This window comes from Agromyces litoreus (genome assembly GCF_040496015.1).
In the GTDB taxonomy this organism is placed as follows: Bacteria; Actinomycetota; Actinomycetes; order Actinomycetales; family Microbacteriaceae; genus Agromyces; species Agromyces litoreus.
In genome coordinates, this window is record NZ_JBEPKA010000009.1 from 1 (window position 1) to 115,343 (window position 115,343).

General features: G+C 72.1%; 105 protein-coding genes, 3 tRNA genes and 1 pseudogene (1 of these 109 running past the window's edge). 76 read left to right on the top strand and 33 right to left on the bottom strand.

Features of this window, described 5'->3' with window-relative positions; genetic code table 11:
- Window positions 1–1,565 (bottom strand): Stk1 family PASTA domain-containing Ser/Thr kinase (gene pknB / locus ABME01_RS08355; protein ID WP_353828053.1); only part of this gene is annotated, 1,565 nt, incomplete at its 3' end.
- Between the two features lie 130 nt (window positions 1,566–1,695).
- Entirely contained in the window at window positions 1,696–2,916 is a 1,221-nt protein-coding gene (locus ABME01_RS08360; RefSeq protein ID WP_353827933.1) for a muramidase family protein, read from the bottom strand.
- Between the two features lie 133 nt (window positions 2,917–3,049).
- Between ABME01_RS08360 and ABME01_RS08365 the strand changes: the two genes are divergently transcribed.
- Complete coding sequence (locus ABME01_RS08365) at window positions 3,050–3,388, top strand: Rv2175c family DNA-binding protein (protein WP_353827934.1); 339 nt, start codon at window positions 3,050–3,052, stop codon at window positions 3,386–3,388.
- Window positions 3,389–3,424: 36 nt separating this feature from the next.
- On the opposite strand, the gene ABME01_RS08370 is transcribed toward ABME01_RS08365, so the two are convergent.
- Window positions 3,425–4,537: a polyprenyl synthetase family protein gene (locus ABME01_RS08370; protein ID WP_353827935.1), complete on the bottom strand. Its 1,113-nt coding sequence runs from the start codon at window positions 4,535–4,537 to the stop codon at window positions 3,425–3,427.
- A 76-nt stretch (window positions 4,538–4,613) separates the two neighbouring features.
- Here ABME01_RS08370 and ABME01_RS08375 point away from each other — a divergent pair, with 76 nt between their 5' ends.
- The 24 genes from ABME01_RS08375 to ABME01_RS08490 all read left to right on the top strand — a co-directional run bounded on the left by ABME01_RS08375 (window position 4,614) and on the right by ABME01_RS08490 (window position 31,493).
- Window positions 4,614–4,994, top strand: a complete 381-nt coding sequence (locus ABME01_RS08375) for an SCO2097 family morphological protein (protein WP_353827936.1) — start codon at window positions 4,614–4,616, stop codon at window positions 4,992–4,994.
- Window positions 4,995–5,354: 360 nt separating this feature from the next.
- Entirely contained in the window at window positions 5,355–5,786 is a 432-nt protein-coding gene (gene mraZ / locus ABME01_RS08380) for a division/cell wall cluster transcriptional repressor MraZ (protein ID WP_353828054.1), read from the top strand.
- A gap of 106 nt (window positions 5,787–5,892) precedes the next feature.
- Entirely contained in the window at window positions 5,893–6,846 is a 954-nt protein-coding gene (gene rsmH, locus ABME01_RS08385) for a 16S rRNA (cytosine(1402)-N(4))-methyltransferase RsmH (protein ID WP_353827938.1), read from the top strand.
- Window positions 6,843–7,421 carry a cell division protein FtsL gene (ftsL, locus tag ABME01_RS08390; RefSeq protein ID WP_353827939.1) on the top strand — a complete coding sequence of 193 codons (579 nt, stop codon included), beginning with the start codon at window positions 6,843–6,845 and terminating at the stop codon, window positions 7,419–7,421. The genes rsmH and ftsL overlap by 4 nt, the downstream gene beginning before the upstream one ends.
- A gap of 61 nt (window positions 7,422–7,482) precedes the next feature.
- The gene (locus ABME01_RS08395) at window positions 7,483–9,276 is read left to right on the top strand and encodes a peptidoglycan D,D-transpeptidase FtsI family protein (RefSeq protein ID WP_353827940.1); all 1,794 of its coding nucleotides are present in this window, start codon (window positions 7,483–7,485) and stop codon (window positions 9,274–9,276) included.
- Window positions 9,277–9,289: 13 nt separating this feature from the next.
- Window positions 9,290–10,840, top strand: a complete 1,551-nt coding sequence (locus ABME01_RS08400; RefSeq protein WP_436407416.1) for a Mur ligase family protein — start codon at window positions 9,290–9,292, stop codon at window positions 10,838–10,840.
- The gene (locus tag ABME01_RS08405; RefSeq protein WP_353828055.1) at window positions 10,837–12,249 is read left to right on the top strand and encodes a UDP-N-acetylmuramoyl-tripeptide--D-alanyl-D-alanine ligase; all 1,413 of its coding nucleotides are present in this window, start codon (window positions 10,837–10,839) and stop codon (window positions 12,247–12,249) included. The genes ABME01_RS08400 and ABME01_RS08405 overlap by 4 nt, the downstream gene beginning before the upstream one ends.
- Window positions 12,246–13,340, top strand: coding sequence for a phospho-N-acetylmuramoyl-pentapeptide-transferase (gene mraY / locus ABME01_RS08410; protein ID WP_353827942.1), 1,095 nt, complete (start codon window positions 12,246–12,248; stop codon window positions 13,338–13,340). Before ABME01_RS08405 ends, mraY begins: the two co-directional genes overlap by 4 nt.
- Entirely contained in the window at window positions 13,325–14,878 is a 1,554-nt protein-coding gene (murD, locus tag ABME01_RS08415) for a UDP-N-acetylmuramoyl-L-alanine--D-glutamate ligase (RefSeq protein ID WP_436407417.1), read from the top strand. The genes mraY and murD overlap by 16 nt, the downstream gene beginning before the upstream one ends.
- Window positions 14,835–16,076, top strand: coding sequence for a putative lipid II flippase FtsW (ftsW, locus tag ABME01_RS08420; RefSeq protein WP_353827944.1), 1,242 nt, complete (start codon window positions 14,835–14,837; stop codon window positions 16,074–16,076). The genes murD and ftsW overlap by 44 nt, the downstream gene beginning before the upstream one ends.
- Window positions 16,073–17,173 carry an undecaprenyldiphospho-muramoylpentapeptide beta-N-acetylglucosaminyltransferase gene (gene murG, locus ABME01_RS08425; protein ID WP_353827945.1) on the top strand — a complete coding sequence of 367 codons (1,101 nt, stop codon included), beginning with the start codon at window positions 16,073–16,075 and terminating at the stop codon, window positions 17,171–17,173. Before ftsW ends, murG begins: the two co-directional genes overlap by 4 nt.
- Window positions 17,174–17,216: 43 nt before the next feature.
- Window positions 17,217–18,623, top strand: a complete 1,407-nt coding sequence (gene murC, locus ABME01_RS08430; RefSeq protein WP_353827946.1) for a UDP-N-acetylmuramate--L-alanine ligase — start codon at window positions 17,217–17,219, stop codon at window positions 18,621–18,623.
- 169 nt (window positions 18,624–18,792) lie between these two features.
- The gene (locus tag ABME01_RS08435) at window positions 18,793–19,701 is read left to right on the top strand and encodes a cell division protein FtsQ/DivIB (RefSeq protein ID WP_353827947.1); all 909 of its coding nucleotides are present in this window, start codon (window positions 18,793–18,795) and stop codon (window positions 19,699–19,701) included.
- Between the two features lie 146 nt (window positions 19,702–19,847).
- On the top strand, window positions 19,848–21,053 hold the full coding sequence (gene ftsZ / locus ABME01_RS08440; protein ID WP_353827948.1) for a cell division protein FtsZ: 1,206 nt from the start codon (window positions 19,848–19,850) through the stop codon (window positions 21,051–21,053).
- 40 nt (window positions 21,054–21,093) lie between these two features.
- Window positions 21,094–21,765 (top strand): YggS family pyridoxal phosphate-dependent enzyme, encoded by a 672-nt coding sequence (locus ABME01_RS08445; RefSeq protein WP_353827949.1) that lies wholly within the window; start codon window positions 21,094–21,096, stop codon window positions 21,763–21,765.
- A 32-nt stretch (window positions 21,766–21,797) separates the two neighbouring features.
- Window positions 21,798–22,274, top strand: coding sequence for a cell division protein SepF (locus ABME01_RS08450; RefSeq protein ID WP_353827950.1), 477 nt, complete (start codon window positions 21,798–21,800; stop codon window positions 22,272–22,274).
- Between the two features lie 10 nt (window positions 22,275–22,284).
- On the top strand, window positions 22,285–22,602 hold the full coding sequence (locus ABME01_RS08455; RefSeq protein WP_353827951.1) for a YggT family protein: 318 nt from the start codon (window positions 22,285–22,287) through the stop codon (window positions 22,600–22,602).
- Between the two features lie 115 nt (window positions 22,603–22,717).
- Window positions 22,718–23,395 carry a DivIVA domain-containing protein gene (locus ABME01_RS08460; protein WP_353827952.1) on the top strand — a complete coding sequence of 226 codons (678 nt, stop codon included), beginning with the start codon at window positions 22,718–22,720 and terminating at the stop codon, window positions 23,393–23,395.
- Complete coding sequence (lspA, locus tag ABME01_RS08465) at window positions 23,385–23,996, top strand: signal peptidase II (RefSeq protein ID WP_353827953.1); 612 nt, start codon at window positions 23,385–23,387, stop codon at window positions 23,994–23,996. The genes ABME01_RS08460 and lspA overlap by 11 nt, the downstream gene beginning before the upstream one ends.
- Window position 23,997: 1 nt before the next feature.
- Window positions 23,998–24,918 (top strand): RluA family pseudouridine synthase, encoded by a 921-nt coding sequence (locus ABME01_RS08470; RefSeq protein WP_353827954.1) that lies wholly within the window; start codon window positions 23,998–24,000, stop codon window positions 24,916–24,918.
- Between the two features lie 137 nt (window positions 24,919–25,055).
- On the top strand, window positions 25,056–28,526 hold the full coding sequence (gene dnaE / locus ABME01_RS08475; protein ID WP_436407420.1) for a DNA polymerase III subunit alpha: 3,471 nt from the start codon (window positions 25,056–25,058) through the stop codon (window positions 28,524–28,526).
- Window positions 28,527–28,574: 48 nt separating this feature from the next.
- Window positions 28,575–29,888, top strand: a complete 1,314-nt coding sequence (gene hisD, locus ABME01_RS08480) for a histidinol dehydrogenase (RefSeq protein ID WP_353827956.1) — start codon at window positions 28,575–28,577, stop codon at window positions 29,886–29,888.
- A gap of 24 nt (window positions 29,889–29,912) precedes the next feature.
- The gene (gene nrdR, locus ABME01_RS08485; RefSeq protein WP_353827957.1) at window positions 29,913–30,386 is read left to right on the top strand and encodes a transcriptional regulator NrdR; all 474 of its coding nucleotides are present in this window, start codon (window positions 29,913–29,915) and stop codon (window positions 30,384–30,386) included.
- A gap of 45 nt (window positions 30,387–30,431) precedes the next feature.
- On the top strand, window positions 30,432–31,493 hold the full coding sequence (locus tag ABME01_RS08490) for a quinone-dependent dihydroorotate dehydrogenase (protein ID WP_353827958.1): 1,062 nt from the start codon (window positions 30,432–30,434) through the stop codon (window positions 31,491–31,493).
- A gap of 11 nt (window positions 31,494–31,504) precedes the next feature.
- Here ABME01_RS08490 and ABME01_RS08495 read toward each other — a convergent pair whose 3' ends face one another.
- Window positions 31,505–32,494 carry an App1 family protein phosphatidate phosphatase gene (locus tag ABME01_RS08495; RefSeq protein ID WP_436407419.1) on the bottom strand — a complete coding sequence of 330 codons (990 nt, stop codon included), beginning with the start codon at window positions 32,492–32,494 and terminating at the stop codon, window positions 31,505–31,507.
- A 169-nt stretch (window positions 32,495–32,663) separates the two neighbouring features.
- Here ABME01_RS08495 and ABME01_RS08500 point away from each other — a divergent pair, with 169 nt between their 5' ends.
- The 5 genes from ABME01_RS08500 to ABME01_RS08520 all read left to right on the top strand — a co-directional run bounded on the left by ABME01_RS08500 (window position 32,664) and on the right by ABME01_RS08520 (window position 36,619).
- Window positions 32,664–33,323: a TetR/AcrR family transcriptional regulator gene (locus ABME01_RS08500; RefSeq protein WP_353827960.1), complete on the top strand. Its 660-nt coding sequence runs from the start codon at window positions 32,664–32,666 to the stop codon at window positions 33,321–33,323.
- 111 nt (window positions 33,324–33,434) lie between these two features.
- Window positions 33,435–34,247 carry an ABC transporter ATP-binding protein gene (locus ABME01_RS08505; protein WP_353827961.1) on the top strand — a complete coding sequence of 271 codons (813 nt, stop codon included), beginning with the start codon at window positions 33,435–33,437 and terminating at the stop codon, window positions 34,245–34,247.
- Entirely contained in the window at window positions 34,244–34,933 is a 690-nt protein-coding gene (locus ABME01_RS08510; RefSeq protein ID WP_353827962.1) for an ABC transporter permease, read from the top strand. The genes ABME01_RS08505 and ABME01_RS08510 overlap by 4 nt, the downstream gene beginning before the upstream one ends.
- Window positions 34,930–35,655: an ABC transporter permease gene (locus ABME01_RS08515; RefSeq protein WP_353827963.1), complete on the top strand. Its 726-nt coding sequence runs from the start codon at window positions 34,930–34,932 to the stop codon at window positions 35,653–35,655. Before ABME01_RS08510 ends, ABME01_RS08515 begins: the two co-directional genes overlap by 4 nt.
- Window positions 35,656–35,686: 31 nt before the next feature.
- Complete coding sequence (locus ABME01_RS08520) at window positions 35,687–36,619, top strand: ABC transporter substrate-binding protein (RefSeq protein WP_353827964.1); 933 nt, start codon at window positions 35,687–35,689, stop codon at window positions 36,617–36,619.
- Between the two features lie 119 nt (window positions 36,620–36,738).
- On the opposite strand, the pseudogene ABME01_RS08525 reads toward ABME01_RS08520, so the two are convergent.
- From ABME01_RS08525 to ABME01_RS08535, 3 genes and pseudogenes are all read right to left on the bottom strand, one after another.
- Window positions 36,739–37,401 (bottom strand): annotated as a pseudogene (locus tag ABME01_RS08525) (DedA family protein); the annotation flags it as partial.
- A gap of 34 nt (window positions 37,402–37,435) precedes the next feature.
- Window positions 37,436–38,365: a M56 family metallopeptidase gene (locus ABME01_RS08530; protein ID WP_353827966.1), complete on the bottom strand. Its 930-nt coding sequence runs from the start codon at window positions 38,363–38,365 to the stop codon at window positions 37,436–37,438.
- Between the two features lies 1 nt (window position 38,366).
- Complete coding sequence (locus tag ABME01_RS08535; protein WP_353827967.1) at window positions 38,367–38,738, bottom strand: BlaI/MecI/CopY family transcriptional regulator; 372 nt, start codon at window positions 38,736–38,738, stop codon at window positions 38,367–38,369.
- Between the two features lie 111 nt (window positions 38,739–38,849).
- Here ABME01_RS08535 and ABME01_RS08540 point away from each other — a divergent pair, with 111 nt between their 5' ends.
- The 9 genes from ABME01_RS08540 to holA all read left to right on the top strand — a co-directional run bounded on the left by ABME01_RS08540 (window position 38,850) and on the right by holA (window position 53,131).
- Window positions 38,850–40,262, top strand: coding sequence for a cytochrome ubiquinol oxidase subunit I (locus ABME01_RS08540; protein ID WP_353827968.1), 1,413 nt, complete (start codon window positions 38,850–38,852; stop codon window positions 40,260–40,262).
- Between the two features lie 12 nt (window positions 40,263–40,274).
- Entirely contained in the window at window positions 40,275–41,282 is a 1,008-nt protein-coding gene (cydB, locus tag ABME01_RS08545; RefSeq protein ID WP_353827969.1) for a cytochrome d ubiquinol oxidase subunit II, read from the top strand.
- 1 nt (window position 41,283) lies between these two features.
- A complete protein-coding gene (gene cydD / locus ABME01_RS08550; protein ID WP_353827970.1) occupies window positions 41,284–42,939 on the top strand; it encodes a thiol reductant ABC exporter subunit CydD in 1,656 nt (551 codons plus the stop codon).
- Window positions 42,932–44,653 carry a thiol reductant ABC exporter subunit CydC gene (gene cydC / locus ABME01_RS08555; RefSeq protein WP_353827971.1) on the top strand — a complete coding sequence of 574 codons (1,722 nt, stop codon included), beginning with the start codon at window positions 42,932–42,934 and terminating at the stop codon, window positions 44,651–44,653. The genes cydD and cydC overlap by 8 nt, the downstream gene beginning before the upstream one ends.
- 71 nt (window positions 44,654–44,724) lie before the next feature.
- Window positions 44,725–46,206, top strand: a complete 1,482-nt coding sequence (gene pabB / locus ABME01_RS08560) for an aminodeoxychorismate synthase component I (protein ID WP_353827972.1) — start codon at window positions 44,725–44,727, stop codon at window positions 46,204–46,206.
- A 76-nt stretch (window positions 46,207–46,282) separates the two neighbouring features.
- Complete coding sequence (gene leuS / locus ABME01_RS08565; RefSeq protein ID WP_353827973.1) at window positions 46,283–48,856, top strand: leucine--tRNA ligase; 2,574 nt, start codon at window positions 46,283–46,285, stop codon at window positions 48,854–48,856.
- A 119-nt stretch (window positions 48,857–48,975) separates the two neighbouring features.
- Window positions 48,976–49,662, top strand: a complete 687-nt coding sequence (locus tag ABME01_RS08570; protein ID WP_353827974.1) for a ComEA family DNA-binding protein — start codon at window positions 48,976–48,978, stop codon at window positions 49,660–49,662.
- Window positions 49,663–52,086 (top strand): ComEC/Rec2 family competence protein, encoded by a 2,424-nt coding sequence (locus ABME01_RS08575; RefSeq protein WP_353827975.1) that lies wholly within the window; start codon window positions 49,663–49,665, stop codon window positions 52,084–52,086. It begins immediately after the preceding gene.
- Window positions 52,087–52,114: 28 nt separating this feature from the next.
- Window positions 52,115–53,131: a DNA polymerase III subunit delta gene (holA, locus tag ABME01_RS08580; RefSeq protein WP_353827976.1), complete on the top strand. Its 1,017-nt coding sequence runs from the start codon at window positions 52,115–52,117 to the stop codon at window positions 53,129–53,131.
- A 66-nt stretch (window positions 53,132–53,197) separates the two neighbouring features.
- On the opposite strand, the gene rpsT is transcribed toward holA, so the two are convergent.
- The 4 genes from rpsT to ABME01_RS08600 all read right to left on the bottom strand — a co-directional run bounded on the left by rpsT (window position 53,198) and on the right by ABME01_RS08600 (window position 56,181).
- On the bottom strand, window positions 53,198–53,458 hold the full coding sequence (gene rpsT / locus ABME01_RS08585; RefSeq protein WP_353827977.1) for a 30S ribosomal protein S20: 261 nt from the start codon (window positions 53,456–53,458) through the stop codon (window positions 53,198–53,200).
- A gap of 119 nt (window positions 53,459–53,577) precedes the next feature.
- On the bottom strand, window positions 53,578–54,324 hold the full coding sequence (locus ABME01_RS08590; protein WP_353827978.1) for an alpha/beta fold hydrolase: 747 nt from the start codon (window positions 54,322–54,324) through the stop codon (window positions 53,578–53,580).
- 7 nt (window positions 54,325–54,331) lie between these two features.
- The gene (locus tag ABME01_RS08595; protein ID WP_353827979.1) at window positions 54,332–54,958 is read right to left on the bottom strand and encodes a response regulator; all 627 of its coding nucleotides are present in this window, start codon (window positions 54,956–54,958) and stop codon (window positions 54,332–54,334) included.
- Window positions 54,955–56,181: a sensor histidine kinase gene (locus ABME01_RS08600; RefSeq protein WP_353827980.1), complete on the bottom strand. Its 1,227-nt coding sequence runs from the start codon at window positions 56,179–56,181 to the stop codon at window positions 54,955–54,957. Before ABME01_RS08600 ends, ABME01_RS08595 begins: the two co-directional genes overlap by 4 nt.
- A 79-nt stretch (window positions 56,182–56,260) precedes the next feature.
- Between ABME01_RS08600 and lepA the strand changes: the two genes are divergently transcribed.
- The 3 genes from lepA to hemW are packed head-to-tail and all read left to right on the top strand — an operon-like array spanning window position 56,261 to window position 60,002.
- Window positions 56,261–58,117, top strand: a complete 1,857-nt coding sequence (gene lepA, locus ABME01_RS08605; RefSeq protein ID WP_353827981.1) for a translation elongation factor 4 — start codon at window positions 56,261–56,263, stop codon at window positions 58,115–58,117.
- An 8-nt stretch (window positions 58,118–58,125) separates the two neighbouring features.
- Complete coding sequence (locus tag ABME01_RS08610) at window positions 58,126–58,776, top strand: DUF1990 domain-containing protein (RefSeq protein WP_353827982.1); 651 nt, start codon at window positions 58,126–58,128, stop codon at window positions 58,774–58,776.
- Window positions 58,776–60,002, top strand: coding sequence for a radical SAM family heme chaperone HemW (hemW, locus tag ABME01_RS08615; RefSeq protein WP_353827983.1), 1,227 nt, complete (start codon window positions 58,776–58,778; stop codon window positions 60,000–60,002). The genes ABME01_RS08610 and hemW overlap by 1 nt, the downstream gene beginning before the upstream one ends.
- Here hemW and ABME01_RS08620 read toward each other — a convergent pair.
- Both ABME01_RS08620 and ABME01_RS08625 read right to left on the bottom strand, forming a co-directional pair.
- Complete coding sequence (locus ABME01_RS08620; protein WP_353827984.1) at window positions 59,999–60,436, bottom strand: DUF4870 domain-containing protein; 438 nt, start codon at window positions 60,434–60,436, stop codon at window positions 59,999–60,001. The two genes, hemW and ABME01_RS08620, sit on opposite strands and share 4 nt — an antisense overlap.
- Window positions 60,437–60,544: 108 nt before the next feature.
- Entirely contained in the window at window positions 60,545–60,961 is a 417-nt protein-coding gene (locus ABME01_RS08625; protein WP_353827985.1) for a DUF4870 domain-containing protein, read from the bottom strand.
- A gap of 197 nt (window positions 60,962–61,158) precedes the next feature.
- On the opposite strand from ABME01_RS08625, the gene hrcA reads away from it, so the two are divergent.
- The 10 genes from hrcA to leuA all read left to right on the top strand — a co-directional run bounded on the left by hrcA (window position 61,159) and on the right by leuA (window position 70,996).
- Window positions 61,159–62,178: a heat-inducible transcriptional repressor HrcA gene (gene hrcA / locus ABME01_RS08630; protein WP_353827986.1), complete on the top strand. Its 1,020-nt coding sequence runs from the start codon at window positions 61,159–61,161 to the stop codon at window positions 62,176–62,178.
- 57 nt (window positions 62,179–62,235) lie between these two features.
- A complete protein-coding gene (gene dnaJ, locus ABME01_RS08635; protein WP_353827987.1) occupies window positions 62,236–63,339 on the top strand; it encodes a molecular chaperone DnaJ in 1,104 nt (367 codons plus the stop codon).
- 10 nt (window positions 63,340–63,349) lie between these two features.
- Window positions 63,350–64,084 carry a 16S rRNA (uracil(1498)-N(3))-methyltransferase gene (locus ABME01_RS08640; RefSeq protein ID WP_353827988.1) on the top strand — a complete coding sequence of 245 codons (735 nt, stop codon included), beginning with the start codon at window positions 63,350–63,352 and terminating at the stop codon, window positions 64,082–64,084.
- Window positions 64,085–64,108: 24 nt separating this feature from the next.
- Window positions 64,109–64,465 carry a histidine triad nucleotide-binding protein gene (locus ABME01_RS08645; RefSeq protein WP_353827989.1) on the top strand — a complete coding sequence of 119 codons (357 nt, stop codon included), beginning with the start codon at window positions 64,109–64,111 and terminating at the stop codon, window positions 64,463–64,465.
- A 76-nt stretch (window positions 64,466–64,541) separates the two neighbouring features.
- Window positions 64,542–65,576 carry a PhoH family protein gene (locus ABME01_RS08650; protein WP_353828056.1) on the top strand — a complete coding sequence of 345 codons (1,035 nt, stop codon included), beginning with the start codon at window positions 64,542–64,544 and terminating at the stop codon, window positions 65,574–65,576.
- Window positions 65,573–66,034, top strand: a complete 462-nt coding sequence (gene ybeY, locus ABME01_RS08655; RefSeq protein WP_353827990.1) for an rRNA maturation RNase YbeY — start codon at window positions 65,573–65,575, stop codon at window positions 66,032–66,034. Before ABME01_RS08650 ends, ybeY begins: the two co-directional genes overlap by 4 nt.
- 2 nt (window positions 66,035–66,036) lie before the next feature.
- The gene (locus ABME01_RS08660) at window positions 66,037–67,353 is read left to right on the top strand and encodes a hemolysin family protein (RefSeq protein ID WP_353827991.1); all 1,317 of its coding nucleotides are present in this window, start codon (window positions 66,037–66,039) and stop codon (window positions 67,351–67,353) included.
- Window positions 67,350–68,243 (top strand): GTPase Era, encoded by an 894-nt coding sequence (era, locus tag ABME01_RS08665; RefSeq protein WP_353827992.1) that lies wholly within the window; start codon window positions 67,350–67,352, stop codon window positions 68,241–68,243. The genes ABME01_RS08660 and era overlap by 4 nt, the downstream gene beginning before the upstream one ends.
- Before the next feature lie 96 nt (window positions 68,244–68,339).
- Window positions 68,340–69,011 (top strand): HAD family hydrolase, encoded by a 672-nt coding sequence (locus ABME01_RS08670; RefSeq protein WP_353827993.1) that lies wholly within the window; start codon window positions 68,340–68,342, stop codon window positions 69,009–69,011.
- A gap of 209 nt (window positions 69,012–69,220) precedes the next feature.
- Complete coding sequence (gene leuA / locus ABME01_RS08675) at window positions 69,221–70,996, top strand: 2-isopropylmalate synthase (RefSeq protein WP_353827994.1); 1,776 nt, start codon at window positions 69,221–69,223, stop codon at window positions 70,994–70,996.
- Between the two features lie 30 nt (window positions 70,997–71,026).
- Here the strand turns inward: leuA and ABME01_RS08680 are convergent, their stop codons facing one another.
- Together ABME01_RS08680 and ABME01_RS08685 are read right to left on the bottom strand one after the other, a co-directional pair.
- Window positions 71,027–71,686 (bottom strand): trimeric intracellular cation channel family protein, encoded by a 660-nt coding sequence (locus ABME01_RS08680; RefSeq protein ID WP_353827995.1) that lies wholly within the window; start codon window positions 71,684–71,686, stop codon window positions 71,027–71,029.
- Window positions 71,687–71,723: 37 nt separating this feature from the next.
- Window positions 71,724–72,464: an SDR family oxidoreductase gene (locus tag ABME01_RS08685; protein WP_353828057.1), complete on the bottom strand. Its 741-nt coding sequence runs from the start codon at window positions 72,462–72,464 to the stop codon at window positions 71,724–71,726.
- A 101-nt stretch (window positions 72,465–72,565) separates the two neighbouring features.
- Here ABME01_RS08685 and recO point away from each other — a divergent pair, with 101 nt between their 5' ends.
- A complete protein-coding gene (gene recO / locus ABME01_RS08690) occupies window positions 72,566–73,303 on the top strand; it encodes a DNA repair protein RecO (protein WP_353827996.1) in 738 nt (245 codons plus the stop codon).
- Window positions 73,300–74,109: an isoprenyl transferase gene (locus ABME01_RS08695; RefSeq protein ID WP_353827997.1), complete on the top strand. Its 810-nt coding sequence runs from the start codon at window positions 73,300–73,302 to the stop codon at window positions 74,107–74,109. Before recO ends, ABME01_RS08695 begins: the two co-directional genes overlap by 4 nt.
- Window positions 74,110–74,113: 4 nt before the next feature.
- On the opposite strand, the gene ABME01_RS08700 is transcribed toward ABME01_RS08695, so the two are convergent.
- Window positions 74,114–74,638: a P-loop NTPase family protein gene (locus tag ABME01_RS08700; protein WP_353827998.1), complete on the bottom strand. Its 525-nt coding sequence runs from the start codon at window positions 74,636–74,638 to the stop codon at window positions 74,114–74,116.
- A gap of 151 nt (window positions 74,639–74,789) precedes the next feature.
- On the opposite strand from ABME01_RS08700, the gene ABME01_RS08705 reads away from it, so the two are divergent.
- On the top strand, window positions 74,790–75,455 hold the full coding sequence (locus ABME01_RS08705; protein WP_353827999.1) for a DsbA family oxidoreductase: 666 nt from the start codon (window positions 74,790–74,792) through the stop codon (window positions 75,453–75,455).
- A complete protein-coding gene (locus ABME01_RS08710; protein ID WP_353828000.1) occupies window positions 75,452–75,592 on the top strand; it encodes a hypothetical protein in 141 nt (46 codons plus the stop codon). The genes ABME01_RS08705 and ABME01_RS08710 overlap by 4 nt, the downstream gene beginning before the upstream one ends.
- Window positions 75,593–75,697: 105 nt before the next feature.
- On the opposite strand, the gene ABME01_RS08715 is transcribed toward ABME01_RS08710, so the two are convergent.
- Window positions 75,698–76,183: an aminoacyl-tRNA deacylase gene (locus ABME01_RS08715; RefSeq protein ID WP_353828001.1), complete on the bottom strand. Its 486-nt coding sequence runs from the start codon at window positions 76,181–76,183 to the stop codon at window positions 75,698–75,700.
- A 94-nt stretch (window positions 76,184–76,277) separates the two neighbouring features.
- Here ABME01_RS08715 and dusB point away from each other — a divergent pair, with 94 nt between their 5' ends.
- The 12 genes from dusB (at window position 76,278) to ABME01_RS08775 (ending at window position 89,756) form a co-directional block, all read left to right on the top strand.
- The gene (gene dusB / locus ABME01_RS08720) at window positions 76,278–77,432 is read left to right on the top strand and encodes a tRNA dihydrouridine synthase DusB (RefSeq protein WP_353828002.1); all 1,155 of its coding nucleotides are present in this window, start codon (window positions 76,278–76,280) and stop codon (window positions 77,430–77,432) included.
- 5 nt (window positions 77,433–77,437) lie between these two features.
- Window positions 77,438–78,697, top strand: a complete 1,260-nt coding sequence (locus ABME01_RS08725; RefSeq protein WP_353828003.1) for a deoxyguanosinetriphosphate triphosphohydrolase — start codon at window positions 77,438–77,440, stop codon at window positions 78,695–78,697.
- A 48-nt stretch (window positions 78,698–78,745) separates the two neighbouring features.
- Window positions 78,746–80,758: a DNA primase gene (dnaG, locus tag ABME01_RS08730; RefSeq protein ID WP_353828004.1), complete on the top strand. Its 2,013-nt coding sequence runs from the start codon at window positions 78,746–78,748 to the stop codon at window positions 80,756–80,758.
- Window positions 80,759–81,024: 266 nt separating this feature from the next.
- Window positions 81,025–82,662, top strand: a complete 1,638-nt coding sequence (locus ABME01_RS08735; RefSeq protein ID WP_353828005.1) for an ABC transporter substrate-binding protein — start codon at window positions 81,025–81,027, stop codon at window positions 82,660–82,662.
- A gap of 95 nt (window positions 82,663–82,757) precedes the next feature.
- Window positions 82,758–83,852, top strand: a complete 1,095-nt coding sequence (locus ABME01_RS08740) for an ABC transporter permease (RefSeq protein ID WP_353828006.1) — start codon at window positions 82,758–82,760, stop codon at window positions 83,850–83,852.
- Between the two features lies 1 nt (window position 83,853).
- Complete coding sequence (locus ABME01_RS08745) at window positions 83,854–84,924, top strand: ABC transporter permease (RefSeq protein WP_353828007.1); 1,071 nt, start codon at window positions 83,854–83,856, stop codon at window positions 84,922–84,924.
- Window positions 84,921–86,609 carry an ABC transporter ATP-binding protein gene (locus tag ABME01_RS08750; protein ID WP_353828008.1) on the top strand — a complete coding sequence of 563 codons (1,689 nt, stop codon included), beginning with the start codon at window positions 84,921–84,923 and terminating at the stop codon, window positions 86,607–86,609. Before ABME01_RS08745 ends, ABME01_RS08750 begins: the two co-directional genes overlap by 4 nt.
- Window positions 86,606–87,472 (top strand): ATP-binding cassette domain-containing protein, encoded by an 867-nt coding sequence (locus ABME01_RS08755; RefSeq protein WP_353828009.1) that lies wholly within the window; start codon window positions 86,606–86,608, stop codon window positions 87,470–87,472. Before ABME01_RS08750 ends, ABME01_RS08755 begins: the two co-directional genes overlap by 4 nt.
- On the top strand, window positions 87,469–88,479 hold the full coding sequence (locus tag ABME01_RS08760) for an NAD(P)-dependent oxidoreductase (RefSeq protein WP_353828010.1): 1,011 nt from the start codon (window positions 87,469–87,471) through the stop codon (window positions 88,477–88,479). The genes ABME01_RS08755 and ABME01_RS08760 overlap by 4 nt, the downstream gene beginning before the upstream one ends.
- 69 nt (window positions 88,480–88,548) lie before the next feature.
- Window positions 88,549–88,624: transfer RNA gene (locus ABME01_RS08765), tRNA-Asn, on the top strand.
- Between the two features lie 122 nt (window positions 88,625–88,746).
- Window positions 88,747–89,454, top strand: a complete 708-nt coding sequence (locus ABME01_RS08770) for an AzlC family ABC transporter permease (protein WP_353828011.1) — start codon at window positions 88,747–88,749, stop codon at window positions 89,452–89,454.
- Complete coding sequence (locus ABME01_RS08775; protein ID WP_353828012.1) at window positions 89,451–89,756, top strand: AzlD domain-containing protein; 306 nt, start codon at window positions 89,451–89,453, stop codon at window positions 89,754–89,756. Before ABME01_RS08770 ends, ABME01_RS08775 begins: the two co-directional genes overlap by 4 nt.
- Window positions 89,757–89,775: 19 nt before the next feature.
- On the opposite strand, the gene def is transcribed toward ABME01_RS08775, so the two are convergent.
- Window positions 89,776–90,342, bottom strand: coding sequence for a peptide deformylase (def, locus tag ABME01_RS08780; protein ID WP_353828013.1), 567 nt, complete (start codon window positions 90,340–90,342; stop codon window positions 89,776–89,778).
- Window positions 90,343–90,382: 40 nt separating this feature from the next.
- On the opposite strand from def, the gene ABME01_RS08785 reads away from it, so the two are divergent.
- The 3 genes from ABME01_RS08785 (at window position 90,383) to ABME01_RS08795 (ending at window position 92,816) form a co-directional block, all read left to right on the top strand.
- On the top strand, window positions 90,383–91,300 hold the full coding sequence (locus ABME01_RS08785; protein ID WP_353828014.1) for a DMT family transporter: 918 nt from the start codon (window positions 90,383–90,385) through the stop codon (window positions 91,298–91,300).
- A 190-nt stretch (window positions 91,301–91,490) separates the two neighbouring features.
- Window positions 91,491–92,732: a glycosyltransferase gene (locus ABME01_RS08790; RefSeq protein WP_353828015.1), complete on the top strand. Its 1,242-nt coding sequence runs from the start codon at window positions 91,491–91,493 to the stop codon at window positions 92,730–92,732.
- A gap of 10 nt (window positions 92,733–92,742) precedes the next feature.
- Window positions 92,743–92,816, top strand: a tRNA-Ile gene (locus ABME01_RS08795).
- 46 nt (window positions 92,817–92,862) lie between these two features.
- Here ABME01_RS08795 and dinB read toward each other — a convergent pair.
- From dinB to ABME01_RS08815, 4 genes are all read right to left on the bottom strand, one after another.
- Entirely contained in the window at window positions 92,863–94,059 is a 1,197-nt protein-coding gene (dinB, locus tag ABME01_RS08800) for a DNA polymerase IV (protein ID WP_353828016.1), read from the bottom strand.
- Window positions 94,060–94,150: 91 nt separating this feature from the next.
- Window positions 94,151–94,642 (bottom strand): hypothetical protein, encoded by a 492-nt coding sequence (locus tag ABME01_RS08805; protein ID WP_353828017.1) that lies wholly within the window; start codon window positions 94,640–94,642, stop codon window positions 94,151–94,153.
- Window positions 94,643–94,708: 66 nt separating this feature from the next.
- Complete coding sequence (locus ABME01_RS08810) at window positions 94,709–96,154, bottom strand: MFS transporter (RefSeq protein ID WP_353828018.1); 1,446 nt, start codon at window positions 96,152–96,154, stop codon at window positions 94,709–94,711.
- A gap of 69 nt (window positions 96,155–96,223) precedes the next feature.
- A complete protein-coding gene (locus ABME01_RS08815; RefSeq protein ID WP_353828019.1) occupies window positions 96,224–97,564 on the bottom strand; it encodes a M20/M25/M40 family metallo-hydrolase in 1,341 nt (446 codons plus the stop codon).
- A 96-nt stretch (window positions 97,565–97,660) separates the two neighbouring features.
- Between ABME01_RS08815 and ABME01_RS08820 the strand changes: the two genes are divergently transcribed.
- Window positions 97,661–100,552, top strand: a complete 2,892-nt coding sequence (locus ABME01_RS08820; RefSeq protein ID WP_353828020.1) for a helix-turn-helix transcriptional regulator — start codon at window positions 97,661–97,663, stop codon at window positions 100,550–100,552.
- A 114-nt stretch (window positions 100,553–100,666) separates the two neighbouring features.
- Here the strand turns inward: ABME01_RS08820 and ABME01_RS08825 are convergent, their stop codons facing one another.
- The 3 genes from ABME01_RS08825 to ABME01_RS08835 all read right to left on the bottom strand — a co-directional run bounded on the left by ABME01_RS08825 (window position 100,667) and on the right by ABME01_RS08835 (window position 103,530).
- A complete protein-coding gene (locus ABME01_RS08825; RefSeq protein WP_436407421.1) occupies window positions 100,667–102,130 on the bottom strand; it encodes a flotillin family protein in 1,464 nt (487 codons plus the stop codon).
- Between the two features lie 76 nt (window positions 102,131–102,206).
- Window positions 102,207–102,683 carry an NfeD family protein gene (locus ABME01_RS08830; RefSeq protein WP_353828022.1) on the bottom strand — a complete coding sequence of 159 codons (477 nt, stop codon included), beginning with the start codon at window positions 102,681–102,683 and terminating at the stop codon, window positions 102,207–102,209.
- Window positions 102,684–102,738: 55 nt separating this feature from the next.
- Entirely contained in the window at window positions 102,739–103,530 is a 792-nt protein-coding gene (locus ABME01_RS08835; RefSeq protein WP_353828023.1) for a putative endonuclease domain-containing protein, read from the bottom strand.
- A gap of 99 nt (window positions 103,531–103,629) precedes the next feature.
- Between ABME01_RS08835 and ABME01_RS08840 the strand changes: the two genes are divergently transcribed.
- Window positions 103,630–105,372 (top strand): bifunctional 3'-5' exonuclease/DNA polymerase, encoded by a 1,743-nt coding sequence (locus ABME01_RS08840; RefSeq protein WP_353828024.1) that lies wholly within the window; start codon window positions 103,630–103,632, stop codon window positions 105,370–105,372.
- Here ABME01_RS08840 and ABME01_RS08845 read toward each other — a convergent pair.
- Complete coding sequence (locus tag ABME01_RS08845) at window positions 105,351–105,953, bottom strand: PadR family transcriptional regulator (protein WP_353828025.1); 603 nt, start codon at window positions 105,951–105,953, stop codon at window positions 105,351–105,353. The genes ABME01_RS08840 and ABME01_RS08845 overlap by 22 nt on opposite strands.
- A 210-nt stretch (window positions 105,954–106,163) precedes the next feature.
- On the opposite strand from ABME01_RS08845, the gene ABME01_RS08850 reads away from it, so the two are divergent.
- The gene (locus ABME01_RS08850; RefSeq protein ID WP_353828026.1) at window positions 106,164–106,685 is read left to right on the top strand and encodes a DUF3145 domain-containing protein; all 522 of its coding nucleotides are present in this window, start codon (window positions 106,164–106,166) and stop codon (window positions 106,683–106,685) included.
- Window positions 106,686–106,837: 152 nt separating this feature from the next.
- On the opposite strand, the gene ABME01_RS08855 is transcribed toward ABME01_RS08850, so the two are convergent.
- From ABME01_RS08855 to aceE, 6 genes are all read right to left on the bottom strand, one after another.
- Window positions 106,838–108,073: a beta-ketoacyl-[acyl-carrier-protein] synthase family protein gene (locus tag ABME01_RS08855; protein WP_353828027.1), complete on the bottom strand. Its 1,236-nt coding sequence runs from the start codon at window positions 108,071–108,073 to the stop codon at window positions 106,838–106,840.
- 70 nt (window positions 108,074–108,143) lie between these two features.
- Window positions 108,144–108,392, bottom strand: coding sequence for an acyl carrier protein (locus ABME01_RS08860; RefSeq protein ID WP_353828028.1), 249 nt, complete (start codon window positions 108,390–108,392; stop codon window positions 108,144–108,146).
- Between the two features lie 69 nt (window positions 108,393–108,461).
- Window positions 108,462–109,466: a beta-ketoacyl-ACP synthase III gene (locus ABME01_RS08865; RefSeq protein WP_353828029.1), complete on the bottom strand. Its 1,005-nt coding sequence runs from the start codon at window positions 109,464–109,466 to the stop codon at window positions 108,462–108,464.
- A 28-nt stretch (window positions 109,467–109,494) separates the two neighbouring features.
- Entirely contained in the window at window positions 109,495–110,415 is a 921-nt protein-coding gene (locus ABME01_RS08870) for an ACP S-malonyltransferase (RefSeq protein ID WP_353828030.1), read from the bottom strand.
- 90 nt (window positions 110,416–110,505) lie between these two features.
- Window positions 110,506–111,720, bottom strand: coding sequence for a PucR family transcriptional regulator (locus ABME01_RS08875; protein ID WP_353828031.1), 1,215 nt, complete (start codon window positions 111,718–111,720; stop codon window positions 110,506–110,508).
- Window positions 111,721–111,734: 14 nt separating this feature from the next.
- A complete protein-coding gene (gene aceE, locus ABME01_RS08880; protein ID WP_353828032.1) occupies window positions 111,735–114,461 on the bottom strand; it encodes a pyruvate dehydrogenase (acetyl-transferring), homodimeric type in 2,727 nt (908 codons plus the stop codon).
- A gap of 161 nt (window positions 114,462–114,622) precedes the next feature.
- Between aceE and ABME01_RS08885 the strand changes: the two genes are divergently transcribed.
- Both ABME01_RS08885 and ABME01_RS08890 read left to right on the top strand, forming a co-directional pair.
- Entirely contained in the window at window positions 114,623–115,066 is a 444-nt protein-coding gene (locus ABME01_RS08885; protein WP_353828033.1) for a redoxin domain-containing protein, read from the top strand.
- 64 nt (window positions 115,067–115,130) lie between these two features.
- A tRNA-Val gene (locus ABME01_RS08890) sits at window positions 115,131–115,203 on the top strand.
- 22 nt (window positions 115,204–115,225) lie between these two features.
- Here the strand turns inward: ABME01_RS08890 and ABME01_RS08895 are convergent.
- Window positions 115,226–115,343: the 3' portion of an aminopeptidase gene (locus ABME01_RS08895; RefSeq protein ID WP_353828034.1), read on the bottom strand. Its footprint extends 1,100 nt past the window's final position; 118 of the gene's 1,218 nt are visible here — the last part of the coding sequence; its start codon lies beyond the right edge, outside the window; it ends in the stop codon at window positions 115,226–115,228.

Sequence of the window (115,343 nt, forward strand, 5' to 3'; positions counted from 1 at the left end):
AGTCCGGCGGCCTCGAGTCGTGACTGGGCCTCCCCGACGGCGAGACCCTCGACCGGCGGGACGGGGCCGACCGAGACGAGCAGCGTGACCTTGCCGAGCTCGGCGTACTCCGCGCCGACCGGTGCCCCGTCGGCGTCGAGCACGGCCATCACGCGTCCCGCCTCGACCTCGCGCGAGAACCGCCGTGCGCTGTCGTCCGCGACCGTGAAGTCGGACAGCTGCGCGCGCGCGTCGTCCTCGGGCTGGCCGATGACGTCGGGGACGGGCAGGTTCTGCGGCCCCGTCGACACGAACATCTGCACGGACGATCCGCGCCGGACCAGGTCGCCCGCCGCCGGATCGGTCCCCGCCACTTGGCCCGCGGCCACGATCGGATCGTGGCGTTCGACGGGATCGACCGTGAAGCCGGCCTCCTCGAGCGCGAGGGTCGCTGCCTGCGGGGTCAGTTCGGCCGTCTCGGGCACCGTGGCCATCGCGCCCGGCCCGGCGCCGAAGTACCAGCCGGTCCCGGCGGCGACGCCGGTCACCAGCAGGACGAGTGCGAGGAGCCAGTAGCCCCGGTTGCGCCGCCGGGTCGCCGCGTCGGCGAGCGCCGTCGTGTCGTCCTCGCCCTCGTCCCGGCCGTCGGTCGCGATCGCGACGGCGGAGCCGTCGGCGGAGATCACGCGCGTCTCGGCGGTGGGGACCGCGCCCATCCCGACCGGGAGCACCATCGTCTCGTGCTGCGTCGTCCGCGCCGCGCCGGGGTGCAGGCCGGACTCGAGCTCGCGCAGGCGCTCCAGCATGATCCGCGCGTCGGCGGGTCGCTCGTCGGGATCGCGCGAGGTCGCCCACAGCACGAGCTCGTCGAGCGGCGCCGGCACCGACGGCATCCGCGTGCTCGGCGCGGGCACCGACTCGTTCGCGTGCTGGTACGCGATCTGCATGGGGGCTTCGCCGACGTACGGCTGCTCGCCGGTGAGCATCTCGTAGGCCATGATCCCGAGCGCGTATATGTCACTGCGAGCGTCGGCGACACCGCGCGTGACGAGCTCGGGGGAGAGGTAGGCGATCGTGCCGAGCAGTGCCTGCCCGGTGGCAGTGTTGGCGCTCACGGCGCGAGCGAGCCCGAAGTCGCCGAGCTTGATGCGACCGTCATCGGCCAGCAGCACGTTCTCGGGTTTGAGGTCGCGATGCACGATGCCGGCCTTGTGCGCGGCCGCGAGGCCGGAGAGCACCGCATCGAGGATGTCGATGGTCTGCTCGGGCGTGAGCCGCTTGTAGTCCTTCAGCAGGTCGCGCAGGGTGATGCCGGGCAGGTACTCCATGACGAGGTACGCCATGTCGGCGTCCTGGCCCTGGTCGAAGACGTTGACCACGTTGGGATGGGCGAGGCGCGCGGCCGACCGCGCCTCCTGCACGAAGCGCGTCTTGAAGGCGTTGTCGTCGGCCAGGTGGCCGTGCATGACCTTGATCGCGACGCGCCGCTCGAGCCGCAGGTCGGTCGCCAGGTAGACGGTGGCCATACCGCCTCGCGCGATGCGCGAGCGCACCTGATACCGGCCGTCGACGAGACGGCCGATCATCGGGTCGGCAGGCGGCGCGGTGGTCACCGTAGCAGTGTACGAAGGGGCGTATGCCGTTCGGTGAACAAACGCCGAACCCCGTCGAGATCGAGACGCCATCGTGACGATGTCGGCTGCGGCCCGGCGAGGGTCAGCGGAGCTCGTCGAGCCATCGGCGAGCGGATGCCTCCCATGCGCCGTAGCGCGCCGGGTGGGCGCTGCGCTGCACCGCCTGCGCGGCATCCGCGACCGGCATCGAGGCCCACCCGTGGACGTCGAGCAGACCCGGCATCCGGCCGTCGTTCGGCGACGCCGGGCCGCCGTAGAAGGCGGTGGCCGCGCGCACCGGGTCCAGCACCTGCTCAGGGCTGCCCCAGCCCTGGCTCGGCCGCTGCTGGAACACCCCGAGCGAATCGAGGTCGCCGTGCCGGAGGTTGCGCAGTCCCGACTCCTGGGCGGCGGCGCTCAGGGCCACGACGATGCCCTGTTCCGGCACACCCAGCGACCGGCCGACGTCGATGATGATCCGGGCGTTCGCACGCATCTCCTCGTCGAGCGGAACGTCGAGCGCGGCCAGCGACGTCGCCGCGACGGCGGGGGCGCGGAGGAGGATCCGCTGACCCGGAAGGATGACGCTCTCGCGGCTGAGGTCGTTCAGCTCGAGGAGGTGCTCGAGCGTCACGCCGTGCTGTTCGCCGATGCCGATGAGGGTGTCCCCGGCGACGACCTCGTGCTCGTCGGAGGCCGGGCTCGCGGCCGGGTCCGACGCGCCACCGGACGTGGCGCCTCCGGGGATCGTGATCGACTGCCCCGGGAAGATGAGGCTCGTCCGCCCGAGGCCGTTCGCGCTCAGCACCACGTCGACGTCGAGTCCGTACTCGGCGGCGATGGCGCCGATCGTGTCGCCGGGCGCGACGATCCGACGAGTGAAGCCGGAGTCCGCGGGCGTCTCCGCGGCCGCTGCCGCGGTGCCGCCCGGGAGTGCCAGTCGCTGGCCTGGGAAGATGAGGCTCGACCAGCTGAGCCCGTTCTCGGCCAGGACCTCCGCGGTGGCGAGGCCGTACCGTTCGGCGATCGCGCTCACGGTGTCGCCCTCGCGGACCTCGACCTCGGCGGGCACCGCCGTGGTCGCCGGAGCGGCCATCCTCGGGGCCATCGTGCCGCCGCGCAGCGCCTTCGGCTTGGGCTGGCGCTTCACCGTCTGCGGTGCGGCGTCGGCCGGCTGCGCGAGTCCGAGCGTGACCGCGAGCGCGCTGACGAGCGCGATCGGGACGGCGATCAGCCGCCGCAGTCGCCGACGACGATTCGGTCGCCGAGCCTCGTGACCGTCCGAGCCGGCTCCCGCTGCCGCGTGGCCCGAATGCTGCCCCATGTTCCCCCTCCGCGTGATGCGGATGCGGTCACCGTCTCACGCGGTGGGAGGCGAGTCAAACTCATCGTCGCGGGTCGTCCGCGACGGGTGCACCGCGGTTCCGCACCGCGGTCCGACGTGGCAGGCTGGTGCTGTGACCGACGCCGAGCAGACCGAGTGGCTGACCATCCCCGACCTGGTGGACCGCATGAGCCAGAGCCCGGGGCGCATCCGACGACTGATCTCCGAACGCTACCTGCTCGGCGCTCGGATCGATGGCGTGCTCAAGGTCCCGGCCGCCTTCCTCCGAGACGACGCCCCGCTGCCGGAGCTCCACGGCACTGCGATGGTGCTCTCCGACGCCGGGTTCACCGACGACGAGGCGCTGGAGTGGCTGCTCGCCGAAGAGGACAGCCTCGGCACGACCCCGATCGCCGCCCTCCGCGCCGGGCGCAAGTCCGAGGTCCGCCGCGTCGCGCAGGCGCTCGCCTGAGGCGGACCGTCCTCCGGCCGGGCGCCACTGCCGACCTCAGCGGTCGCGTCGGGTGACGGCCCGCGCGAGGTCGGCGAGCTCGCGCGCGGCGTCGCGGTCGATCGCGGGCGAGTCGAGTGCGGCGAGCGCACGGTCCGTGCTCTCTGCAATGACCCGCTCCACCTCGTCGACGGCTCCGCAGTCGCGGATGGTGCGCTGCAGCATCCTGACCTGATCGGCATCGAGCTCCGGATCGCCCAGCAGTTCGTCGAGCAGGCGGCGCGGCCCCGATCCGAGCCGCTCCCTCGCGATCGCGACCAGCACGGTCCGCTTGCCCTCGCGCAGGTCGTCGCCGGCGGGCTTGCCGGTCGTCGCCGGGTCGCCGTAGACGCCGAGCAGGTCGTCGCGGAGCTGGAACGCGATGCCGAGGGGGAGTCCGAACGCCCGCAGCGCCTCGAGCTCCGCGCCGGTGCCGCCGCCGATGGCGGCGCCGATCGTGAGCGGCGCCTCGATGCTGTACTTGGCGGACTTGAAGACGACGACCCGTTCGGCGCGCGTGCGCTGGTCCTCCTCGGGTCGGGTGAGCCACGCTCGCTCCTCGAGGATGTCGAGGTACTGGCCGACGGTCACCTCCGTCCGCATCCGGTTGAACTCCAGGCGCGTCGCGCGCGCGGCCGCGGCGTCGGGAAGCGTCGCCAGTCCCTCGTCGAGCAGCTCGTCGCTCCAGCCCAGGAGCAGGTCGCCGAGGAGGATCGCGGTGGCGCGTCCGTACTCCTCGCCGTCGCCTGCCCACCGGCCGGCCGCGTGCTGCGACTCGAACACCCGATGGGCCGAGGGCGCGCCGCGGCGGGTGTCGGAGTTGTCGATGAGGTCGTCATGGACGAGCGCGGCCGCGTGGAACACCTCCAGCGCCGCGGAGGCCGACACGACCGCCGCTCGCTGGGGGCCGTCGCGCCGGTCGATCGGGTCGCGCTCCGAGCCGTGCACGGCGTCGAACCCGAGGGCGCAGAACCGCGCCCGGAAGCGCTTGCCGCCGCTGAGAAACGCCTTGGAGAATTCGGCGAGCGGGTCGAGGTCGTCGCTGATGGAGCGGAGAATGGAAGCACGTTCGGAAAGGAACTCCTCGAGGCGTTCGTTCACCGCATCGACGAGTCGGGGAGCTGGGACCACCCGCCTAGCCTAGCGACGGCGCTGGGGACTACAATGACGTCACCGAGCGTCGGTCCCGAGAACTGAGGGGAATGAGATGCCGCTTTCGGAGCAGGAGCAACGCCTTCTCGAGGAGATGGAGCGGAACCTCTACAAGAACGACGCCGACTTCGTCGCGACCGTCGGTGGAGGCGGCCGCGGGCGTCCCGACTACCGGGCCATCGTGCTGGGCGTGCTGCTCGCCGTCGTCGGCGCGGGCGCGCTCATCGGCGGTGTCGCATCGCAGCTGACCATCGTCGGCGTGCTGGGCTTCGTGGTGATGTTCGTGGGCGTGCTGGTCGCCATCACGCCGTCCCGTCGACGCGGTCAGGCCGCACCGTCGGCGCGCGGCGGAGCGACCAAGCCGGCGAAGCCGCAGGGCGGGTTCATGGATCGCATGAACGAGCGCTGGGACCGTCGCCAGGAGGGTCGCGAGTAGCCGCGCCGAACTGCACCGCAACGACTGACGGGCCGATCACGGATCGGCCCGTTCTTCGCGTGCGCACGCCACGCGGCTGACGGTCGTCCTCCACTTCCCGCCACCGGCGCGCCCCGGGGGGCGTCGCCCCGCGCGGGAGTCGGTGCTCCGTTCCGGCGGATACGGAGTGCCTCCGCGTCGTGCGAGCGCGCGTGGAGCCGATGGTGCCCCACTTCCCTCCACCCTGCGAGTTCCCCGGTAATCCGGGCCAGCACTGAGCATTCGCCACGCGAAACGCGGCATGATCGTTGTCGAGTGGAGGGGAGTGGAGTAAAGTGGGGCCCGCACCTGGGTTCCTGGCCGGAGGATGGGGGTGACGTGATGTTCCTCGGAAGCTACGAACCGAAGCTGGATGAGAAGGGTCGTGTCATTCTTCCGGCCAAATTCCGGGAGGAGTTGTCGAACGGCCTCGTGCTCACGCGCGGCCAGGAGCGCTGCATCTACGTGTTCAGCGCGCGGGAGTTCGAGAACATGAGCGAGAAGATCCGCCAAGCCCCCGTCACGAGCAAGCAGGCGCGCGACTACATGCGCGTCTTCCTCTCCGGGGCCTCCGCGGAGACCCCCGACAAGCAGCATCGGGTCACCATCCCAGCGAACCTCCGCACCTACGCGGGGCTCGACCGGGACCTCACGGTCATCGGCGCGGGAAGCCGGGTGGAGATCTGGGATGCGACGGCGTGGCAGACGTACCTCGCCGAGCAGGAGGCGGCCTTCGCGGAGACGGCGGAGGAGGTGATTCCCGGACTCCTCTGAGTCCCCGGGCCCCGACTCCCAGCCGTGCGAGCCTGCTGCACTTCCCCGCAGCAGGACGAACGGATGGGGATCGGGCCCCGGAGGGCCGGAGGAAGGGAGGGAGAGCATGGACATCGAACGGATCCACACCCCGGTGATGCTCGAGCGCACGCTCGAGCTGCTGGCGCCGGCGCTCCAACGCGAGGGTGCGGTGTACGTCGACGCGACGCTCGGCATGGGCGGTCACTCCCGTGCCGTGCTGGAGCGCTTCCCCGGCGCGATCGCGATCGGGCTCGACCGCGACACCGATGCGATCGGCATCGCCCGCGAGCGCCTCGCCGCGTTCGGCGACCGGGCCGGGTTCGTGCACACCGTGTACGACGGCATCACTGAGGCGGTCCGGAGCCAGGGCGTCCGCGAGGTCGATGCGGTGCTCTTCGACCTCGGGGTCTCGTCGCTGCAGCTCGACCGCGCCGAGCGCGGGTTCGCGTATGCGAAGGACGCGCCGCTCGACATGCGCATGGACTCCACCCGTGGTCGCACGGCCGCCGACGTCATCGCCGAGTACTCGGAGGAAGACCTCCGCCGGATCTTCCGCGACTACGGCGAGGAGAAGCTGGCCGGACGCTACGCGAGGGCGATCGTCCGCGCGCGCGCCGAGGAGCCGATCACGCGGTCGAGCCGGCTGGTCGAGGTGCTGCAGGCCGCGACTCCGGCCGCCGTCCAGCGCGCGGGCCACCCGGCGAAGCGCGTCTTCCAGGCGCTCCGGATCGAGGTCAACGAGGAGCTCTCGGTACTCGAGCGCGCGCTCCCGGCAGCGCTCGACCTGCTCGCCGTCGGCGGGCGCATCGTCGTCCTCTCCTACCAGTCGCTCGAGGACCGGCTCGTGAAGCGGGCCCTCGCAGCGGCCACCACCTCCACGGCGCCCCCGGGGCTGCCGATGGAGCTCCCGGAACATCGACCGCAGTTCCGGCTCCTCGTCAGGGGCGCCGAGCTCGCGAGCGAGTCGGAGCAGGCGGAGAACCCGCGTGCCAAGCCGGTGCGACTGCGCGCCGCAGAACGAGTGAGGAGGCCGTCGTGAGCGCACTGCCGGCCCAGACCCGACCGGCGAGGCGATCCGCTCCCTCCGGCGCCCGTCGGCTCCGCCCGGCCCCCGAGATCGGGGCCGGGATCACTCGGCCGAGACTCGCCTACGCCGTGATCTCGCTCGCCGCGATCGGGGCGATCGCGATCGCGCAGCTCCTGCTCTCGATCGCGATGACCCAGGGCGCGTACGAGCTCGACGCGCAGCTGCTGCGCCAGACGGAGCTCGAGCGCCAGCAGCAGAAGCTCGCCGACGACCTGGACCGGCTCGAGTCGCCGCAGTTCCTCGCAGCGAACGCCGAGGCGCTGGGGATGGTGCCCAACTCGGACCCGGCCATGCTGCAGCTCTCCGACGGCGCCGTGATCGGCGCCCCGACCGCGGCGAGGGGCGATGCGGCATCCTCGGCCGCGCTCGTGCCGAACGCCCTGATCGACGGCGTGCCGCTCGTGACCGAGCGCGAGGCGGGAGACACTTCCAAGGGAGCGGGGGGCAGGCCGGAGACGCCGGCCGACGGAGCACCGGCGGGCCCGCCCACGCTGACCGACGGCCTGCCGACACCGGCGACGCATTGACCGTGATCGCACCAGGCGGACCGCCTCGTTCCAACCCACACCACCGAGACGGAGCCCGCCGATGAACCGCGTGAGCCGACACCCGATGCGCCGCATCGTCGCCGCCGGGCTCGCACTGGTGCTGCTCGTCGGATGGTTCGTGGTCCGCCTCGTCGACATCCAGGTCGTCCGCGCGGCGGAGCTGAACGAGGCTTCCGAGGACGTCCGCTCGGAGACCCGCGTGATCTACGGAGAGCGCGGCCAGATCGTCGATGCGAACGGGACGGTGCTCGCGGAGAGCGTGATGCGGTACAACATCACGATCTCGCCGAAGCAGGCGATGGCGACCGGTGCCTTCGAGCGCACAGGGTCGGACGGCGAGGAGGCCGAGGTCACGCTCGACGAGGCGCTCGCCGAACTCGGCGTCGAGATCGGTCGGCCCGCCGGCGAGCTGCGCGCGCAGATCGACTCCGAACTCGCCGACGATCCGGCCGCGGACTTCGCCTACGTCGCCAAGCGGGTCGACACGAGCGTGTTCGAACGGGTCAAGGCGCTGAAGATCCCGTTCGTCTACTCCGAGGAGGTCCCGAGCCGCCGGTACCCGAACGGAGCGGTGGCAGGCAACCTGCTCGGCTTCGTCGTGGACGACGGCTCGCCGGGAGGCGGCCTGGAGTACTCGGAGAACGCGTGCCTCGCGAGCGAGGACGGCGAGATGAGCTGGCTGCACAGCCTCAAGGACTGGGTGGCGATCCCCGGGTCCGAGGTGGTGAAGAAGACGGCGCACGACGGGGGCGACCTGCAGCTCACGATCGACGCGGACCTGCAGTACTTCGTCCAGCGCGTGGCCGCGGCGCGCGTGGCCGAGACGGGCGCCGAATGGGCCACGGTGACGGTCATGGAGGCGAAGACGGGCAAGCTCCTCGCGGTGGCCGACGTGCCGACGGTGGACCCGAACTCGCCGAGCTCGGTCGATGCCGACGACCGGGGCTCGCGCGCGTTCACCGCGCCGTTCGAGCCGGGTTCGACGTTCAAGTCGCTCACGTCGGCGTCCGTCATCGATGCGGGCGAGGGGTCGCCGACCAGCGGCGTGACGGCCGACTTCCGGTACCTGCCCCCGAACGGCGCGAACATCAACGACAGCCACTACCACGGCCCGGAGAACTACACGATGACCGGCATGCTCATCGACTCCTCCAACACCGCGATGTCGATGTTCGGCGAGCGGGTGAGCGACGAGCGGCGCTACCGGGACATGGTCGACTTCGGGCTCGGCAGTCCGTCCGAGGTGGGATTCGCGGGGGAGGCCGGCGGCGACCTGCACGGCGGTCCCGACCAGTGGGACAACCAGACCAAGTACGCCACCATGTTCGGCCAGGGCCTGACGACGACCGCGATCCAGATCGCGAGCGTCTACCAGACGCTCGCGAACGGCGGCGTCCGGATGCCGGTCACGCTCGTCGACGGCTGCCGCCAGGCGGACGGAACGCTCACCGATGCAGCCTCGGAGACGGGTCGGCAGGTCGTGTCCGAGAAGGCCGCGGACCAGACCAGCCGGATGCTCGAGCAGGTGTACCTGCACGGCTGGCTCGCCGACCAGTGGGAGATCCCCGGCTACCGTGTCGCCGCCAAGACCGGCACCGCCCAGGTGCCGGACGGCAATGGCGGCTACCAGGCGGGCTACCTCGTGTCCGTGTCCGGCTTCGCCCCGGCGGACGACCCCGAGTTCGTCGTTTCGGTCAGCATCATGAACCCCGTTAAGATGAATTCGTCCGCCGCATCGGCTCCCGTCTTCCAGCAGGTGATGAGCCAGGTGCTGAAGAAGTATCGGACGATTCCATCCGGCGCTCCGGCGCCCGAGCTGCCAGCCACCTGGTGAGAAAGTTGGGTTCGTGACCGGATCGCCTCCCACGGCACTCCGGCCGCAGCACCCGAGTCCTCGTTCGCTCCGCGCTCTCGCGGATGCGTTCGGATTCGAGGTGCGCGGCGAGATCGCCGACCTCGACGTGACCGGCGTCGCGATCGCCTCGGGCGCGGTGCACGGCGGTGACCTGTACGTCGGCGTCCCCGGCCGGAACGCCCACGGCGCCGCCTACGCGCCGCAGGCCGCGGCGAACGGGGCCGTCGCCCTGCTCACCGACGCCGCGGGCGCCGAGCGCGCCGCCGACGCGGGACTGCCGATCCTCGTGACCGCGGACGCCCGCGCCGCGCTGGGCGAGGTCGCCGCGTGGATCCATCGCACCGCCGAGAACCCGGCGACGCTCTTCGGCGTCACGGGCACGAACGGCAAGACGAGCGTCGTCTACCTGCTCTACGCGATCCTCCGGCAGCTCGGCGTCCAGGCCGGCCTGACGTCGACGGCGGAGCGCCGGATCGGCGACGAGGCCGTGACGAGTTCGCTCACGACCCCCGAGGCGAGCGAGATGCACGCGCTGCTCGCCCGCATGCGCGAGGTCGACGTGCGGGCGGTCGGCATCGAGGTCTCGGCCCAGGCGCTGAGCCGGCACCGCGTGGACGGCATCGTGTTCGACGTCGTCGGGTTCACCAACCTCTCGCACGACCACCTCGACGACTACGACTCCATGGGGGAGTACTTCGACGCCAAGCGCGAGCTGTTCACGCCCGAGCGGGCGCGCCGGGGCGTCGTGACCGTCGACTCGCAGTGGGGGCGGCGGCTCGTCGCCGAGTCGCGCATCCCCGTGGCGACGCTCGCGACGGACGTCGACGCGGACCCCGACGCCGACTGGCGACTCGAGGTGCTCGACGAGACGCCCACGCGCACCTCGTTCCGCCTGGAGGGGCCCGACGGTCGCTCGCTCGAGACCCGGGTGCCGCTCATCGGGCGCTACAACGCCGCGAACGCCGCGCTCGCGATCGTGATGCTCGTCGAAGCCGGCCACGACCTCGACCTCATCGCCGCGGCGGTCGCCGAGCACGGCATCGACGCCTACATCCCCGGTCGCACCGAGCGCGTCTCCGGCGACCGCGGCCCGGTCGTCTACATCGACTACGGGCACACGCCCGACGCCTTCGCGCAGGCGCTCGACGCCATCCGCCGGACGACGACCGGCCGGGTCGTCATGGTGTTCGGCGCAGACGGCGACCGCGACACGACCAAGCGCGCGGACATGGGCGCGATCGCCGCACGCGGCGCCGACGTGCTCGTGATCACCGACTTCCACCCGCGCTGGGAGGACCCGGCCGCGATCCGGGCGGCACTCATCGCCGGCGCACGTGCGGCGGTCCCGGATCGCGAGATCCACGAGATCGCCGACCCGAGGGCCGCGTTCCGCGCGGCGCTGGCGCTCGCGGACGAGGGCGACGCCGTGCTCTACGCGGGACCGGGCCACGAGGACTACCACGAGGTCGCCGGGGTGAAGCATCCGTATTCGGCCCGGGACGACGCCCGGCTGGCACTGCAGGAAGCGGGGTGGCTCGAATGATCGCGCTGACCATGTCCGAGATCGCCGCGGCGACCGGAGGACGATTCGAGGCGGGCGGCACGGCCGCCGCGCCGGAGACCGTCGTCACGGGCGCCGTGACGACCGACTCGCGCGAGATCGAGGCCGGCGACGTGTTCGTCGCGAAGCGCGGCGAGTTCGACGACGGCCACCGGTTCGCGCCGTCCGCGGCCGAGCGCGGCGCCGCGCTGCTCATCGTCGAGCACCCGCTCGACCTCCCGGTCGCCCAGGTCGTGGTCCGCGACTCGGTCGACGCGCTCGGCTCGCTCGCGACCGAGGTCGTCCGCCGGGTGCGGGAGCTCGGACGACTCCGCATCGTCGGCGTGACCGGGTCGAACGGCAAGACGACCACGAAGAACCTGCTCCGCGCCGTGCTCTCGCAGGTCGGCCCGACGGTCGCCGCGCGCAAGAGCTACAACAACGAGGTGGGCGCACCGACGACCATGCTGGAGCTCACCGAGGAGACCGAGTACCTGGTCGCCGAGATGGGGGCATCCGGCGTCGGCGAGATCACCCGGCTCATCCGGATGGCGCGGCCCGACGTCGGCATCGTCCTCAAGGTGGGACTCGCGCACGCCGGCGAGTTCGGCGGCATTGAGAAGACCGTCCAGGCGAAGTCCGAGATGGTCACCGACCTGCTGCCGACGGACGTCGCCGTGCTCAACGTCGACGACCCGCGCGTCGCGCCGATGGCCGAGCGGACCGCCGCCCGCGTCGTCGGGTTCGGGCTCGGGGACGACGCCGACGTACGTGCGAGCGACGTCGTGGTCCACGCGCGCGGCACCGAGTTCACGGTGACGGTCCCCGGAGGGGAGTCGGCGCGCGTGCGCTTCTCGGTGCTCGGCGAGCACCACGTGATGAACGCCCTCGCGGCGACGGCGGCGGCCCTCCAGCTGGACGTCCCGCTCCCGACGATCGTCGACGGCCTCGAGCAGGTCACGCTCGCGGAGCAGTGGCGCATGCAGGTGATGGGCGGCCGCGACGACATCACGGTGATCAACGACGCCTACAACGCGAGCCCGGACTCGATGGCCGCGGCACTGAAGACGCTCGCCCAGGTCAAGCGACCCGACGCGCGCACCATCGCCGTGCTCGGCGAGATGAGCGAGCTCGGCGAGTTCTCGGGCGAGGAGCACGACCGGATCGGCCTGCTCGCCGTCCGCCTCGGCATCTCGCAGCTCGTCATCGTCGGCGACGCCGCTCGACGCATGCACATCAGCGCCATCAACGAGGGATCGTGGGACGGCGAGTCCGCCCACGTGGCTTCCGCCGACGAGGCGTTCGACCTCGTGACCGGGATGGCCCGTCCGGGGGACACCGTGCTCGTCAAATCGTCGAACTCGGCGGGCCTCCGCCACCTCGGCGACCGACTGGGAGAATGGTTCGCGTGAGAGCACTTCTGACCGCCGGAGCCCTGTCGCTCTCGTTCACCCTGTTCCTGACCCCGCTGTTCATCCGGCTCTTCACGCGGCTCGGCTGGGGTCAGTTCATCCGTGACGACGGCCCGAAGACCCACCACGTCAAGCGCGGCACGCCGACCATGGGCGGCATCATCTTCATCCTGGGGACGCTGTTCGGCTACTTCGCCGCGACCTTCCTGATCGGCGACGGCCCGACCGCGTCCGGCCTGCTGGTGCTGTTCATGATGGTGGGCCTCGGCCTGGTCGGCTTCATCGACGACTTCCTGAAGACGCGCAAGAAGCAGAGCCTGGGACTCGGCGGGTGGGCCAAGATCGCGGGTCAGACGGTGGTCGCCGCGGTCTTCGCGCTACTGGCGCTGCAGTTCCCGAACGAGCAGGGCGCCACGCCGGCGACGACGAAGATCTCGTTCATCCGCGACCTCCCGCTCGACTTCATGGTCTTCGGCACGGTCATCGGGATCATCGTCTACATCCTCTGGATCGTGCTGCTCACGACGGCCGCCTCCAACGGCGTGAACGTGACCGACGGGCTCGACGGCCTGGCGTCGGGGGCGTCGATCCTCGCGATCGGCTCGTTCATCATCATCGGCTTCTGGCAGTTCAACCAGTCGTGCTTCGGCGAGAACCTGAACCCCAGCGACGCGTACCGGTGCTACGACGTGCGCGACCCGCTCGATCTCGCGATCGTCGCGACCGCGATCGTCGGCGCCGTCGTCGGGTTCCTCTGGTGGAACACGAACCCCGCCCACATCTACATGGGCGACACGGGGTCGCTCGCGCTCGGCGGGGCGCTGGCGGCACTCGCGGTCGCCAGCCAGACGGAGCTGCTGCTCCTGCTGATCGGCGGCCTCTTCGTGGTCGAGACCGGCTCGGTCATCGTGCAGCGGGCCTATTTCCGGGTGACCGGAGGGCGCCGGATCTTCCTCATGAGCCCGATCCACCACCACTTCGAGCTGAAGGGCTGGGCCGAGGTCACGATCGTCGTGCGGTTCTGGATCATCGCGGGCCTCTTCGTCGCGGCGGGCGTGGGCTGGTTCTACTTCGAATGGCTGCAGCGGTGACCGACTCGACCGGTGCCGGGCGTCTCGAAGGCCTCTCCAGCTGGCACGCCGAGGGCTGGCGCGACCTCCGGGTCGCGGTGCTCGGCCTCGGAGTGACCGGGTTCGCCGTCGCCGACACGCTCGCCGAGCTCGGGTCGCGCGTCACGGTGTATGCGGGGGCTCCGGAGGACGAGCGCGCTCGGATCCTCGACGTGATCGGCGTCGGGTTCGTCGTGCACCCCATGGACACGGTGCCGGACGAGCTCGCGACGGACGCGCCCGACCTCGTCGTGGCCTCGCCGGGATTCCGCCCCGACCATCCCGTGCTGCGCTGGGCGGCCGAGTCGGGCGTGCCCGTGTGGGGCGACATCGAGCTGGCCTGGCGCGTGCGCGACAAGGTCCGCGCCTCGGATTGGATGCTCGTCACCGGCACGAACGGCAAGACGACGACCGTGCAGCTCGCGGCGACGCTCATCGCGGCGAACGACGTGCGCGTCGCGCCCTGCGGCAACATCGGCGTGCCCGTGCTGGACGCCGTGCGCGACCCCGTGGGCTACGACGTGCTCGTGGTCGAGCTGTCGAGCTTCCAGCTGCACCACCTGCCGACCGAGGGCCCCGGGGCGATCCACCCCGTCGCGAGCGTGTGCCTGAACCTCGCCGACGACCACTTCGACTGGCACGGCTCGCCCGAGGCGTATCGCGGCGCGAAGGGCAAGGTGTACGCGAACACGCGAGTCGCCTGCGTGTACAACCGTGCCGACGAGGCGACCCGCGCGATGGTCGAGGACGCGGAGGTCGAGGAGGGCGCCCGCGCGATCGGGTTCGGACTCGACACCCCGGGCCCGAGCGACTTCGGCGTGGTCGACGGCATCCTGTGCGATCGGGCGTTCCTCGAGGAGCGCCGGACGGCCGCACTCGAGCTGACGACCCTCGAGGAGCTCGCGCCGCGCGGCCTGGCGGCGCCGCACCTCGTGGCCAACATCCTCGCGGCGTCCGCGCTGGCGCGCGCGATCGACGTCCCGGTCGGGGTCATCCACGACGCACTGGCGACCTTCCGGCTGGACGCGCACCGGATGGAGACGGTCGCCACCGACCGCGGCATCCGCTGGATCGACGACTCGAAGGCGACGAATCCGCACGCGGCGGAGGCGTCGCTGCGCGCGTTCAGCCCGGTCGTGTGGATCGTCGGGGGGCTGCTGAAGGGCGTCGACGCCGACGAGCTCGTGAAGCGGCACGTGTCCCGCCTGCGCGCGGCGATCGTGATCGGCGCCGACCGGTCCGCGCTCGTCGAGGCGTTCGGCCGACACGCGCCCGGACTGCCCCTCTTCGAGGTCGTGGCGGATGACACTGAGAGCGTGATGCCCGACGCGGTCGCCCTCGCGGCCACGGTCGCGGAGGACGGCGACACCGTCCTGCTGGCGCCCGCGGCGGCATCTATGGACCAGTTCGCGGACTACGCCGATCGCGGCCGGCGCTTCCACGACGCCGTCCGCGCCCGGCTCGGAGGGGAGGGGCATGACCAGCCCGCCTCGGACGACCACGCCGGCGAAGAGGGCTGAGCGCTCCGGGCTGGCCGCCCGGATCCGACTCGGGGCGTTCCGCCCCGAATCGAAGGACTACCTCCTGCTGCTCGGCACCGTGCTCTTCCTCGTCGTGCTGGGCCTGGTGATGGTGCTCTCGTCCTCGCAGGTCGAGTCCGCGCTGGCCAACGACGGCGACTTCACATCGCGTGCGGCGCAGCAGGCGACCTACGCGCTGATCGGCGTCCCCGTCATGCTGCTCGCCGGCCGGATGCCCGAAGGGTTCTGGATGCGCATCGCGTGGCTCGTCCTCGCGGTCTCGTGCGTGCTCCAGCTGCTCGTCGTGGCGACCCCGTTGGGCGTCGAGGTCGGCGGCAACACGAACTGGCTGCGCCTCGGCCCGGTGCAGTTCCAGCCGTCGGAGCTGATCAAGGTCTCGCTCGTGCTCTGGCTCGGACTCATCGTGACGAAGAAGCAGGGCCACCTCGGGCAGTTCGGGCAGGGCGTCATGCCGATCCTCATCGTCGCCGGCGGGGCGATCGGGCTCGTGCTGCTCGGCGGCGACCTCGGGACCGTCATGGTGATGGCGACGATGCTCCTCGGCACGTTGTTCCTCATCGGCGTGCCGCTGCGGCTGCTCGCGCTCCCGCTGCTGTTCGGCGCGACGGCGTTCACGGTGGCGGCCCTCTCGAGCGAGAGCCGGATGCGGCGCATCACGGCGTTCCTAGAGGAGGACTGCACCCGCTACAACCTCGGCGACTGCTGGCAGATCCAGCACGGCACCTTCGCGATGGCCAACGGCGGCGTCTTCGGCGTGGGCCTCGGGAATTCGGCGGCCAAGTGGTCGTGGCTGCCCGCCGCCGACAACGACTTCATCTTCGCGATCATCGGCGAGGAACTCGGCCTGGTCGGCGCCGTCGTCGTGATCGGGATGTTCGTGGTGCTCGCGATCGCGCTCGCCCGGGTCATGCGCTCGGCGGCGACGCCGTTCGGGCGCACGGTCTCGGCGGCCGTCCTCGTGTGGGTCGTCGGCCAGGCATGTGTCAATATCGGTGTCGTGCTCGGCGTCTTCCCCGTCCTCGGTGTCCCGTTGCCGCTCGTGTCGGCGGGTGGCACCGCCCTGCTCACGACGCTGTTCGCCATCGGCGTGGTCCTCTCGGTCGCCCGTGAGCCCGGCCCGGCGGGCGCGACCGCGCGGCGGTCCGGTCGCGGTGCGAAGGCGGCACGCGGGCGATGACGACGTACCTGCTCGCCGGCGGCGGCACCGCCGGCCACGTGAACCCGCTGCTCGCCGTCGCGGATCGCATCTCGGAACGCGAGCCCGAGTCCGAGGTGCTCGTGCTCGGAACGGCCGAGGGACTCGAGGCGCGCCTCGTCCCCGACCGCGGCTACGAACTGCTGACGATCGACAAGGTGCCGTTCCCGCGTCGCCCGAACGGGGCGGCGGTGCGCTTCCCCGCGCGGTTCCGCAGGTCGATCGGGGATGTCCGGGCGATGATCGCCGACCGCGGCGTCGACGTCGTGGTCGGCTTCGGCGGCTACGTCGCGACGCCCGCATACCTCGCGGCGCGAAGCGCCGGCATCCCCGTGGCGATCCACGAGGCGAATGCCCGCCCGGGTCTGGCCAACCGCCTCGGCGCACGCTTCGCCGCGCGGGTCGGCGTCGCGTTCGACGGCACGCCGCTGCCGCACGCGGAGTACGTCGGGATGCCGCTGCGGAGGGAGATCGAGACCCTCGACCGCGTGGCGCGCCGGGCGGAGGCCGCCGAGCTGTTCGGCCTGGATCCGATGCGGCCCGTGCTGCTCGCCACCGGCGGATCGCTGGGTGCGCGACGCATCAACCGCACGATGGTGCAGTGCGCCGAACCGCTGACCGCGACCGGATGGCAGGTGCTCCACGTGACGGGCGCCAAGTCCGACGTCGATGATCCGGGCGTCCCCGGGTACCGCATGGTCGAGTACGCCGATCGCATGGACCTCGCGCTCGCGATCGCGGACGCGGCGGTCTCGCGAGCGGGGGCGGCGACCGTGAGCGAACTCGCCGCCCTCGGCATCCCGGCGGTCTACATCCCCTATCCCGTCGGCAACGGCGAGCAGCGGTTCAACGCCGCCGGGGTCGTCGAGGCGGGTGGCGGGGTCCTCGTCGACGACGCCGACTTCCTCCCCGAGTGGGTCGGCCGCGAGGTGGTCCCGCTGCTGGCGGACGGCGACCGGCTCGAGCGGATGGCGCGGGCCGCCGCATCCGCGGGCGCACTCGACGGGACCGACCGCATGGTCGCCCTCGTCGACGGCGCGCTGCACGGCGAAGGCCGACCCGGCGCCGACGGCGCGTAACGTTGAACCGACCGAATCCCACTCCAGGAAGCACCACGACATCGTGACGATCAAGCCCGACCTCACCACCGCGATCCCCGCCGACCTCGGCGCCGTGCACTTCGTCGGCATCGGCGGCTCCGGCATGAGCGGCATCGCGCGGCTCGCGCTCGGCGCCGGCCACCGGGTGACGGGATCCGACGTCCGCGACTCCGCGAACGTCGAGGCGCTGCGCGACCTGGGCGCGACGATCGCGATCGGACACGCCGCCGAGAACCTGCCCGACGACGTCGACACCGTGGTCGTCACGGGCGCCCTCTGGCAGGACAACCCCGAGTACCAGCTCGCGCTCGAGCGCGGCGTCCCGGTGCTGCACCGTTCGCAGGCGCTCGCGTCGGTGGTCGCCGGACGCCGCCTGGTCTCCGTCGCGGGGGCGCACGGCAAGACCACGTCCACGGGCATGATCATCACCGCGCTCCTCGAGCTCGGGGAGGATCCCAGCTTCGTCAACGGCGGCGTGATCGAGGAACTCGGCGTCAGCTCGGCGGCCGGGGGCGGCGAGCTGTTCGTGGTCGAGGCGGACGAGTCCGACGGCTCGTTCCTCCTGTACGACACCTCGGTGGCGCTCATCACGAACGTGGACCCGGACCACCTGGACCACTACGGCTCGTTCGAGGCGTTCGAGCAGGCGTTCGTCGACTTCGCCGACCGGGCGAACGACTTCGTCGTCGTGTCCTCCGACGACCCCGGCGCCATCCGCGTCCGCGACCGGATCTCGCACGAGCGCGTGCTCGACTTCGGCGAGGCCGAGGACGCGACGGTTCGCGTGCACTCGATCGTGACGGAGGGGCCGGTCTCCTTCGCGCTCGACTACGAGGGGCGGACCTACGAGGCGACCCTGCGCATCCCCGGTCGGCACAACGCGATCAACGCCGCGGGCGCCTTCGCCGTGCTCGTGGGCCTCGGCTTCGATCCGGCGGCATCCCTCGCGGGCGTCTCGCGATTCGCCGGGACCGGTCGCCGGTTCGAACTGCACGGCGTCGTCGACGGCGTGAGCGTGTACGACGACTACGCCCACCACCCGACCGAGGTCGCGGCGGCCCTGTCCGCGGCGCGGACGGTCGTCGGCGACGGTCGCATCATCGCCGTGCACCAGCCGCACCTGTACAGCCGCACCCGCCTGTTCGCGAAGGAGTTCGCCGAGGTGCTGGAGCGGTACGCCGACGAGACCGTGGTGCTCGACGTCTACGGCGCACGCGAGGACCCGGAGCCCGGCGTGACCGGTGCGCTGGTGAGCGAGCGCTTCGAGCAGCCCGACCGCGTCGCGTTCATCGCCGATTGGCAGGACGCCGCCGACCACACCGCGCGGATCTCTCGGCCGGGCGACTTCGTCATCACGCTCGGGTGCGGCGACGTGTACCGCATCGTGCCGCAGATCCTGGGATCGCTCGAGCACGGGCGAGACGCCTGATCGGCTGCCCGTGAAGCGGCCGCAGGGGTTCGACGGGACACGGTCCCGGCGCAGCGCCGGGGGAACCACGGCCGCCCGGACCGCGACGGTGCCGGCGTCCGGCGTGCGCCGGGGTTCCGACGCCGGGTCGCCCGGCGCGACGCAGCGCGGCTCCGCCGGGGGAGCCGCGGTGACCGAACCGATCGCGCTGCCCACCGCGTCGCCTGCGCGGAAGCGGGGGCGGGAGCGCGGGGCGGAGGACAGCCCGCCGAAGCGCCCCGCCACCTCGCCGGACACGTCCCGCGAGGGCGGCGCCCGCGGAGACGCGGCGCAGGACCGCCGGACCCGCCGGCGCCTCGCCTCGGCCGAACGGGCGCGCCGCCGCGTCGAGCGCCAGGAGGTCCGTCGCTTCACGCGCCGGAGCCGGCTCCGCCGTGCGACCTGGATCACGGTGCTCGCATCGGTCGTGGGCGTGGCGATCGCGGCCGTGGTCGTCGCGTACTCGCCGATCATGGCGCTGCGGGAGGTCCGGGTCGAGGGGACGTCACGGATCGCGGCGGCGGACGTCCGCGCCGCCTTCGCGGGCGATCTCGGAACGCCGCTGGCGCTCATCGCGCCCGACGAGGTGCAGGACGCGCTCTCCGCGTTCCCGTTGATCGAGACGTACTCGATCGAGAGCGTGCCGCCCGGAACCCTGGTCGTGCGGATCGTCGAGCGCACGCCGGTCGGCGTGATCGAGGGGTCCGGCGGGCTGGTGTCCGTCGATGCGGCGGGAGTCGTCGTCGAGCGACTGGACGGGCGTCCCGAGCAGCTGCCCGCGATCGTCGTCGAGGACGGCGTGGACTCGGCGGCCTTCCGGGCAGCGGGGCGGGTGCTGCGCAATCTCCCCGAGGGGCTCCGGACCGGCATCGCGTCAATCTCCGCGGCATCCGCCGACGACGTCCGGTTCGAGCTCGGCTCGGGGGCGACCGTGGTCTGGGGCAACGAGGAGGAGTCCTCGCTGAAGGGCGCGGTGCTCCAACGACTGATGGACACGGCGCCGCCCGGGACCGTGACTCGCTACGACGTGTCGGCGCCCCTGTACCCGGTCGTCGAGTGATCTCGCGCCCGGATCACGACACGCCGAACTCGCCCGCGCGCCCGCCCGCCGGGGCCGCCTACCTTCGACTCAGGAATTGCATACTCGGCAAAACTTTAACCTTCGAGTAGAGGTTCAGGGTTCAGAGTTCGCAGAGAGGGCCGGACATGTCGACAAACCAGAACTACCTCGCCGTCATCAAGGTCGTCGGCATCGGCGGCGGCGGTGTCAACGCCGTCAACCGCATGATCGAGCTCGGCCTGCGCGGCGTCGAGTTCATCGCGATCAACACGGACGCCCAGGCGTTGCTCATGTCGGATGCCGACGTGAAGCTCGACGTCGGCCGCGACCTCACCCGGGGCCTCGGCGCCGGCGCCGACCCCGAGGTGGGTCGACGCGCCGCGGAGGACCACGCCGAGGAGATCGAGGAGGCGCTCGCCGGCGCCGACATGGTGTTCGTGACGGCCGGCGAAGGCGGTGGCACCGGCACGGGCGGGGCTCCCGTCGTGGCGCGCATCGCGAAGTCGATCGGTGCGCTGACGATCGGCGTGGTCACCAAGCCGTTCAGCTTCGAGGGCAAGCGGCGCCAGACGCAGGCCGAACAGGGCGTCGCCCGGCTGAAGGAGGAGGTCGACACCCTCATCGTCGTGCCGAACGACCGCCTCCTCGAGATCAGCGATCGCGGCATCTCGATGCTCGAGGCGTTCTCGACGGCGGACCAGGTGCTGCTCGCCGGTGTCCAGGGCATCACCGACCTGATCACGACGCCGGGCCTGATCAACCTCGACTTCGCCGACGTGAAGTCCGTCATGCAGGGGGCCGGCTCCGCCCTCATGGGCATCGGCTCGTCGAGGGGAGCCGACCGCGCGATCAAGGCGGCGGAACTCGCCGTCGCCAGTCCGCTGCTGGAGGCGTCGATCGACGGCGCCCACGGCGTGCTCCTGTCCATCCAGGGCGGGTCGAACCTCGGCATCTTCGAGATCAACGACGCCGCGAGGCTCGTCCAGGAGGCCGTGCACCCCGAGGCGAACATCATCTTCGGCGCCGTCATCGACGACACCCTGGGCGACGAGGTCCGCGTGACGGTCATCGCCGCGGGCTTCGACGGCGGCGAGCCGCTGCCGAGGACGATGGAGTCGGCGCGTCAGCCGAGCGCCGTCCCGGCGGCCGTCGGCGCGAGCGTGGGGGCCTCCGTCGGAGTGGGCGACGCGCTCGCTCCGGACGCTGCCGACGGCATCGCCGAGATCGACATCGAGGAGCTCGTGGAGACCGCGAACTGGGGAGAGGCGAGCACCACTGCCGACCAGATCGTGTCCGACCCGGCGTTCGGCGAGGACTCCGACGACCTCGACATCCCCGACTTCCTCAAGTGATCACGGCCGCTCCGACCCGCCCGCGTCGCGAGGGGCACCGGTGAGCGCGCTGTCGGAGCGGCTCGAGCGCGTGCGCGCCGCCATCGCCGACGCCGCGCACGCCACCGGGCGGGATCCCTCGCTGATCACCACGGTCGTCGTGACGAAGTTCCAGCCGATCGAGCTCATCCGCGAGCTCGCCGACCTCGGGGTCGCGGACGTGGGCGAGAACCGCCACCAGGAAGCCCAGGCGAAGGCGCGGGAGCTCGCCGGACTCCACCTCCGCTGGCACTTCGTCGGACAGCTGCAGAGCAAGAAGGCCCGTCAGGTGCGGGCCTATGCGACCGCCATCCACTCGATCGATCGCGACTCCCTCGTCGATGCCCTGAGGTCCGACGAGGCAGACGTGGACGGCTTCATCCAGGTCAACCTCACCGATGACCCCGGGCGCGGCGGGGTCGCGCCCCGCGAGCTCGACGCCCTCGCCGAGCGCGTGCTCGCCACGCCCGGCATCCGACTGCTCGGCCTCATGGCCGTCGCGCCGCTGGGCGAGCCCGTGCGTCCTGCGTTCGCCCGGGTGCGGGAGCTCTCGGAGCGGCTGCGAGCATCGGCCCCCGAGGCCACGGCGTTGTCGATGGGGATGTCCCACGATTTCCGCGACGCGATCATGGAGGGTGCGACACACCTTCGCATCGGGACCGCAATCACGGGCGATCGACCTCCCGCGGGCTAGCCTCGAACCACGAACCACCGACGGAGGCAGCGATGTCGAACCCGCTCAAGAAGACGATGGTCTACCTGGGGCTCGCCGACGAGGAGCTCGAGGACGAGACGCCCACGACCGCCGCGACGCCGACGCCGGTCGTGCACGCGGCGCCGACCCCCGCCTCCCGGGGCGGTGCGGCCGTGACCCCGCTCCGAAAGCCCACCGCGCAACCGACACCCACGCAGGCGGACATGAACGAGATCCTCACGGTGCACCCGCGCCAGTATCGAGACGCCCAGGTGATCGCCGAGTCGTTCCGCGAGGGCGTCCCGGTCATCATCAACCTCTCCCAGATGTCGGACGCCGATGCGCGTCGGCTGATCGACTTCGCGAGCGGACTCTCGCAGGGGTTGTTCGGCAAGATCGAGCGCGTCACGAGCAAGGTGTTCCTGCTCTCGCCCGCGCACGTCGTCGTCTCGGGGGAGGCCGGCGAGGGCGAGGGCGACGTGGACGCCTCGTTCTTCTCGCACGCGTAGACTCGCGGACGTGAGCGCACTCTCCGTCGTCTGGAACCTGGTCTACACGCTCCTCCTCATCTACTTCTTCGTGATGTGGGCACGGTTCGTCCTCGACCTCGTGCGGACCTTCAACCGGTCCTGGCGGCCCAGGGGGTTCGTCCTCGTGCTCGTCGAGGCCGTCTACACCCTGACCGATCCGCTCGTGCGCTTCTTCCGCCGCCTGATCCCGCCGATCCGGCTGGGACAGGTGGCGCTCGACCTCGGCTGGAGCGTCGCCATGCTCGTCGTCATCATCGCGATGACGGTCGTGTCGTGGTTGGCGGCCGGCGCCGCGGCGACGGCCTGACGCCGTCGCGACGCCACGCCCGCACGTGACGACGCACTGCGTCCGTGAGGTTGTCTTTGCTACCGTTAGCAGAACGTGATCGATCCGTTCGACAGATTCAGAGGGATGGGAAGCCATGGCGCTAACTCCGGAAGATGTGGTCAACAAGCGCTTCCAGGCGACGAAGTTCCGGGAGGGTTACGACCAGGACGAGGTCGACGACTTCCTCGATGAGGTCGTCGTCGAACTGCGTCGGCTGAACCAGGAGAACGAGGAGCTGCGCCAGCGACTGGCGGCGGCCGAGGCGCGCGCCGGAGAGGGCTCCGGAGTCCCTGCCGCCGCGGCGCCCGCCCCTGCGCAGACGTACAGCGAGCAGCCCCCGGTGGCGCCCACCGTGGCCGTGCCCGCGCAGACGACGGCTCCGCAGTCGGAGATCGACGAGCAGACCAGCACCACCAACCTGCTGCAGCTCGCCCGCCGCCTCCACGAGGAGCACGTGCGCGAGGGCGTCGAGAAGCGCGACGCGCTGATCGCCGAGGGCCACGCGACCGCGGCCCGCATCGTCGCCGAGGCCGAGGCCAAGCAGCGGGCGCAGATGGGCATCCTCGACCAGGAGCGGGTCGCACTCGAGAAGCGCGTGGACGAGCTCCGCGTCTTCGAGCGCGACTACCGTGCGAAGCTCAAGAGCTACATCGAGGGTCAGCTGCGCGATCTCGACACCGCGCAGCCCGTGCAGGTCGGCGGCACCGGCTTCCCGGCCGCCGGCGTGACCGGCGAGCAGCCCGCACCGACCTTCCAGGGCTTTGGCGGCTGAGCGCGGGGCCAGGCTCGGCGTCACCGCACTGCTGATCCTGGTCGGCGTCGCGATCACGGTCTACGGCCTCGACCAGTTCAGCAAGCACCTCGTGGTCACCAGCCTCGCCGAAGGCGAGGTGGTTCCCGTGCTCGGCGGCGCGCTGCAGTGGCAGTTCGTGCGCAATCCGGGAGCGGCCTTCTCACTCGCGAGCGGCATGACCTGGATCTTCACGATCCTCGCGGCCGGCGTGATCACGTTCATCATCTGGTTCGCGAGTCGCATCCGCTCGGTCGCCTGGGCCCTCGTGTTCGGGCTGCTGCTCGGCGGCGTGCTCGGGAACCTCACCGACCGGCTCTTCCGTGAGCCGGGCTTCGGGATCGGGCACGTGATCGACTTCATCTCGACGCCGTGGATGCTGCCCGCGATCTACAACGTCGCCGACATCGCCATCGTGTCGAGCATGATCCTGTTCATGATCCTCACGATCCGCGGCGTCGGCCTCGACGGATCGCGGCCGGTCAAGGGCGGCGGCGACGGCGCCGGCGCGGCCGACGCCGACGGCGCCGGCGGGTCGGAGGCTCGTCGGGGCGCGATGGCACGACCCGCGCACGAGTCCTGAGATGGAGCACCGCGCGCTGCCCGTCCCCGACGGGCTCGACGGCGTCCGCGTCGACGCGGGCCTCGCCAAGCTCCTGGGGTTCTCGCGCACGCAGGCCGCGGAGATCGCCGCGGCCGGCGGGGCGAGCCTGGACGGCCGGACGGTCGACAAGTCCGACAAGCTCCGCGCGGGCGGCTGGCTCGAGGTGAGCTGGGCCCCGCCTCGCACGCTCGAGGTCGAGCCGATCCCGGTGCCCGACCTCGGGATCGTCCACGACGACGACGAGATCGTCGTGGTCGACAAGCCCGCCGGGGTCGCCGCGCATCCGTCGCTCGGCTGGGAGGGTCCGACCGTCGTCGGGGCGCTCGCGGCATCCGGCTACCGGATCTCGACCTCGGGCGCGCCGGAGCGGCAGGGCGTGGTCCACCGGCTCGACGCGGGCACCAGCGGCCTGATGGTCGTGGCCAAGTCGGAGTACGCGTACACGATGCTCAAGCGCGCGTTCCACGACCGCGAGGTCGAGAAGATCTACCACGCGGTCGTCCAGGGACACCCGGACCCGCTCGCCGGCACGATCGACGCTCCCGTCGGGCGCCATCCGCGCTCCGAGTGGAAGTTCGCCGTGACGGTCGACGGCAAGCACGCCGTGACCCACTACGAGGCCATCGAGGCCTTCCCGTACGCGTCGCTGCTCGAGATCCACCTCGAGACCGGGCGGACGCACCAGATCCGCGTCCACATGTCCGCGCAGCGGCATCCGTGCGCGGGCGACACGATGTACGGCGCGGATCCGACGCTGAGCGCCCGGCTGGGCCTCTCGCGCCAGTGGCTCCATGCGAAGCAGCTCTCGTTCGTGCACCCGGGCACGGGGGAATGGGCGACCTACGAGTCCGACTACCCCGAGGACCTCCAGCACGCGCTCGACGTCCTCTCCGGGGACTGAAACGCCCGCCCCGACCCATCCGGCTGCCGGTGGTCGCGCCTAGACTGCAAGCACCCGGAACCCCGTAGCACCATTCGAAGAGGAGCCCTGTGGCCGCCGACTCCTTCGTCCACCTCCACGTCCATTCCGAGTACTCGATGCTCGACGGGGCGGCCAGGGTCGGCGAGCTGATGAAGGCCGCCGCGGCCGAGGGCATGCCCGCCGTCGCCATGACCGACCACGGCAACGTCTTCGGCGCGTACGACTTCTGGAAGCAGGCGACGGATGCCGGGGTGAAGCCCATCATCGGCACCGAGGCGTACCTCACGCCGGGCACCCACCGCACCGACAAGACCCGCATCCGATGGGGCAACGGCGGCGGCGACGACGTGTCCGGCTCCGGCGCCTACACGCACATGACGCTGCTGTCGGAGACGACGGAGGGCATGCACAACCTCTTCCGGCTCTCCAGCCGGGCGTCGATCGAGGGGTACTACTTCAAGCCGCGCATGGACCGCGAACTGCTCCAGACGTACGGCAAGGGCCTCATCGCGACGACCGGGTGCCCGTCCGGCGAGGTGCAGACGCGCCTGCGCCTCGGGCAGTACGACGAGGCCGTGCAGGCGGCCGCGGAGTTCCGCGACATCTTCGGCAGGGAGAACTTCTTCGCCGAGATCATGGACCACGGGCTCGGCATCGAGAAGCGGATCATGGACGACCTGCTGCGGCTCGCGAAGGAGCTCGACCTGCCGCTCGTGGCAACGAACGACCTGCACTACACGCACGCGCACGATGCGAAGAGCCACGCCGCCCTGCTCTGCGTGCAGTCGGGATCGACGCTCGACGACCCCAATCGGTTCAAGTTCGACGCCGATGAGTTCTACCTCAAGTCGGCGGCCGAGATGCGGGACGTCTTCCGCGACCACCCCGAGGCGTGCGACAACACGCTGCTCATCGCCGAGCGCTGCGACGTGCAGTTCAACACGAGCGCGAACTACATGCCGCGCTTCCCGGTCCCCGAGGGAGAGGACGAGCAGAGCTGGTTCGTCAAGGAGGTCGAGAAGGGCCTGCACGAGCGCTACCCCGGCGGCATCCCCGACGACGTCCGCCGGCAGGCCGACTACGAGGTCGGCGTCATCAGCCAGATGGGATTCCCGGGCTACTTCCTCGTCGTCGCCGACTTCATCAACTGGTCCAAGCGCAACGGCATCCGGGTGGGTCCGGGCCGCGGCTCGGGCGCCGGCTCGATGGCCGCCTACGCGATGCGGATCACGGACCTCGACCCGCTGCAGCACGGGCTCATCTTCGAGCGCTTCCTGAACCCCGACCGCGTCTCGATGCCCGACTTCGACGTCGACTTCGACGAGCGTCGTCGCGGCGAGGTCATCAGGTACGTCACCGAGAAGTACGGCGACGAGCGCGTCGCCCAGATCGTCACCTACGGCACGATCAAGGCCAAGCAGGCGCTCAAGGACTCGAGCCGGGTGCTCGGCTTCCCGTTCGGCATGGGGGAGAAGCTGACCAAGGCCATGCCGCCGGCGGTCATGGGCAAGGACATCCCGCTCTCCGGCATCCTCGACGCGGATCACCCGCGCTACAAGGAGGCCGGCGACATCCGGGCCCTCATCGAGACGGACGCCGAGGCGAAGACCGTGTTCGACACGGCGCTCGGGCTCGAGAACCTGAAGCGGCAGTGGGGCGTGCACGCCGCCGGCGTCATCATGTCGAGCGAGCCGCTCATCGACATCATCCCGATCATGAAGCGGGAGCAGGACGGCCAGATCGTCACGCAGTTCGACTACCCCGCGTGCGAGTCCCTCGGGCTGATCAAGATGGACTTCCTGGGGTTGCGCAACCTCACGATCATCGACGACGCCCTCGACAACATCGAGGCGAACCGCGGCCACCGCCCGGTCCTCGAGGACCTCCCGCTCGACGACGTCGAGGCCTACCGGCTGCTCTCCCGAGGCGACACGCTCGGCGTGTTCCAGCTCGACGGCGGGCCGATGCGCTCGCTGCTGCGCCAGATGAAGCCCGACAACTTCGAGGACATCTCGGCCGTCATCGCCCTGTACCGGCCGGGCCCGATGGGCGCGAACTCGCACATCAACTACGCGCTGCGCAAGAACGGCCTGCAGCCGATCACGCCGATCCACCCCGAGCTCGCGGAGCCGCTGAAGGACATCCTCGACACCAGCTACGGCCTGATCATCTACCAGGAGCAGGTCATGGCCATCGCGCAGAAGGTCGCGGGCTTCAGCCTCGGCCAGGCCGACATCCTGCGCCGCGCGATGGGCAAGAAGAAGAAGTCCGAGCTGGACAAGCAGTTCGCGGGCTTCTCGGGCGGCATGAAGGCCAACGGCTACTCGGACGCCGCGGTGAAGACGCTGTGGGACATCCTGCTGCCGTTCTCCGACTACGCGTTCAACAAGGCGCACTCGGCCGCGTACGGCGTGCTCAGCTACTGGACGGCGTACCTCAAGGCGCACTACCCCGCCGAGTACATGGCCGCGCTGCTCACGAGCGTCGGCGACGCGCGCGACAAGCTCGCGCTCTACCTCAACGAGTGCCGCCGCATGGGCATCAAGGTGCTGCCGCCCGACGTGAACGAGTCGACGAAGTACTTCGCCGCCGTCGGCGACGACATCCGGTTCGGCCTCGGCGCCGTGCGCAACGTCGGCTTCAACGTCGTCGACGGCATCCGCGCCGCGCGCGAGGAGAAGGGGCGGTTCGAGTCCTTCCACGACTTCCTCAAGAAGGTCCCGAGCCAGGCCGCGAACAAGCGCACCGTCGAGTCGCTGGTGAAGGCCGGCGCCTTCGACTCGCTCGGCCATACGCGCCGGGCGCTCGTCGAGATCCACGAGGGTGCGGTCGAGGCCGCGGTGAAGGAGAAGCGCGCGGAGGAGAACGGCGACGTCGGCTTCGACTTCGACAGCCTGTTCGAGGAGCATGAGAAGGCCGCCGCCCCGTCGCCCGTTCCCGATCGACCGGAATGGGCCAAGCGCGACAAGCTCGCGTTCGAGCGCGAGATGCTGGGGCTGTACGTCTCGGACCACCCGCTCGCGGGCCTCGAGGCGACCCTCGCCAAGCACGCGTCGACGACCATCACCGACCTCATGAGCTCGGACGCCACCCAGGACGGCGAGGTCGCGACCATCGCGGGCCTGGTCACGAGCGTGCAGCACCGCGTGGCGCGGCAGTCCGGGAACCAGTACGGCATGATCCAGGTCGAGGACTTCTCCGGGGAGATCACGGTCATGTTCATGGGGAAGGCGTACCAGGAGTTCGCGCCCGCCCTGACGGGCGACTCGATCGTCGTGGTCCGCGGGCGCGTCAGCATGCGCGACGACGGCATGAACCTGCACGCCTACAGCGTCTTCGAGCCCGAGGTCGGCCAGGGCGACGAGAGCGGGCCCGTGGTGATCTCGCTGCCGGACGTCCGGGCGACGACCGACACGATCACGGCGCTCGGCGACGTCCTCATCCGTCACCGCGGCGATACCGAGGTGCGCCTGAAGCTGACGAAGGGGCGGACGGCGCGGGTCTTCGAGCTGCCGTACCCGGTGGCGGTCAGCGCCGACTTCTACGGCGAGCTCAAGAGCCTGCTGGGGCCGAACTGCCTCGCGTGACGCCCCGTCGAGCGATCGCCGAGGTCGGCTCGCTAGGCTGAGCGGGCCATGCTACGCACGATCGACCTCCGCGGCACCCGTCCGACCGCCTCCGAGCTGCTCGGGCTCGTCCCGCGCGCCGCGACGGACGTCGCCGCGGCCCTCGAGCCGGCACGCGAGCTGATCGAGGACGTTCGCGCGCGCGGCGAGGTCGCCCTGCTCGACCAGGCCGAGCGATTCGACCGGGTGCGGCCCGCGGCCGTGCGCGTGAGCCCCAACGAGCTGGCGTCGGCACGCGATGCGCTCCGGCCCGACGTGCGACGCGCGATCGAGTCCACGATCGAGCGGGTGCGTGCCGCGAGCGCCGCGCAGGTGCCCCCGGCGGAGCGCACGCAGCTCGCGACGGGCGCCGTCGTCGAGCAGCGCTGGCAGCCGGTCGGCCGGGTCGGACTCTACGTGCCCGGCGGCAAGGCGGTGTACCCCTCGAGCGTGGTCATGAACGTCGTCCCCGCGCAGGTCGCCGGCGTGCGCTCGATCGCGCTCGCCTCGCCGGCCCAGGCCGCGCACGGCGGTCGCCTCCATCCGACCATCGCCGGCGTCGCGGCGCTCCTCGGCATCCACGAGGTCTACGCGATGGGCGGCGCCGGGGCGATCGGAGCCTTCGCGTACGGCGTGCCCGACCTCGACCTCGACCCGGTGCAGCGCGTGACGGGGCCCGGCAACGTGTTCGTCGCGGCCGCGAAGCGGCTCGTGCAGGGGGTCACGGGCATCGATTCGGAGGCCGGGCCCACGGACATCCTCGTGATCGCCGACGCCGACGCCGACGCCGACTTCGTGGCATCCGACCTGGTCAGCCAGGCCGAGCACGACGAGCTCGCCGCTGCCGTGCTCGTGACCGATTCCGCGCCGTTCGCCGAGCGCGTGCTGGAGCGGCTGGCGGTCCGCGCCACCGAGACCCGTCACGCCGCGCGCGTCCGCACGGCCCTCGAGGGAACGCAGTCGGCGGTCGTGCTCGTCGACGACCTCGAACAGGCCGCGGACTTCGCCAACGCGTTCGGGGCCGAGCACCTGGAGATCCAGACGCGCGACGCCGACGCCGTCCTCGCCCGCATCGAGAACGCGGGGGCGATCTTCATCGGGCCGTACTCGCCCGTGAGCCTCGGGGACTACGCCGCCGGCTCGAACCACGTGCTGCCCACGGGCGGCCAGGCGCGGCACGCGGCGGGCCTGTCGGCGGCGACCTTCCTCCGGCCGCAGCAGGTGGTGCGCTACGACGAGGCGGCGCTGCGGGAGGTGTCGCCCGTCATCGCGACCCTCTCGGCCGAGGAGGACCTTCCCGCGCACGGCGACGCGGTCTCCGCGCGCTTCGGCGATCGGTCCTGATCCCGGCACTACGCTGGGAGCACCATGTACTGCCCCTTCTGCCGCCACCCCGATTCCCGCGTCATCGACTCCCGGACCAGCGACGACGGCCTCTCGATCCGACGGCGGCGACAGTGCCCGGAGTGCGGGCGGCGGTTCTCGACCACGGAGACGGCGAGTCTCGCGGTCATCAAGCGTTCGGGCGTGATCGAGCCGTTCAGCCGCGAGAAGGTCGTGCTCGGCGTCAAGAAGGCGTGCCAGGGGCGGCCGGTGACCGACAGCGACCTCGCCGTGCTCGCGCAGAAGGTCGAGGAGACGATCCGCTCGACGGGCGCGTCGCAGATCGAGGCCAACGACATCGGGCTGGCGATCCTGCCTCCGCTGCGCGAGCTCGACGAGGTGGCCTTCCTGCGGTTCGCGAGCGTCTACCAGGCGTTCGAGTCGCTCGACGACTTCGAGACGGCGATCGAGGCGCTGCGCGAGGAGCACGGACGGCTTCCGGCGCGACCGGTCGAGTGAGGGGCGCGCAGGCGGCTCCGCCGGCTCCGGTAGCCTGATCCCGGCATGTATCGACTCCTCTTCTCCCTCGTCTTCGCGCGCATGGACCCCGAACGCGCGCATCACCTGGCCTTCCGCGTCATCCGGATGCTGCCGGCCCTCGGGTTCGGCCGGCTGGTGGAGCGGTTCACGGCGCCGCGGCCCGAGCTCGCGGTCGATGCGCTCGGCCTCCGCTTCCCGTCGCCGTTCGGCGTCGCCGCGGGATTCGACAAGGACGCGCTGGCCGTGGTCGGACTGGGCCAGCTCGGGTTCGGGCACGTCGAGGTCGGCACGATCACGCCGGTCGCGCAGCCGGGCAACGACCGGCCCCGGATGTTCCGCCTGGTCGGCGACCGAGCGCTCGTGAACCGGATGGGCTTCAACAACGGCGGGGCGGACGCCGCCGCCGGCCGCCTCTCGCAGCTCTCACGGCGTGCGGACCGTCCGGTGATCGGCGTGAACATCGGCAAGAACCGGGTGACCCCCGTCGAGCGCGCCACCGACGACTACGTGCGCAGCGCTCGCGTGCTCGCGCCCTACGCCGACTACCTCGTCGTGAACGTGAGCTCGCCGAACACGCCCGGACTCCGCGGCCTGCAGGAGCTCGACGCGCTCGCGCCCCTGCTCGAGGCGGTCCGCGCCGCGGCCGCATCGACGCCGCTGCTGCTGAAGATCGCGCCCGACCTCGCCGACGCCGAGGTCGTGCGGATCTGCGAGCTGGTCGTCCGGCTGGGCCTCGACGGCATCATCGCGACGAACACGACCATCTCCCGGGCGGACCTCACCGCGTCCGCGAGCGAGGTCGAGGCGATCGGCGCGGGCGGGCTCTCCGGTGCGCCGCTCGCCGCGCGCTCGCTCGAGGTGCTGCGCCTGATCCGCGAGCACGTCCCGGCAGCGCTGTGCGTGGTCTCGGTCGGCGGCGTCGAGACGGCGGAGGACGTGCAGGAGCGGCTCGACGCGGGGGCGACCCTCGTGCAGGGCTACACGGCGTTCATCTACCGGGGGCCGCTGTGGGCCCGCGCGGTGAACCGCGGGCTGGCTCGGCTGCGCACGCGTCGACCGGTGGTGGTGGCTGCGCCCGTGGTCTGAATGGCGACGTCTCAGAGCATCCCGATGGCGGCGAGCCGATCGGCGAGCGTCGCTCCGTCGCTCGCCGACACCCACGGCACGTCGGTGCCGTGCTGCTCGGCCTTCGTGCGGCCGCCGGCCAGCACCGCCTCGCCCGGTGAGAGCTCCCGGATCGCGATCGCGGCCACGCGGTCGGGGTGCTCCTTCGCGAAGGCGGCGTAGAGCTCCTCGTCGTGCTGTCCGTCGTCGCCCACGAGCAGCCACCGCATGTGCGGGAACTCGTCGGCCAGTCGACGGAGGTTCTCGACCTTGTGCTCCCGGCCGCTGCGGAACCAGCGGTCGTGCGTGGGGCCCCAGTCGGTCAGGAGGAGCGGCCCCGCCGGGTAGAGGTTCCGGGAGAGGAACCGCGTCAGCGTCGGCGCGACGTTCCAGGCGCCGGTCGAGAGGTAGACGACCGGGGATCCCGGGTGGCGCCGGACGAGCCGTTCGAACAGCACCGACATGCCGGGCGTCGGATTCCGCGCGTGCTCGTCGAGCACGAACGTGTTCCACGCGGCCAGGAACGGCCGGGGGAGCGCCGTCACCATCACCGTGTCGTCGACGTCGGAGATGATCCCGAAGTCGACGTCGGTGCCCACCACGCGGATGGGCGCCTCGACGGGCTCTGACCCCTCCGCCTGCAGCACCGCCCGGTTCCAGCCCGGCTCGAGCTGCACCGGGACCCTCGTGTCGACGACGCCGCCCCGGTCGGTGCGGACCTCGATCCGCTCGCCGCCGACCTCGATCGTGACGGGGACGCCGCCCACGGGCACGCTGGTGAAGCTGCGCCATCCGCGGATGCCCTGCTCGCGCCGTCGCCTCCGACGCGAGTTCCCGTTGCCGCTGATCGGCCTCGAGAGCAGCACGCGGCAGAACACGCGCACCCATTCCGTCGAGCCGTAGCCCGTGTAGGGGACGACGGTGGGGACGTGGCCGCGACGACGGGCCCAGCGCTCGCGAACCTCGTGGACCCAGTCCTCCATGCGCGCAGCACCATGCCGGGCCGGGGGTCGATCGGCTCCGGCCGGGACGGGGGAACTCGCCGGCATCCACTCAGTCTTGCATGTCGACGCGGCGAGTGGCCAAACCCGCGCGGGACGGCGGTCGACGCCCGTGCGGCAGGTAGAGTGGTCCGGCGACAGAGGAGGACCCGTGCCGAACATCGACCTGATCCTGGGGGCCGATCACGGGCGGAGGCGATCGGTACGCACCGAGCCGACGCAGCGACGCAGCACCCAGCGGCTCGACGCGCTGCTGGATGCCGCCGCCGCCATCGTCGACGAGCTCGGATTCGAGCGGCTGACCACGCAGATGGTCGCCGAGCGGGCCGGGGCGTCGATCGGCACGGTGTACCGCTACTTCCCGGACCGCGTGGCCGTGCTCCACTCGCTGCGCGAGCGCAGCGTGCGCCGCTACCGGGAGCGACTCGCCGAGGCGATGGAGCGCGCCGAACTCGACGTCTGGTGGGACGTCGTCGACAACGCGCTCGACGTCTGCGCCGAGCTCTACCGGGACGAGCCCGGCTTCTCGGTCGTGCACTCCGCGCCTCGTGAGGTCTCCGACGACGACGGCGAACCCGAGATCGCCCACCGGATCGCCAAGGTCCTCGAGCAGGAGTTCGGTGCGACGGATGACCCCGAGCTGCGCCTGCGACTGGGGGTCTCGCTCGAGATGGGCGCTGCGCTGATCCACCGGGCGTTCGAGCGCGACGCCGCGGGCGACGCCCGGTACCTCGACGAGGCGCGCCGGATCGTACGGGACTACCTCGAGCAGCACCTGACCGGGAGGATCGCCGACCGTCCGGCCGCATAAGGGCCGTTCCGCGGGAATCGAACCGTCGTCGCGACCGTTGTACTGTCGCGGACGAGGTGTTTGGCTTGTGTCACTGCGCCGTCCGGCGCACCGCACCGACGGAGAGGCAGCATGATCGAGTTCCGCGGCGTCACCAAGCAGTTCCCGGACGGCACGGTCGCCGTCCACGACGTGGACATCGTCATCCCACCGCGGAAGACGACGGTGCTCGTCGGCTCATCGGGCTCCGGCAAGACGACCCTCCTCCGCATGATCAACCGCATGGTCGATCCCACGAGTGGCCAGGTGCTGATCGACGGGACCGACGTCGCGACGGTCGACCCCGTGAAGCTCCGGCGCGGCATCGGCTACGTGATGCAGAACTCGGGCCTCCTTCCGCACCGACGCGTCGTCGACAACATCGCCACGGTGCCGCTCCTCCGCGGCGAGCCGAAGCGAGAGGCGCGGGCGCACGCGCTCGAGCTGATGGACACCGTCGGCCTCGACCGGTCGCTCGCCGACCGGTACCCGGGGCAGCTCTCCGGCGGGCAGCAGCAGCGCGTCGGCGTCGCCCGGGGCCTCGCGGTCGACCCGAACATCCTGCTCATGGACGAGCCCTTCGGTGCGGTGGACCCCATCGTGCGCTCCGAGCTGCAGCAGGAGCTGCTCCGCCTGCAGGGCGAGCTCGGCAAGACGGTCGTGTTCGTCACGCACGACATCGAGGAGGCGTTCCTGCTCGGCGACCAGGTCGTCATCCTCCGGACCGGCGGCGAGATCGTCCAGCGGGGCGCACCGTCCGAGATCCTCGCGTCGCCCGCCGACGACTTCGTCGCCGGGTTCATCGGCGCCGACCGGGGGAAGCGGACCCTCCGCCTCGAGGAGGTCGACGGGCGGCGGATCGTCGTCGACGAGGAGGGCCGCCCGGCCGGGGTCCTCGCGACGTGAACTGGCTCTGGAACAACCTGGACGAGGTGTGGGAGCTGACGCTCGTGCACCTGGCGTTGTCGGTGCCCACCATCATCCTGAGCTTCGTGATCTCCGTTCCGATCGGCTGGGCCGCCTGGCGGTACCGTTGGTCGCGCGGCGTGCTGCTCGGGCTCGCGGGCATCCTGTACGCCATCCCGTCGCTGCCCCTGTTCATCGCCATCCCCGGCATCATCGGCACGTCGCTGCGCGCCCCGGTCAACGTCGTCATCGTCCTGACGCTGTACGGCATCGCGCTGATGGTCCGCACCGCGGCCGACGGGTTCGCCGACGTCGACCCGGACGTTCGGCTCTCGGCCACCGCCATGGGCTACTCGGGCGTCCGGCGGTTCTGGAGCGTGGAGCTGCCGCTGGCCGGGCCGACCCTGCTGGCCGGTCTGCGCGTCGTGATCGTGAGCACCGTGAGCCTCGTCACCGTCAGCGCGGTCCTCGGCATCCAGAGCCTCGGGTCGCTGTTCACCGACGGGTTCCAGCGCGGGATCCAGGTCGAGGTCGCGACCGGTGTCGTCATGACCGTCGCGCTCGCGCTGGTGCTCGACTTCGCCGCCGTGCTCCTGGGCCGCGCGCTCCTGCCCTGGGTCGAGACCCGGAAGTGGGGCCGTGGCCGGCGCCGCAGCATCCGCGACCCGGAGGGGGCCGTCGCATGAGCCTGTTCGGCGAGGCCCTCGCCTGGATCCTCGACCCGGCGAACTGGGCCGGCCAGGGCGGCATCGCCGCCAACCTCTGGTTCCACCTCGTGTTCAGCCTGGCGGTCGTCGCGACCGCGGCCGTGATCGCCCTGCCCGTCGGCGCCGCCATCGGCCACACGGGTCGTGGTCGCGAAGCCGCCGTCGTCGTGTCGGGCGGGCTTCGGGCGCTGCCGACCCTCGGACTGCTCGTCCTCGTCGCGTTCGCGCTCGGCGTCGGCATCCTCGCGCCGTTCGTCGCGCTCGTCGTGCTCGCGATCCCGCCCGTCCTCGCGGGAGCGTACGCCGGGATCGGCGCTGTCGACCGGCGCACGGTGGATGCCGCGCGCGGCATGGGCATGACCGAGGCGCAGATCATCGGCAAGGTCGAGCTCCCGCTCGCCCTCCCGACGATCATGGGCGGGATCCGCTCGGCCGTGCTGCAGGTCGTCGCGACCGCGACCCTCGCCGCCTACGTCGGCGGACCGGGACTCGGCGAGTACCTCTTCCTCGGACTGCAGACGCGGGACTACCCGCTCACGCTCGCGGCGTCGATCCTCGTGATCGCGCTCGCGCTGGTGCTCGACGCCGTGTTCGCCGGCCTCCAGCGCCTCGTCGTGCCGGCGGGCGTGCTCGCCGCGCGCGACGCCGACAGGCTCCGCCCCCGGCCGTCCCGGCCGAGGGCGGCCGTGGGGCGGTCGTGACGACCGCTCCGACCACGAAGGGAAACGCATCATGAGGTCCGTGACTGGAAGAGGCCGGCTCGTCGCATTGGCGGCGGTCGCGGTCGGGGCGACAGTGGCCCTGGCAGGGTGTGCGTCGGGGGATCCCCTCGACGACGAACCGGCAGGCACCGGTGAGGGCGGCGGCGAGACGATCGTCGTCGGCTCGCAGGAGTACTACTCGAACGAGATCATCGCGGAGATCTACGCGCAGGCGCTGGAGGCGAACGGCTACACCGTGCAGCGCGACTTCAACATCGGCCAGCGCGAGGTCTACCTGCCCGAGATCGAGGCGGGGAACATCGACCTGTTCCCGGAGTACACCGGGAACCTGCTGCAGTACTACGTTCCCGACACCACCGCGACGTCGAGCGACGACGTGTACGCCGAGCTGGAGGGCGCGCTGCCCGACGGGCTCCGGGTGCTCGAGCAGTCGCCCGCGACCGACCAGGACTCCTACAACGTCACCAGCGAGTTCTCCGAGGAGAACGGCGTGACGAGCCTGGCCGACCTGAAGGACGTGTCGACGCCGATCACGCTCGGCGGCAACGCCGAGCTCGAGACGCGGCCCTACGGTCCGGAGGGCCTCGCGGACGTGTACGGCGTCGACGTCGCGTTCACGGCCATCCAGGACTCCGGCGGCGCGCTCACGATCAAGGCGCTGACCGACGGCCAGGTGCAGATGGTGAACATCTTCAGCGCCGATCCGAACATCGCCACCAACGACCTCGTGACCCTCGAGGACCCGGAGGGGCTGTTCCTCGCCTCGAACGTCGTGCCGCTCGCGAGTGAGAAGGTCACCGACGAGATCGCGGCGATCATCGACGAGATCAGCGCCGCCATGAGTCCCGAGGACCTCGTGCAGCTGAACTCGGAGAGCGTCAACGAGCAGCGCTCGTCCGACGAGATCGCCGCCGAGTGGCTGTCGGAGAACGGCCTGGCCTAGGCCTCGCCTCCGCGTCGGGAGGGGTCGGTCGCTGCGGCGGCCGGCCCCTCCTCGTCGGTTCCGGGGCCGGTCGCCGACGTCGACGGCTTCGGGGGCGAGGGGAGCTCCGAGCCCGCCGCGTCCGCGGCCCGGGTCGCCGAGGCGTCGGCGGCCATGTGCCGCGCCTCGAGGCGGAGGAGGAGCCGCTTGCCGAGCCAGGCGAGGATGAGGAACACCACGATCACCGCGACGAAGAGGTACCCGGCGCCGTGCAGGCGGTCGCTGAGCTCCCGGTAGCCCTCGGCCGCGGCCGAGCCCACCCCGACGTAGGCGAACGACCAGATCACGCAGGCGGGCGCCGTCCACGCGAGGAAGCGCCGGTAGGTCATCTCGCTCATGCCCACGGTGAGCGGCACCAGCGAGTGCAGGACCGGCAGGAATCGCGAGATGAACACCGCGGGGCCTCCGCGACGCGCGAGGTAGTGCTGCGCGCGGTGCCAGTTCTCCTCGCCGATGCGACGGCCCAGTCGCGACTGCTGGATGCGGGGCCCGAACCAGCGTCCGATCGCGAACCCGACGCTCTCGCCGACCAGCGCTCCGGCGATGATCGCGAGCGCGAGGGCGATGAACTCGACGCCGCTCTCGACCCCGGTCGATGCGACGATCACGATGGTGTCGCCCGGCACCACGAGCCCGACGAGCACGGACGTCTCGAGCATGATCGCCAGGCCAGCCAGCACCGTGCGGAGCACGGGGTTCACGTCCGCCACCGTCTGGAGGATCCCGTCCAGCAGGTCGTTCACGTCTCGAGCCTAGGGGTTCCGGCTCCACGCCGACTCAGAAGGCGATGACGGCGATGACGCAGGCCGGGACGGCCACCATCCCGACCGCGAGCAGGCGGGCCGTCAGGCGCGAGGGAGCCTCCAGGGGCGCTCCGCTCCGGCCGAGCCGCAGGACCCGGCGTTCGAGCGTGTCCTCGTCGGCCGCCGCGGCGCCGTCGCCCTCGGTGAGCCCGCTCGGGGCGCCCGCCGTGCCGACGCGCAGCAGCGCGGTCCGGAGGGGCTCGGCGCCGACCTGTGCCCGCGCGGCGTCGTCGGCGAGCATCTCGGTGAGCACCGAGACGGAGCGCTCGGCGCGGTTCGCGATCGGGAACCAGGGCAGCGCCGCGTGCCAGGCGCGGAACGCGAGCTGCACGAGGTGGTGGAACTGTCCGAGGTGCGCCCGCTCGTGGGCGATCACGGCGCGCAGTTCGTCCTCGTCGAGGAGGTCGACCAGGCCCTCGGTAATGACCGTGGCGGTCCGCAGGCCCGGGACGCAGTAGGCGGCCGGAAGGGGGTGGGCCAGGACGCGCGCACCCGAGTCCGACATCTCCGGACCGGCGAGGAGGTCGATGAGCCGGTGCTGGCGTCGTCGCGAACGCTCCGCGCGCAGCGCCGTCGACGCCAGGTTGAGGGCGAGGTGGACGGCGAGCCCGACCGCGAGGGTGAGTGCCGCGAGGTGGAGGACGCCGAAGCCCGCGGGGATCGGACCCCCGGCGACGGCGGGCAGCAGCGCCGCGGCGGCGCCCTCGAGGGATCCGGCCGGTGCCGCGCCGAAGGCGAGCAGCGAGCCGATCATCGACAGGCCGCCGCCGAGGGCGATGCCCTGCCACAGCACGAGCGCGGTCGCGGGCGAGCGGGACGGCCATTCGGCCCGCGAGAGCGCGAGCGGGACGGGCCACGCGAGCGCGAGCGCCAGCGCGCCGAGCAGCAGGGCGGCGGCGGTCACCTCAGTGGCGCACGAGGTCGTCGAGGAGCCGGCGGAGGGTGTTCGCCTCGCCCGTGCTCGCGGTGCCGATGAAGCGCGCCAGCGCGGCGTCTCGGTCGGAGGACGCGGAGAGCACCTCGTGCATGAGCTCGGCCGTGTGGTCGGCGCGGGAGAGGAGCGCGGAGTACCGGTGCGGCCGGGAGTCGCGATCGCGACCCACGAAGCCCTTGCGCTCGAGCCGCGACAGCACCGTGAGCACCGTCGTCGTCGCGGGCGACTTCCCGGGTGCGGCGGATGCCGCGAGCCGGTCGCGCACCTCGTTCGCGGTGAGCGCCGATTCGCCCGCCCAGAGCTGCTCCATGATGGAGCGCTCCAGTTCTCCGAGGCCTGCCATACGTCGAGGATAGCGCGCAAGGGGCGAATGGTTCTACGCTGTGTAGAAAATGTGTCCTACGGTGTGATGCAGCGCCTGGCCCGCAGGCCGACACCCACGAAAGGGGACCCGGTGAACGACCTCCTCGATCCGCTCCTGCTCGCGCGCTGGCAGTTCGGGCTCACGACGGTCTACCACTTCCTGTTCGTCCCGATCACGATCGGCCTGGCCACCTCGGCGGCGATCTTCCAGACGGCGTGGGTGCGCACCGGCAAGGTCGAGTACCTCCGGATCACGAGGTTCTTCGGCACGATCTTCCTGATCAACTTCGCGATGGGCGTGGTCACCGGCATCGTCCAGGAGTTCCAGTTCGGGATGAACTGGTCGGAGTACTCGCGGTTCGTCGGCGACGTGTTCGGCGCGCCGCTGGCGCTCGAGGGCCTCCTCGCGTTCTTCCTCGAGGCCACGTTCATCGGCCTCTGGATCTTCGGGTGGAACCGCCTGCCGCAGAAGCTGCACCTCGCGACCATCTGGGCGACCGCGATCGGCACCATCCTGTCCGCGTACTTCATCATCGCCGCCAACGCGTTCATGCAGAACCCGGTGGGCTACGAGATGAACGCCGAGCGCGGGCGCGCCGAGCTCACCGACATCTGGGCCCTGCTGACCAACCAGGTCGCACTCGCGGCGTTCCCGCACACGATCGCGGCCTCCTTCATGGTCAGCTCCGGCCTCATCATCAGTGCCGCGGCGTGGCACCTCGCCCGCAACCAGCACCTCGACACGATGCGCCCGGCGCTGAAGTTCGGACTCTGGGGCATGCTCGTCTCGGCCGCGCTCACGACCTTCTTCGGCGACCAGCTGAGCCTCGCGATGGTCGCGACGCAGCCCATGAAGATGGCCGCCGCCGAGGCGACCTACGACACGGTCTGCGGCGCCGCGGCCTCGTTCTCGCTGTTCACGCTCGGCACGCCCGACGGCACGACCGAGCTGTTCTCGATCCGCGTGCCCTACCTGCTCTCACTGCTCTCGACGCACTCGTTCGACGGCTGCGTCGAGGGCATCAACGACCTTCAGGCGCAGTACGCCGAGCTGTACGGCCCGGGCGACTACGCGCCGATCATCTGGGTCACGTACTGGGCGTTCCGCTGGATGATCGGCCTCGGCATGCTGCACGTGCTCGTCGCGATCGTCGGGCTCTGGCTCACGCGCAAGGGCCGGATGCCGCGGCAGCGCTGGGTGTGGAACGTCGCGGTGTGGAGCTTCCCGCTCTCGCTCGCGGCGATGATCGTCGGCTGGATCTTCACCGAGATGGGCCGGCAGCCCTGGATCGTCTTCAGCCTCCTGCCCACCGAGTCGGCGGTGTCGCCGAACGTGACCGCGCTCGACGTGCTCATCTCGCTCGTCGCGTTCACCCTCGTCTACGGCATCCTCGCGGTCGTCGAGGTGCGGCTCATCATCCGGGCCGTCCGGAAGGGACCACCCGAGATCGCCCCGCCGGACCCGGAGACGGGCGAGGTCCAGCACACCGCAACGGTCTACTAGGAGGAGACGGACATGGATCTCGCAGTGCTCTGGTTCTGGATCGTCGCCTTCCTCTTCGTCGGCTACTTCGTGCTCGACGGCTTCGACTTCGGTGTCGGGATGTCGCTGCCGTTCCTCGGCAGGGACGACACCGACCGGCGCGTGCTCATCAACACCATCGGCCCGGTCTGGGACCTCAACGAGACCTGGGTGATCGTGGCCGGCGCCGCCATGTTCGCGGCCTTCCCCGAGTGGTACGCGACCCTCTTCTCGGGGTTCTACCTCGCGCTGCTGCTCATCCTCCTCGCGCTGATCGTCCGCGGCGTCTCGTTCGAGTACCGGCACCAGCGCCCGGAGGCCGAGTGGAAGCGCCGGTTCGACTGGATGCTGATCGTGGGCTCCGCGGTGCCCGCGCTGCTCTGGGGCGTCGCGTTCGCGAACGTCGTGCAGGGCGTGCCGCTGGATGCCGACCACAACTACACCGGGACCCTGTTCGACCTGCTGAACCCGTACGCGCTGCTCGGGGGGCTCACCACGCTCCTGCTGTTCTTCACGCACGGCGTCGTGTTCGTCGCGCTGAAGACCGACGGCGACATCCGGCGGCGCGCCCGGCGCCTCGCCGCGCGGGCGGGGCTGCTGACGATCGTCGTGGCCGCGTCGTTCCTGGTCTGGACGGGGCTCGCCCACGGCACCGAGTGGTTCTGGGGCCTCGCCGCGGTCGCGGCGCTCGCCCTGATCGGCGCGTGGCTCGCCAACGGCCGCGGGGCCGAGCGGGTCGCGTTCACGCTCATGGCCGCCACCATCGGCGCGGCCGTGTTCGCGCTGTTCGCCGCGCTGTTCCCCGAGGTCATGCCCGCATCGAACGACCCGGCGAACAGCCTCACCATCGCCAACGCGTCGAGCACGCCGTACACGCTCACGGTGATGAGCTGGACCGCGCTGGTCTTCCTGCCGCTGATCCTGCTGTACCAGGGCTGGACGTACTGGGTGTTCCGCAAGCGGATCACGCGCCAGACGATCGATCCCGCAGCCGTGCACTGACGTGCGGCCGCTCGACCCCCGCCTGCTGCGGCGCTCCCACGCCGCCCGCGGCCTCCTCGCCGCGGGCGGCGCGCTGGCCCTGCTCCAGGCCGGCGCCGTCGTCGCGTTCGCGTGGGCGCTCGCGACGCTCGTCGTCGGGCTCATCGAGGGGGACGTCCCCGGAGGCGCCGGATCGGTCGTCGTGGTCCTGCTCGGTGCCGCCAGCGCGCGGGCGCTGGCGGGCTGGCTCTGGGAGTGGGTCTCCGCCGCCGGCGCGATGCGCGTGAAGGCCGAGCTCCGCGACGAGCTGCTCGCCGCGATGGATCGGTCCGCCGGGCGGCGGGACGTGACGACGGCGGGTGCGGCGACGTTGCTCGGCCCCGGCCTCGACGCGCTCGACGAGTACTTCGGCCGCTACGTCCCGCAGCTGCTGCTGACCGCGATCGCCACGCCCGTCCTCGTGATCGCGGCGTGGACGGCCGACTGGCTCTCCGGGCTGATCCTCGTGATCGTCCTGCCGCTGATCCCGGTGTTCATGGCGCTCATCGGCATGGCCACCGAGGCCGTGCAGCGACGGCAGTGGGATCGGCTGCAGGCCCTCTCGCGCGGCTTCCTCGAGGTCGTCGGCGGCCTGTCGACGCTGAAGGTCTTCGGCCGCGCCGAGCGGCAGTCGCGTCGGATCCGGACGGTGACCGACGCCTACCGATCGAGCACCATGAAGGTGCTCCGCGTCACCTTCCTCTCGGGGTTCACGCTCGAGCTCGCCGGCAGCCTGTCGGTCGCGCTCGTCGCGGTCTCGATCGGGCTGCGCCTGGTCGCCGGCGACATGTCGTTCGCCCCGGGGCTGTTCGTGCTGATCCTCGCTCCCGAGGTGTTCCTGCCGGTGCGCAACGTCGGCGCCGCCTTCCACTCCGCGACCGCGGGGCTCGAGGCCTCGCGCGACGCGCTCGACCTGCTCGACGCCGCGGAGCGCGCGAACGGCGCGGAGGAGGCCGGACCACAGGCGCCCGGCGCCGTCGACGTCGGCCCGAGCACTGCCGGAGGCGGGGAATCCGGGCTGCGGGCACGCAGGGTCGTCGTCGAGCGCGACGGCCGCACGGTGGTCGGGCCGATCGACCTGGATGCGACCCGCGGGCGACTGGTCGCCATCACCGGTCCGAGCGGGTCCGGCAAGTCGTCCCTGTTCGCGGCGATGCTCGGCTTCGCGGCGTGCACGGGCGAGCTCTCGCTCGACGGGGCCCGGCTCGGCGCGGCCGCGCGCTCGCGCATCGCGTGGGCCGGGCAGGTGCCGCACCTGGTGGAGGGCACGGTCGCGGAGAACGTGCGCCTCGGCGCCGAGGACGCCGACGGCGCACTGCTCGAACAGGCGCTGCGGACCGCCGGCGTCGACGTCGACCCCGGGCTCGCGCTCGGCCCGTCGGGCGTGGGACTCTCGGGCGGGCAGGCCCAGCGGGTCGCCGTGGCCCGTGCGGTGCATCGCGCGCTCGCCCGCGACCTCCCGCTGCTCCTGCTCGACGAGCCGACGTCGGCGCTCGACGCGGAGCGCGAGGCGGCGATGGCCGCCGCGCTCGTCGAGCTGGCACGGTCCGGGCGGATCATCCTGGTCGCGACGCACCGCGCGGCCCTCGCCGACGCCGCGGACACGGTCGTCGCCGTCCCGGAGGTCGCGCATGCCTGATCCCGCGCGCGCCGTCCTGCGGCAGGCCGTGCCGCCGGCGCGGCGCCTCCTGCCGTCGGTGCTGATGGGCGTGCTCGCCGGACTGTCGAGCGTGGCCCTCCTCGCGGCCAGTGGATGGCTGATCGCGCGCGCCGCGGAGCAGCCCCCGATCCTGTACCTCTCGCTCGGCGTCGTCGGAGTCCGCGCGTTCGCCATCGGACGCGCCGTGTTCCGGTACCTCGAGCGCCTCGCCGGCCACGACGCCGCCTTCCGCCAGCTCGCCGACATCCGCGTCGGGGTGTACGAGCGGATGCTGCCACTCGCGCCCGCCGGGCTCGCCTCGACGCGTCGGGGTGACCTGCTCGCCCGCTTCGTCGGCGACGTCGACGACCTGCAGCACGTGTCGCTGCGGATCGTCGAGCCGCTCGCGAGCGCCTCCGTGGTGCTCGTCGCCACGTTCGCCTGGCTCACCTGGCTCGCACCGGCGCCGGCGCTCGCGATCGGCGCCTGCCTGATCGGCGGGATCGGCGTGGCCGCGCTGGCGCAGGCGGTCCTCGCGGCTCGCGCCGACGCCCGGCTCGCCCCGTTGCGCGGCGAGCTGCAGGCGGCGATCGTCGAGCACGTGCAGGCGCTGGACGTGCTCGTCGCCTACGACGCGGCCGACGGCGGTCGCGCGCGGATCCGCTCGCTCGGCGCCCGACTGGAACGCGCGACGCGGACCCGGGCCGCTGCGGTCGGCCTCGCCGCGGCGGCCATGAGCGCGGTCGGCGCGGTCGCCGCGGCGGCGAGCCTCGGCGCCGCGCAGCCGCTCCTCGCGGGCGGGAGGATCGACGGGCCGACCTTCGCCGTGCTGTGCCTCGTCCCGCTCGCGATCGCCGAGGTCGGCGCGGCGATCCCGGTGGCGGTGGGCTCCCTCCGCGTCGTCCGGGCGAGCGCCCGGCGCGTCGCGGACGCGGTGCCGGCGGAGGTGCCCGCGGAGATCCCGCGTTCGCGTCGCGCCGGCGCGACGACCGGGGCCGACGTCGGCGGGGTGCGCTCGGGCGGCACGGCGCCGTCGCTGCGCCTGCGCGGCGTCAGCGCGCGCTGGCCCCGCAGCGCCGCGGGAGCGGAGGTCGCGGCTGGGGTCGCGAACGCCGCAGCGGCGGCGCACCTGGACCACGTCGACCTCGACGTCGCCCCCGGCGAACGCATCCTCGTGACCGGGCCGTCCGGCGCGGGCAAGACCACGCTGGCGCACGTGCTCGTGCGGTTCGTCGAATACGAGGGGTCGTTCCGCCTCGACGGGGTCGAGGCGCGCGAGCTCGATCCGGGCGCGGTGCGCCGGTCGATCGGCCTGGTGGAGCAGCGCCCCTGGCTGTTCGACGAGGACATCCGGCAGAACCTGCTCTTCGCCCGGGACACCGCGACCGACCGCGACCTGCTCGACGTGCTCGATCGCGTCGGCCTCGGCGACTGGGTCGCCGAGCGAGGCGGCCTCGACGCGCCGGTCGGCGAGCGCGGCGGACTCGTGTCCGGGGGACAGGCGCAGCGGATCGCGCTCGCCCGCGCAATGCTCGCCGACTTCCCGGTGCTGGTGCTCGACGAGCCGACCGCGAGCGTCGACGGCGAGCGCGCCGACGCGCTCCTCGCCGACCTGCTCAGCGCCGCGGGACCGCACCGATCGGTGGTCCTCATCTCGCACACGGGCGCTCCGGCCGGCCTCGTCGACCGGGAACTGCACCTCCCGGGTCGCTGAGGCCCACGGGGCCGGCCGTGCGCGGCCGGCACGCCCGTCGGACCGCACCGCGCGGGGCCTAGGCTGAGGGGATGCCCCGTCGGATCCGCAGCGTCGCGCTGCCCGGATGGCGCGAGCCCGCCGCGGTGTTCCTCGCGCTCGGGGCCGACGCGCGCCGCGTCGCGTGGCTCGACGGCGGAGACGAGGCGAGCGACGGTCGCAGCGTCATCGCGATCGGCGGCCCGGATGCGCCGACCGTCGTCGCGGGGGGAGGCGACGACCCCGATCGCGTGTACGCCGAACTGGGCGCGCACGTGGGCGCACCCGGCGAGCTGGTCGCGCCGAACGGCGCACGCGCCGCGGTCGGATGGCACGGATGGTTCGCGTACGAGTTCGGCGCACGCACCCTCGACGTCCCGGCGGCGCTGACCGCGACTCCGGAGGCCGCCTTCTTCCTCGCCGACCGGGTCGTGGTGTTCGAGCACGCGCCGCGGCGCATCCGCCTCGAGTGGCTCGACGACGACCCCGGGGCCGGAGAGGGATCCGCCGGTGCGCGGTGGGCGCGCCGCACCGCCGACGCGCTCGCGGACCTCGATGCGACGGCGAGCGGCGGAGCGCGTCCGCCGGCCACGACGGAGCGGCCGCAGACGGCCGGACCGGCGCCGACGCGATGGCGGCACGGCCCGCGCGAATACCGCCGGATGATCGCCGACTGCCAGGCGGCCATCACGCGCGGCGACGCCTACCAGCTCTGCCTCACCAACCGCGTGGACATCGACGTGCGCCCGGACCCGGTCGCCGCCTACCTCGCCCTGCGCGCCTCCAGCCCCAGCCACCACGGCGGCTTCGTCCGGATCGACGACGTCGCGCTGCTCAGCGCCTCGCCCGAGCAGTTCCTCCTGGTCGAACCCGACGGCACCGTCGCCACCAAGCCGATGAAGGGCACCCGGCCGCGATCGGATGATCCCGAGGCCGATGCCGCCCTGCGCGCCGAGCTCCGCGCGAGCGAGAAGGAGCGCGCGGAGAACCTGATGATCGTCGACCTCATGCGCAACGACCTCGGTCGCATCGCCGAGCTCGGCACCGTGCGCGTGCCGCACCTGCTCGAGGTCGAGGAGTACCCGCACGTGCACCAGCTCGTCTCGACGGTCACGGCGAGACTGCGCCATCCGCTCACCGCGCTCGACGCCGTGCGCTCGGCATTCCCCGCCGGGTCGATGACCGGGGCGCCGAAGCTCTCGGCCATGTCGATCCTGCACGAGCTCGAGCAGGGCCCGCGCGGCGTGTACTCCGGGACGTTCGGATGCCTCGGGGTCGACGGGACCGCGGACCTCGCGATGGTCATCCGCTCCATCGTGCTCACCCCGCAGGGTGCCTCGATCGGCGCCGGCGGCGGGATCACCGCGCTCTCCGACCCGGACGAGGAGGTCGAGGAGACCCGTGTGAAGGCCCGCGCCCTGATCGCCGTGCTCGGCGGCGAGGCGCCGCCGCCCTGGCCCGCGCCGGACGCCCCGGCAGACGAGGACGTCCGGGCGGCGGTCGAGCCCGGACCCACCCGCCCGGGCATTGAGTAGGCTTGACGTCCGGGCGCCCGTCGTGCGCGCCCATCTCCCGGGCATCCCCACCCCGCGCATCACGATTGAGAGTCACGTGGCACACCAGCAGGACCCCACGCAGGTCGAGTCAGGCACCTACGACTTCGCCGCCATCCAGGCGAAGTGGCTTCCGGTGTGGGAGGAGCTCGAGCCCTTCCGCGCGGCGCGTCCCGGTGACACGCGCCCCCGGAAGTACGTGCTCGACATGTTCCCGTACCCGTCGGGCGACCTGCACATGGGCCACGCGGAGGCCTTCGGCTTCGGCGACGCGTCGGCGCGCTACTGGCGTCACCAGGGCTTCGACGTGCTGCACCCGATCGGGTGGGACTCGTTCGGCCTGCCCGCCGAGAACGCCGCGATCAAGCGCGGTGCCGACCCGCTCAAGTGGACGTACGCCAACATCGAGCAGCAGAAGCGCTCGTTCAAGCAGTACGCGCCGTCGTTCGACTGGTCGCGCGAACTGCACACGAGCGACCCCGAGTACTACCGCTGGAACCAGTGGCTGTTCCTGAAGCTCTACGAGAAGGGCATCGCGTACCGCAAGGAGGGGCAGGTCAACTGGTGCCCCGTCGACCAGACCGTGCTCGCGAACGAGCAGGTCGTCGACGGCCACTGCGAGCGCTGCGGCGCCGTCGTCACCAAGAAGGCGCTGACGCAGTGGTACTTCCGGGTCACGGACTACGCCGACCGCCTGGTCGACGACCTCCGCCAGCTGGAGGGCAAGTGGCCCGGCAAGGTCCTCACGATGCAGCGCAACTGGATCGGCCGATCCTCCGGCGCCGACGTCGACTTCGCGATCGAGGGTCGCGACGAGCCCGTGACGGTCTTCACGACCCGGCCCGACACCCTGTACGGCGCGACCTTCATGGTCGTCGCCCCCGACTCGGCGCTGGCCGAGGAGCTCGCCGCGGGCGCATCGGACGAGGTCCGCGCCCGGTTCGGCGAGTACCTCGACGGGGTGCGCGCCGAGAGCGACATCGACCGCCTCGCGACCGACCGCCCGAAGACGGGCGTCTTCCTCGAGCGCTACGCGACCAACCCCCTCAACGGCGAGCGCCTGCCGATCTGGGCCGCCGACTACGTGCTGGCCGACTACGGGCACGGCGCGATCATGGCCGTTCCCGCGCACGACCAGCGCGACCTCGACTTCGCGCGGGCGTTCGAGCTGCCCGTGCGCGTGGTCGTCGACACGAACGCGCCCGTCACCGGGGTGATCCCGGTGATCCCGGTCGACGAGGACGGCGTGCCGTTGCCGATGGACGACCTCCCGACGCTCGACCCCGCCGGCACGGGCATCGCGCTCACCGGTGAAGGGCGGCTCATGAACTCGGGCCCGCTCAACGGGCTCAGCAAGACCAATGCGATCCGCCGCGCCATCGAGATCCTCGAGGAGCGCGGGCTCGGCCGTTCGGCGAAGAACTACCGGCTGCGCGACTGGCTGATCTCGCGGCAGCGCTACTGGGGCACGCCGATCCCGGTCATCCACTGCGAGCAGTGCGGCGAGGTCCCCGTGCCCGAGGCCGACCTGCCGGTCCGGCTTCCCGACGCCGCGGGGCTCGACCTCAGCCCGAAGGGCGCGAGCCCGCTCGGCGCCGCCGAGGAGTGGGCCCGCGTCGCGTGCCCGTCGTGCGGCGGCGACGCGCGCCGGGACTCCGACACGATGGACACCTTCGTGGACAGCTCGTGGTACTACCTGCGGTACCTGAACCCGAACGACGAGACGCAGGCGTTCGACCCGGCCGAGGCCGAGAAGTGGATGCCGGTCGACCAGTACGTCGGCGGCGTCGAGCACGCCATCCTGCACCTGCTGTACTCGCGCTTCATCACGAAGGTCCTCTTCGACCTCGGGTACCTCGCCTTCACCGAGCCGTTCACATCGCTGCTCAACCAGGGCATGGTCATCATGGACGGCACGAAGATGTCGAAGTCGAAGGGCAACCTCGTCGAGTTCGCGTCCGAGCTGTCGGCGCACGGCGCCGACGCGCTGCGCGTCACCATGGCGTTCGCGGGCCCGCCCGAGGACGACATCGACTGGGCGGACGTCTCGCCGGTGGGTGCCGCGAAGTTCCTGGCACGGGCGTGGCGCATCTCCGGCGAGGTGACCTCGAGCCCCGACATCGAGTGGAAGTCGGGCGACCCGGCACTGCGTCGCATGACGCACCGCCTGCTCGCGGACGCGCCCGGCCTGGCCGAGGCGTTCAAGTTCAACGTGATCGTCGCGCGGCTCATGGAGCTCGTGAATGCGACGCGCAAGGCGATCGACTCCGGTCCGGGCGCCGGTGACGCCGCCGTCCGCGAGGCGGCCGAGGTCACGGCGATGATCCTCGACCTCTTCGCGCCGTACACGGCGGAGGACATGTGGGAGCGGCTCGGCTACGAGCCCACGGTCGCCAACGTCGTCTGGCGCAAGGCCGACCCGGCGCTGCTCATCGAGGAGTCGGTCACGGCCATCGTGCAGGTCGACGGCAAGGTCCGCGACCGCCTCGAGGTGTCGCCGAAGATCGCCGCCGAGGAGCTCGAGGCGCTCGCGCGCGCCTCGGCCGCGGTCGCACGGTCGGTCGGCGACCGGGAGATCGTGAACGTGATCGTGCGTGCGCCGAAGCTCGTGAACATCGCCACGCGGGGCTGATCCACCCGGGTCGGCGGTCGGCGCCGACCCGTCCTCCCGAGGCGCCGCGGCCGGGCGCCGGCCCGCCGTCGCCGCGCCGCGCCGCGCTGCGCCCCTGGTGCGGTGGCTAGCGTCGCGGCGTGACCGACGCCACGACCGACGACCCGCTCGCTCCGCTGTCCGGCTCGCGTGCTCGACCCCGGTCCCGCATCGCGGTCGGCGCAGCGGTCGCCCTGTTCGTCCTCGCCGTCGCGATCTCGGCGCTCACCTCCTTCGCGGCGTCGGGCGGGGGAACCCAGGGCGATCTCGTCCGCGACGGTGATCCCGGGACGTCGGCGGCCGAGCCCGGCACGCCGGACGCCGCGTCGGTCGGCGATGCCGGCACCGGGGGCGAGCCGACGATCCTGGTGCACGTGCTCGGCGCGGTCGAGGCGCCCGGCATCGTGGAGCTCGCGACGGGTGCGAGGGTCGTCGACGCGATCGCGGCGGCCGGCGGGGTGACCGCCGACGCCGACCCGGGCGGCGTGAACCTGGCGAGGACGGTGGCGGACGGCGAGCAGCTCGTGGTTCCGCGCGTCGGCGAGGTGCCGCCGGCGACGGCGGCCTCGGGTGCCACCGGCGGCGGGGCATCGGGCGGGCTCGTCAGCCTCAACCGCGCGGATGCCGCCGAGTTCGACACGCTCCCGCGCATCGGCCCCGCGCTCGCACAGCGCATCATCGACTGGCGCGAGGCGAACGGCCCGTTCACCGACGTGGCCCAGCTGCTCGAGGTCGCGGGAATCGGCGATGCGATCTACGCGGGGCTCGTCGACCTCGTGAGCCTCTGAGTGCGACGACACGACTTCCGCCTGCTCGGTCCCGCCGCCGTCGCCTGGGCCGCCGCGTTGCTCGCCACGGGCTCGGAGGAGATCGGCCTGCCGCCATGGTCCGCGGCGGTCGCCGCCTGGACGATCGCAAGCGCCGCGCTCGTGGTCCTGCTCCGGATCGGGCGTCGCGCACCCGGCGATGGCGGGGCTCGCATCGGAACGCGGCGCACGACCGGGGCACTCGGGCGGGCCGTCGCCGCGACCCTGGTCGCGGCCGCCGCGGCCGCACTCGTCTCCACGACCGCGACGATCGTGATCGCGCACCGTCACCCGACGGAGCTCGCTGCCGCGGCCGATCAGCGAGCGTCGATCGGGGTCGTCCTCCGGCTGGACGCCGCCCCGCGCCCCGCACGCACCGCGCCATGGGTGCAGGAGCCTGCGCTGCGAGCGCCCGCGACGGTCCTCGCCGTCGGCGACCCGCCTCGGTCCACCGGGCCGGTGTCCGTACGGGTCGACGTGACGATGCCCGCGACGGCGGCCGCCGCGGGGTTCGGCTCCACGCTGGTCGTGCTCGGCACGCCGTCCGAGACGGACGACACGCGACGCGCGGCATATCGCCTCGATGTCGCACGGATCCTGTCGAGCGGCCCGGCGCCGCCGTACCTCGCGTGGACGCATCCGCTCCGACGGGCACTCGCCACCGCCTCGTCGGGGCTCGGCGGCGACGGCGGCGCCCTCGTCCCGGGGCTCGCGATCGGCGACACCTCGCGCGTCTCCGACGACCTGCGAGCGGCGATGACGACCGCATCGCTCACGCACCTCACGGCCGTCTCCGGCGCGAACTGCGCCCTGGTGACCGCCGGCGCGTTCTGGGTCGCCGGACTCGTCGGACTCGGTCGAGCAGGGCGGGTGGTTGTCGCGCTGACGGCGCTCGGCGGCTTCGCGGCGCTCGTGACGCCCGAGGCGAGCGTGGTGCGCGCCTCGGCGATGGCGATCGTCGTCCTCGTCGCGTGCGCGACCGCTCGCGGCGGTGGCGGCGTACCGGCCCTCTCCGTCGCCGTGATCGGCCTGCTCGCGCTCGATCCCTGGTACGCGCGCGATGCCGGGTTCGCGCTGTCGGCGTGCGCGACCGCGGGCCTCGTGCTGTGGTCCGCCCCGCTGGGAGCGCTGCTCGCGCGCTGGATGCCCCGCCCGTTGGCCGTGGTCGTCGCGATCCCGCTCGCGGCGCAACTCGCCTGCCAGCCGGTGCTCGTGCTGCTCGAGCCCGTGATCCCGGTCTACGGGGTGCCCGCGAACCTGCTCGCCGCTCCCGCTGCCCCGATCGCCACGGTCGCCGGGCTCGCCGGGTGCCTCCTGCTTCCGGTGCTGCCGTCGGTCGGCGTGGCCGCGCTCCAGGTGGCCTGGGTGCCGGCGACCTGGATCGCGCTGCTCGCGCGCGCCGTGGAACGGATGCCGGTGCCGAGCCTCGCGTGGCCGCCCGGCGCGCCCGGGGCGGCCGTCATGGCGCTCGGCATCGCCGCGGGGGCGGTGCTGGTCGGCGACGCCCGCCGTGTATCGGCGCTCGGCCGGCCGCGGCCCCGCGCCGCGCGCCTCGTGCGCGTCTCGGCGGCGATCGCCCTGTGCCTCTGCACGGCCGTGCCGCTCGGCGCCGCCGCCGGCCCGGCGGCGATCGCGGCGGCGGGACGCCCCGCCGGGTGGGACCTGTGGCAGTGCGATGTGGGGCAGGGCGACGCGGTCCTCGTGCGCAGCGGGGAGGCGGTCATGCTCGTGGACGCCGGACCCGATCCCGACGCGCTGCTGCGGTGCCTCCGGCAGGCGGGCGTCGACCGGCTCGACGTCGCCGTGCTCACCCACTGGGACGCCGACCACGTCGGCGGGGCGACGGCGCTCGCCGGCCGGGTCGACGTCGTCCTGCACGGCCCGCTCGACGGAGCCAGGTCGGACCGGCCGCTCGCGCCGCTCGTCGCCGCCGGAGCGCGGCACGCCGAGGTCGTCGCGGGGTGGCACGGACGACTCGGCCCGGCACGGTGGCGCATCGCCTGGCCGCGGGAGGGCGCCGTGCCCGGGAACGATGCGAGCGTGGTCGTCGACCTGACGACGCCGGAGTACCGCGCGGTGTTCCTCGGAGACCTCGGTCGCGAGGCGCAGGACGCGATGATGCGCACCGGAGGACTCGCCGAGGCGGACGTCGTCAAGGTGGCCCACCACGGCAGTGCCGACCAGAGCGCATCGCTGTACCGGCGGTTGGACGCGTCGGTCGGACTCATCGGCGTGGGCGACGGCAACGGCTACGGACATCCGACGTCGGCGACCCTCGACGCGCTCGACGAGGCCGGGACGGCGGCCGTGCGCAGCGACCGAGCCGGCGCGGCGGCGCTCACGATCGATGGAGAGCGGATCGCCCTGTGGACCGAGCGGGCATCCGGTGTCGCGGGGGCTCAATAGACTGGACCGGCACGACGGGAGGAGAGGCGTGGCGACACGATCCGGCCAGGCGAGGTCGAAGGCGAAGATCCCGCAGCTCGCGTGGAACGACACACGACCCGCGCCGGTCGTCCTCGTCTCCGGCGGCGAGGACGTCCTCGCGGAGCGCGCGATGACGATGCTCCGCGACGGCCTTCGCGCCGAGGATCCGGCCCTCGAGGTCACCGATCTCGAGGCCGACGGCTACACGCGCGGAACGCTGCTCACGCTCGCCAGCCCGTCCCTCTTCGGGGAGCCGCGCCTGATCCGCGTCGCCGGCGTCGAGAAGGCCAGCGACGAGTTCCTCCTCGACGCGCTGGAGTACCTCGGCGCACCGGCGGAGGGCACCACGGTCGTCCTGCGCCACCGCGGCGGGAACCGCGGCAAGAAGCTGCTCGACGCGGTGCGCGCGGGGGAGGGCGGCGGCATCGAGATCGTCTGCGCCGAACTGAAGCGCGACGCCGAGAAGCAGGACTTCGCCGTAGCCGAGTTCCGGCTCGCCGGCCGGCGGATCGCACCGGCAGCGCTCCGCGCGCTCGTCGGGGCGTTCAGCGACGACCTCGGCGAGCTCACCGCAGCCTGTCGGCAGCTCATCGCCGACGCGTCCGGCGACATCGACGAGGCGACGGTGCGCAAGTACTACGGCGGTCGCGTCGAGACCACGGCCTTCGAGGTCGCCGACGCGGCGATCGCGGGCCGTCACGGCGATGCGCTCATCGCCCTCCGTCACGCGCTCGACTCCGGTGCCGATCCGGTGCCGATCGTGGCCGCCTTCGCCATGAAGGTGCGCACCATGGCGAAGGTCGCCGGGTCTCGCGGCGCGAGCGCGTCATCCCTGGGGCTCGCGCCCTGGCAGGTCGATCGTGCGCGTCGAGACCTGGCGGGCTGGAACGACGAGGGGCTCGGGACCGCCATCCAGGCGCTCGCCGCCGCCGATGCGGCGGTCAAGGGCGCCGAGCGCGACCCGGTGTTCGCGCTCGAACGCCTCGTGGGGGTCATCGCCGCGCGCGGACGGACCCACGCCTGAGGCACCGCCACCGAGACGACGAAGGCCCCGCACCGAACGGTGCGGGGCCTTCGATCGATGCTCGGATCAGAGCGCGGAAGCCTGCTTCGCGATCGCCGACTTGCGGTTCGCGGCCTGGTTCTTGTGGATGACGCCCTTGCTCACGGCCTTGTCGAGCTTGCGCGTCGCGACGCGAACGGCGCTGGTCGCCTTCTCCTTGTCGCCCGAGGCGATGGCCTCGCGCGCCTGGCGGACGGCGGTCTTCAGCTCGCTCTTGACGGCCTTGTTGCGCTCCTCGGCCTTGCGGTTGGTCCGGATGCGCTTCATCTGCGACTTGATGTTTGCCACGTGGTTCGTCTTTCGTGTTCGTCTGCGGGAATCGAGTTGCCGCAATCGGTAGAGGGGCCGTCGCGGCGCATCGTGCGGAGGTGGGACCCCACACGCAAGCCAACAGGCAACGATACCAGCTACGCCTGAGCGGCACCAATGCGCGCCGCTCGGCGCTCGAGCTCGGCCACGGCACCGAGGACGACGGCGGCGAACGCGTCGGGCCGGGCGAGGCTCACCATGTGGGTCGCACCCGCCACGTGCACGAGCCGGGCGTCGGCCGCGGCGCGGAGGAGACGGCGTTCCTCGATCCGGAAGTGGTCGAGGCTGCCGTTGACGAACCAGATGGGCACGCGAGCGGCGGCGGCGGCCGCGAGCAGGTCGATCCCGCCGACGGCCTGCAGTGCCGGCACCATGGCCTCGAGCGCGACCCCTCCCGCCACGATGTCCTGGACCGCGGCGCGAGGGAGGAACGCGCGCGCGGTCGCGTCGTTCAGCCAGCGGCCGCGGTCCGGAAGCCGGCCGATGGAGCGCGCGAGCGCCCGATACCCCTGCAACGGCAGGCCTCGCGGACGGGTGCCGCAGGAGGCCGCGACGAGCCCGTCGAGCCCGTCCGGGCGCCGGGCGGCGTACTCCAGCCCGAGGTACCCGCCCAGGCTGAGGCCGACGAGCAGGCGCGGGACGCCGGGGACCGGTTCGCCCAGTCCCTCCTCGATGGCCTCCATCGCGGCGTCCACCGAGAACTCCCGCCCGATCCTCGAGCCGTGCCCGGGCAGGTCCACCGCGATCGCCTCGACGTCGTGGCGGGTCAGCCGCGAGACCTGCCCTCGCCACATGGTCGCCGACGTGCGGATGCCGTGGACGAGGACGACGCGGGCCCGGGTCATGACCGGCTCAACCCGCCCTGATCGCCCCGAGCTCGCGAGCCCTCGCGACGGCGGCGGTGCGCGAGCCGACCCCGAGCTTCGTGAAGATGTGCACGAGGTGCGACTTGACGGTGGCTTCGCTGAGGAACAGCGCCTGTCCGATCTCGCGGTTCGTGCGGCCCGCGGCCACGAGGTTCAGCACCTCGGCCTCGCGCACGGTGAGGCGCTGGTCGGACGTGCGCTGCGAGTCGTCGAGCCGCGATCGCACCGTGGGGGCGAGGGCGGACTCGCCGGCGGCCGCCGCGTGGATGGCTGCGACGAGCTCCGCCGGGGGAGCGTCCTTGAGCAGGTAGCCGCTCGCGCCGGCCTCGATCGCCCCGAGGATGTCGGCGTCGGTGTCGTAGTTCGTGAGCACCAGGACCCGGGGCGAGTCGGGGGCCGACCGGATTCGGCGCGTGGCGTCCACGCCCTGCAGGGCGCCCGGGAACTGCAGGTCCATGAGCACCAGGTCGATGCCCGGCTCGGCCGCCAGCCGGACCGCCTCCTCCGCGGTCGCCGCCTCGGCGACCACGTGGAGGTCGTCCTCGGCCTCCAGCAGCGCGCGCATCCCGGCGCGCACCACCGGATGGTCGTCGCTCAGCAGCAGCCGGATCATGCCGCCGCCACCGGGATCCGCACCGAGAGCGCGGTGCCGCCGCCGTGCGAGGACTCCACATCGGCCGTGCCGCCGAGGCTCTCGGCGCGGCGGCGGATGGCGCGCAGCCCGAACGACTCCGCCGCGTCGTCGGGTTCGGCCAGCAGCACCGGATCGAATCCGACGCCGTCGTCGACGACGTCGAGCGCGACCTCGTCGCCGAGGTAGCTCAGCGTGAGTTCCGCGCGCGACGCGTCGGCGTGCTTGACGACGTTCGACAGCGACCCCTGCGCGATGCGGAGCAGCGTCGACTCGACCGACATCGGCAGGACGACGGGTTCGCCGCTCAACGAGAACGCGATCCGGGTGCGCGTACCCGACTGGCGAGCCTGCTCGTTGGTGGCATCCGCGAGCCGGTGCAGCGCCGCGGGCAGCGTCTGCTCGTCGAGGGCGGGCGGCGTCAGCTCGCGGATGAACCGGCGCGTCTCCTGCAGGTTCTCCGAGGCGGTCTCGCGGGCGAGGCGCAGCTTGTCGCGCGTGGCGGCGTCCGGGATGTCGCGTTCGGCGGCGTGCAGGAGCATCTGGATGCTCGAGAGCCCCTGCGCGACCGTGTCGTGGATCTCGCGCGCGATCCGCTCCCGCTCCGCGAGCGTGCCCGCCTCGCGACTCGCCGCGGCGAGCTCCTCGCGCGTGGCGAGCAGGTCGAGGATCAGCGATTGCCGCTCGCGCGACTCCACGGCCATCGCGCGGTAGCCGAGGCCGATGATGACCGCGACGCCGGCGGAGATGAACGGGCCCACGATGGCGCCGGCTTCGAACCCGAGGTGGGACGTGGTGCTCCACACGCTCAGCAGGAAGGTCACGCCGACCAGCGGCACCGCCCACCGCGCGGGCAGGACGTGCAGCTCGAGGAAGAAGAGCGGGAACGCCAGGAATGCGGCATCCGGCGTGATCGAACTGAGGCCGAGCCAGAGCCCGAGCAGCATCACGAGCCATCCGGCGCGCATCCACGGCGTGACGACCTGGTGGGCGGTGACGACCCCGACCATGTAGGTGCCGATGAAGGCGATCGAGAGGATCGAGATCGGGATGAGGTCGGCCCCGCCCGCGAGCGTCGCGCGCGCGAGGACGAAGACGACCAGGCCCACCACGAGGACGTGGAGGCCGACGCGGAGCGAGGTGAAGACGGGTCGCAGCGCCGACGGCTGGACCCGTGAGGCGAGCGGGGCATCGAGCACGGTCATGGTGCGTTTCAGCGTAGTCCCGGGGCCCTGACGGGGCATCCGTCGAAAGTGCGATCGCGCGCGTGGGAGAATCGTTGGGATGTCTCCGAGAGCCGCCAACCCCCCGGTGCCCGCTGCCACCGATCCCGCGCTGATCCGCAACTTCTGCATCATCGCGCACATCGACCACGGCAAGTCGACGCTCGCCGACCGCATGCTGCAGATCACGGGCGTGGTCGCCGACCGCGACATGCGCGCCCAGTACCTCGACCGCATGGACATCGAGCGCGAGCGCGGCATCACCATCAAGAGCCAGGCCGTGCGCATGCCGTGGGAGCTGGCCGGCACCGGCTACGCCCTCAACATGATCGACACGCCCGGCCACGTCGACTTCAGCTACGAGGTCTCGCGGTCCCTCGCCGCGTGCGAGGGCGCCATCCTGCTCGTGGATGCCGCGCAGGGCATCGAGGCCCAGACGCTCGCCAACCTCTACCTCGCGCTCGAGAACGACCTCGAGATCATCCCCGTGCTGAACAAGATCGACCTCCCGGCCGCCGAGCCGGAGAAGTACGCGCGCGAGCTCGCGGAGCTCATCGGCGGCTTGCCCGACGACGTGCTCCGCGTCTCGGGCAAGACCGGCATGGGCGTGGAGGACCTGCTCGACCGCGTCGTCGAGCGCATCCCCGCGCCGAAGGGCGACGCCGACGCGCCCGCGCGCGCGATGATCTTCGACTCGGTCTACGACAGCTACCGCGGCGTGGTGACCTACGTGCGGATGGTCGACGGCCAGCTGAACCCGCGCGAGCGCATCCAGATGATGTCGACGCGCGCGACCCACGAGATCCTCGAGATCGGCGTGAGCGCGCCGGAGCCGACGCCGACGAAGGGCCTCGGGGTGGGCGAGGTCGGCTACCTCATCACGGGCGTGAAGGACGTTCGCCAGTCCAAGGTGGGCGACACCGTCACGAGCGCGGGCAAGCCCGCGGCCGAGCCGCTCGCGGGCTACACCGAGCCGCTGCCGATGGTCTTCTCAGGCATCTACCCCGTCGACGGCAGCGACTACCCGGAGCTTCGCGAGGCGCTCGACAAGCTCAAGCTGTCCGACGCGGCGCTCGCCTACGAGCCCGAGACGTCCGTGGCGCTCGGCTTCGGCTTCCGCTGCGGGTTCCTCGGGCTGCTCCACCTCGAGATCGTGACCGAGCGGCTGCGCCGAGAGTTCGGGCTGGACATCATCGCCACGGCGCCGTCGGTGCCGTACGAGGTGACGACCGAGGACAAGAAGACCGTCACGGTGACGAACCCGAGCGAGTTCCCGACCGGCGGGAAGATCGCCGAGGTGCGGGAGCCCATCGTCAAGGCCGCGATCCTCGCGCCGAAGGACTACGTCGGCACGATCATGGAGCTGTGCCAGTCCCGCCGGGGAACGCTCCTCGGCATGGAGTACCTCGGCGAGGACCGGGTCGAGATCCGCTACACGATCCCGCTCGGCGAGATCGTCTTCGACTTCTTCGACAACCTCAAGTCGAAGACCGCCGGCTACGCCTCGCTCGACTACGAGCCCGCCGGCGAGCAGGCCTCCGACCTCGTCAAGGTCGACATCCTGCTGCAGGGCGAGCAGGTCGACGCGTTCAGCGCCATCGTGCACCGCGACAAGGCGTACGCGTACGGCACGATGATGGCGGGCCGGTTGCGCGAGCTCATCCCGCGGCAGCAGTTCGAGGTGCCCATCCAGGCGGCGATCGGCGCGCGCATCATCGCCCGCGAGAACATCCGGGCCATGCGCAAGGACGTGCTCGCGAAGTGCTACGGCGGCGACATCAGCCGCAAGCGCAAGCTGCTCGAGAAGCAGAAGGAGGGCAAGAAGCGCATGAAGATGGTGGGGCGCGTGGAAGTGCCGCAGGAGGCGTTCATCGCCGCCCTGAGCGGGGAGACCGAGAAGAAGGACGCGAAGAAGTAGGGGGAGCCGTGAGCCGTCGCAGCACGTTCACCGACCAGTCCGTCACGTACGGCGCGATCGGGGCGACCCTCGACCCCGACCTGCTGCGCTACCCGCCCGCCGGGTTCGTGCCGGCCGAGGACACGGTCCGCCTCGGCTCGGGGCGCGAGCGGTACGAGCAGTCCGCCGAGTCGCTGATGACCTGGGGCGTGCAGCAGGGCTCCGGATTCACGGTGGTGGATGCCGCGCCGGGCACCGGCGCGCAGTACACCGGCATCGCCTACGACCCGGCCGGCGCACCGCTCGCCGAGCAGCCCGCGCCGCGGGCCGAGGAGCGCTACGCGGCCGACGGCACGCCCTACATCACCGCGGGGATGACCGCGACCCTGCGTCGGCGCGGGCGCCTCCGCAGCCGCAACATCCCGGTGCTCGTCGTCTACGTGGTCGACGAGCCGAACCGCGCGGGCTTCGCGATCGGGACCGCCGGCGCCGCGCCGGAGAACGGCGAGGAGTCCTTCATCCTCGAGCACCGCGACGACGACTCGGTGTGGCTGACGATCCGCTCGGCGTACGAGCCCAACGGCGGGCTGCGGCGCGCCCTCGCGCCGTTGCTCCGGCGGCGACGCCGCGAACTCACGACGCGCGAGCTGCGCGCGCTGCACCCCGCGTTCCCGACCTGATGGCGGGTCCGCTGCCGATCGCCGATCCGGCGCCGGCCGACGGCGTGCTGCCGGCGAGCGCGACGGCCGGCGCGACCGAGCGAGCCTTCGGCGTGTACCTGCACGTGCCCTTCTGCCGGGTGCGCTGCGGTTACTGCGACTTCAACACGTACACGGCGGGGGAGCTCCGCGGCGCCCGCCAGGAGGACTTCGCGGACCACGCGATCGCCGAGGTCGGGTTCGCGCGACGCGTGCTCGGGGCATCCGGCGTGCCGGCGCGTCCGGCCGACACCGTCTTCTTCGGCGGCGGCACGCCCACGCTGCTGCCGGTCGGCGACCTCGCCCGCATGCTGGACGCGGTTCGCGACGCCTTCGGCCTCGCCGCGGGCGCGGAGGTGACGACCGAGGCGAATCCCGACTCCGTCGACGCGGACGATCTCGCACGCCTGGCCGAGGCGGGTGTCACCCGCGTGTCGTTCGGCATGCAGTCCGCCGTGCCGCACGTGCTCGCGACCCTCGACCGAACGCACGATCCGGCGCGCGTGCCGCTCGTGGTGCGCTGGGCGCGCGAGGCCGGGCTCGACGTGAGCCTCGACCTGATCTACGCGACCCCGGGCGAGTCGATCGAGGACTGGCGCACCAGCCTGGAGGCGGTGCTCGCCGAGGCACCCGACCACGTGAGCGCCTACTCGCTCATCGTCGAGGACGGCACCAAGCTCGCCCGGCGGATCCGCCGCGGCGAGGTGGCGGCGCCGGATGACGACCTCGCGGCCGACATGTACGAGCTCGCCGACGACCTCCTCGGCGCCGCCGGCTACGACTGGTACGAGGTCTCGAACTGGGCCCGGGGCGAGGCCCACCGGTCGCGTCACAACCTCGGCTACTGGCGCGGCGACGACTGGTGGGGCGTCGGACCCGGCGCGCACAGCCACGTCGGCGGAGTGCGCTGGTGGAACGCGAAGCACCCGGCGGCGTACGCGGAGCGGCTCGCCGCCGGCGTCTCGCCCGCCGTCGGTCGCGAGACGCTGGACGCGCCGACCCGCGAGACCGAGCGGGTGCTGCTGCTCACCCGCATCCGCGAGGGGATCGAGGTCGCGAGCCTGCACGCGGCCGGACGCCACGCGGTCGCCGGGCTCATCGCCGACGACCTCGTGGACGCACGAAGCGCCCTCGCCGGTCGGCTCACGCTGACCCGGCGAGGGCGCCTGCTGGCGGACGCCGTGGTGCGGCGCCTGCTCGGTGACTAGCTGACGAACTTGATGGCGAGCGGGTACGTGTAGTACTCGCCCTGGTTCGCCTTGATCGCGGCGATGATGCAGAACACGATGTTCAGCGCCCACACGGCCGGGTACAGGATGAATCCGATGAACACGAACATGAGCAGGAAGCTCACGACGTAGGCGATCAGCACCGTGAGCTGGAAGTTCAGCGCGGTGGCCGTGTGCGCGCGGATGAACGGTCCGCGGTCCTTCAGGATCAGGTACCCGATCAGGGCCGGGAGGAAGTTGAACAGCGCGCCGCCGACGTGGATCAGCGTTGCCCAGAGCTTCTCATCGGCCGGGCTGAGCGGCTGGCTCTGCTGGTAGCCGCCGGACGGCGGCGTGGGACCCCCGGGCGGCGGGGGCGGGGGCGTCCCGCCGGCGGGCGGGGTGGGCGGGTTCGGAGGTGGTGCGTCGGACATGATGCTGGCTCCTCATGGTCTCCCCGGGACTCGGGACGTGCCCTCATGCTGACACACGGCGACGCGCCGGTCGAGGGTCGTTCGACCGGCGCGTCGGGGTGCTCGGCGCTACTTGATGAGGCGGATGGCGAAGGGGTACCGGTAGTGGTTGCCGTCCTTGGCCTGCATGAAGCCCATGATCGAGAAGACGATCACGGCGATCCACAGGGCCAGCGGCAGCAGCCAGCCGACGTAGGCCCAGATGCCGAAGGTCACGACCGTCAGGATCGAGTTGACGATCAGGATCGCGACGTAGGCGAAGACCACGGTGATCTGGAAGTTCAGCGCCTCCTTGGCCTCGGTGTTCGTGAGGCTGCCGCGGTCCTTGAACACGAGCCAGATGATGAGCGACGGCAGGATGCCGATGATGCCGCCGAGGTGGGCGAACGAGGCCCACTGGCGGTCCTGCTCGGGGGTCAGGGGTGCGGCGGGCGCCGGCTGCGGCGCGGCGTTCGGATCCTGGGGAGGGAGGTTGGAGTCGGACATGAGTCGCCTTTCGCGGGAGGGGGAGCGCCGCGGGTGCAGCGGTTGCACGGCGCGCGGGACGACCACACGCTATCGAGGCGGCGTGCGGCCCGGCAACGGTGCAGGCCCTGAATCTCGGGATAGGATTAGCAGTCACGTGGGTGGAGTGCCAAGGGGCGGGCCCACAGCGATGCGACGGTCGAGGGAAGGCGAGGGTCATGGTCTCCGAACGCAGTCTCGCCGTGCTCCGCGCCATCGTGCAGGACTACGTCGCGTCGAGGGAGCCGGTGGGCTCGAAGTCCATCGTCGACCGGCACCACTTCGGCGTCTCGGCGGCCACGATCCGGAACGACATGGCCCTGCTCGAGGAGGAGGAGCTCATCGCGGCCCCGCACACCTCGTCGGGCCGCATCCCCACCGACAAGGGCTACCGGGTGTTCGTCGACCAGCTCGCCGACATCCGACCGCTCACCGCCGCGCAGCGGCACGCCATCGAGACGTTCCTCGGCGAGTCGAACGACCTCGACGAGCTGCTCGCCCGCACGGTCCGGCTCGTCTCGCAGCTCACCCGGCAGCTCGCGGTCGTGCAGTACCCGAGCTTCGCGCGCGCCCGCGTCCGGCATGTCGAGCTCGTCTCGCTCGCGCCGACCCGGGTGCTCTGCATCCTCATCTCCGACAGCGGGCAGGTCGAGCAGCGGCTCGCCGAGCTCGTCCAGTCCGTCGACGAGGCCACGCTCGCCCGGCTGCGCGACCGGCTCAACGAGATCGCCTCCGGACTCACGATGGACGACGCCGCGGTCGCGCTCTCCGCCGAGACCGAGCACGCCGATCGCGCCCACGCCGAGGTGCTGCACACGCTCGCCGCGACGCTCGCCGACCAGGCGAAGGTGACCCGCGCCGACCGGCTCGTGGTCGCCGGCGCGGCGAACCTGGTGCGCACCGAGCAGGACTTCGCCGGCAACATCCTCGGCGTCATCGAGGCGATCGAGGAGCAGGTCGTGATCCTGAAGCTCTTCGGCGAGATGACCGCCGACGACGGCCTCGCCGTGCGCATCGGCCGCGAGAACGCGGCCTACGGCCTCGGGGAGACCTCGGTCGTCTCGAGCTCGTTCGCCGTGCCCGGCCGCGACGTGTCCCGGCTCGGGATCGTCGGCCCCACCCGCATGGACTACTCCCAGAGCATGGCGGCGGTGCGCGCCGTCGCCCGATACCTCTCCCGCACGCTCGGCGAGAACTGAACTGCGCGGAGCCGCACCGCGGCATCCGCCATCGCGATCGAAAGGAACCCGCCTCACGTGGCCGACCACTACGAGGTCCTCGGCGTCGCACGCGACGCCTCACCGGACGAGATCAAGAAGGCCTACCGTCGCCTCGCACGCGAACTGCACCCCGACGTCAACCCGGGTGCGGAGGCGTCGGAGCGCTTCAAGGAGGTCACGCACGCGTACGACGTGCTGTCGGACCCGAAGCAGCGCCAGCAGTACGACCTCGGCGGCCAGGGCGGCTTCGGCGGCGGAGCCGCCGGGTTCGGCGGGTTCGGCGACATCTTCGAGACGTTCTTCGGCGCCGGCCAGGCCAGTCGCGGACCGCGCTCCCGCCGCGAGCGGGGGCAGGACGCACTGATCCGGCTCGAGGTCGGGCTCGACGAGGTGATCTTCGGCACGCACCGCGACCTCGAGGTGGACACGGCCGTCGTGTGCGAGACCTGTCACGGCTCGTGCTGCAAGCCGGGCACGTCGCCGGTCACGTGCGACATCTGCGGCGGCAGCGGGCAGATCCAGCGCTCGGTCCGCTCGCTGCTCGGCAACGTGATGACCTCGAGCCCGTGCGGATCCTGCCGCGGGTACGGCACGATCATCGCCACGCCGTGCGTCACCTGCCAGGGACAGGGTCGCGTCCGTGCGCGGCGGACCGTCCCGGTCGACGTGCCGGCCGGGGTCGACACGGGCGTCCGCCTGCAGATGCCGGGCTCCGGCGAGGCCGGCCCGGCGGGCGGGCCCAACGGCGACCTCTACCTCGAGATCAAGGTCAGCACGCACGACGTGTTCAGCCGGGACGGCGACGACCTCCTGTGCACGCTCGAGGTGGCGATGACCGACGCCGTGCTCGGCACGGACACGACGGTCCCCGGTCTCGACGGCGACGTGCACCTCGAGCTGCGCGCGGGCGTGCAGTCGGGCGACGTGCTCACGGTCAAGGACCGGGGCATCACCCACCTGCGCGGGTCCGGTCGGGGCGACCTCAAGGTGGCGGTCCACGTGCTCACGCCGACCAAGCTCACCCACAAGGAGCGCGAGCTCATCGAGCAGCTCGCGAAGCTGCGCAAGCCGGCACCGCCGGAGCTCGGGCACGTGCAGCAGGGCCTGTTCGCGCGGCTCCGCGACCGGTTCCTCGGCTGAGCGGACGAGCATGAGCCACCGCTACCTCGACGAGTCGCTCGACCTGGATGCCGTCCGCCCCGGCGACCGCGTGGCGATCTCGGGCGACGAGGCGCGGCACGCCGTCACGGTCTCGCGGCTCCGCGTCGGGGAACGCGTCTCGATCGGCGACGGTCGCGGGCACGTGGTGGAGGGGCCCGTCGCGGCCACGGAGCCGCGCCGGCTCGAGGTCGAGGTCGAGGTCGTCTCCGACGAACCGGTGGCGAGCCCGCGGCTGACGCTCGTGCAGGCCCTCGCGAAGGGCGATCGAGACGAACTCGCGATCCAGGCGGCCACCGAGCTCGGGGTCGACCGCATCGTGCCGTGGGCCGCGGCACGGTCGGTCTCCCGATGGGACGGGCCGAAGGCCGAGAAGGGCCGGGCGCGCTGGGCCAGCATCGTCCGCGAGGCCGTCAAGCAGTCGCTGCGCGCGCGGATCCCCGAGGTCGACCCGGTCGCGCCGACCCGGGACCTCCCGGCCCGACTGGACGGCGAGCGACTGCTGCTGCTCGTGCCGGGGGCCGAGACGCCGCTCGCCGCCATCCGGCCCGACGGCCGCGACCTCGCCCTCGCGGTCGGACCCGAGGGCGGCATGGACCCGGCCGAGATCGAGCGCCTCGTCGCCGCCGGCGCCGAGCCCGTGCGGCTCGGCGACCCGGTGCTCCGGACCTCGACCGCGGGGCCCGCGGCGATCGCCGTGCTGTCGGTCGCGCTCGGGCGGTGGTGAGCCATCCGTCGCTACGATGGAGGCATGAGCGCAACGGCGGAACCGACGGTCTTCGAGCGCATCGCCGCGGGTGAGATCCCCGCGAAGATGGTCGCGGAGACCGATCGCGTGATCGCGTTCCACGACATCTCGCCGCAGGCGCCCGTCCACGTCATCGTGACCCCGCGCGTCGCGAGCCACCGCGACGTCGTGGAGCTCGCCGCCGACGACCCCGAGCTGCTCGCCGAGCTGGTCTCGGTCGCCAAGGGCATCGCCGACGAACTCGCCGACGGGCAGTTCCGGCTCGTCTTCAACACCGGCCCGGCCGCGGGCCAGACCGTGTTCCACGTGCACGCCCACGTCCTCGGGGGCGGCCTCAGGGAGGGATCGCTTGGCGGCTGACGACGCGGGGGAGTCCCCGCTCACCGGGTCCGAGTCCGGCGCCGACGAGGAGCGCCTCCGGATCGACGGCATCGCCATGGTGCGGCTCCTCGGGCCGCAGGATCGCCTGCTCACGACCATCGAACGCGAGTACCCGGACGTCGAGGTGCACGTGCGGGGCAACGAGATCGCGATCCGCGGCGACGCCGAGCAGCGCGGCCGCGTGCGCCGCCTCGTCGAGGAACTGCTCGAACTCGTCCGCAGCGGCGGCGACCCGACCCCCATCGAAGTGAGGAGCTCCGCCCGGATGCTGGATGCCGACCCGAACGCCCGCCCCTCCGAGCAGCTGGGGCAGGTGATCCTGTCCACGCGCGGCAAGTCGATCCGGCCGAAGACCGAGGGCCAGCGCGCGTACGTCGACGCGATCGACGAGAACACCGTCGTCTTCGGCATCGGCCCCGCGGGAACCGGCAAGACCTACCTGGCCATGGCCAAGGCCGTGCAGGCGCTGCAGCGTAAGGAGGTCAACCGGATCATCCTGACCCGCCCGGCCGTCGAGGCGGGGGAGCGGCTCGGCTTCCTGCCCGGCACGCTCACCGAGAAGATCGATCCGTACCTGCGGCCGCTCTACGACGCGCTCAACGAGATGATGGACCCCGAGGTCGTGCCGAAGCTGCTCGCGACCGGCACGGTCGAGGTCGCGCCCCTCGCCTACATGCGCGGGCGCACGCTCAACGACTCGTTCGTCATCCTCGACGAGGCCCAGAACACCACGCCCGAGCAGATGAAGATGTTCCTCACGCGGCTCGGGTTCGGGTCGCGGATGGTCGTCACCGGCGACATCACCCAGGTCGACCTGCCCGGCGGCTCGAGCGGCCTGCGCCTGGTGACCCGGATCCTCGACGGCATCGACGACATCCACTTCGCACGGCTCACGAGCGAGGACGTCGTGCGGCACACGCTCGTCGGCCGCATCGTCGACGCCTACACCGAGTACGACCAGCGATCCCAGGCGCAGCGCTTCGAGCGCGAGCAGGCTCGCGAGTTCGCCAACCGCGCCGAACGTCGCGGTGCCGATCGTCGCGGTGCGCCGGGGCCCCGCGACCACCTGCCGAGGAAGAGGATGCAGTGAGCATCGAGATCAACAACGAGTCGTCCGTCGAGGTCGACGAGGCGGCGCTGCAGCGTCTCGCCGTGTACGCGCTCGACGCGATGCACGTGCACGCCGACGCCGAGCTCGCGATCGTCCTCGTGGACGAGGGCGCGATGGAGCAGCTGCACGTCCAGTGGATGGACGAGCCGGGGCCGACCGACGTGCTGAGCTTCCCGATGGACGAGCTGCGTCCGGGCACCGAGGACGAGCCCGCGCCCGCCGGGCTGCTGGGCGACGTGGTGCTCTGCCCGCAGGTGGCCGAGTCGCAGGCGGCGGCCGCGGGCCACGCCCTCATCGACGAGCTCCTGCTGCTCACGACGCACGGGATCCTGCACCTCCTCGGCTTCGACCACGCCGAGCCGGCCGAGGAGAAGGAGATGTTCGGCATCCAGCGCGACATCCTCGTCGGGTTCACCATGCAGGAGCGGCGCCGCTGACCATGCTGCCCTGGCTCTTCCTCGCCGCGGCCTTCGTGCTCGTCGCCTTCGGCGGCCTCATGGCCGCGGTCGACTCGGCACTCGGGGTCTCCTCACGCGCCGACCTCGTCGACCTCGCCGTCGGCTCGCGCGCCGCGCGGTCGCTGCGCGCGATCGCCGACGACACGGGGGCGCACGTCAACGCCGTCAACTTCATGCGGATCCTCGCGGAGACGACCGCGGCGGTGCTCGTGACCCTGGCATTCACGTTCTTCCTCGACAACGTCTGGCTCGTGCTGCTCGTCGCGGCGCTCATCATGACCGCGGTGTCGTTCGTGCTCGTGGGTGCGAGCCCGCGGAGCGTCGGCCGTGCCCACGCCGCGACCGTGCTCCGCACCTCGGCGCCCGTCGTGCGCTCCATCCGGCTGCTGCTCGGCCCGATCGCGAACGCGCTCGTCGCGCTCGGCAACCGGGTCACCCCCGGCCGCATCCGGTTCGCCGGCGTCGCCAACGAGGAGCAGCTGCTCAGCATGGTCGACGAGGCCACCGAGCTCGAGGTGCTCGAGCAGGCCGACCGTGAGCTCATCCACTCCGTCTTCGAGTTCAGCGACACCCTCGTGCGCGAGGTGATGGTGCCCCGGACCGACATGGTGACGATCCACGCGACCTCGCACCTGCCGCAGGCGATGGCACTCTTCCTGAAGGAGGGGTACTCCCGGATCCCGGTGATCGACCGCGAGCTCGACGACATCACGGGCGTGCTGTACCTCCGCGACCTCGCCCGCCTCGGATTCGAGCGGCCCCTGGATGCGGCCACGCTCACCGTGTCCGACCTCGGCCGCCCCGCGGTGTTCGTGCCGGAGTCGATGCGCGCCGACGCGCTGCTGCGGCAGATGCAGCTCGAGTCGAACCACCTCGCGATGGTGGTCGACGAGTACGGCGGCATCGCGGGGCTCGTCACCCTCGAGGACCTGATCGAGGAGCTGGTCGGGGACATCTCCGACGAGTACGACCGCGAGGCGGCGCAGGTCGAGGAACTCGGCGAGGGCCGCTACCGCGTGAACGCCCGGCTGCCGGTCGACGAACTCGGCGAGCTGTTCGGGCTCGACCTCGAGGACGAGGACGTCGACACCGTCGGCGGCCTGCTCACCAAGGCGCTCGGCCGGCTGCCGGCGCCGCGCGACCGCGCGACGGTCAGCGGGCTGCTGCTCGAGGCCGAGCGCACCGAGGGGCGTCGCAAGCGCATCGCGACGGTCCTCGTCGAGGCCGACCAGGCACTGATCGACGTCCGCGCCGCATTCGCCGGCGAGGAGGCCACCACCGAGGGGATGGGCCCATGACCGACTACCGTGCTGGATTCGTCTCTTTCGTGGGCCGTCCGAACGTGGGCAAGTCCACGCTGACGAACGCCCTCGTCGGCGAGAAGGTCGCCATCACGAGCTCGAAGCCGCAGACCACCCGCCGTGCGATCCGCGGCATCGTGCACCGCGACTACGGCCAGCTCATCGTGGTCGACACCCCGGGACTGCACCGGCCGCGCACGCTCCTCGGCGAGCGCCTGAACTCGCTCGTGCAGACGACCCTCGGCGACGTCGACGTGATCGGCTTCTGCGTGCCCGCGAACGAGGCCATCGGGCCCGGCGATCGATTCATCAACGAGCAGCTCGACCAGTACCCCCGCGCGAAGAAGGTCGCGATCGTGACCAAGACGGATGCCGCGGGCAAAGGGAAGGTCGCCGAGCAGCTGCTCGCGGTGTCGCAGCTGCGGGAGTGGGACGCGATCATCCCCGTGTCCGCGCCGAAGGGCGAACAGCTCGACGTGCTGGTCGACGAGCTGCTGCAGCTGATGCCCCAGTCGGAGCATCCGCTCTACCCGGCCGAGACGACGACCGACGAGGACACGACCGAGCGCATCGCCGAGTTCGTGCGCGAGGCGGCGTTGGAGGGCGTCTCCGACGAGCTTCCCCACTCGATCGCGGTGGTCGTGGACGACATGATCGAGCGCGAGGACAAGGACCTCCTCGAGGTCTACGCCAACCTGTACGTCGAGCGCGACAGCCAGAAGGGCATCATCATCGGCAAGGGCGGCTCACGGCTGCGCGAGGTCGGCGAACGCGCCCGCGCGCAGATCGAGGGGCTGCTCGGCCGGAAGGTCTACCTGGCGCTCCACGTGAAGGTCGCGAAGGACTGGCAGCGCGATCCGAAGCAGCTGGGCCGGCTCGGGTTCTGACGGGGGGACCCGATCGAGGGGAAGATTCCGTCGTCGCACTCGGTCGGGCGCAGGTCGCAGCGCGCCGTCCGCGGCAGCTGTGGGAGCATGCTCGTCATGCGCGTGAGCCCCGATGCCGACCTGTTGGTGGTGTTCGACTGCGATGGGGTGCTCGTGGACTCGGAGCGGCTCGTCCAGCGTGTGGAGATGCAGCTGATCGCCGAGCTGGGGTGGCCGATCACCTTGGAGGAGGTCCGGGACGAGCACCTGGGCCGGTCCACGGCGGAGGTCATGGCGAACATCGAGCGACGGATCGGCCGAGGCGTGCCCGACGACTTCCTCCGGTGTCGTGACGAGATGCTCACCGAGTCGTTCACGACCGAGCTGGAGGCCGTGCCGGGCGTGGGGGATGCGCTGGACCGGCTGGACGCCCTCGGGTACCGGTCCTGCATCGCCTCGTCCGGCTCGCACGACCGGATGCGGCTCACGCTCGGGCGCACCGGGTTGCGGGAGCGGTTCGAGGGACGGATCTTCAGCGCGAGCGAGGTGGAGCGGGGCAAGCCCGAGCCGGACCTGTTCCTCCACGCCGCCCGACGGATGGGCGTGCGCCCGGCGGACTGCGTCGTGGTCGAGGACAGCCCGGCGGGGGTCGAGGCCGCCCGACGCGCCGGGATGCGGTCCATCGGGTTCGCCGCGGACACCCCGGTCGGGCTCCTCGGCGGAGCCGACGTCACGATCGAGCGCATGGACCGCCTCGTCGAGGCGATCGGCGGACTCGCATCCCGATGACCGGGGAACGCCGCGCCGTCGGGCCGCACATCGGGCGCCGTCCGCCCCTCGTCATCCTTGCCTCGGTACGCCGGTGCGGTGTTAGCCTTGTCGCGTGCGTCACGGCCTGCTTCTCCTTAGCTGCCGCAGCGAGTCCCAGTTCTGAGGCCTCACTCGCTGCGGAGTCCGTCGTCGGCTGAACCCCGAATCGAGCGAGAGAAGCACCCCTGATGAAGAACACCCAGAAGCCCACCGCGATGCCCGTGCACCGCTACCGTCCGTACCACGAGCAGATCCGCGTCGACCTGCCGGATCGCACGTGGCCGTCCAACCGCATCGAGCGGGCGCCGCGTTGGTGCGCGGTCGACCTGCGCGACGGCAACCAGGCCCTCATCGACCCGATGAGCCCCGAGCGCAAGCGGGTCATGTTCGACCTGCTCGTCCGCATGGGCTACAAGGAGATCGAGGTCGGGTTCCCCTCGGCGAGCCAGACCGACTTCGACTTCGTGCGCAGCCTCATCGACGAGGGCGCGATCCCCGACGACGTCACGATCCAGGTGCTCACCCAGGCGCGCGACCACCTCATCGAGCGCACCTACGAGTCGATCCGCGGCGCGAAGCAGGCGATCGTGCACCTGTACAACTCGACGAGCGTGCTGCAGCGGGAGGTCGTGTTCCGCACCGACCGTCAGGGCATCATCGACATCGCGCTCCACGGCGCGCGCAAGTGCCGCGAGATGGAGGCGAGCGTCCCCGGGACGACGGTGTACTACGAGTACTCGCCCGAGAGCTACACCGGCACCGAGCTCGAGTTCGCCGTCGACGTGTGCAACCGGGTGCTCGACGTGTTCGAGCCCACCGCCGAGCGCAACGTCATCATCAACCTGCCCGCGACCGTCGAGATGGCCACGCCGAACGTGTACGCCGACTCGATCGAGTGGATGAGCCGGCACCTGAACCACCGCGAGCACGTCATCCTCTCGCTGCACCCGCACAACGACCGCGGCACGGCGATCGCCGCGGCGGAGCTCGGCTACATGGCCGGCGCCGACCGCATCGAGGGGTGCCTCTTCGGCAACGGCGAGCGCACCGGCAACGTCGACCTCGTCGCGCTCGGCATGAACCTTTTCACGCAGGGGATCGACCCGCAGATCGACCTCTCCGACATGGACGAGATCAAGCGCACCGCGGAGTACTGCAACCAGCTCGCGGTGCACGAGCGCAGCCCGTGGGCGGGCGACCTCGTCTACACCGCGTTCTCCGGCTCGCACCAGGACGCGATCAAGAAGGGCTTCGAGGCCATGGAGGCGCACGCCGACGAGCGGGGCGTCTCGGTCGACGACCTGCACTGGGCGGTGCCGTACCTGCCGGTCGACCCGAAGGACATCGGGCGCAACTACGAGGCGGTCATCCGCGTGAACTCGCAGTCGGGCAAGGGCGGCGTCGCCTACCTGCTGAAGACCGACCACGCGCTCGAGCTGCCGCGCCGGCTGCAGATCGAGTTCTCCGGCGTGGTCCAGGCGAAGACGGATGCCGAGGGCGGCGAGGTCACGAGCGACGAGATCTGGTCGATCTTCACCGACGAGTACCTGCCCGCGGCGGTGGAGCAGCCCGACGCCAAGTGGGGCCGCTTCGAACTGCTGTCGATGCGCACCGAGAGCGAGATGACCGGCGAGGTGCGCGTGCGCGTGGGCCTCCGCGACGGTGACGAGCGCGTCGACGCCGACGGATCCGGCAACGGGCCGGTCGCGGCGTTCCTCTCGGTGCTCGCGGCCGAGGGCGTCGACGTCCGCGTGCTCGACTACAGCGAGCACGCCCTCTCGTCGGGCGGCGACGCGGTCGCGGCGGCGTACGTGGAGTGCCAGGTCGGCGACCGCACCCTCTGGGGCGTGGGCATCGACGCCGATATCTCGACGGCGTCGCTGAAGGCCGTGGTCTCCGCGGTGAACCGGGCGCTCCGCTCGGCCCGACTGCGCGAGGAGTCCGCCGAGCCGGCGCTGGCCTGATCCCGGCCGTGATCGCCTGAGCCCGGCGCCTCAGGCGCGCCGCCAGACGCGCCAGGTGCCGATCGCGCGCTGCTCCGGCAGGCTCCATCCGAAGCGCACCGACAGCAGCCGGATCACGGTCGTGACGATCACGCAGGCGATCGCCGCGATGAGGACGTTCGTGCCGAGCAGCACCATCGCCACGAGCAGGAAGGTCCCGACCCCGGCCGCGACGGCGTAGAGCGAGCCCACGTGCATGAGCGCGATGGGCAGGTTCAGCGTGACGTCGCGCAGGATGGAGCCGCCGACCGCGGCGACGACGCCGACGAAGATCGCGGGCACCTCGGGGAGCCCGTTCGCGAGCGCCTTGGACGTGCCGATCGCCGCGAACAGGCCGATCGTGACGGCATCGAGGGCGATGATGAGGGAGTTGAGCCGGTCGAAGAGCTGCAGCAGCAGCATCCCGACGAGCGCGGCGCCGGTCGCGACGACCAGGTACCAGTTGCTCCGCATGGCCGCCGGCAGCTGGTTCAGCAGGATGTCGCGAAGCAGACCGCCGCCGAGGCCGACGATGATGCCGATGAGCGCGACGCCGAGCAGGTCGATGCGGTGCTCCTTGATGCGGGACGCGAACATCGCGCCCTGCAGGGCCCCGATCCCCACGGCGGCGAGGTCGGCCCAGAGCGGGATCGTGAAGGGGGCCACGGTCATGCCCCCGGTTCTACCACGCGGCCGCCGGTCGTGGCGGTCACCGCGCGCGCAGCGAGTCCTCGAACGTCACGGTGCCGTACGGCGGACCCGGCACGAGGTTGGCCCCGGAGGCGAAGGCCGCGAAGCGGGTGCCGGGGAGCCGGAACGACGCCGTCGGGCGCCTGGACCTGCGCGCGGCGAGCCATGCCCGCGCGAGGTCCCGCGCGGGCCGGACCTCGGGACCGCCGATGTCGGGTGCGATGCCGAGCACCTCGTCGTCGAGCAGTTCCAGGAAGCGGGTGCTGACGTCGTCGACCGAGATCGGCTGGAAGGAGAAGTCCGGCGCGAACACGATCGGGGAGAAGCGCTGCGCACGGAAGAGCGTCGCGACGAAGTTGTGGAACTGCGTGGCGCGCTGGATGGTCCACCGCAGCCGCGACTCGGCGATGATGCGCTCGGACGCGCGCTTGCCGCCGTAGTACGCGAGCGGGATGCGGTCGATGCCGACGATCGACGCGTACAGCAGGCGCGGCCGTCCGGATCGCTCGGCGGCCGAGACGAGCCGGTACGTCAGCTCCGTGTCGTCCCGGTTCGTGGTCGCGAGATGGATGACGGCCCGGGCCCCCTCGATCGCCGCCTCGAGGCCCTCGCCGGTCTCGAGGTCGCCGTGCACGGTGCCGGGTGCGCCGGACCGGCTGAGCACGCGCACGGCGTCGCCGCGCTCGGCGAGCCTGCGGACGAGGACCTGGCCGAGCGATCCGGTGCCGCCGGTGACGAGGACGGGCGCGTTGGACGACATGGTCACGCCACCATTCTGCCGTCCCGGGGCGGCGCGCGCGCCATGGCGGGCGTCCGGCGCTGCACGGCGGGTGCGGGCCCGGTCGGTGGGAGAATCGAAGGGTGCCCGTGTACCGAGATGACGCCGTCGTGCTGCGAACGCACAAGCTGGGCGAGGCCGACCGCATCGTGACGCTGCTCACGCGGCGGCACGGGAAGGTCCGTGCGGTCGCACGTGGGGTGCGGCGCACGGCATCGAAGTTCGGGTCGCGTCTCGAGCCGTTCATGGTGGCCGACCTGCAGCTCTACGAGGGCCGGACGCTCGACGTCATCACCCAGGCCGAGTCGATCGGTGCGTACGGTGCCGAGATCAGCCAGGACTACGCGGCCTACACCGCGGCGAACGCGATGGTCGAGGCCGCAGATCGACTGACCGAGGCCGAGGGGTCGCTGCAGCAGTACCTGCTGCTCGTGGGCGCGCTGCGCTCGCTCTCGCGGCGGGAGCACGGCGCGGACCTCACGCTGGACTCGTACCTGCTGCGGGCGCTCGCGATCGCGGGGTGGGCGCCGAGCTTCGAGGACTGCGCGCGCTGCGGCGCGCCCGGTCCGCACTCGGCGGTCGTCGTGCAGCTCGGCGGCGTGGTGTGCGCGGACTGCGCGCCGCCCGGGTCGGCGCGCATCGCCCCGAGCACGGTCGACCTGCTCGGCGCGCTGCTCTCGGGGGACTGGGCGGTGGCCGAGGCGGCGTCGGAGCGCGACCGCGGGCAGGCGAGCGGTATCGTCGCCGCGTACGCCCAATGGCACCTCGAGCGCGGCCTGCGCTCGCTCACCCATGTCTCCCGAGGAACGGCCCCAGAGTGACCCCCAAGCCCTACACGCACAAGGACGCGGTGCCCTATCGGCCGCTCGACTGGACCGGGGTGCATCCGCCTGCGTTCCCGAAGGGCTCGGTGCCCGAGCACGTCGCCATCGTCATGGACGGCAACGGCCGATGGGCGAATCGGCAGGGCCTCACGCGCATCGAGGGGCACAAGGCCGGCGAGGAGGTGCTGCTCGACGTCGTCGCCGGCGCCATCCAGGCTGGTGTGAAGCACCTCTCGGTGTACGCGTTCTCGACCGAGAACTGGAAGCGCTCGCCCGACGAGGTGCGCTTCCTGATGGGCTACAACCGCGACGTGCTGCACCGCCGACGCGATCAGCTCAACGAGTGGAACGTGCGCATCAGGTGGGCGGGCCGGAGGCCCCGGCTCTGGAAGTCGGTGATCGACGAACTGCAGTACGCCGAGCGGCTGACCGGGGGCAACACGGGCCTGCAGTTCACGATGTGCGTGAACTACGGCGGACGCAACGAGATCGTCGACGCCGTGCGCTCGATCGCCGACGACGTGGCCGCGGGTCGCATCCGCCCGTCCGCGGTCTCCGAGAAGCTCATCCAGAAGCGCCTGTACGTGCCCGACATGCCCGACGTCGACCTCTTCGTGCGCAGCTCGGGGGAGCAGCGCACCTCGAACTTCCTGCTCTGGCAGTCGGCGTACGCCGAGATGGTCTTCCTCGACACCCTTTGGCCCGACTTCTCGCGCGTCGAGCTCTGGAAGGCGATCGAGCTCTACGCGTCGCGCAACCGCCGCTTCGGCGGCGCGGTCGATGCGCCGACCGAGAGCGCCTGAGGCGTCAGCCCGGGACCCGGGCGGCGGTCGCGAGCGGCCCGGAGCACCACGCCGTCACTTGGCGCGGCGACCGGAGTCGCACGACCGGCAGGTCCGGACGATCGGCTGTGAGCGCGGCCACGCGCGGACCGGTCGCCGAGTGCGTGCGCCAGGCCCAGCGCACGATGTGGTCGCGATCCGTGAGCACCGTGCGCAGCGACGCCTCGCGATTGCCGTTCCAGAGCTCGACATCGAGGACCCGCCGTCGCACGGTGCGCTCGATCACCCGGCGCATGACGACCGCGCGGGGCAGGTCGAGCCAGACAGCGAGGTCCGCCCGGGCGGCGAGGAGTGGTCGCGCCGAAGCGTACTGCCATTCCACCACCCAGGCGGGGCGTGCGGCGAGGGCCGCGACGTCGACATCGAAGGAGGGCCTGGGCGTCCACTCCGGGCCGTGGAAGAGTCCGTCGATCTCGACGTACGGGAGGCCGATGGCCTCGCCGATGACCGCCGCGAGCGTCGACTTGCCGCTGCCGCTCGTGCCGGCCACGATCACGCGCGACGGCCTTCCGGGAAGTGGGTCGCACGCACGGAGCATCCAGCGATCGTACTGCGACGTGGTCGGCAGCTCGCGACGAGCGAGGAATGCGATCGATGCCGTCCGGGGAATACCGCTCGCCGGTCGTTCGTTGGGCCTGACCGTGAGTTCCCCCATCAAGATCGACATCTGGTCGGACATCGCCTGCCCGTGGTGCTACATCGGCAAGCGCCACCTCGAGGCCGGGATCGCCGCACTCGGCGACGACGCCCCCGAGGTCGAGATCGAATACCACTCGTTCGAGCTCTCGCCCGACACCCCGCTCGACTTCGAGGGGTCGACGACCGAGTACCTCTCGAAGGCGAAGGGCCTGCCGCTCGACCGCGTCGAGCAGATGCTCGACCACGTGACCGGCGTCGCCGCGCAGGCCGGCCTCGACTACCACTTCGAGACGGTCGCGCACACGAAGACGCTGAAGGGCCACGAGTTGCTGCACCTCGCGAAGGAGCATGGCGTGCAGCTCGAGATGAAGGAGCGCCTGCTGAAGGCCTACTTCACCGAGGGCGGCCGCGTGAACCGCATCGACGAACTCGTCGGCTGGGCCGTGGAGCTCGGCATCGACGGCGCCGAGGCGCGCGAGGCGCTCGAGTCCGGCCGGTACGCCGACGACGTGCAGGCCGACATCGCGCAGGCGCGCGCCTACGGCATCCAGGGCGTGCCGTTCTTCGTGTTCGAGGGCAAGTACGGCGTCTCGGGCGCGCAGCCCGCCGAGGTCTTCTCGCAGGTGCTCCAGCAGGTCGACGGCGAGCGCGACGGGGTGGCGGCGTGAGCCCCGAGACGGCGTCGACGGATGCCGCTCCCGCGCCGTTCACGATGGTCGGCGCCGACGCCGGCATGGTCTGCGAGGGCGACGTCTGCTTCGTCCCGCCTGCCGACCCGGGAGACCTCGCCGACCCCGCGAGATGACGCGAACGGATCCTCCGCCCGGCCCGCACGACGGTTCGCGTCATCTCGATGGCGTGCAAGCGCGGGCGCGACGCGGCGCCGGCGCGCGCGACGGAGGAGGGGCGGCTACTCGGGGTCGCTGATGTCGGCGACGGTCGCGCCGAGTGCGGAGATGAGGGCGTCGGCGTCGACGAACAGGCTGCGGCCGTGCTCGCCCGCGCCCATCGACACGCGTCGGCCGACGATCGCCTCGTCGGCGACGACGGGCCACGCGATGCTCGATCCGAGCGGCGTGATCGTGCCGCGCTCGTAGCCGGTCGCGGCGAGCGCGAGCGACGCGTCGGGCAGCTGCAGCTTGTTCACGCCGAGCAGGCCCCGCAGCTTCGGCCAGCTGATCTTCCGGCCGCCGGGCACCAGCGCGAACACGTACGTGTCGTCGCTGCGCTTGACCACCAGCGACTTCACGATGTCGCCGGGCGTGATCCGCAGCAGCTCGGCCGCCTCCTCGAGGCTGTTCGCGGCCGGCCGCACGATCACCTCGATCTCGAGCCCGTGCTCCTCGGCGTCGGCCCGCACCCGCTCGACGCCGACGAGTCCGTCGAACCGCGCCATGAAGGTCCTCCCCGAAGTCGGCCTGCCCGCATCCTACGCGTCCGGCTCGCGCGCCCGGCCGGATCCGGCGCCGGATCTGGGAGAATCGAAGGCGATGCCTACGACCACCACCCCTGCCCGCCCGCTCTCGATCGGCGGCCTCGACCTCGAGGTGCCGGTCGTGCTCGCGCCCATGGCGGGCATCACGAACACGGCGTTCCGCCGGCTCTGCCGCGAGTTCGGCGCCGGCCTCTACGTCTCCGAGATGATCACGAGCCGCGCGCTCGTCGAGCGCACGCCCGAGTCGATGCGGCTCATCACGCACCATGAGTCCGAGACGCCACGCTCCATCCAGCTGTACGGCGTCGACCCGAAGACCGTCTCCGAGGCGGTGACGATGCTCGTGGCCGAGGATCGTGCCGACCACATCGACCTGAACTTCGGCTGCCCGGTGCCCAAGGTCACCCGCAAGGGCGGGGGAGCGGCGCTGCCCTGGAAGTCGGGCCTGTTCCGCGACATCGTCGAGGGCGCCGTGAAGGCCGCCGGCGACGTGCCCCTCACGGTCAAGATGCGCAAGGGCATCGATGCCGACCACCTGACCTACCTCGAGGCCGGCCGCATCGCCGAGGGCGCGGGCGTCGCGTCGATCGCGCTGCACGCCCGCACCGCGGCCGAGTTCTACTCGGGACAGGCCGACTGGCCCTCCATCGCGAAGCTGAAGGAGACCGTGACCGGCGTACCGGTGCTCGGCAACGGCGACATCTGGTCGGCCGACGACGCGCTGCGGATGGTCGAGGAGACCGGCTGCGACGGGGTCGTCGTGGGGCGCGGATGCCTCGGCCGGCCCTGGCTCTTCGGCGACCTCGCCGCGGCATTCCGCGGTGAGCACGTCAAGGCCGAGCCGACGCTCGGCGAGGTCGCGCGCACGTTCCGCCGCCACGCCGAGCTGCTGGCCGAGTTCTTCGACAGCGAGGAGCGCGGCTGCCGCGACATCCGCAAGCACGTCGCCTGGTACTTCAAGGGCTACCCGGTCGGCGGCGACCTGCGGGCGCGCCTGGCCACGGTGGAGTCCCTGGCGCAGCTCGACGACCTCCTCGGCACGCTCGACTGGTCGACGCCCTACCCCGGCGAGGGGGCCGAGGGGCCGCGCGGCCGCGCCGGCACGCCCAAGAACCCCGCACTGCCCGACGGCTGGCTCGCCTCGCAGGATCTGGCAGGCCACGACCGGGCGACGCTCGTCGGCGCCGAACTCGACACGAGCGGCGGCTGACCCGGGTGCGCGACCGACTCTTCGGCGGCTACGACGACGCCGACGCCGAGCGATTCCTGCCCGAGCAGCACGAGAACCGGCGACGCAGCGACTTCGCGCGCGACCGCGCGCGGCTCCTGCACTCGAGCGCGCTGCGCCGGCTCGCCGCGAAGACGCAGGTGCTGAGCCCCACCTCGGGGCTCGACTTCGCGCGCAACCGGCTCACGCACTCCCTCGAGGTGGCGCAGGTGGGCCGCGAGCTCGCGACGAGCATCGGGCTCGACCCCGACGTGGTCGACACCGCCTGCCTCGCGCACGACCTGGGGCATCCGCCGTTCGGCCACAACGGCGAGAAGGCCATGAACGCGTGGGCCGCCGACATCGGCGGCTTCGAGGGGAACGCGCAGACGCTGCGCATCCTCACCCGGCTCGAGCCGAAGGTCTTCTCCTCCGACGGCCGGCCGCTCGGGCTGAACCTCACGCGCGCGAGCCTCGATGCCAGCTGCAAGTACCCGTGGCCGGAGGCCTCGGGCATCGGCGACCCCAGCGGCCGCACCAAGTTCGGGTTCTACGCCGACGACGTCGACGTGTTCGAGTGGATGCGCCGGGGCGCCCCCGAGCGGCGGCTCTGCATCGAGGCGCAGGTCATGGACCTCTCGGACGACATCGCCTACTCGGTCCACGACTTCGAGGACGCGATCGTCGGCGGCTACCTCGACGTCGCGGCGCTCGGCAGCCGGGTCGATCACGACGAGCTCGTCGACGCGATGTTCGAGTGGATCGGCGGCGCGTTCGACCATGACGAGCTGATCGCGGCGTTCGACCGCCTCGACTCGCTCGACGTGTGGATCTCCGAGTGGACGGGGAGCCGTCGCGACCAGGCCGCCCTGAAGAACCTCACGAGCCAGCTCATCGGCCGCTTCGCGCACGCGGCGACCGAGGCCACCCGCGACCACCACCCGGTCGCGAGCCTCATCCGGTTCGACGCCGACGTCGTCGTGCCGCGCGACATCCAGGCCGAGATCGCCGTCCTGAAGGGGATCGTCGCCGCGTTCGTGATGTCCCGCAACACGCGCCAGCCGATCTACTTGCAGCAGCGGCAGGTGCTCACCTCGCTCGCCGACGTACTGCTCGGGAGCGGCGACGCGCATCTCGACGCCGCGTTCGCCGAGGACTGGCGGGCGGCCGCCGACGACGCGGCGCGCAAGCGCGTCGTGGTGGACCAGGTCGCGAGCCTCACCGACCAGTCGGCGCTCTCGTGGTACGAGCGGCTCGTCCAGCGATGACGGCCGTGCGGGCCCGCGACGCGTCGTCCGCGCAATAGGATTGCTGGCATGGCGGGCCGCATTCGACAGAGCGATGTCGACGAGGTCAAGGCCCGCACGAACATCGCCGACATCGTCGGCGAGCACGTCGCGCTGAAGTCGGCCGGCGTCGGGTCGATGAAGGGCCTGTGCCCGTTCCACGACGAGCGCAGCCCGAGCTTCCACGTGCGGCCGCAGCTCGGCTACTACCACTGCTTCGGCTGCGGCGAGTCGGGGGATGTCTACACCTTCCTGCAGCGCATGGACCACGTGACCTTCGCCGAGGCCGTGGAGCGCCTCGCGGGGCGGATCGGATACGACCTGCACTACGAGGACGGCGGGCAGCACGAGGGGCCGGGCAACCGTGCGCGGCTGCTCGCGGCGAACCGCGCCGCCGAGGAGTGGTTCATCGAGCAGTTGACCACGCCGGACGCGGAGGTCGGCCGTCGGTTCCTCGGCGAGCGCGGCTTCGACGCCGAGGCGGCGCGCCGGTTCGGCGTCGGCTTCGCCCCGAAGAGCTGGGAGGCGCTGACCCGCCACCTGCGAGGGAAGGGCTTCACAACCGAGGAGCTCTCCGCCTCGGGCCTCGTGTCGCAGGGCGACCGCGGCGTGTACGACCGGTTCCGCGGGCGCCTGATCTGGCCGATCCGGGACGTGACCGGGCAGACCGTCGGCTTCGGGGCGCGCAAGCTCCTCGACGACGACCAGGGGCCGAAGTACCTGAACACCCCGGAGACCGCGATCTACCACAAGGCCCAGGTGCTCTACGGGCTCGATCTCGCCAAGCGGGAGATCTCGAAGTCGCACCGCGTCGTCGTGGTCGAGGGCTACACCGATGTCATGGCCTGCCACCTCGCGGGGGTGACGACGGCGATCGCGACCTGCGGCACCGCCTTCGGCGTCGACCACATCAAGGTGCTGCGCCGCGTGCTCGGCGACGACTCGGCCGACGGCGAGGTCGTGTTCACCTTCGACGGCGACGCCGCCGGCCAGAAGGCCGCGATGCGCGCGTTCGCCGAGGAGCGGCGCTTCGCGGCGCAGACCTTCGTCGCCGTCGCACCCGACGGGCTCGACCCGTGCGACCTCCGACTCGCCCGCGGGGACGCCGCGGTGCGCACCCTCGTCGAGACGCGCACGCCCATGTTCGAGTTCGTCATCCGCCACACGCTGGCGCGATTCGACCTCGAGACCGTCGAGGGTCGGGTCGCCGCGCTGCGGGCCGCCGCGCCGGTCGTGGCCGAGATCCGCGACCCCGCGCTCCGACCCGGCTACACGCGTGAGCTCGCGCGCATGCTCGGGATGGAGCTCGACGAGGTGGGCCGGGCGGTGCGCGGCGCCGCCGCGCGGGCGCGCGACGATCGCGGGGGCCGCGACGAGCGCCCGGCGGGGGGATCCGGAGCCCGGTCGGAGGGTGATCGGCCGGGTGCGCCGCGCGGTGACGGCGGACGTCACGGGAGCGCGGGCACGAGCCCCGACGCGGGGGCGGGGTCGCCGCCCGACGCCGGCGCGGAGACCGGGGCATCCGAACGCCCCTTCTCCATCTCCCAGCTGCCGAACGACCCGGCCACGCGCCTCGAGCGCGATGCCCTCCAGGCTATGCTGCAGTACCCGGAGCTCGTCGGCGACGACCTGCTGCACCACGGCGTCGACTGCCGCTTCGGCAACGGAACGCTCGCGGTGGTCCGGGACGGGGTCGCGTCGGTGCTCGCCGCGGCCGCCGCCGGTGGGCCGAGCGGGACGGCCCCGACGGTGACCGCGCCCGCGATCACCATCGACCGGGTGATCGCCGAGGTGCCGTCGCCCTTCGGCGCCGTCGTGCAGCAGCTCGCCGTGCTGCCGGTGCCGCAGCGCAGCGACGCGGAACTCGAGGGATGGGCGCGGGGCGTGGTGGCCTCGCTCGTGGACCGCGAGCTGCTCCGCCAGAAGCAGGAGCTGCTGGGGCGCCTCCAGCGGACGGATGCGACCGACACCTCGACGTACGCGATGATCCAGCGCGCGCTCGTCGAGATCGAGCGGGAACGCCGCGCGCTGCGCGGCGACTGAGGGGGCCCGGCACCCCGTCCGGTCGGCGGGGCCCCGGACGGCGCACGGCCGGCGCGCTCGGTCGGATCGAAAGCGCCCGGATGCGAGGACTGCTCATCCTGTGTGCTCCGACCCGCCGCCAAGGTTGCAGATCGGTCACATTCGGCCCGTCGGGGCGGGCACATCCGCGACGACACTCGGGCGCGTGTGCTAGCTCTGGGAGATACGCGATTCTCGCGCCCTCATCGGCGCGTGCGCTCCCACCCCAGAGGAAGAGGTAGACGGATATGGCATCCGCATCCACGAACCGACGGCGCGGCCTCGCGCTCGCGGCGGGCTTCTCGGCCGCCGCTCTCGCGCTGGCCGGTTGCTCGGCAGGCGGCGCCGACGAGGAGTCGGCCGCCGGCGGCACGCTCACGATCGGAACGACCGACAAGGTCACCACGCTCGACCCCGCCGGCTCGTACGACAACGGCTCGTTCGCCGTCATGAACCAGGTGTTCCCGTTCCTGATGAACTCGCCGTACGGCACCTCCGACGTCGAGCCGGACATCGCCGAGTCGGCCGAGTTCACCTCGCCGACGGAGTACACGGTCACGCTGAAGTCGGGCCTGAAGTTCGCCAACGGCAACGACCTCACCAGCTCGGACGTCAAGTTCACCTTCGACCGCCAGCTGGCGATCGCGGACGAGAACGGCCCGTCGGCGCTGCTGTACAACCTCGACTCGGTCGACGCGCCGGACGAGACCACCGTCGTCTTCACCCTGAAGAGCGAGAACGACCAGATCTTCCCGCAGATCCTCGCCAGCCCGGCGGGTCCGATCGTCGACGAGGACGTCTTCTCGGCCGACGAGCTGACCTCGGACGACGAGATCGTCGAGGGCGAGGCCTTCGCCGGCCAGTACGTGATCACGAGCTACGACTTCAACAACCTCGTGGCCTACGCGCCCAACCCCGACTACCAGGGCCTGCTCGGTGCGCCGAACAACGACACGGTCAACGTGAAGTACTACGCCGACGCGTCGAACATGAAGCTCGACGTGCAGGAGGGCAACATCGACGTCGCGTGGCGCAGCCTGTCGGCCACCGACATCGACGACCTCCGCGGCAACGACGACGTCCAGGTCGTCGAGGGCCCCGGCGGCGAGATCCGCTACATCGTGTTCAACTTCAACACCCAGCCGTACGGTGCCGAGACGCCGGAAGCCGATGAGGAGAAGGCCCTCGCCGTCCGCCAGGCCGTGGCCGACCTGCTGGACCGCGAGGAGATCGCGAACCAGGTCTACAAGGGCACGTACACCGCGCTCTACTCGTACGTGCCGGACGGCCTCACGGGCGCCGTCGAGCCGCTCAAGGACATGTACGGCGACGGCGCGGGCGGCCCCGACGCCGACAAGGCGACCAAGGCCCTCGAGGACGCCGGGGTCGAGACCCCGGTCGAGCTGAACCTGCAGTACTCGAACGACCACTACGGTCCGTCCTCGGGCGACGAGTACGCGCTGATCAAGGACCAGCTCGAGGCATCCGGGCTCTTCACCGTGAACCTGCAGACCACCGAGTGGGTGCAGTACTCGAAGGACCGCACGGCCGACGTCTACCCCGCGTACCAGCTCGGCTGGTTCCCGGACTACTCCGACGCCGACAACTACCTGAGCCCGTTCTTCCTGACCGACGTCAACTTCCTCGGCAACCACTACTCGAACCCCGAGGTCGACGACCTCATCCTCGAGCAGTCGGTCACCGTGGACGCCGACGAGCGCAGCGCGCTGATCGAGCAGATCCAGGAGACGGTCGCGGGCGACCTGTCGACCGTGCCGTACCTCCAGGGTGCGCAGGTCGCGGTCGTCGGTGCCGACGTGTCCGGCGCGGAGGACACGCTCGACGCGTCGTTCAAGTTCCGCTACGGCGCCCTCTCGAAGGGCTGACGCGGACGAGACGCTAGAGTCTCCTACACGAACAGGAACGGGCGGTCCGCTCTCATGGGAGCGGGCCGCCCGCCTTCGAGTCCAGAATGGCGAACATGGCTTCAACGGTGACCGCGCCGCCGACTTCCGGCGGCACCGCGCCCGCTCGGCGTACCACACGATCCTCGGGGGGTGGGCTCGGTCGCTACCTCGTCGTCCGGGCACTGCTGATCATCCCGACCGTCTTCATCCTCGTGACGCTCGTCTTCGTCGCGATGCGGGCGACCGGGGATCCCATCACGGCGGCGCTGGGCGACCGGCTGACGGCCGCGCAGCTGCAGGAGCGCATCAGCGCGGCCGGGTACGACCGACCGCTCATCGTGCAGTACTTCGAGTACCTGGGCCAGCTGCTCACCGGCGACTTCGGCACCACGATCAGCGACAACCGTCCCGTCGTCGAGGTGCTGCTGAACTACGGCGCGGCGACGCTCGAGCTCGTCTTCTACTCGCTCATCGTGGCGTTCATCGTGGGAATCCCGCTCGGCATGGTCGCGGCCTACTTCCGCGACCGCGGCCAGGACGCCTCGCTGCGGGTGTTCGCCATCCTCTGCTACGCCACGCCGGTGTTCTTCGCCGGCATGCTGCTGAAGCTAGTGTTCTCGGTCTGGCTCGGCTGGCTCCCCGTCGCGGGCCGGGCCTCGACCTCCGCCGAGCTGCGCATGCAGCTCCTTCCCGGCTCGAGCGGCCTCTACACGATCGACGCCATCCGGACCGGCGATCCCGAGGTGCTCGGCGACGTGCTCGCGCACGCGGTGCTGCCGTCGATCGCACTGGGCCTGCTCACGGCCGGCGTCTTCCTGCGACTCGTGCGCACGAACGTCATCGGGACGCTGGCCACCGACTACGTCGACGCCGCCCGTTCCCGCGGCGTCAGCGAGTACCGGCTCGTGCGACGCCACGCGTACCGCCCGGCCCTCATCCCGATCATCACCGTCATCGGGCTGCAGATCGCGCTGCTGCTCGGTGGCGCGGTCCTCACCGAGACGACGTTCGAATGGAAGGGGCTCGGCTTCCAGCTCGCCGAGTACCTCCAGGCCCGCGACTTCGTCGCCGTGCAGGGCATCGTGGCCCTGCTGGCCGTGATCGTGGCCCTGACCAACTTCATCGTCGACGTCATCGCGGCGCTCATCGACCCGAGGGTGAGGTACTGACATGACCGCCACCGCTTCCGCCCCCGCAGGCCACCGCTGGCGCGACCGCATCCCCGTCGTCCACCAGCTCCGGCAGAGCGTCGGACTCCAGCGCGGCATGCTGGTCACCGGCCTCGTGATCACGGGCGTCTTCATCCTCACCGCGCTGCTCGCGCCCGTGCTGGCCCCGTACGGCTTCAACCAGCTGCGCGGTCCCGATGGACCGTTCGGCGCCCAGCAGCCGCCCTCCGCCGAGCACCTGCTCGGCACCACCGTGGGCGGCTACGACGTGCTCTCGCGGGTGATCTGGGGCACGCAGACCGCGCTGCTGGTCATCATCGTCGCTGTGGCCCTCTCGATCTTCGCGGGCGTCTTCCTGGGGCTCGTCTCCGGCTACCTCGGCGGGTGGCTCGATCGGGTGCTCGTCGTCGTGAGCGACGCGATCTACGCCTTCCCCTCGCTGCTGCTGGCGATCGTGATGTCGATCGTGATCTCCGGCGGACAGTCCAGCCTCTGGGGCGGCATCTTCGCGGCGGCGATCTCGATCACCGTGGTCTACATCCCGCAGTACTTCCGCGTCATCCGCGCCGAGACGGTGCGGATGAAAGCCGAGGCGTTCGTGGAGTCGGCCAAGGTGCTCGGGGCCTCGAACCCGCGGATCATCTTCCGGCACATCCTGCGCAACGCCACGCGCACGCTGCCGCTGATCTTCACGCTCAACTCGTCCGAGGCGATCCTGACGCTCGCAGGCCTCGGCTTCCTCGGCTTCGGCATCGAGCCGACCGCGGCGGCCGAGTGGGGCTACGACCTGAACAAGGCGCTCTCCGACGTGACGAGCGGCATCTGGTGGACGGCCCTGTTCCCGGGCCTCGCGATCGTGATCACGGTGCTCGGCATCACGCTGGTGGGCGAGAGCCTGAACGACCTCGCCGACCCGCGCCTGCGCGGACGCCGCCGCGTCGCGCAGGCGGCGGGCGAGGTCGCCGAGACCTCGGTCGTGCCCGGCGGCACGCTGGTCGCCGGCCCGGGCGGGCTGGACGGCCTCGAGGACGGCGAGACGTTCGACGAGCACGGAATCGAGGTCAAGCGATGAGCACGGTGGTCGACATCAAGGGACTCGGCGTCTCGTTCTCGACGGATGCCGGCGCGGTGAAGGCCGTGGACGACGTGAGCCTGTCGGTCGAGCGCGGCGAGGTGCTCGCCATCGTCGGCGAGTCCGGCTCGGGCAAGACCGTCACCGCGAAGACGATCCTCGGACTCCTGCCGGAGACGGCCACGACCAGCGGCGCGGTGGTGCTCTCGAACCGTGCCGGAACGGACGAGCAGGACGTCATGTCGCTGAGCGGCGCCGACCTCCGCGCGATCCGCGGCACCGACGTGGCCATGGTCTTCCAGGAGCCGTCGACCGCGCTGAACCCGGTCTACACGGTCGGCTGGCAGATCATGGAGGGCCTCCGGGCCCATGGCAAGGTCACGAAGGCCGAGGCGCGCACGCGCGCGATCGAGATCCTCGGCCGGGTCGGCATCCCCGATCCGGAGGCTCGGGTCGACCACTACCCGCACCAGTTCTCCGGCGGCCAGAAGCAGCGCATCGTCATCGCGATGGCGCTCGTGCTCGAGCCCGGGCTGATCGTCGCCGACGAGCCGACGACCGCGCTCGACGTCACCGTGCAGGCCGAGATCCTCGACCTGCTGCGACGGGTCCGGGACGAGTTCGGCACCGCGATCGTGCTCATCACGCACAACATGGGCGTGGTCGCCGACCTTGCCGACCGGGTCGCGGTGATGTACCAGGGCAAGGTCGTCGAGGAGGCCGACGCGCGCACGCTCTTCGCCGAGCCGCAGGCCGACTACACCAAGGCGCTGCTCGCCGCCGTGCCCTACGTCGGGCACGGCGCCGCGCGCGCCGAGGAGCGTGCCGCGGCCCGTCCCGCCGACTGGCTCGAGCACGAGCCCGTCGTCGAGGCGCGCGGCCTCGAGATCGAGTACCCGGGGCGGCTCGGCCGCGCGGGGTTCCGGGCGGTCGACGGCGTGGACCTCGTGATCAGGCCGGGGGAGGTGCTCGGCCTCGTGGGCGAGTCCGGCTCGGGCAAGACCACGATCGGCCGGGCGATCGCCGGCCTCACGAAGGTCACGGGCGGCTCGCTGCGCGTGCTCGGCCACGAGATGCTCGGCATCCGGGAACGGCGCTTCCGACCGTCGCGCAGCCGGATCGGCTTCGTGTTCCAGGACCCCGCGTCGAGCTTCAACCCGCTGCTGACGATCGCGGAGTGCGTGGCCGAACCGCTCGTCATCCACGATCGCGCGGTGGACGCGCGCGATGCGCGACCGCGCGTGAACGAGCTGCTCGAGGCCGTGCAGCTGCCCGCCGCCTACGGCGACCGATACCCGCACGAGCTCTCCGGCGGCCAGCGTCAGCGCGCCAGCCTCGCCCGGGCGATCGCGCTCGAGCCCGAGCTGCTCATCGCCGACGAGCCGACGTCGGCGCTCGACGTGTCGGTGCAGGCGCGCGTGCTCGAGCTGTTCGCGGAGCTGCAGCGCGAGTTCGGCTTCGCATCGCTCTTCATCAGCCACGATCTCGCCGTGGTCGACCTGCTGGCCGACCGCATCGCGGTGCTCTACCGCGGGCGGCTCGTCGAGGAGGGCACGGGCGCCGAGGTGCTCGGCGCTCCGCAGGACCCGTACACCCAGCGACTGCTCGCCTCCCTCCCGGTGCCGGACCCGGTCGCGCAGGCGGAGCGGCGCGAGCAGCTGCGTCGCCTCCGGGAGGCGTCGTGAGCCGCAGCGCCGCCCACGGCTATCCGGTGGTCGTGAGCGACCTCTCGGTCGAGTACCCGGCGCGCGGACCGAGTGCGGCGCACGTGGCGCTGCGCGGGGTCGACTTCCGGCTCGCCCCCGGCGAGGTGCTCGGCGTCATCGGCTCGGCCGGGAGCGGTGCGAGCACACTCGCCCGCGTGCTCTCCGGGGTCGCGTTCGAGCCGTCGCCGGCCGGCGGCGAGGTGCGTCCGGTCGTGACCGGGGGCGACGCGAGCGTGCTCGGCCGGCCGCTGCGTCGCATCTCGCGCCGGCACCTCAACGAGTTGCGCTTCCACGTCGGGTACCTCGCGCAGGATGCCGCGGAGCGGCTGCCCGCCGACCGCAGCGTCGCCGAGATCGTCGGCGCGCCCGTGCTCGAGCGCGACCCGCGGTACAACCGCCAGGCGCTCGCGACGCGCGTGGCCACGATGCTCGACTCCGTGCGGCTGCCGCTCGGCCTCCTCGAGAAGTTCCCCTACGAGTTGAGCGGTGGCCAGCGGCAGCGCGTGGCCCTGGCCCGGGCGCTCGTCCTCGGCCCGACGGTGCTGATCGCCGACCAGCCGACCGCGGCGATCGACCTCACGGTGCGCGACGCGATCGCGCACCTGCTGACCGAGCTCCGCGACGGCCACACGTTCTCGGCCATCGTGATCTCGCACGACCTGCCGGTGCTGCGGCGCATCGCCGATCGGCTCGCCGTCCTCGACAAGGGCCGCCTCGTCGCGCTCGGCACGTTCGACGAGGTGTTCCGCGATCCCTCGCATCCCTACGTGAAGGCGCTCGCCGGCGCGGTCGACGACGGCCATGCCGTGACCGAGGACATCGCGCCGGACCGTCGCTCGTGACCGGGGCGGAACGCGCCACGGCACGTCACCGCCCCGTGACCGGCGCGGCGACGGGCGCCCGGACCGATGCGCCGCCGGTCGAACCGGGTCCGATCGCCATCCTCCCGGACTCCGACCCGGCGTTCGTCGACGCCGTTCGCACGGCGGGCGGAACGGTCGGTCCGCTCGGTCCGGCGACGCGCGGGCTCGTCTGGACGAGTGCCGACGGCGAGGCCGAGCTCGAGGACGTCCTGGCAGCGCACCCGCGCCTCGGCTGGGTGCAGCTGCCGTGGGCCGGCGTGGATGCGTTCGCCGGTCTGCTCGCCCGGCACCGCGGCGACGGGCGGGTCTGGACGAGCGGCAAGGGCGCCTACGCGCAGCCCGTCGCCGAGCACGCCCTCGCGCTCGCGCTCGCGGCGCTGCGCGAGTTCCCGCGTCGGGCCCGCGCCGACCGCTGGGTGGCCGACGAGCGCGGACGGAGCCTGTACGGGAGCCGTGTCGTGATCCTGGGCGCCGGGGGCATCGCCGTCGAACTGCTCCGCCTGCTCGCGCCGTTCGAGGTGGAGGCGACGGTCGTGCGCCGCGCGAACGCGCCGGTGCCCGGGGCCGCGCGCACGCTGACGACGGATCGCCTCATCGACGCCCTGCAGGGCGCCGACGTGCTGTTCGTCGTCGCTGCGCTGACGGACGAGACGCGTGGGATCATCGACGCGGATGCCCTCGACGCGCTCGGCGAGGGCGCGGTCCTCGTCAACGTCGCGCGCGGCGGCCTGGTCGACACGGATGCGCTCGGCGCGGCGCTCGAGGCAGGGCGCCTCGGCGGCGCCGGACTCGACGTGACCGACCCGGAGCCGCTCCCGCCGCGGCATCCGCTGTGGTCGGCGCCGAACTGCCTGGTGACGCCCCACGTCGCCGACACGGACGAGATGACGGCTCCGCTCTTCGCGCGACGCATCGCCGAGAACACCGCGGCCTTCCTCGGTGCGGCGCCCTTCGAGGGGCGCATCGACCCGGCCGCGGGGTACTGAGAAGCGAGGTCCCCTCGATTGGGTGTCCGGCGCTCGTTTTGCTAGAGTATCTCTGCGCCCAGCGCGCGATCCTCCATAGCTCAATTGGCAGAGCAATCGGCTGTTAACCGATAGGTTCTTGGTTCGAGTCCAAGTGGGGGAGCCACGAAGAGGCCCGGTCGTCGACCGGGCCTTCGTCGTTCCCGGCGCGGAGGTCCCGGGCGGGCGGCGCACCGTTCCCTCGGCAGCGATTTGCGGATCCGCGGGCGCACCCGGTCAACTGGGGGAGTGAGCCCGCCCGACGTCGACGCCGCGGTGCGAGGCGCCCGGCGCGACGGGATCGCGGTCGGCCTCGCCACCGCTGCCTACGGCATCTCGTTCGGCGCCCTCGCCGTCGCGTCCGGCCTGGACGTCTGGCAGACGTGCTTCCTCAGCCTCGTGATGTTCACGGGGGGATCACAGTTCGCGCTCGTCGGCGTGCTCGGGGCCGGCGGCGTCGCGGCGGGCGGATCGGCGATCGCCGCGGCCGCCCTGCTCGGGGTCCGCAACGTCGTCTACGGGATGCGCATGCGACCGGTGGTCGGCGACCACGGCGTCCTGCGCCGGGCGGCCGCCGCGTGGCTCACGATCGACGAGTCGACGGCCGTCGCGCTCGCCCAGACGAACGAGCGCGCGGCGCGGATCGGCTTCTGGGTCACGGGCATCGCGATCATTGTCGGCTGGAACGCGACCACGCTCGCCGGTGCACTCATCGGCGACGCCCTCGGCGACACCCGCGCCTACGGCCTGGACGCGGCGGCGGCGGCCGCGTTCCTCGGCCTGCTCTGGCCGCGGTTGAAGCGCGTGCAGGCGGGCGCCACGGCGGTGGTCGCCGCCGTCGTGGCGAGCGCCCTGACGCCCGCGCTCACGCCCGGCGTGCCGGTCCTCGTGGCCGCGGCGGTCGCGGTCGTGGTGGGCTGGTTCGACCTCTTCCGGCGGCGGGAGGTCGCGCGGTGACGGCCTGGCACGTGATCCTGCTCGCGACCGCGGCGACGCTCGCGCTGAAGCTCGCCGGCCACCTGGTGCCCGCCGGGTTCCTCGAACGCGAGCGCCCCGCCCGCATCGCCGACCTCCTGACCGTCGCGCTGCTCGCCGCACTCATCGCGGTGCAGACCCTCGCCGACGGCTCGTCGCTCGTGATCGACGCGCGCGTGCCGGCGCTCGTGGTCGCGGCCGCGCTCTACGCGGTGCGGACGCCGTTCATCGTGGTCGTCGGGGTGGCCGCCGCGGTCGCCGCCGGCATCCGCCTCGCCACCTGATCGGCGCGCACGCCGTCGCTCAACCCTCCAGGTCGTCCACGCCCGGCGTCCAGCTCGACCCCGGTGTGCCCCAGCCGCGCTTGCGCGTGATCTTCTGCACGATGCGCTGGTCGTGGTCGTCGAGGCGGTCCATGTAGAGCACGCCGTCGAGGTGGTCGAACTCGTGCTGGAAGATGCGGGCGAGCCATCCGTCGGCCACGATCTCGTAGCGTTCGCCGTCGAGGTCGGTCGCGCGCAGGATGGCCCGTTCCGCCCGACGCAGCGCGAAGCGCTCGCCCGGGAACGAGAGGCATCCCTCGGACTCCTCCTCGTCATCGGGCATGCCGGGGTCGGGCGGCGAGATCCACAGCTCCGGATTGATCGCGACCCCGCGCCAGTCCCGATCCTCCTCATCGGTCCACCCGTAGGTGAACAGGCGCAGGGGGACGCCGACCTGCGGGGCGGCGAGCCCGACGCCCGGAGCGGCATCCATGGTCTCGAAGAGGTCCCGCACGAGGGTTCGGATCTCGTCGTCGATGGTCTCGACCGGCGACGCCGGCGCATGGAGCACGGGGTCGCCCGTGATTCGGATCGGGAGCACGGCCATTCGCCAAGGATATCGACGGGCGGACGGGTAGGGTCGAGGAGTGGATCCGGACCTCAGCGAGCTCACCGAGCTGATTCCACTCGATCCGACGCAGTTCATCGGCATCCCGCTCGCGCTCGTCGGAGCGGTCTTCCTGTCCCTCGGCGCCCAGTTCCAGCATCGCGGCGTGGTCAAGGTCGAGGCGAACACCGCCGACACGCTCGGGAAGGGCCTGAACGGCCGCCAGCTCGCGTTGCTGCTCGCGCGGCCGTCGTGGGTGCTCGGCACGCTCATGCTGGGGCTCGCGATCGCGTTCCAGCTCTCGAGCCTCTACTTCGCCCCGCTCATCGTGGTGCAGCCGCTCGGGGCGCTCGCCCTCGTGATCACGTCGGTCCTCAACTCGCGGCTGAACCACGTGAGCCTGAACCGCAAGTCGATCACGGCGATCGTCATGTGCGTGGGCGGCGTCTTCGTGTTCGTCGGCGTCGCGGCGTTCACCGCGGTCGACAAGCCCGTGCAGGCGCGGCAGCTCATCACGATCCTGATCATCCTTGCGGTCGTGCTCGCCGCGGCGGGCGTCACGTTCGCGCTCTTCCGGCGACGGATCCGGGCCGTCTTCTACGTGCTCATGGCCGGCGTGCTGTACGGCTTCGTGGCCACGCTCGCGAAGGTCGTGCTCTCCCGGGTCGACCAGGGCGAGTTCGACTGGCTCACCGTGCTGTGCGTGATCGCGCTGCTGTCCGCGACGGCGCTCGGCGCGTACTTCGTGCAGAACGCCTACGCGAGCGGCCCGCCCGACCTCGTGATCGCGGGCCTCACGGTGGTCGACCCCATGGTCGCCGTGCTGATCGGCATCGTCGTGCTCGACGAGGCGTCGCAGGCGCCGCCGTGGGCGATCGGCACCTTCGTCGTGACCGGCGCGGTGGCGATCTGGGGCGTCTTCCTGCTCGCGAGGAACCACCCGCAGACCCGCCTGTGAGCGGCCGTCGGAAGCGGTTCGGAGGCGCATCCTCGTGCTCATCCGCACGGTCCACGGCACGTGGAATCGCTGCTGCGGGAGACGTTCTCGTAGACTATGGTCGGTTCAATCCAGCCCGCGCGGCCCGTTCGCACCCCGCCGTCGCGCCGAGGCCCACCCCGTGTCCACGAACTGCGAGGTACAGCACCACGTGTCCGACTCATCGAGCGCGCCCGCCGAAACGGGCCCGGAACGCCCGCTCCGGATCCTGATCGGCGCCGACACCTTCGCGCCCGACGTCAACGGCGCCGCCCGCTTCGCCGAGCGCCTCGCGGCGGGCATGGTGGAGCGCGGCCACGACGTGCACGTGATGGCGCCGGCCGCGAGCCGGAAGCACGGCACGTGGAAGGAGGTGCACGAGGGCCAGGAGCTCACTGCGCACCGCCTCCTCAGCTGGCGGTGGTACCCGCACGACTGGCTGCGGTTCGCACTGCCGTGGCGGATCAAGCAGAACAGCGCTCGCGTACTCGACCAGGTCAGGCCCGACGTCGTGCACTTCCAGTCGCACATCGTCGTCGGCCGCGGGCTCTCGATCGAGGCCGCGAAGCGCGGCATCCGCATCGTCGGCACCAACCACTTCATGCCCGAGAACATGCTCGAGTTCTCACTCATCCCGAAGGCCTGGCAGGACTGGGCCGTCGGCCTCGCCTGGAAGGCGGCGCGACGCACGTTCGGGCGGGCGGAGTCGGTCACCACCCCGACTCGTCGGGCAGCGGACTTCCTCGAGAAGTACACGGGCCTGCGCGGCGTGCACGCGATCTCGTGCGGCATCGACGCCCACAAGTACTCGCCGAACTGGGAACCGCGCACCGAGAACCGCATCGTCTTCGTCGGACGCGTCACCGGCGAGAAGCACATCGACGTGCTCCTGAAGGCCGTGGCGCTCCTGCCCGACGAACTCGACGTCAAGGTCGACATCGTCGGCGGCGGCGACCAGAAGCGCAACCTCGAGCACCTCGCCGTCGACCTGGGCATCGCCGACCGCGTCACGTTCACCGGCTACGTCACCGACGAGGAACTGCGCGAGGCCTACCATCGCGCCTCGGTGCTCGCGATGCCCTCGATCGCCGAGTTGCAGAGCATCGTCACGATGGAGGCCATGGCCTCGGCGCTGCCGGTCGTCGCCGCGAACGCGATGGCGCTGCCGCACCTCGTGCACGACGGGGAGAACGGCTACCTGTTCGAGCCGGGCAGCGCCCAGGACCTCGCGGCGAAGCTGCGGCAGGTGCTCGAAGCGTCGACCGAGGACTACAACGCCATGAAGTCGCAGTCGCTCAAGCTGATCAAGGCGCACGACATCACGCGCACGCTCGACACGTTCGAGAGTCTGTATCGTGGTGAGCGCGTGACCGATCCGGTCACCGAGTCGATCCCGGTCATCGTCCCGGACTGAGGTCGCTCGCGGGGCGGTAGCTCAGCTGGTCAGAGCAGTGGACTCATAATCCATCGGTCACGGGTTCAAGTCCCGTCCGCCCTACCGCGACAGGACATCGTTCCGCCCGCGGCGCACCGCTGAGCGGGCGTCACTCGTGCTCGGGCAGCATCGGCGGCGACCAGCCGGGATCGCGTCCGAGCAGGGCGGCCCGGCCGACGGACCCCGAACCGAAGCGGTCGCGGACCGCGTCGAGCACGGTGTCGAGTCGCCCGTCGTCGTCCCAGTCGATCGGCAGCTCCGGGTGGAGGCGGTCGGCGCGCGTGAGCTGCGACAGCGAGACGCCGATCAGGGTGATGCCGCGCTCGGCGATCTCCGCTTCCGCCCCGCGGAGCAGCTCTCGAGCGACCGCCAGGATCACGGCGGTGCGGTCGGTCGCCGGGCGGATGGAGTGCGATCGCGTGGCCCTCGTGAAGTCGCCGAACCGGAGCCGGAGGACGATCGTGCGGCACGCCCGCTGCTTCTCCCTGAGACGGCCGGCGAGCCGATCGACGATCTGGGTCAGGATCACGTGCAGCTCGTCGGCCGAACGCGGACGACCCCCGAGCGCCCGCTGCGAGCCGATGGATGAGCGCCGGCGCGTGGTGTCGACCGGGCGAGGGTCCCGCAGGCGGGCGAGCGCATGCAGGTGCGCCCCCGCAGCCCTGCCCAGCAGCTGCTCGGCGGACGCGGCCTCGAGCTCCGCCAGTTGCCCGACGGTGCGGATGCCGAGCCGATGCAGCTTCTCGGCCGTGACGGCGCCGACGCCCCACAGCCGCTCCACGGGCAGCGGGAGGAGGAAGTCCGCCTCGCGGTCGGGCTCCACGAGCAGCAGTCCGTCGGGCTTCCCGACGGCGCTGGCGACCTTGGCGAGGAACTTCGTCCGCGCGATCCCGACCGAGATGGCCAGGCCCACCTCCGCGCGCACCCGTGCACGCAGTCGCACCGCGATCTGCTCGGGCGTGCCGGCGATGCGTCGGAGGCCGCCCACCTCGAGGAACGCCTCGTCGATGGAGAGGCCCTCGACGAACGGCGTCGTGTCGCGGAAGATCTCGAACACCGCGCGACTGGCCGCGGAGTACGCCTCCATCCGCGGCGGGACGACGACGGCGTCGGGGCAGAGGTCGCGCGCCTGCCGTCCGCCCATCGCGGTGCGCACGCCGCGAGCCTTCGCCTCGTAGCTCGCCGCGAGCACGACGCCCCCGCCGACGATGACGGGTCGACCGCGCAACTCGGGGGCGTCGCGCTGCTCCACCGAGGCGTAGAACGCGTCGAGATCGGCGTGCAGCACGGTCGCCTCGCCCCGCATCCCGCCCTCCCGCCGATCGTCCCTCGTCCGGATCGTCCCACGCACCGCGGACACGCGCCGGGCGACGCGAGCTCCCGGGCGCCTCCCGGGCTCAGTCGCCGTCGCGCCGGGTCGCGACGTCCGGCCCGCGGACGAGGGTGCCGACGAACGCGACCACGGCGACGAGGATGCCGATCGCAGAGCCCACGATCGCGAGGACGAGCAACGAACGCACCACGACGACCCACGGGAACGTCGTGTCGCCGAAGTCGAAGGGGAAGACCTGCCAGATCCGGATCGTGGCCGCGAGGCCGACCCCGGTCGTCACCGCGTCGCCCAGCGCCTTCACCCACCTCCGATCGAGGATCAGGTCGATCGCGTTGACCACGACGCCGATCGCCAGCGACGCGTTGATCCAGGGCAGCACCTCGGCGGCCGCATCGGTGAGGAACGGGACGACCCGCCATCCGGGCCAGACGTTGACCAGGACGAGCAGGAGCAGGCCGACGAGGACGGCGACCGCGTAGCCGAGCCGTCTCGCGGCAGGACCGGATGCTCGCCGTCGAGGCATCCGGCGTTCGATCTCGGACGGGTCCGCGGTCACGCTGCCAGCCTCGTCCGCCGCCGGCCCGGACGGCCGGGTCGAACGGCCCGCGGTCGATCGCGCGTGCTAGCGCACCGCCGCGGCCTCCGCCTCCGGCGCGTCCGAGAACGCCAGCCGCGGGACGAAGGCGAGCAGCACCGCCGCGACCGCGGCCGTGGCGCCGCACACGACCCAGACCGTGACGTACCCGGCGAACGTGCCAGCGGTCCCCGTCGCGGCCTCGCCCGCGGCGCCGAGGAGCGCGATGCCGAAGACGCACGAGGCGATCGCCCCGCCGACGGTCTTGACCGAGTTCGTGAGGCCCGTCGCCACCCCGGTCTGCTGGGGCGGTGCGGCGGCGGCCGCGGCCGCGGGCAGCGCTGCGACGAGGGCGCCCGACCCGATGCCGGCGATGACCATGTTGGCCAGCACCTGCGGGTACGCGTCGTGGAACGGCAGGAAGAGGAAGTAGCCGATGGCGACCATCGAGCTCGCGCCGATCAGCGCGACCCGCGGCGTCACCCACCGGGTCGCGAGCGGGAAGAGCATCGCGCCGACGACCAGCGAGAGCACGTAGGCCCCGATCAGCAGCGAGGTCTGGAAGCTCGTCGCGCCCAGTCCGTAGCCGACCGCCGCGGCATCGGTCCTCGCGAACGTCGACAGCGGCGCCTGCGCGCCGAGCACGCTCACGCCGAAGAGCCCCGCGGTGAGGAACACCGGCCAGAGCGCGGGCGACCGGAACATCCGCACGTCGATGAGCGGGTCCGGATGCCGCAGCTCGTGCCGGACGAAGGGCACGAGCAGCAGCAGGCCGAGCGCCACGAGCGCCCACGGCAGCACGTCGGCGACGCCGTTCAGGCGCAGGAAGCTGAGGCCGCCGGTGAGCGCGAGCAGTGCGAGCGAGATGAGCACGATCCCCGTCGTGTCGAGGCTGCCGCCCGCGAGCTCCGGCGACTCGTCGACGCCGAAGAGGATCACGAAGAAGCAGGCCGTCACGGCGACCGCGGGGACGAGCAGCAGCACCTGGATCGGGAGCACCTCGGCGAGCGCGCCCGCCGACAGGGCGCCGACGATCGCACCGATCTCGAGCGCCGCCACGAGCAGGCCCGCGGCCTTGCGGGTCATCGCGGCCGGCCGATCGGCGGAGCGGCTGCGCGACCACACGAGGGCGATCTCGAGCGGCAGCCAGACGACGTAGAAGCCCTGCAGGGCCCAGGCGACGAGGAAGACCCAGAACACGTCGGTGAAGGCGAGCGCCGTCGACGCGGCGGCGGTGATCGCGGTCGACCAGACCAGCATCCGCTTGTGGCCCACCATGTCGCCGAGCTTCGCGAACACCGGCACGACGAGCGCCGACAGCATGAGCTGCGAGCCCTCGAGCCAGTTCACGTCGGCGTCGTGCACGCCGAGGTGTCGCGCGATGTCGGTGAGCAGCGGCGTGTAGTACCCCTGGATGATCCCGCTCGTGAACTCCACGAACGCGAGGAAGCCGACGACGGCGGCGACGGGACCGAGTCTGACTGCGCGCGACATCGCGCTCCTTCGGGGATCGGGTCGGCCGGGGTGAGCCGAGGGTGCATTCACCCTAATCGGTGGACGGTCTCATTCCGGCAACGACCGGAGGAGTGCGCGATGGAACCGTTCGCCGCGTTCGAGACTGTCGATGCTCACCCGCTCGTCGACGCCGTGGATCGACGCGCGCTGTGCCGCGGACATGGCCAGCGGCGCGAACCGGTACACGGCGGGCGCGTAGCGGTGGAAGTGACGCGAGTCGGTCGCGGCCATCATCAGGTACGGCGCCGTGATCGCCTCGGGATACGACGCGGCGACCGCGTCGGCGATCGCGGCGAACTGCGGACCGTCGGTCGGCGACTCGGGGGAGGGGGCGTACCCCTCGAGCACGTCGATCCGCACCTCGGGGTCGCGGATGGCGCGCCGGAGCCGCCGGACGACGGAGTCGATGTCCTCGCCGATGGCGACCCGCAGGTTGAGCGTCGCCGACGCCCGGGCGGGGAGCACGTTGGCGGCGCTGCCGCCGTCGAGCATGGTCGGCGCGACCGTGGTGTGCACGAGCGCGGCGGGTTCTCCGCCGAGCCCGGCGAACACGCGGGCGGTCAGCCAGGGGAAGGCGGTGAGCACGCGCAGCAGCAGTCGAGCCCCACCGCGCGCGTGCGGGGCGAAGTCGGCGAGCATGGCGCGCATCGAGCGCGGCATCCGCTTCGGGAACGGGTTCGGCGACAGCCGCGACACGGCGCGCGCCACGCGCCCGGCCGCCGTGAGGCGAGGCGGCGCCGATGCGTGCCCGCCCTCGCCACGGGCCGAGAGCCGAACGGTCATCACGCCCTTCTCGCCGACGCCGACCATCGCCGCGGGCACCTTCAGGAACGGCAGCGGCGCATCGACGACCGCACCACCCTCGTCGAGCACGAGCCACGGGAGGATGCCGCGGTCCTCCAGCACCCGCGCGGCGGCGATCGCCGCATCGCCGTACGACTCCTCGTTGCCGCCGAACGAGAGGTAGACGTCGCGAGCGGGGACGAACCCCTCGGCGAGCAGGTTCTCGACCGCCTCGAGCAGCACGAGGAGCGGGCCCTTGTCGTCGAGCGTGCCGCGGCCCCACACCGAGCCGTCGTGGATGCGGCCCTCGAAGGGCGGGAAGGTCCAGCCGTCGCCGTCGTGCGCGGGCACGACGTCGAAGTGCGCCATGAGCACCACCGGGTCCCCGTCACCGGTGCCGCGCCAGTGGTACAGCAGTCCGAGGTCGGTGACCCGCTCGAGCGCCAGTTCGGCGTGGACGAGCGGGTACAGCTCGGCGAGGAGGTCGCGGAAGCGGTCGAAGTCGGCCGGGCCGCGCTGCTCGAGCTCGGCGGAGACCGTCTCCAGCCGGACCATCCGCGCGAGCCGTTCGGGCGCGCCCGGCCGGGGCGACGGGGAGTGGGACATGCGTCCCACTCTAGACATCCGGACGCCGCCCGGGCCCGCGAACACCCCCGGGCGGGGCACGGCGCGGCGTCGGCGTGCGGTGCGAGAATGGCACGCGTGAGCGGGGTTCCGACGGGCGCCATGATCGGACGCGACACCGAACTCGGTGCGCTCCGGGAGGCGTTCGCGCGCTCGCGCGACGGCGACCCGTCCGTCGTCGTGGTCGGCGGCGAGGCGGGCATCGGCAAGACGCGCCTGGTCGAGGAGTTCCTCCGAGGCGTCGACGCCGACGCCATGGTGGCCCGCGGGCAGTGCGTCGAGCTCGGCGACGACGGCGCGCCCTTTATCCCCATCCGCGCGGTGATGCGCTCGATCGTCGACCTCGCGGGTGCCGACGCCGTGCGGGCTGCGGCGGGTGCGTCGCTCGACACCCTCGCGCCCCTCCTGCCCGAGGACGTCGCCGGCGGCGCGCCGGAGGCCGACCTGCGGGTCGGCCGCCTGCACGACGAGTTCACCCGGATGGTCGAGCGCGTGTCGGAGATCGAACCGGTGGTCGTGGTCGTCGAGGACGTGCACTGGGCGGATGCGCCGACGATGCAGCTGCTGCGCTACCTGGCGCGGATGCTCCACGACGGCCGCGTGATGCTCGTCATGACCGCGCGGACGGCGGAGTTGCCGCGGCGCCACCGCCTCCGAGAGGACCTCGCCGAACTCGAGCGCCTCCGTTCGGTCTCGGAGCTCGAGCTGCCGAGGCTCTCGCGGGACGAGGTGTCGCGGATGATCGCCACGAACGACGCCGCCTCGGATGCCGAGGAGCTCTTCGAGCGCAGCGGCGGGGTGCCGTTCTTCGTGGAGGAGCTGCTGGGTGCCGGGACCGACAGCGCCCTGCCGCGCCGGCTCAGCGACCTGCTGGCGGCGCGCTACGAACGCGCCTCCGCCGCCACACGGGACGTCCTCCGCCTCATGGCGGTCGGCGGGACCCGCGCCGAGCATGATCTCCTCGAGCAGGTCCACGGCGGAGACCCGGCCGAGCTCGACGCCGCGATGCGCGAGGCGGTCGAGGTGGGGCTGGTCGTCGCGGACGCGTCCGGCTACGCGTTCCGCCACGCGCTGGTCCGCGAGGTCGTCGAGGCGGAGCTGCTGCCCGGCGAGCGCGCGCGCCATCACGCGACCTATGCGCGCGTCCTCGCGGACGGACCGGCCAGGCCGGGCCTCTCCGTGGAGGTGTCCACGCACTGGCTGGCCGCTCGCCGGTTCCCCGAGGCCTTCGACGCGGCGGTCGCGGCGATGCAGGAGGCATCGGCCGCGTATGCGCTCACGACCGCGGCCGCGATGGGCGAGCGATGCCTCGAACTCTGGGATCTCGTCGACCGGCCCGAGCAGCGCGCGGGCGTCGACCGCGCCGACATGGCCGGCCGCACGTCGCTCGCCCACCGTCGCGCCGGCGACATGGAGCGCTCGGTCGCGCTGGCCGACCTCCGCATCTCGCTCGCGGATCCGTCCGACCCCGTCGAGCGGGCGGACCTGATGTTCCAGAAGGCGCTCGGCATGGGCCTGATGGGGATGCCGGGGGCCGCCGACGTCCATCTCGAGGCGCTCGGACTCCTCGTCGACCGCGAGGACCCGCGCGCGCTCGCGGTCAGGGCCCGGGTGCGTTCCGAGCTCGCGGCGCGTCGGATGCTCGCGGGCGACCTGCGCGACGCCGTCGACCAGGGCCTGCTCGCACTCGCGGACGCCCTTGCCGCCGGTGAGGACGGCCTGCAGGCCGCGTCGATCGCCGCGAACATCGCGGCCACGACCATGGCCGACCTGGACGACGCCGGGCCGGAGGACCTGGCGCGTTCGCTCGAGCTTTTCGAGCGGGCTCGCGAGTACGCCGGAGAGGACTGGGACGCCCGCGTCCGGCTCGCGATCAATCGCTCGGACACGCTGATCAAGCTCGGCCGCTACCGCGACGCGCTCGCGGTCGCGCAGGAGGCGCTCGACGAGGCGCGTCGCCGCGGCGAGGAGGGCAACGTCGGCGCGATCCTCGCCACGAATGCGATCGAGCCGCTCATCGCCCTCGGCGAATGGGATCGCGCGCGGACGCTCGTCGACCGCGCGCTGAGGTACGAGACGCCGCTCGTGTTCCGTCTCGGCCTCGAGGACCTCAAGCTCGAGCCGCTGATCTGGTCGGATGCCCTGGATGACGCGCAGGAGTTCGTGGCGCAGATCCGGGAGCGTCACGCGGAGCTCGCTCGCGTGGACCGGCAGATCGAGTTCGGCTGGATCCGCGACCAGGGCGAGCTCCACCTCGCGCTCGGCGAGCCCGAGCTCGCGTGGGAGGTCCTGGAGCCGCTGCTCTGGGACGGGCGCAGCGAGCGCCCCACCGACCGCGTGCGCCTGCTGGCGTTCGCTGCGCGCGCCCACCACGCGATGCGGCGCCGCGGTGCGGAGCCCTCGCGTTCCGCGGACGAGGTGCGGACGGCGATCGCGGTGTTCGCGGACTGGGCGCCCGGCGACGTCTGGCGTGAACTCGGCCTCGCAGAGCTCGAGGACGATCCCTCGGCGCGCATCGCGCGATTCGACCGGGCCGCCGACCTCCTCGCATCCGGGAAGGGCTGGCGACACCTCGCCGGCTACGCCCTCGTGCAGCGCGCCGTCGCCGAGCTCGAGGCCGGTGATCGCGCGGCGGCCGAGCGGAGCCTCGACGCGGCCCACACGGCGGCGGAGGAGATCGGCGCGTACCTCGTGACCCGGATGGCCGACGAGGTCGCGGCTCGAGCGCGTCTGCACGGCGACCGGTCGGGCGGCGGCGACGAGCTCACCGCCCGGGAGCGCCAGGTGCTGGAACTCGTCGCCGAGGGCCACTCGAACCGCCAGATCGGCGAGCGGCTCTTCATCAGCGGCAAGACGGTGTCGGTGCACGTCTCGGCGATCCTGCGCAAGCTCGGCGCCGCGAGCCGCACCGAGGCCGCGGCCATCGCCCGGTCGGGCGGGGCGGCGGCCGCCGGGTCGGATCCGCGCTGACGCGTCGGGTTCCGCGGTCGGCGGGACGGCGCCTCGTCGACGCCGCCGGCGCCGCGGACGTGCATGGGGCGGCGCCGCGATACGGCGCCGCCCCCACGACCGGGTCGGACCGACTCAGTTCGTGCTGCTGCGCTGCGCGGCGTCGCGTCCGGCGATGGAACCGCCCGCGAGCCCCGCGAGGATGGAGCCGACGTCGAGGCCGGTGAGCGACTTCACGACCTCGGTGCCCTCGCCGAGCACCTGGCCGACGGTCTTCGTCATGGCCGACGCCCCGTCGGTCGAGACGACCGTGAGCGAGTCGATGCTGGCGATGGGCTCCGCTGCAGCCCGGACGATCTCGGGCAGGCGCGAGATGATCTCCTGCGCGAGCGCGGCTTCGCCGTACTTCTTCAGCGCCTCGGCCTTCGCATCGGTCGCGGCCGCCTCGGCGACGCCCTCCGCCTGGATGGCGTCGGCGCGCGCCTCGCCCTCGGCCCGGATACCGGCCGCGAGGGCGACCTGTCGGTCGCGCTCGGCCTCGCCGGCGAAGCGGACCGCGGAGGCGGCCGCCTCCGCGTCCTGCACCGCCGCGACCTTGTTGGCCTCGGCGATCTTGGTGCGCTTGAACGCGTCGGCCTCGGTCGCGGCGTTCGCCGCGTCGCGCTGCGCGGTCGCCCGCTGCACCTCCGCGTACGCCTCGGCCTCGGCCGGCTTGCGGATCTCGATGTCGAGCCGCTCCTGCGTGACCAGCGCCTGCTCGGACAGCGCGTCGCGCTCCTGCACGGCCACGAGCTTGTCCTGCTCGGCCTTCGCCAGCTGGCCGGAGGCCTCGGCCTCGGCGTTCGCCTTGTCGGTCTCGGCCTTGATCGCCGCCTGCTTGAGGCTCAGGGCCTTCTGGCGCTCGGCGATCTGCTCGGCCGCCTCGATGCGGGCGAACTCGCTCGCGCGGGCCGCCTCCGCTTCGCTGACCTCGGCGACCTGCCGCGCCCGCGCGGACTCGGCGCGGCCGAGGTTGGCGAGGTAGTCGCTGCCGGGGGTGGAGATGTCGCTGATGTTCAGCAGGTCGACCTGCAGACCCTGCTCGGCCAGGTCGGTCTTGGTCTCGGCGACGACGCTGTCGGAGAGCGACTTCCGGTCGGAGATGATCTGCTCGATCGTCATGTCGCCCACGATCGATCGCAGCGATCCCTCGAGCGACTCGGAGATGATCTCGGTGAGCAGGTGCTGCTGGGAGAGGAATCGCTGGGCCGCGCGGCGCACGCCCTCCTCCGTGCCGCTCACCTTGAAGTTGATCGACGCCTTGATCGCGATCTTGATCCGGTTCCGGTCGACGCCCTCGACCGTGATGCCGATCTGGCGCTGCTCGAGCGAGATCGGGAAGCCCTGCTGCAGGACGGGCCAGACGAACGTGCGGCCGCCGATCACGACGCGCTGGCCGCCCCCGGTCTCGGCCTTCGACCGACCGGCACCCCGGCCGACGATCACGAGCGCCTCGTTGGGCGGCACGCGGCGGATGCGGCCGGCGATGAAGCCGAGCAGGCCGATGAATGCGACGGCGATCGCGGTGATCGCGCCGATCTGGATGACTTCAGGCGCCATCATGGGGTTCCCTTCGGGTCGGGAGGCGGGGGTTCGGGGACCGCGGCGCGCTGGACTCCGCGTCCGCCGCGGATGCTCAGGCCTGCTCGGGCTCGACCTTCACGCGGCTTCCCGCGTGGGCGACGACGCGGATGCGCGCGCCCTCGGCGATCGCCGCATCCGCATACGCCATCCGACGCTCGACCTCGGAGGGGCCGTCGAGGCTCACCTCGCCGCCGGCCGGCGAGATCGAGGCGGTCGCGACGCCGGTGAGGCCGACCGCCGACGCCGGGACCCCGTCGCTGCTGCGGGCGAGCGCGCGCACGACGACCACCGAGACGACGTACGCGACGACGGCGAGGGCGGCTGAGACGACGTAGGCCCAGGCGATCGCGAGCCCGCTCGTCGCCGTGAAGGCACCGGATGCGCCGAACACGGTCAATCCGATCGCCAGGGCGGTGCCCGAGATCGCGCCGTCCCCGATGTCGAGCGCATCGAACACGTCGCCGACGACCAGCGAGATCAGGAGCAGGATGAGGCCGAGGCCTCCGACGATGAGGAAGGGGAGCAGCACTGCAGGGGCCTCTCTGCGCGGGGGGTCGCCGCCCGGGGGCAAGCGGAGACGGTCCTCACCCTATCGGCGCGGCGCCGCCCGGCGCCAGCGGAGTTGCGTCGGCTCCCGGCCCGACGAGGAGGGCGTCCACCGCGGCATCGCCGCGGATCTCGCGCATCATGCGGACCGCCTCGTCGGCGACCGCCGCCGTGATGCTCCGGCAGGGGATGCTGTGGGGACCGAGCGGTTCGAGGCCGCCGCCGCGGATGCGGATGACCTCCCAGCCGACCTCGCGCAGCGCCGCGTCCTTCTCGAGGTCGGAGCCCTCCTTCAGGCCGAGGTGCGCCCGCCCGCCGCGGCCGGGATCGTCGTACTCGATCGCGATCCGGAGCTCGGCCACGAGGATGTCGGGCCAGACCTCCTGGCGACCGTGGAACATGCGTGCGATGCGGACGGCGTTCGCGCGATGGTGCAGTCGGATCCGCTCGCCGATGAGCACGCGCAGCCGCTGCTCGGTCATCGAGGTGCCGACGCGAAGGCCGGGCTTCATGAACGGCATGCCCGCCTCGCGTGCGGCCCCCGGGGAGGCCGCGTTCGCGCGGCACTTCGCGCACCCCGAGCCCGTGAGCACCTCCATCACGCTCGCCCGGTAGCGGTCGTGCCCCCGACGGCACCGCCAGTCGTACTCCGCCCCGATGCGGACCTCCCGGGAGAGCCGCGGCCGCTGCGCCGGCGCGACACGGCCGAGCAGCTCGCCACGCGTGCGCTGCGTCTCGTGCAGCAGCATGCACACCGGGCAGGGGCGCCGCAGGGTCGCCGCCGGCTCCTCCGTCGCCCCGTGGCCGCATCCGAACCTCACCGCGCCCATGGCCCCGCCGTCGCTCGCATGCCCGAATCCTCCCGGGCACCGCCGACACCGGACGGCGCGCGAACGGGGCGTGTCATCCGTGCGCAGCAGAATCGAGACGTGCGGATCGCGATCGCGACGACGGGCGCGGGGCGCGTGGAACTCGTCGACCCCGACGGGGGCCTCCGGCTCGAGGTCGGCACGGCCGGGCTCGCGGAGGAGGTCGCGCGCCTGGAGGCGGAGCACGCGCCGAGATGGGTCTGGCGCGACACCCGCGACTGGGCGCCACGGCTGCTCGCCGGGGGCGTGCGGGTGGCGCGCTGCCACGACCTGCGGCTCGCGGGGGCGATCCTGCAGTCCTCGTCCGCGGTCGCCGGCGCCGGGTCGGTCGTCCGCGCGAGGCCGGATTGGCTGCCGCCGGGGCCCGCCGAGGCCGACGCGGAGCCGATGACGCCGGCCACGTCGTCCATCGGCCGGGGCATCGCCCTCTTCGAGCTCGACGAGTCGGATGCAGCCGACGCGCACCGCCCGCCGGCCGCCGCCGACCTCGCCGCGGAGCACGACCGCCAGCTCGCGTTGGTCGGCGCGGCCGACCGGCCGGCAGCACTGCGCCTGCTGCTGGCCGCCGAGTCCGCCGGGGCGTTGATCGCCGCGGAACTGCACGCCGCCGGCCTGCCGTGGCGGCGATCCGTGCACGAGGCGGTGCTCGAGGCCGAGCTCGGACCGCGCCCGGCGTCGGGCGAGAAGCCAGCGAGGATGTCCGAGCTCGCCGCAGAGGTGCGGTCGGCGCTCGAGGCGCCGGCGCTCCGGATCGACTCGCAGGCCGACCTGCTGCGCGCGCTCCGTGCCGCCGGCATCGGCGTCGACTCCACCGCGAAGTGGGAGCTGCGCGAGCATGTGCGACATCCGGCGATCGCCCCCCTGCTGGCGTACAAGCGGCTGGCCCGGCTCCTGTCCGCGAACGGCTGGGGGTGGCTCGACGAATGGATCGCCGGCGATCGGTTCCGGGCCGACTACGTCGCGGGCGGCACGGCCACCGGCCGCTGGGCGACGGCCGGCGGGGGAGCGCTGCAGCTGCCGAAGTCGGTGCGCGCGGCCGTCGTCGCCGATCCCGGATGGAGCCTGGTCGTCGCGGATGCCGCCCAGCTCGAGCCGCGCATCCTCGCCGCGCTCGCCCGCGACCCGGGCATGGCCGCCGCGGGACGGGGGCGCGACATGTACCGCGCCATCGTCGACGCGGGCGTGGTCACGACGCGCGACGAGGCCAAGGTCGCGCTGCTGGGCGCGATGTACGGCGCGACCACCGGCGACAGCGCACGCCTCGTGCCACGGCTCGCGCGGGCGTATCCCCGGGCGATGGCGCTCGTGGACCGCGCCGCCCGGGACGGCGAGGCCGGCCGGAGGGTCACGACGCTGCTCGGGCGCTCGTCGCCGTCGCCGCCGGTCGGCTGGCACGAGGCGCAGTCCCGCGCATCCCAACCCGACGCCGGCCCCGCCGAGGAACGGCGGGCCCGGTCCGTCGCACGCGACTGGGGACGATTCACGCGCAACTTCGTCGTGCAGGGCACGGCGGCCGAGTGGGCGCTCTGCTGGCTCGCCGGCGTGCGCACCCGACTCGCGGGGCTGCCGCCCGGCGAGAGGCGAGCCTCGCCATCCGGTCCGGCCTTCGAGCACGGGGCGCACCTGGTCTACTTCCTGCACGACGAGCTCATCGTGCATGCGCCGGCCGAACGTGCCGACGACGTCGCGCGCGCGGTCCGCGAGGCGGCGGTCGAGGCCGGCCGACTGCTGTTCGGCGACGCCCCGGTCGAGTTCCCGCTCGACCTCGCCGTCGTCGAGAGCTACGCGTCGCTCGAACCGTGAGGCGCGATCGGCGCGCGCGCGGGTCGTCGGCCGCGGCGCGGTCGCTCGGTGCTCGGTGCGAAGGCTGCGGCGTCGGGGTCGGCCGCCGCCAGCTCGGTGAGCCAGGCCAGGATCGCGCTCGCCCGTGCCGCGTCCGCGGATGCCGCGGTCGCGACGAGCCGGGCGCGCGGGTCGGCCGGGTCGGCACCGGCGGCGCTCGTGGCGGCCGCCGACCGCGCCCGCCACCGCTCCTGCTCCGCTGCGAGCACTGGCGCGGCCTCGACGGATGGCATCGACAGTGCGACGAGCACCCGGTCGACGCTCTCGTGCCACGGGTCGGCCCCGGCAGCATCGGCGCCGTCGAGCCAGGCGCGCGCCGCCGCCCGTCCGGAGCGGGTCAGCCTGTGCAGGGGGAGGCCGTCGTCGGTCGCCCCCGCCGACTCGACGAGACCCTGCCCGGTCAGACGGTCGATCGTGGCGTACGTCTGGCCCACGTTGACGTCGCGCCGACCGCCGGTCCGGGCCGCGAGGTCGCCGTGCAGCTGGAACCCGTACGCGGGACCGTTCAGCAACAGGACCAGCAATGCGTCTCGGACCGCCACGCCGCCTCCTCACGGTCGATGGAATCACTCACCCGGGTACGGAGTGTATCGGCCGATGCGCGCATCGCCGAGGCACTCCCTTGTCAGTCCGGGCGAAGCGCGGCATACTCGACCCAGGCGACTCGCGTCGTCACAACCGAACACAACCGCCGTCCGGCAGGTTCCCGAGGTCGTAGGGGAAGACGCACCTCACGAGGAACGGAGCAGGAGATGGCGGAACAGGTCACGCGGGCTTCGCGCGCCGCGCGAGGCATGCTGTTCGTGCACTCGTCGCCGCGGGCGATCGGTCCGCATGTCGAGTGGGCCGTCGGTCGCGCCCTCGGCAGCCCTGTCAACTTCGAGTGGTCGGAACAGCCCGTGCTGCCCGGCAGCGTCCGGACCGAGTTCTCGTGGGTCGGAGAGCCGGGGACCGGGGCCCGGATCGCCTCGGCGCTTCGCGGGTGGGACCGGCTGCGGTTCGAGGTGAGCGAGGATCCGGGGATCGGCACCGACGGCGCACGCTGGATGCACACGCCCGAGCTCGGCGTGTTCTACGCGCAGACCGACAGCGCCGGCAACGTGGTGATCCCCGAGGATCGCGTGCGCTACGCGATGGAGGTGGCCGCCTTCGATGCGGACGAGCTGCACCGCGAGCTCCGGCTCGCGCTCGGGCAGGCATGGGACGACGAGCTCGAGCCCTTCCGTCACGCCAGCGACTTCGCGCCGGTGATCTGGTTGCACCGCGTGGGATGAGCCCCACCGCCGGTGGCGTGACGCGTCGGCCGGTGGACCCAGGTCCCGGCGGCGCACGAGCGAAACCGAGAGCGGTGGAATGCAGCGGGCCCCGAACGCCGGATGGCGTCGGGGCCCGAGGCACGCGCCGGAGGTGGCGCGTGACGTGCGGATCAGACGGCGCGGAAGGCCGCGACGGCGTTGTGCCCGCCGAAGCCGAACGAGTTGCTGATCGCGATGAGGTCACCGTCGTCGAGGGATCGCGGCGACGTGACGACGTCGAGCGGGATCTCGGGATCCTGCTGCTCGACGTTGATCGTCGGCGGAACGACGCGCTCGTGCAGCGCGAGGACGGTGAAGATCGCCTCGATGCCGCCGGCGCCGCCGAGCAGGTGCCCGGTGGAGGCCTTCGTCGCGGTCACGGCGATGTCGTCCAGGGCGTCGCCGAAGACGCGTCGGAGCGCGTTGTACTCCGCGATGTCGCCGACCGGCGTGCTGGTCGCGTGCGCGTTGACGTGCCGGACGTCGGTGAGGCTCGCGCCGGCGCCCTCGATCGCGGCCTTCATCGCACGTGCGGCGGCCGACCCCTCGGGGTCGGGAGCGGTGATGTGGTACGCGTCGCTGGTGATCGCACCGCCGAGGAGCTCGGCGTAGATGCGCGCGCCGCGCGCCTTCGCGTGCTCCTCGGTCTCGAGCACGAGCGCCGCCGCGCCCTCGCCCATGACGAAGCCGTCGCGGCCCACGTCGTAGGGGCGGGAGGCCACCGCGGGGTCGTCGTTGCGCCGCGACAGGGCCTGCATCGACGCGAACGACGCGATCGTGATCGGGTGGATCGCCGCCTCGGACCCGCCCGCGATCACCACGTCGGCTTCGCCGTCCTGCAGCTGCTTCCATGCGTTCACGAGCGATTCCGTGCTCGAGGCGCACGCGGACACCACGGTGCGGATGCCCGCCCGCGCGTGCAGGTCCATGCCGACCGCGGCGCCCGGGCCGTTCGGCATGAGCATCGGCACGGTCATCGGCAGGACGCGGCGGGGGCCGCGCTCGCGCAGCGTGTCCCACGCGTCCAGGAGCGTCCAGACGCCGCCGATCCCCGTCGCCCAGTCGATGGCGAGTCGTTCGGGGGCGACCTCGGGCGCCCCGGCATCCGCCCAGGCCTCGCGGCCGGCGATGAGGGCGAACTGGCTCGACGGGTCGAGGCGCTTGAGCTCGTGGCGCGCGAGCACCTCGGCCGCGGGCACCTTGGCGGTCGCGGCGAAGGTCACCGGCAGGTCATAGGCCTCGACCCAGTCCTGCTCGAGGCTGCGCGCGCCGGATTCGCCGGCGAGCAGCGCCGTCCAACTGTCACGGGCGGTGCCGCCGATGGGCGTGGTGGCACCGATGCCCGTGATCACGATCTTCTTGGTCATACGAAATCACTCCGTTGGGCAGTGGGGACGACGCGGACGGGCCGGCCGGAGCCGGCCCGTCCGGACGTCACTAGGCCTGCGCGTTGACGATGAAGTCGACGGCGTCACCGACGGTCTTGAGGTTCTTGACCTCTTCGTCGGGGATCTTCACGTCGAACTTCTCCTCGGCGTTGACGACGATCGTCATCATCGAGATCGAGTCGATGTCGAGGTCGTCGGTGAACGACTTGTTCTCCTCGACGGTGTCGGTCGCGATGCCGGTCTCGTCGTTGATGAGCTCAGCCAGGCCGGCAAGCACTTCGTCGCGGGTCGCTGCCATGTTCTTCTTCTCCTTGCAGGGGTGTCTCGTATGACCGAGACACAGTCTAGATGGACGGGGGTCGGCGGCTCAGGGCAGAACCACCACTTGGGCGCCGAACACGAGTCCGGCGCCGAAGCCGATCTGGAGGGCGAGCCCTCCTGAGAGCTCGGGATGCTCCTCGAGCAGTCGGTGCATCGCGAGCGGGATGGAGGCGGCCGACGTGTTGCCGGTCGTCGCGATGTCGCGCCCCACCGCGACCGAGTCCGGCAGCTTCAGCTGCTTCGCGAACTCGTCGATGATGCGCATGTTGGCCTGGTGCGGCAGGAAGGCCGCGAGGTCGTCGGCAGTGACGCCGGCGGCGTCGAGCGCCTGCTGCGCGACCTTCGCCATCTCCCAGACCGCCCAGCGGAACACCGTCTGCCCCTCCTGGCGCAGCGTCGGCCACTCCGCCACGCCGTCGCGGTACTCCACGAGCGTGTGGTTCATCGAGACGGCGTCGGCCTTGGAGCCGTCGGATCCCCAGATCGTCGGTGCGATGGCGGGCGTGTCGCTCGGACCGACCACCACGGCGCCGGCGCCGTCGCCCAGCAGGAACGAGATGGTCCGGTCGGTCGGGTCGACGACGTCGGAGAGCTTCTCCGCGCCGATGACCAGGGCGTAGCGCGCCGCACCCGCACGGATGAGCGCGTCGGCCTGCGCGACGGCGTAGGCGTAGCCCGCGCACGCGGCGTTCATGTCGTAGGCGGCGGCGGGGTTCGAGCCCACGCGGTCGGCGACGACGGCGGCGATCGACGGGGTCTGGCGCACGTTCGAGATGGTCGCGACGATCACGAGGTCGATCTGGTCGGCCGGAACGCCCGAACGCTCGATGGCCTCGCGCGCGGCATCCGTCGCGAGGTCGACGGCGAGCACGTCGGCGCCCGCCCTGGTGCGAGTGATGATGCCGGTGCGCTGGCGGATCCACTCGTCGGAGGAGTCGATGGGACCGACGAGGTCGTCGTTGGGCACGGCGTGCTCGCCGCGAGCTGCGCCGACCGACAGCAGGCGGGTGAAGGCGGGACCGGTCGACTGGCTGAGCGTGGGGTGCGTCATGCTTCTCTCGTGTCGGTGGGTGGCGGGGCTACGCGGCCTGCTCGAGGAGCTCGATGGCCGCCGGGAGGTCGTCGGGCGTCTTGACGGCGACCGTCGGCACGCCCTTGAGCGCGCGCTTGGCGAGGCCGACGAGCGCGCCCGCCGGCGCGAGCTCGATGATGCCGGTCACGCCGCCGTCGGCGAACGACCCCATGCAGCGGTCCCAACGGACGGGGGAGGCGACCTGGCCGACCAGCAGGTCGACGAAGGCGCTGCCCGACGTGACCGCGGAACCGTCGCGGTTGGTCCACAGGCGCAGCGACGGGTCGCCCGGGGCGAGGCCGGCGGCGACCTCGGCCAGCCGCTCGCGCGCGGGCTGCATGTAGCGGGTGTGGAAGGCGCCCGCGACCTGGAGGGGGATCACACGCGCGCCCGCGGGGGGCTCGGCCTTCAGCTGCTCGAGCGCGTCGGTCGCTCCGGCGACCACGACCTGCCCGCCGCCGTTGAAGTTCGCCGGCTCGAGGCCGAGCGCGTCGAGCCGTGCCAGCAGTTCCGACTCGTCGGCGCCGATCACGGCGCTCATCCCGGTCGGTTCGAGTGCGGCCGCCGCGGCCATGGCCCGGCCGCGCTCTCCGACGAAGCGCATCGCGTCGGCGTCGTCCAGCACTCCGGTGGCCGCGGCCGCGGTGATCTCGCCGACCGAGTGACCCGCCACGCCGCCGACCCGGTCGCGGCGGCCGTCCGAGGTGAGGGCGTCGAAGGCCAGGATTCCGGCCGCGACGATGAGCGGCTGGGCGACCTTGGTGTCGCGGATGGTCTCGGCGTCGCTCTCGGTGCCGTGCAGCGCGAGGTCGACCTGGGCCGCCTCGGAGAGCCCGCCCAACCGCTCCGCGAAGGAGGACTCGGCGAGCCAGGGCGCGAGGAAGCCGGGGGTCTGGGAGCCCTGTCCAGGGCAGACGACGACGATCACCGTTTCAGTCTGCCAATCCGCCGAGGGTCGTGTGTGTGTACTCGCCACAAGGTATGCGCTGGAGCCTTGTCGCGTCGGTACAGACGCGGCTCAGGACGAGGGCCGTCGTCGCGGGACGGACTCGTGGTCGCTCATCGACCCGATGATGAGGGCCGACTGGAGGATGAGCGCCTCCCGGGCGCCGGTCGCATCCCAGCCGATGACGTCGGAGACGCGCTTCAGGCGGTAGCGCACGGTGTTCGGGTGCACGAAGAGCTCGCGCGCCGTCGCCTCGAGCGAGCGGCCGTTGTCGAGGTAGCTCCAGAGCGTGGTGAGCAGCTCGGTGGAGTGCGCCTGCAGCGGCCGGTAGATCCGGTGCACCAGCGTGGCGCGGGCGAGCGGGTCGCCGGCGAGCGCCCGCTCGGGGAGCAGGTCGTCGGCATGCACGGGACGCGGGGCGTGGCGCCACGAGCGGGCCACCGCGAAGCCGGCGAGCGCGGCCTTCGCGCTCTTCGAGGCGTCCACGAGGTTCGGCACCTCGTGCCCGAGGACGAGGTGGCCCGGGCCGAAGTGGGGCTCGAGCTGCGCGGCGATCTCGAGGAAGGTCAGCGCGGATGCGGTGCCCACGGTCTCCTCGGACTCGGCGCTCCGCGGCTCGGCCCGACCGATCACCACCACGAGCCGGTTGCCCTGCACGCCCACGAGGACGTCGGCCTGCATGTGCCGTGCGGCGCGGCGCACCTGGTCGACGTCGAACAGCTTCGGCGCGGTTCCGACGAGCACGGCGACCTCGCCGTGCCCGTGCCATCCGAGTGCGGCGATCCGGCTCGGCAGCTCGTCGTCGTACTCTCCGGAGAGGATCGAGTCGACCACCAGCGCCTCGAGGCGCGCGTCCCAGAGTCCGCGCGCCTCGGCGGCGCGAGCGTACACATCGGCCGCCGCGAACGCGATCTCACGCGAGTACAGGAGGATCGCCTCGCGCAGCGGCTCACCGCCGTCCTTGACGCGCTCCTCGACGACCTCGACCGTGACCCGGATCAACTGCAGCGTCTGCTGCAGGCTGACCGAGCGCAGGAGCTCGCGCGGCGCCGCCCCGAAGACGTCGGCCGCGATCCACGGGGTCGACCTCGGGTCGTCGAACCAGGCGATGAAGGACGTGATGCCCGCCTGGGCGACGAGCCCGACCGCCGAGCGGCGGCTCGGCGGCATGTCCCCGTACCAGGGCAGGGTGTCCTCCAGGCGCTTCAGCGTCTGGGTCGAGAGCTCGCCCGCGATGGTCCGCAACCACGCGAGCGTCTCCGCCTTGGTCCTGGGCTTCGCTGCCACCGTCTGGATGCCTGCTAGCTCTCGCCGCCGGCGTTGCCGGTCGTCCCCGCGTTCACGTCGTGCAGCCGGTATCGCTCGATCGCCTGGCCGACGACCGAGCGGTCGACCTCGCCGCGCTCGGCGAGCACCTGGAGGGTCCGCACGACCACCGACGGCCCGTCGATCTTGAAGAACCGGCGTGCGGCCGGGCGCGTGTCCGAGAAGCCGAAGCCGTCGGCGCCGAGCGTCGCGTACTCGCCCGGGACGTACGGGCGGATCTGCTCCTGCACGGCGTGCATGTAGTCGCTGACCGCCACGAACGGGCCCTGCGCGTCCGCGAGCTTCTGCGAGAGGTAGGGCACCTGTCGCTCGGCGTCCGGGTTCAGGAAGTTGTGCTCGTCGGCGGCCATGCCGTCGCGGGCGAGCTCGTTCCAGCTCGTCACCGACCAGACGTCGGCCGACACGCCCCAGTCCTGCGCGAGGAGCTGCTGCGCCTCGAGGATCCAGGGCAGCGCCACGCCCGAGGCGAGCAGCTGCGCACGCGGACCCTCGCCCGAACCGGTCGCGACCCGGTGGATGCCGCGCACGATGCCCTCGACGTCGACTCCCTCCGGCTCGGCGGGCTGCACGAGCGGCTCGTTGTACACGGTGAGGTAGTACATGACGTTCGGGTCGGGGTGCGAACCGCCGTACATGCGGTCCAGGCCCGCACGCACGATGTGCCCGATCTCGTACCCGTAGGCGGGGTCGTACGAGACCACGGCCGGGTTCGTCGCCGCGAGCAGCGGCGAGTGCCCGTCGGCGTGCTGCAGGCCCTCACCGGTCAGGGTCGTGCGCCCGGCGGTCGCGCCGATCATGAAGCCGCGCGCCATCTGGTCGCCCGCGGCCCAGATCGCGTCGCCCGTGCGCTGGAAGCCGAACATCGAGTAGAAGACGTAGATCGGGATCAGCGGCTCGCCCTGCGTCGAGTACGAGGTGCCGATCGCGGTGAACGCGGCGAGCGCGCCCGCCTCGTTGATGCCCACGTGCACGATCTGGCCCTGGGGGCTCTCCTTGTAGGCCAGGAGCAGCTCGCGGTCCACCGAGGTGTAGTGCTGGCCCATCGGATTGTAGATCTTCGCGTTCGGGAAGAACGCGTCCATGCCGAAGGTGCGGGCCTCGTCGGGGATGATCGGGACGATGCGGTTGCCGAAGTCCTTGGACCGCATGAGGTCCTTCAGGAGCCGGACGAACGCCATGGTCGTCGCGACCTCCTGGTGGCCCGAGCCCTTCTTCGCGATCGCGTAGGCCGAGTCGTCCGGGATGGAGATCGCGGTGTGGCCGGTGCGGCGCTCGGGCAGGTAGCCGCCGAGCGCGCGGCGCTTGTCGTGCAGGTACCGGATCGCCTCGTCGTCCTCGCCCGGGTGGTAGTACGGCGGGAGGTAGGGGTTCTCCTCGAGCTGCGCGTCGGAGATCGGGATGCGCATGGTGTCCCTGAAGGTCTTCAGGTTGTCCAGCGTCATCTTCTTCATCTGGTGGGTCGCGTTGCGTCCCTCGAACGCCGGTCCGAGGCCGTAGCCCTTGATCGTCTTGGCGAGGATGACGGTCGGCTGGCCCTTGTGCTCGGTGGCCGCCTTGAACGCCGCGTACACCTTGCGGTAGTCGTGGCCGCCTCGCTTGAGGTTCCAGATCTGCTCGTCGGAGAGGTCCTTCACGAGCTCGAGCGCCCGCGGGTCGCGTCCGAAGAAGTTCTCGCGCACGTAGGCGCCCGACTCCGCCTTGTAGGTCTGGTAGTCGCCGTCCGGGGTGACGTTCATCAGGTTGCGCAGCGCGCCGTCCTGGTCGCGCGCGAGCAGGTCGTCCCACTCGCGGCCCCAGACCACCTTGATGACGTTCCAGCCCGCCCCGCGGAAGTAGCTCTCGAGCTCCTGGATGATCTTGCCGTTGCCGCGCACGGGGCCGTCGAGTCGCTGCAGGTTGCAGTTGATGACGAAGGTCAGGTTGTCCAGGCCCTCGTTCGCGGCGACCTGGAGCTGGCCGCGGCTCTCGACCTCGTCCATCTCGCCGTCGCCGAGGAACGCCCAGACGTGCTGGTCGGAGGCGTCCTTGATGCCGCGGTTGGTGAGGTACTTGTTGGCCTGCGCCTGGTAGATCGCGTTGATCGGGCCCAGCCCCATCGACACGGTCGGGAACTGCCAGAACTCCGGCATCAGGCGCGGATGCGGATAGGACGAGATGCCGTTCGGCGCGTGCGACTTCTCTTGGCGGAAGCCGTCGAGCTGGTCGGTCGTCATCCGGCCCTCGAGGAACGCGCGTGCGTAGGTGCCGGGGGAGGCGTGGCCCTGGATGAAGATCTGGTCGCCGCCGCCCGGGTGGTCCTGGCCGCGGAAGAAGTGGTTGAAGCCGACCTCGTACAGTGCCGCGGAGGACGCGTAGGTCGAGATGTGCCCGCCGACCGCGATGCCGGGGCGCTGGGCGCGGTGCACGAGCATCGCGGCGTTCCAGCGGATCCAGGCGCGGTACCGGCGCTCGATCTCCTCGTCGCCGGGGAACTCCGGCTCGTTCTCGGGGGCGATCGTGTTCAGGTAGTCCGTGGTCGGCACCATCGGCACGCCGAGGTGCAGCTCCTTGGAGCGCTTGAGCAGGCTGAGCATGATCTCGCGCCCGCGCTGGTGGCCCTTCTCGGCGACGAGCGCGTCGAGGGACTCGGCCCACTCGGTGGTCTCCTCCGGATCGGAGTCCATCGCCTCGACCGAGTACGGGTCCTGGTCGTTGACAGTCACACTCGACCTCTCTCTTCAGCAGATCGTGCCCGGAAATCGTGCGTGCGCACGACGAAGACCGGGTCACGGTCCGGGGGGCACCACGCCATCCTAGTGATTCTATGCCGGTGCACGACCCGGCTAGGCTGGCGCGCGTCCAGACCGCACCCCGTGGAGGCCCCGTGATCCTCGCGCCCGGCGCCCGCGCACCGGAGTTCGCGCTGCCGGATCAGTTCGGCGTGACGCGACGCCTCGAGGGCCGCGGCCTCGTGCTCGCCTTCGTGCCGTTCGCGTTCTCCCGCGTCTGCACGGGGGAGCTGCACGAGCTGGATGCCGCGCTGCCGATGTTCGAGCGCGCCGAGGTCGACCTGCTCGTCGCGTCCGTGGATGCGAAGTACGCCCTCCGTGCCTGGGCCGAGGGCGTCAGGCTCGCGCTGGTGTCGGACTTCTGGCCGCACGGCGCGGTCGCCCGCGCGTACGGCGCCTTCGACGAGGACGCGGGATTCGCGCGACGCGCCTCCTTCGCGATCGACGAGACTGGCGTCATCCGTGCGTCCTTCGCCGCACCCGCCGGCGAGTCGCGGCCGATCTCGGCGTATCGCGAGGCCCTGGCGACGCTCACCTGACCCGTGGTTCGACCGGTGGGGCGGTCCGTCGCCGCTACCATCGAAGTGCCGCCGAACGCGGCGAGGGCCTTTAGCTCAGTTGGTAGAGCGCCACGCTTACACCGTGGATGTCGTCGGTTCGAGCCCGGCAGGGCCCACCGTGAACGCGCCGGCCCCGGGTCAGGCGGGCAGGACCCACTCGTCGTCCGTGATGATCGGGATCACCCGGCCGTCACCGGCCACCCCGGCGATCGAGACATCGGGACCGCCGACCACGACATCGGTGTGCACGGCGGAG

Bases quoted from the DNA above. Each gene is read 5' to 3' on its own strand.
- ABME01_RS08660 (WP_353827991.1), top strand. From the start codon at position 66,037: ATGCTGCCCTGGCTCTTCCTCGCCGCGGCCTTCGTGCTCGTCGCCTTC.
- era (WP_353827992.1), top strand. From the start codon at position 67,350: ATGACCGACTACCGTGCTGGATTCGTCTCTTTCGTGGGCCGTCCGAAC.
- ABME01_RS08685 (WP_353828057.1), bottom strand. From the start codon at position 72,464: ATGTCGTCCAACGCGCCCGTCCTCGTCACCGGCGGCACCGGATCGCTC.
- ABME01_RS08395 (WP_353827940.1), top strand. From the start codon at position 7,483: ATGAACCGCGTGAGCCGACACCCGATGCGCCGCATCGTCGCCGCCGGG.
- ABME01_RS08520 (WP_353827964.1), top strand. From the start codon at position 35,687: ATGAGGTCCGTGACTGGAAGAGGCCGGCTCGTCGCATTGGCGGCGGTC.
- ABME01_RS08670 (WP_353827993.1), top strand. From the start codon at position 68,340: ATGCGCGTGAGCCCCGATGCCGACCTGTTGGTGGTGTTCGACTGCGAT.
- ABME01_RS08495 (WP_436407419.1), bottom strand. From the start codon at position 32,494: ATGGAGGACTGGGTCCACGAGGTTCGCGAGCGCTGGGCCCGTCGTCGC.
- ABME01_RS08505 (WP_353827961.1), top strand. From the start codon at position 33,435: ATGATCGAGTTCCGCGGCGTCACCAAGCAGTTCCCGGACGGCACGGTC.
- rsmH (WP_353827938.1), top strand. From the start codon at position 5,893: ATGGACATCGAACGGATCCACACCCCGGTGATGCTCGAGCGCACGCTC.
- hemW (WP_353827983.1), top strand. From the start codon at position 58,776: ATGGCGGGTCCGCTGCCGATCGCCGATCCGGCGCCGGCCGACGGCGTG.
- hrcA (WP_353827986.1), top strand. From the start codon at position 61,159: ATGGTCTCCGAACGCAGTCTCGCCGTGCTCCGCGCCATCGTGCAGGAC.
- ABME01_RS08490 (WP_353827958.1), top strand. From the start codon at position 30,432: ATGTATCGACTCCTCTTCTCCCTCGTCTTCGCGCGCATGGACCCCGAA.
- ABME01_RS08735 (WP_353828005.1), top strand. From the start codon at position 81,025: ATGGCATCCGCATCCACGAACCGACGGCGCGGCCTCGCGCTCGCGGCG.
- ABME01_RS08740 (WP_353828006.1), top strand. From the start codon at position 82,758: ATGGCTTCAACGGTGACCGCGCCGCCGACTTCCGGCGGCACCGCGCCC.
- hisD (WP_353827956.1), top strand. From the start codon at position 28,575: ATGCTACGCACGATCGACCTCCGCGGCACCCGTCCGACCGCCTCCGAG.
- ABME01_RS08745 (WP_353828007.1), top strand. From the start codon at position 83,854: ATGACCGCCACCGCTTCCGCCCCCGCAGGCCACCGCTGGCGCGACCGC.
- cydC (WP_353827971.1), top strand. From the start codon at position 42,932: ATGCCTGATCCCGCGCGCGCCGTCCTGCGGCAGGCCGTGCCGCCGGCG.
- leuA (WP_353827994.1), top strand. From the start codon at position 69,221: ATGAAGAACACCCAGAAGCCCACCGCGATGCCCGTGCACCGCTACCGT.
- nrdR (WP_353827957.1), top strand. From the start codon at position 29,913: ATGTACTGCCCCTTCTGCCGCCACCCCGATTCCCGCGTCATCGACTCC.
- ABME01_RS08865 (WP_353828029.1), bottom strand. From the start codon at position 109,466: ATGACGCACCCCACGCTCAGCCAGTCGACCGGTCCCGCCTTCACCCGC.
- mraZ (WP_353828054.1), top strand. From the start codon at position 5,355: ATGTTCCTCGGAAGCTACGAACCGAAGCTGGATGAGAAGGGTCGTGTC.
- dusB (WP_353828002.1), top strand. From the start codon at position 76,278: ATGCCTACGACCACCACCCCTGCCCGCCCGCTCTCGATCGGCGGCCTC.
- ABME01_RS08625 (WP_353827985.1), bottom strand. From the start codon at position 60,961: ATGTCCGACTCCAACCTCCCTCCCCAGGATCCGAACGCCGCGCCGCAG.
- cydB (WP_353827969.1), top strand. From the start codon at position 40,275: ATGGATCTCGCAGTGCTCTGGTTCTGGATCGTCGCCTTCCTCTTCGTC.
- lepA (WP_353827981.1), top strand. From the start codon at position 56,261: ATGTCTCCGAGAGCCGCCAACCCCCCGGTGCCCGCTGCCACCGATCCC.
- ABME01_RS08620 (WP_353827984.1), bottom strand. From the start codon at position 60,436: ATGTCCGACGCACCACCTCCGAACCCGCCCACCCCGCCCGCCGGCGGG.
- ABME01_RS08460 (WP_353827952.1), top strand. From the start codon at position 22,718: ATGGCGCTAACTCCGGAAGATGTGGTCAACAAGCGCTTCCAGGCGACG.
- ABME01_RS08595 (WP_353827979.1), bottom strand. From the start codon at position 54,958: ATGATCCGGCTGCTGCTGAGCGACGACCATCCGGTGGTGCGCGCCGGG.
- def (WP_353828013.1), bottom strand. From the start codon at position 90,342: ATGGCCGTGCTCCCGATCCGAATCACGGGCGACCCCGTGCTCCATGCG.
- ABME01_RS08600 (WP_353827980.1), bottom strand. From the start codon at position 56,181: ATGACCGTGCTCGATGCCCCGCTCGCCTCACGGGTCCAGCCGTCGGCG.
- murD (WP_436407417.1), top strand. From the start codon at position 13,325: ATGGCTGCAGCGGTGACCGACTCGACCGGTGCCGGGCGTCTCGAAGGC.
- ABME01_RS08640 (WP_353827988.1), top strand. From the start codon at position 63,350: ATGAGCCACCGCTACCTCGACGAGTCGCTCGACCTGGATGCCGTCCGC.
- pabB (WP_353827972.1), top strand. From the start codon at position 44,725: ATGCCCCGTCGGATCCGCAGCGTCGCGCTGCCCGGATGGCGCGAGCCC.
- ABME01_RS08360 (WP_353827933.1), bottom strand. From the start codon at position 2,916: ATGGGGCAGCATTCGGGCCACGCGGCAGCGGGAGCCGGCTCGGACGGT.
- ABME01_RS08650 (WP_353828056.1), top strand. From the start codon at position 64,542: ATGGTGCGGCTCCTCGGGCCGCAGGATCGCCTGCTCACGACCATCGAA.
- ABME01_RS08815 (WP_353828019.1), bottom strand. From the start codon at position 97,564: ATGTCCCACTCCCCGTCGCCCCGGCCGGGCGCGCCCGAACGGCTCGCG.
- ABME01_RS08680 (WP_353827995.1), bottom strand. From the start codon at position 71,686: ATGACCGTGGCCCCCTTCACGATCCCGCTCTGGGCCGACCTCGCCGCC.
- dnaE (WP_436407420.1), top strand. From the start codon at position 25,056: ATGCTCGACGGGGCGGCCAGGGTCGGCGAGCTGATGAAGGCCGCCGCG.
- ABME01_RS08450 (WP_353827950.1), top strand. From the start codon at position 21,798: ATGTCGAACCCGCTCAAGAAGACGATGGTCTACCTGGGGCTCGCCGAC.
- ABME01_RS08645 (WP_353827989.1), top strand. From the start codon at position 64,109: ATGAGCGCAACGGCGGAACCGACGGTCTTCGAGCGCATCGCCGCGGGT.
- ftsW (WP_353827944.1), top strand. From the start codon at position 14,835: ATGACCAGCCCGCCTCGGACGACCACGCCGGCGAAGAGGGCTGAGCGC.
- ABME01_RS08375 (WP_353827936.1), top strand. From the start codon at position 4,614: ATGCCGCTTTCGGAGCAGGAGCAACGCCTTCTCGAGGAGATGGAGCGG.
- ABME01_RS08810 (WP_353828018.1), bottom strand. From the start codon at position 96,154: ATGTCGCGCGCAGTCAGACTCGGTCCCGTCGCCGCCGTCGTCGGCTTC.
- dnaG (WP_353828004.1), top strand. From the start codon at position 78,746: ATGGCGGGCCGCATTCGACAGAGCGATGTCGACGAGGTCAAGGCCCGC.
- ABME01_RS08855 (WP_353828027.1), bottom strand. From the start codon at position 108,073: ATGACCAAGAAGATCGTGATCACGGGCATCGGTGCCACCACGCCCATC.
- ABME01_RS08715 (WP_353828001.1), bottom strand. From the start codon at position 76,183: ATGGCGCGGTTCGACGGACTCGTCGGCGTCGAGCGGGTGCGGGCCGAC.
- ABME01_RS08750 (WP_353828008.1), top strand. From the start codon at position 84,921: ATGAGCACGGTGGTCGACATCAAGGGACTCGGCGTCTCGTTCTCGACG.
- ABME01_RS08515 (WP_353827963.1), top strand. From the start codon at position 34,930: ATGAGCCTGTTCGGCGAGGCCCTCGCCTGGATCCTCGACCCGGCGAAC.
- ABME01_RS08835 (WP_353828023.1), bottom strand. From the start codon at position 103,530: ATGGGCGCGGTGAGGTTCGGATGCGGCCACGGGGCGACGGAGGAGCCG.
- ABME01_RS08825 (WP_436407421.1), bottom strand. From the start codon at position 102,130: ATGGCGCCTGAAGTCATCCAGATCGGCGCGATCACCGCGATCGCCGTC.
- murG (WP_353827945.1), top strand. From the start codon at position 16,073: ATGACGACGTACCTGCTCGCCGGCGGCGGCACCGCCGGCCACGTGAAC.
- ABME01_RS08850 (WP_353828026.1), top strand. From the start codon at position 106,164: ATGGCGGAACAGGTCACGCGGGCTTCGCGCGCCGCGCGAGGCATGCTG.
- ABME01_RS08590 (WP_353827978.1), bottom strand. From the start codon at position 54,324: ATGACCCGGGCCCGCGTCGTCCTCGTCCACGGCATCCGCACGTCGGCG.
- dinB (WP_353828016.1), bottom strand. From the start codon at position 94,059: ATGCGGGGCGAGGCGACCGTGCTGCACGCCGATCTCGACGCGTTCTAC.
- ABME01_RS08470 (WP_353827954.1), top strand. From the start codon at position 23,998: ATGGAGCACCGCGCGCTGCCCGTCCCCGACGGGCTCGACGGCGTCCGC.
- ABME01_RS08405 (WP_353828055.1), top strand. From the start codon at position 10,837: ATGATCGCGCTGACCATGTCCGAGATCGCCGCGGCGACCGGAGGACGA.
- ABME01_RS08535 (WP_353827967.1), bottom strand. From the start codon at position 38,738: ATGGCAGGCCTCGGAGAACTGGAGCGCTCCATCATGGAGCAGCTCTGG.
- ABME01_RS08860 (WP_353828028.1), bottom strand. From the start codon at position 108,392: ATGGCAGCGACCCGCGACGAAGTGCTTGCCGGCCTGGCTGAGCTCATC.
- ftsZ (WP_353827948.1), top strand. From the start codon at position 19,848: ATGTCGACAAACCAGAACTACCTCGCCGTCATCAAGGTCGTCGGCATC.